Source organism: Nitratireductor sp. OM-1 (genome assembly GCF_003296175.1).
GTDB classification, from domain to species: domain Bacteria; phylum Pseudomonadota; class Alphaproteobacteria; order Rhizobiales; family Rhizobiaceae; genus Nitratireductor; species Nitratireductor aquimarinus.
The window spans coordinates 2,985,114-3,099,016 of sequence record NZ_CP029208.1; the positions used below are offsets into that span (position 1 = coordinate 2,985,114).

105 protein-coding genes and 2 tRNA genes (2 of these 107 cut by a window edge) are annotated in these 113,903 nt (G+C 61.9%); 61 read left to right on the plus strand and 46 right to left on the minus strand.

The annotated features are described in order from the left end of the window. Positions 1–1,040: the 5' portion of a SurA N-terminal domain-containing protein gene (locus tag DEJ54_RS14275; protein ID WP_113155160.1), read on the minus strand. 847 nt of this gene lie to the left of the window's left edge; the window shows 1,040 of its 1,887 coding nt (coding positions 1–1,040); its start codon is at positions 1,038–1,040; the stop codon falls past the left edge of the window. Between the two features lie 175 nt (positions 1,041–1,215). Here DEJ54_RS14275 and tpiA point away from each other — a divergent pair, with 175 nt between their 5' ends. The 16 genes from tpiA to DEJ54_RS14355 all read left to right on the plus strand — a co-directional run bounded on the left by tpiA (position 1,216) and on the right by DEJ54_RS14355 (position 16,740). Then, the gene (gene tpiA / locus DEJ54_RS14280; protein WP_113155161.1) at positions 1,216–1,965 is read left to right on the plus strand and encodes a triose-phosphate isomerase; all 750 of its coding nucleotides are present in this window, start codon (positions 1,216–1,218) and stop codon (positions 1,963–1,965) included. A 272-nt stretch (positions 1,966–2,237) separates the two neighbouring features. After that, positions 2,238–2,624 carry a preprotein translocase subunit SecG gene (gene secG / locus DEJ54_RS14285; RefSeq protein ID WP_113156294.1) on the plus strand — a complete coding sequence of 129 codons (387 nt, stop codon included), beginning with the start codon at positions 2,238–2,240 and terminating at the stop codon, positions 2,622–2,624. Between the two features lie 148 nt (positions 2,625–2,772). Then, the gene (locus DEJ54_RS14290) at positions 2,773–4,401 is read left to right on the plus strand and encodes a CTP synthase (protein WP_162742309.1); all 1,629 of its coding nucleotides are present in this window, start codon (positions 2,773–2,775) and stop codon (positions 4,399–4,401) included. A gap of 111 nt (positions 4,402–4,512) precedes the next feature. Further along, on the plus strand, positions 4,513–5,430 hold the full coding sequence (locus tag DEJ54_RS14295; protein ID WP_113155163.1) for a VOC family protein: 918 nt from the start codon (positions 4,513–4,515) through the stop codon (positions 5,428–5,430). After that, positions 5,427–6,257 (plus strand): 3-deoxy-8-phosphooctulonate synthase, encoded by an 831-nt coding sequence (gene kdsA, locus DEJ54_RS14300; RefSeq protein WP_113155164.1) that lies wholly within the window; start codon positions 5,427–5,429, stop codon positions 6,255–6,257. The genes DEJ54_RS14295 and kdsA overlap by 4 nt, the downstream gene beginning before the upstream one ends. A 135-nt stretch (positions 6,258–6,392) precedes the next feature. Then, complete coding sequence (eno, locus tag DEJ54_RS14305; RefSeq protein ID WP_113155165.1) at positions 6,393–7,667, plus strand: phosphopyruvate hydratase; 1,275 nt, start codon at positions 6,393–6,395, stop codon at positions 7,665–7,667. Between the two features lie 76 nt (positions 7,668–7,743). Then, positions 7,744–8,064, plus strand: a complete 321-nt coding sequence (locus tag DEJ54_RS14310) for a septum formation initiator family protein (protein ID WP_113156295.1) — start codon at positions 7,744–7,746, stop codon at positions 8,062–8,064. A gap of 209 nt (positions 8,065–8,273) precedes the next feature. Continuing rightward, positions 8,274–9,335, plus strand: coding sequence for a pyruvate dehydrogenase (acetyl-transferring) E1 component subunit alpha (gene pdhA, locus DEJ54_RS14315; protein ID WP_113155166.1), 1,062 nt, complete (start codon positions 8,274–8,276; stop codon positions 9,333–9,335). A gap of 13 nt (positions 9,336–9,348) precedes the next feature. Then, positions 9,349–10,749 (plus strand): pyruvate dehydrogenase complex E1 component subunit beta, encoded by a 1,401-nt coding sequence (locus DEJ54_RS14320; protein WP_113155167.1) that lies wholly within the window; start codon positions 9,349–9,351, stop codon positions 10,747–10,749. 13 nt (positions 10,750–10,762) lie between these two features. Then, positions 10,763–12,118, plus strand: a complete 1,356-nt coding sequence (locus tag DEJ54_RS14325) for a pyruvate dehydrogenase complex dihydrolipoamide acetyltransferase (protein WP_113155168.1) — start codon at positions 10,763–10,765, stop codon at positions 12,116–12,118. 33 nt (positions 12,119–12,151) lie between these two features. Further along, positions 12,152–12,790, plus strand: coding sequence for an SGNH/GDSL hydrolase family protein (locus DEJ54_RS14330; RefSeq protein WP_113155169.1), 639 nt, complete (start codon positions 12,152–12,154; stop codon positions 12,788–12,790). Between the two features lie 18 nt (positions 12,791–12,808). Continuing rightward, positions 12,809–13,360 carry an HdeD family acid-resistance protein gene (locus DEJ54_RS14335; protein ID WP_113155170.1) on the plus strand — a complete coding sequence of 184 codons (552 nt, stop codon included), beginning with the start codon at positions 12,809–12,811 and terminating at the stop codon, positions 13,358–13,360. Between the two features lie 68 nt (positions 13,361–13,428). Beyond that, positions 13,429–14,874 carry a dihydrolipoyl dehydrogenase gene (gene lpdA / locus DEJ54_RS14340; protein WP_113155171.1) on the plus strand — a complete coding sequence of 482 codons (1,446 nt, stop codon included), beginning with the start codon at positions 13,429–13,431 and terminating at the stop codon, positions 14,872–14,874. Positions 14,875–15,000: 126 nt separating this feature from the next. Then, positions 15,001–15,300, plus strand: a complete 300-nt coding sequence (locus DEJ54_RS14345; protein ID WP_113156296.1) for a GlsB/YeaQ/YmgE family stress response membrane protein — start codon at positions 15,001–15,003, stop codon at positions 15,298–15,300. A gap of 7 nt (positions 15,301–15,307) precedes the next feature. Continuing rightward, positions 15,308–16,285 (plus strand): lipoyl synthase, encoded by a 978-nt coding sequence (gene lipA / locus DEJ54_RS14350; RefSeq protein ID WP_113155172.1) that lies wholly within the window; start codon positions 15,308–15,310, stop codon positions 16,283–16,285. Beyond that, a complete protein-coding gene (locus tag DEJ54_RS14355; protein ID WP_113155173.1) occupies positions 16,285–16,740 on the plus strand; it encodes a type II toxin-antitoxin system RatA family toxin in 456 nt (151 codons plus the stop codon). The genes lipA and DEJ54_RS14355 overlap by 1 nt, the downstream gene beginning before the upstream one ends. Before the next feature lie 2 nt (positions 16,741–16,742). On the opposite strand, the gene DEJ54_RS14360 is transcribed toward DEJ54_RS14355, so the two are convergent. Then, positions 16,743–17,234, minus strand: a complete 492-nt coding sequence (locus DEJ54_RS14360; RefSeq protein WP_113155174.1) for a CinA family protein — start codon at positions 17,232–17,234, stop codon at positions 16,743–16,745. Further along, entirely contained in the window at positions 17,231–18,460 is a 1,230-nt protein-coding gene (locus tag DEJ54_RS14365; protein WP_162742310.1) for a bifunctional 2-C-methyl-D-erythritol 4-phosphate cytidylyltransferase/2-C-methyl-D-erythritol 2,4-cyclodiphosphate synthase, read from the minus strand. Before DEJ54_RS14365 ends, DEJ54_RS14360 begins: the two co-directional genes overlap by 4 nt. Positions 18,461–18,690: 230 nt before the next feature. Here DEJ54_RS14365 and dusB point away from each other — a divergent pair, with 230 nt between their 5' ends. The 9 genes from dusB to hflX all read left to right on the plus strand — a co-directional run bounded on the left by dusB (position 18,691) and on the right by hflX (position 30,212). Beyond that, positions 18,691–19,605, plus strand: a complete 915-nt coding sequence (gene dusB / locus DEJ54_RS14370) for a tRNA dihydrouridine synthase DusB (protein WP_245447806.1) — start codon at positions 18,691–18,693, stop codon at positions 19,603–19,605. Then, positions 19,602–20,762, plus strand: coding sequence for a nitrogen regulation protein NR(II) (locus DEJ54_RS14375; RefSeq protein WP_113155177.1), 1,161 nt, complete (start codon positions 19,602–19,604; stop codon positions 20,760–20,762). The genes dusB and DEJ54_RS14375 overlap by 4 nt, the downstream gene beginning before the upstream one ends. Then, on the plus strand, positions 20,759–22,207 hold the full coding sequence (gene ntrC / locus DEJ54_RS14380) for a nitrogen regulation protein NR(I) (protein WP_113155178.1): 1,449 nt from the start codon (positions 20,759–20,761) through the stop codon (positions 22,205–22,207). The genes DEJ54_RS14375 and ntrC overlap by 4 nt, the downstream gene beginning before the upstream one ends. 168 nt (positions 22,208–22,375) lie before the next feature. Beyond that, positions 22,376–24,628 carry a PAS domain-containing sensor histidine kinase gene (locus tag DEJ54_RS14385; protein ID WP_113155179.1) on the plus strand — a complete coding sequence of 751 codons (2,253 nt, stop codon included), beginning with the start codon at positions 22,376–22,378 and terminating at the stop codon, positions 24,626–24,628. Positions 24,629–24,631: 3 nt separating this feature from the next. Further along, on the plus strand, positions 24,632–25,993 hold the full coding sequence (locus DEJ54_RS14390; RefSeq protein ID WP_113155180.1) for a sigma-54 dependent transcriptional regulator: 1,362 nt from the start codon (positions 24,632–24,634) through the stop codon (positions 25,991–25,993). A gap of 111 nt (positions 25,994–26,104) precedes the next feature. Continuing rightward, positions 26,105–27,481 carry a Trk system potassium transporter TrkA gene (gene trkA, locus DEJ54_RS14395; protein ID WP_113156297.1) on the plus strand — a complete coding sequence of 459 codons (1,377 nt, stop codon included), beginning with the start codon at positions 26,105–26,107 and terminating at the stop codon, positions 27,479–27,481. Positions 27,482–27,580: 99 nt separating this feature from the next. After that, positions 27,581–28,447, plus strand: coding sequence for a D-amino-acid transaminase (locus tag DEJ54_RS14400; protein ID WP_113155181.1), 867 nt, complete (start codon positions 27,581–27,583; stop codon positions 28,445–28,447). Between the two features lie 151 nt (positions 28,448–28,598). Then, positions 28,599–28,847: an RNA chaperone Hfq gene (hfq, locus tag DEJ54_RS14405; RefSeq protein ID WP_113155182.1), complete on the plus strand. Its 249-nt coding sequence runs from the start codon at positions 28,599–28,601 to the stop codon at positions 28,845–28,847. Then, complete coding sequence (hflX, locus tag DEJ54_RS14410) at positions 28,848–30,212, plus strand: GTPase HflX (RefSeq protein WP_113155183.1); 1,365 nt, start codon at positions 28,848–28,850, stop codon at positions 30,210–30,212. It abuts the gene before it with no gap. Positions 30,213–30,230: 18 nt separating this feature from the next. On the opposite strand, the gene mazG is transcribed toward hflX, so the two are convergent. Continuing rightward, positions 30,231–31,052, minus strand: coding sequence for a nucleoside triphosphate pyrophosphohydrolase (gene mazG / locus DEJ54_RS14415; RefSeq protein WP_113155184.1), 822 nt, complete (start codon positions 31,050–31,052; stop codon positions 30,231–30,233). Between the two features lie 34 nt (positions 31,053–31,086). Further along, the gene (locus DEJ54_RS14420) at positions 31,087–32,142 is read right to left on the minus strand and encodes a dipeptidase (protein ID WP_113155185.1); all 1,056 of its coding nucleotides are present in this window, start codon (positions 32,140–32,142) and stop codon (positions 31,087–31,089) included. A gap of 230 nt (positions 32,143–32,372) precedes the next feature. Here DEJ54_RS14420 and DEJ54_RS14425 point away from each other — a divergent pair. The 11 genes from DEJ54_RS14425 (at position 32,373) to DEJ54_RS14475 (ending at position 42,088) form a co-directional block, all read left to right on the plus strand. Next, positions 32,373–32,462 (plus strand) — tRNA-Ser (locus DEJ54_RS14425). 222 nt (positions 32,463–32,684) lie between these two features. Beyond that, positions 32,685–33,080, plus strand: coding sequence for a hypothetical protein (locus tag DEJ54_RS14430; protein ID WP_113155186.1), 396 nt, complete (start codon positions 32,685–32,687; stop codon positions 33,078–33,080). Positions 33,081–33,199: 119 nt separating this feature from the next. Next, entirely contained in the window at positions 33,200–33,628 is a 429-nt protein-coding gene (locus DEJ54_RS14435) for a VOC family protein (RefSeq protein ID WP_113155187.1), read from the plus strand. Positions 33,629–33,963: 335 nt separating this feature from the next. Next, complete coding sequence (locus tag DEJ54_RS14440; RefSeq protein ID WP_113155188.1) at positions 33,964–35,205, plus strand: septal ring lytic transglycosylase RlpA family protein; 1,242 nt, start codon at positions 33,964–33,966, stop codon at positions 35,203–35,205. Positions 35,206–35,379: 174 nt separating this feature from the next. Further along, entirely contained in the window at positions 35,380–36,507 is a 1,128-nt protein-coding gene (locus tag DEJ54_RS14445) for a D-alanyl-D-alanine carboxypeptidase family protein (RefSeq protein ID WP_162742382.1), read from the plus strand. Positions 36,508–36,649: 142 nt separating this feature from the next. Beyond that, positions 36,650–37,315, plus strand: coding sequence for a dTMP kinase (gene tmk / locus DEJ54_RS14450; RefSeq protein WP_113155189.1), 666 nt, complete (start codon positions 36,650–36,652; stop codon positions 37,313–37,315). Beyond that, on the plus strand, positions 37,315–38,358 hold the full coding sequence (locus DEJ54_RS14455) for a DNA polymerase III subunit delta' (protein ID WP_113155190.1): 1,044 nt from the start codon (positions 37,315–37,317) through the stop codon (positions 38,356–38,358). Before tmk ends, DEJ54_RS14455 begins: the two co-directional genes overlap by 1 nt. Positions 38,359–38,441: 83 nt before the next feature. After that, a complete protein-coding gene (gene metG / locus DEJ54_RS14460) occupies positions 38,442–40,001 on the plus strand; it encodes a methionine--tRNA ligase (RefSeq protein WP_113156299.1) in 1,560 nt (519 codons plus the stop codon). 5 nt (positions 40,002–40,006) lie between these two features. Continuing rightward, entirely contained in the window at positions 40,007–40,798 is a 792-nt protein-coding gene (locus tag DEJ54_RS14465; RefSeq protein WP_113155191.1) for a TatD family hydrolase, read from the plus strand. After that, positions 40,795–41,658: an MBL fold metallo-hydrolase gene (locus DEJ54_RS14470; protein ID WP_113155192.1), complete on the plus strand. Its 864-nt coding sequence runs from the start codon at positions 40,795–40,797 to the stop codon at positions 41,656–41,658. Before DEJ54_RS14465 ends, DEJ54_RS14470 begins: the two co-directional genes overlap by 4 nt. After that, a complete protein-coding gene (locus DEJ54_RS14475) occupies positions 41,621–42,088 on the plus strand; it encodes a YbaK/EbsC family protein (RefSeq protein WP_113155193.1) in 468 nt (155 codons plus the stop codon). Before DEJ54_RS14470 ends, DEJ54_RS14475 begins: the two co-directional genes overlap by 38 nt. A gap of 60 nt (positions 42,089–42,148) precedes the next feature. Here the strand turns inward: DEJ54_RS14475 and DEJ54_RS14480 are convergent, their stop codons facing one another. Together DEJ54_RS14480 and DEJ54_RS14485 are read right to left on the minus strand one after the other, a co-directional pair. After that, complete coding sequence (locus tag DEJ54_RS14480; protein ID WP_113155194.1) at positions 42,149–43,402, minus strand: D-amino acid dehydrogenase; 1,254 nt, start codon at positions 43,400–43,402, stop codon at positions 42,149–42,151. Positions 43,403–43,929: 527 nt separating this feature from the next. Next, complete coding sequence (locus DEJ54_RS14485; protein ID WP_113155195.1) at positions 43,930–44,628, minus strand: cyclic nucleotide-binding domain-containing protein; 699 nt, start codon at positions 44,626–44,628, stop codon at positions 43,930–43,932. Between the two features lie 244 nt (positions 44,629–44,872). Here DEJ54_RS14485 and DEJ54_RS14490 point away from each other — a divergent pair, with 244 nt between their 5' ends. Genes DEJ54_RS14490 through DEJ54_RS14550 form a run of 13 tightly spaced genes read left to right on the plus strand, consistent with a single transcriptional unit; the run spans position 44,873 to position 60,726 of the window. Beyond that, the gene (locus DEJ54_RS14490) at positions 44,873–47,611 is read left to right on the plus strand and encodes an MFS transporter (RefSeq protein WP_113155196.1); all 2,739 of its coding nucleotides are present in this window, start codon (positions 44,873–44,875) and stop codon (positions 47,609–47,611) included. Positions 47,612–47,624: 13 nt separating this feature from the next. Further along, a complete protein-coding gene (locus DEJ54_RS14495; protein WP_113155197.1) occupies positions 47,625–51,380 on the plus strand; it encodes a nitrate reductase subunit alpha in 3,756 nt (1,251 codons plus the stop codon). Then, positions 51,377–52,915, plus strand: coding sequence for a nitrate reductase subunit beta (gene narH / locus DEJ54_RS14500; RefSeq protein ID WP_113155198.1), 1,539 nt, complete (start codon positions 51,377–51,379; stop codon positions 52,913–52,915). The genes DEJ54_RS14495 and narH overlap by 4 nt, the downstream gene beginning before the upstream one ends. After that, entirely contained in the window at positions 52,915–53,628 is a 714-nt protein-coding gene (gene narJ / locus DEJ54_RS14505; RefSeq protein WP_113155199.1) for a nitrate reductase molybdenum cofactor assembly chaperone, read from the plus strand. The genes narH and narJ overlap by 1 nt, the downstream gene beginning before the upstream one ends. Positions 53,629–53,640: 12 nt before the next feature. Next, a complete protein-coding gene (narI, locus tag DEJ54_RS14510) occupies positions 53,641–54,363 on the plus strand; it encodes a respiratory nitrate reductase subunit gamma (RefSeq protein ID WP_113155200.1) in 723 nt (240 codons plus the stop codon). Positions 54,364–54,367: 4 nt separating this feature from the next. Then, on the plus strand, positions 54,368–55,285 hold the full coding sequence (locus tag DEJ54_RS14515) for a peptidylprolyl isomerase (RefSeq protein WP_113155201.1): 918 nt from the start codon (positions 54,368–54,370) through the stop codon (positions 55,283–55,285). Positions 55,286–55,295: 10 nt separating this feature from the next. Continuing rightward, complete coding sequence (locus DEJ54_RS14520) at positions 55,296–55,865, plus strand: hemerythrin domain-containing protein (protein WP_113155202.1); 570 nt, start codon at positions 55,296–55,298, stop codon at positions 55,863–55,865. A 30-nt stretch (positions 55,866–55,895) separates the two neighbouring features. Next, a complete protein-coding gene (gene glp / locus DEJ54_RS14525; protein WP_113155203.1) occupies positions 55,896–57,173 on the plus strand; it encodes a gephyrin-like molybdotransferase Glp in 1,278 nt (425 codons plus the stop codon). Then, entirely contained in the window at positions 57,170–57,712 is a 543-nt protein-coding gene (locus DEJ54_RS14530) for a DUF2478 domain-containing protein (RefSeq protein ID WP_113155204.1), read from the plus strand. The genes glp and DEJ54_RS14530 overlap by 4 nt, the downstream gene beginning before the upstream one ends. Before the next feature lie 10 nt (positions 57,713–57,722). Continuing rightward, positions 57,723–58,268, plus strand: a complete 546-nt coding sequence (gene mog / locus DEJ54_RS14535; protein ID WP_113155205.1) for a molybdopterin adenylyltransferase — start codon at positions 57,723–57,725, stop codon at positions 58,266–58,268. A gap of 10 nt (positions 58,269–58,278) precedes the next feature. Next, on the plus strand, positions 58,279–58,809 hold the full coding sequence (locus tag DEJ54_RS14540) for an SCP2 domain-containing protein (RefSeq protein ID WP_113155206.1): 531 nt from the start codon (positions 58,279–58,281) through the stop codon (positions 58,807–58,809). After that, complete coding sequence (locus tag DEJ54_RS14545) at positions 58,806–59,804, plus strand: peptidase U32 family protein (protein WP_113155207.1); 999 nt, start codon at positions 58,806–58,808, stop codon at positions 59,802–59,804. The genes DEJ54_RS14540 and DEJ54_RS14545 overlap by 4 nt, the downstream gene beginning before the upstream one ends. A gap of 4 nt (positions 59,805–59,808) precedes the next feature. Continuing rightward, positions 59,809–60,726 (plus strand): U32 family peptidase, encoded by a 918-nt coding sequence (locus DEJ54_RS14550; protein WP_113155208.1) that lies wholly within the window; start codon positions 59,809–59,811, stop codon positions 60,724–60,726. Positions 60,727–60,820: 94 nt separating this feature from the next. On the opposite strand, the gene DEJ54_RS14555 is transcribed toward DEJ54_RS14550, so the two are convergent. From DEJ54_RS14555 to DEJ54_RS14580, 6 genes are read right to left on the minus strand one after another with little or no spacing between them, the layout of a single operon-like run. Beyond that, complete coding sequence (locus DEJ54_RS14555) at positions 60,821–62,152, minus strand: aspartate aminotransferase family protein (RefSeq protein ID WP_113155209.1); 1,332 nt, start codon at positions 62,150–62,152, stop codon at positions 60,821–60,823. A gap of 13 nt (positions 62,153–62,165) precedes the next feature. Continuing rightward, the gene (locus DEJ54_RS14560) at positions 62,166–63,050 is read right to left on the minus strand and encodes a MurR/RpiR family transcriptional regulator (RefSeq protein ID WP_113155210.1); all 885 of its coding nucleotides are present in this window, start codon (positions 63,048–63,050) and stop codon (positions 62,166–62,168) included. Between the two features lie 4 nt (positions 63,051–63,054). Beyond that, a complete protein-coding gene (locus DEJ54_RS14565; protein ID WP_204360811.1) occupies positions 63,055–64,359 on the minus strand; it encodes a TRAP transporter large permease in 1,305 nt (434 codons plus the stop codon). A gap of 9 nt (positions 64,360–64,368) precedes the next feature. After that, a complete protein-coding gene (locus tag DEJ54_RS14570) occupies positions 64,369–64,884 on the minus strand; it encodes a TRAP transporter small permease subunit (protein ID WP_113155211.1) in 516 nt (171 codons plus the stop codon). Between the two features lie 59 nt (positions 64,885–64,943). Further along, on the minus strand, positions 64,944–66,059 hold the full coding sequence (locus DEJ54_RS14575) for a C4-dicarboxylate TRAP transporter substrate-binding protein (RefSeq protein ID WP_113155212.1): 1,116 nt from the start codon (positions 66,057–66,059) through the stop codon (positions 64,944–64,946). Next, positions 66,056–67,540 carry a M81 family metallopeptidase gene (locus DEJ54_RS14580; RefSeq protein WP_113155213.1) on the minus strand — a complete coding sequence of 495 codons (1,485 nt, stop codon included), beginning with the start codon at positions 67,538–67,540 and terminating at the stop codon, positions 66,056–66,058. The genes DEJ54_RS14575 and DEJ54_RS14580 overlap by 4 nt, the downstream gene beginning before the upstream one ends. A gap of 255 nt (positions 67,541–67,795) precedes the next feature. Between DEJ54_RS14580 and DEJ54_RS14585 the strand changes: the two genes are divergently transcribed. Next, positions 67,796–68,569, plus strand: coding sequence for an SDR family oxidoreductase (locus DEJ54_RS14585; protein ID WP_113155214.1), 774 nt, complete (start codon positions 67,796–67,798; stop codon positions 68,567–68,569). 15 nt (positions 68,570–68,584) lie between these two features. On the opposite strand, the gene DEJ54_RS14590 is transcribed toward DEJ54_RS14585, so the two are convergent. Genes DEJ54_RS14590 through DEJ54_RS14600 form a run of 3 tightly spaced genes read right to left on the minus strand, consistent with a single transcriptional unit; the run spans position 68,585 to position 71,944 of the window. After that, positions 68,585–69,802: a cyclopropane-fatty-acyl-phospholipid synthase family protein gene (locus tag DEJ54_RS14590; protein WP_113155215.1), complete on the minus strand. Its 1,218-nt coding sequence runs from the start codon at positions 69,800–69,802 to the stop codon at positions 68,585–68,587. After that, positions 69,789–70,595: a DUF1365 domain-containing protein gene (locus tag DEJ54_RS14595; protein ID WP_113155216.1), complete on the minus strand. Its 807-nt coding sequence runs from the start codon at positions 70,593–70,595 to the stop codon at positions 69,789–69,791. The genes DEJ54_RS14590 and DEJ54_RS14595 overlap by 14 nt, the downstream gene beginning before the upstream one ends. Next, complete coding sequence (locus DEJ54_RS14600; RefSeq protein ID WP_113155217.1) at positions 70,592–71,944, minus strand: NAD(P)/FAD-dependent oxidoreductase; 1,353 nt, start codon at positions 71,942–71,944, stop codon at positions 70,592–70,594. Before DEJ54_RS14600 ends, DEJ54_RS14595 begins: the two co-directional genes overlap by 4 nt. Positions 71,945–72,170: 226 nt before the next feature. Between DEJ54_RS14600 and DEJ54_RS14605 the strand changes: the two genes are divergently transcribed. The 3 genes from DEJ54_RS14605 to DEJ54_RS14615 are packed head-to-tail and all read left to right on the plus strand — an operon-like array spanning position 72,171 to position 73,874. Continuing rightward, complete coding sequence (locus tag DEJ54_RS14605) at positions 72,171–72,740, plus strand: sigma-70 family RNA polymerase sigma factor (protein ID WP_113156301.1); 570 nt, start codon at positions 72,171–72,173, stop codon at positions 72,738–72,740. Continuing rightward, positions 72,737–73,432, plus strand: a complete 696-nt coding sequence (locus DEJ54_RS14610) for a ChrR family anti-sigma-E factor (RefSeq protein ID WP_113155218.1) — start codon at positions 72,737–72,739, stop codon at positions 73,430–73,432. The genes DEJ54_RS14605 and DEJ54_RS14610 overlap by 4 nt, the downstream gene beginning before the upstream one ends. A gap of 31 nt (positions 73,433–73,463) precedes the next feature. After that, positions 73,464–73,874 carry a DUF2177 family protein gene (locus tag DEJ54_RS14615; protein WP_113155219.1) on the plus strand — a complete coding sequence of 137 codons (411 nt, stop codon included), beginning with the start codon at positions 73,464–73,466 and terminating at the stop codon, positions 73,872–73,874. Positions 73,875–74,074: 200 nt separating this feature from the next. On the opposite strand, the gene DEJ54_RS14620 is transcribed toward DEJ54_RS14615, so the two are convergent. Then, a complete protein-coding gene (locus DEJ54_RS14620) occupies positions 74,075–74,530 on the minus strand; it encodes a hypothetical protein (protein ID WP_204360812.1) in 456 nt (151 codons plus the stop codon). Between the two features lie 196 nt (positions 74,531–74,726). On the opposite strand from DEJ54_RS14620, the gene DEJ54_RS14625 reads away from it, so the two are divergent. Continuing rightward, positions 74,727–75,074, plus strand: coding sequence for an ankyrin repeat domain-containing protein (locus DEJ54_RS14625; protein ID WP_204360813.1), 348 nt, complete (start codon positions 74,727–74,729; stop codon positions 75,072–75,074). 90 nt (positions 75,075–75,164) lie between these two features. Here the strand turns inward: DEJ54_RS14625 and DEJ54_RS14630 are convergent, their stop codons facing one another. The 8 genes from DEJ54_RS14630 to DEJ54_RS14665 all read right to left on the minus strand — a co-directional run bounded on the left by DEJ54_RS14630 (position 75,165) and on the right by DEJ54_RS14665 (position 82,253). Next, positions 75,165–75,680: a DUF3291 domain-containing protein gene (locus tag DEJ54_RS14630; protein ID WP_113155221.1), complete on the minus strand. Its 516-nt coding sequence runs from the start codon at positions 75,678–75,680 to the stop codon at positions 75,165–75,167. Positions 75,681–75,683: 3 nt separating this feature from the next. Further along, complete coding sequence (locus DEJ54_RS14635; protein ID WP_162742311.1) at positions 75,684–76,310, minus strand: 2-dehydro-3-deoxy-6-phosphogalactonate aldolase; 627 nt, start codon at positions 76,308–76,310, stop codon at positions 75,684–75,686. A 14-nt stretch (positions 76,311–76,324) separates the two neighbouring features. Next, the gene (locus DEJ54_RS14640) at positions 76,325–77,251 is read right to left on the minus strand and encodes a 2-dehydro-3-deoxygalactonokinase (RefSeq protein WP_113155223.1); all 927 of its coding nucleotides are present in this window, start codon (positions 77,249–77,251) and stop codon (positions 76,325–76,327) included. A gap of 100 nt (positions 77,252–77,351) precedes the next feature. Further along, positions 77,352–78,674 (minus strand): HlyD family type I secretion periplasmic adaptor subunit, encoded by a 1,323-nt coding sequence (locus tag DEJ54_RS14645; protein WP_113155224.1) that lies wholly within the window; start codon positions 78,672–78,674, stop codon positions 77,352–77,354. Further along, positions 78,674–80,344, minus strand: a complete 1,671-nt coding sequence (locus tag DEJ54_RS14650) for a peptidase domain-containing ABC transporter (RefSeq protein WP_113155225.1) — start codon at positions 80,342–80,344, stop codon at positions 78,674–78,676. Before DEJ54_RS14650 ends, DEJ54_RS14645 begins: the two co-directional genes overlap by 1 nt. Positions 80,345–80,469: 125 nt before the next feature. Continuing rightward, positions 80,470–80,688: a hypothetical protein gene (locus DEJ54_RS14655; protein WP_113155226.1), complete on the minus strand. Its 219-nt coding sequence runs from the start codon at positions 80,686–80,688 to the stop codon at positions 80,470–80,472. A gap of 165 nt (positions 80,689–80,853) precedes the next feature. Continuing rightward, complete coding sequence (locus DEJ54_RS14660) at positions 80,854–81,276, minus strand: toxin-activating lysine-acyltransferase (protein ID WP_113155227.1); 423 nt, start codon at positions 81,274–81,276, stop codon at positions 80,854–80,856. Continuing rightward, positions 81,273–82,253, minus strand: a complete 981-nt coding sequence (locus DEJ54_RS14665; RefSeq protein ID WP_162742312.1) for a hypothetical protein — start codon at positions 82,251–82,253, stop codon at positions 81,273–81,275. Before DEJ54_RS14665 ends, DEJ54_RS14660 begins: the two co-directional genes overlap by 4 nt. A gap of 470 nt (positions 82,254–82,723) precedes the next feature. Here DEJ54_RS14665 and speD point away from each other — a divergent pair, with 470 nt between their 5' ends. Together speD and speE are read left to right on the plus strand one after the other, a co-directional pair. Beyond that, entirely contained in the window at positions 82,724–83,203 is a 480-nt protein-coding gene (gene speD / locus DEJ54_RS14670; RefSeq protein WP_113155229.1) for an adenosylmethionine decarboxylase, read from the plus strand. Beyond that, positions 83,200–84,060 (plus strand): polyamine aminopropyltransferase, encoded by an 861-nt coding sequence (gene speE / locus DEJ54_RS14675; RefSeq protein ID WP_113155230.1) that lies wholly within the window; start codon positions 83,200–83,202, stop codon positions 84,058–84,060. The genes speD and speE overlap by 4 nt, the downstream gene beginning before the upstream one ends. Here speE and DEJ54_RS14680 read toward each other — a convergent pair. From DEJ54_RS14680 to DEJ54_RS14715, 8 genes are all read right to left on the minus strand, one after another. Further along, positions 84,026–84,742: a glutathione S-transferase family protein gene (locus tag DEJ54_RS14680; protein ID WP_113155231.1), complete on the minus strand. Its 717-nt coding sequence runs from the start codon at positions 84,740–84,742 to the stop codon at positions 84,026–84,028. The genes speE and DEJ54_RS14680 overlap by 35 nt on opposite strands. Positions 84,743–84,891: 149 nt before the next feature. Then, on the minus strand, positions 84,892–85,968 hold the full coding sequence (locus DEJ54_RS14685) for a BMP family ABC transporter substrate-binding protein (protein ID WP_113155232.1): 1,077 nt from the start codon (positions 85,966–85,968) through the stop codon (positions 84,892–84,894). 34 nt (positions 85,969–86,002) lie between these two features. Further along, positions 86,003–86,917: an ABC transporter permease gene (locus DEJ54_RS14690; protein ID WP_113155233.1), complete on the minus strand. Its 915-nt coding sequence runs from the start codon at positions 86,915–86,917 to the stop codon at positions 86,003–86,005. Then, positions 86,910–88,007 carry an ABC transporter permease gene (locus DEJ54_RS14695; RefSeq protein WP_113156303.1) on the minus strand — a complete coding sequence of 366 codons (1,098 nt, stop codon included), beginning with the start codon at positions 88,005–88,007 and terminating at the stop codon, positions 86,910–86,912. Before DEJ54_RS14695 ends, DEJ54_RS14690 begins: the two co-directional genes overlap by 8 nt. Continuing rightward, positions 88,007–89,593: an ABC transporter ATP-binding protein gene (locus DEJ54_RS14700; protein WP_371685979.1), complete on the minus strand. Its 1,587-nt coding sequence runs from the start codon at positions 89,591–89,593 to the stop codon at positions 88,007–88,009. The genes DEJ54_RS14695 and DEJ54_RS14700 overlap by 1 nt, the downstream gene beginning before the upstream one ends. A 101-nt stretch (positions 89,594–89,694) precedes the next feature. Beyond that, on the minus strand, positions 89,695–90,420 hold the full coding sequence (gene pcsA, locus DEJ54_RS14705) for a phosphatidylcholine synthase (protein WP_113155235.1): 726 nt from the start codon (positions 90,418–90,420) through the stop codon (positions 89,695–89,697). Positions 90,421–90,429: 9 nt separating this feature from the next. Continuing rightward, entirely contained in the window at positions 90,430–91,044 is a 615-nt protein-coding gene (locus DEJ54_RS14710) for a DUF1326 domain-containing protein (protein ID WP_113155236.1), read from the minus strand. Positions 91,045–91,168: 124 nt separating this feature from the next. Continuing rightward, positions 91,169–92,059, minus strand: coding sequence for a DUF2182 domain-containing protein (locus DEJ54_RS14715; RefSeq protein ID WP_113155237.1), 891 nt, complete (start codon positions 92,057–92,059; stop codon positions 91,169–91,171). A gap of 126 nt (positions 92,060–92,185) precedes the next feature. Here DEJ54_RS14715 and DEJ54_RS14720 point away from each other — a divergent pair, with 126 nt between their 5' ends. Beyond that, positions 92,186–93,424 (plus strand): UbiH/UbiF family hydroxylase, encoded by a 1,239-nt coding sequence (locus DEJ54_RS14720; protein ID WP_113155238.1) that lies wholly within the window; start codon positions 92,186–92,188, stop codon positions 93,422–93,424. On the opposite strand, the gene DEJ54_RS14725 is transcribed toward DEJ54_RS14720, so the two are convergent. Further along, positions 93,387–94,349 (minus strand): AEC family transporter, encoded by a 963-nt coding sequence (locus DEJ54_RS14725; RefSeq protein WP_113155239.1) that lies wholly within the window; start codon positions 94,347–94,349, stop codon positions 93,387–93,389. The two genes, DEJ54_RS14720 and DEJ54_RS14725, sit on opposite strands and share 38 nt — an antisense overlap. Before the next feature lie 163 nt (positions 94,350–94,512). Here DEJ54_RS14725 and hspQ point away from each other — a divergent pair, with 163 nt between their 5' ends. Beyond that, complete coding sequence (gene hspQ / locus DEJ54_RS14730) at positions 94,513–94,845, plus strand: heat shock protein HspQ (protein WP_204360814.1); 333 nt, start codon at positions 94,513–94,515, stop codon at positions 94,843–94,845. A 74-nt stretch (positions 94,846–94,919) separates the two neighbouring features. Here hspQ and DEJ54_RS14735 read toward each other — a convergent pair whose 3' ends face one another. Next, on the minus strand, positions 94,920–95,543 hold the full coding sequence (locus DEJ54_RS14735; protein WP_113155240.1) for an invasion associated locus B family protein: 624 nt from the start codon (positions 95,541–95,543) through the stop codon (positions 94,920–94,922). 285 nt (positions 95,544–95,828) lie between these two features. Between DEJ54_RS14735 and DEJ54_RS14740 the strand changes: the two genes are divergently transcribed. Together DEJ54_RS14740 and DEJ54_RS14745 are read left to right on the plus strand one after the other, a co-directional pair. After that, positions 95,829–97,661 (plus strand): extracellular solute-binding protein, encoded by a 1,833-nt coding sequence (locus tag DEJ54_RS14740; protein ID WP_113155241.1) that lies wholly within the window; start codon positions 95,829–95,831, stop codon positions 97,659–97,661. A gap of 10 nt (positions 97,662–97,671) precedes the next feature. Further along, positions 97,672–98,355 (plus strand): DsbA family protein, encoded by a 684-nt coding sequence (locus DEJ54_RS14745; RefSeq protein ID WP_162742313.1) that lies wholly within the window; start codon positions 97,672–97,674, stop codon positions 98,353–98,355. Between the two features lie 35 nt (positions 98,356–98,390). Here DEJ54_RS14745 and mfd read toward each other — a convergent pair whose 3' ends face one another. Beyond that, the gene (gene mfd / locus DEJ54_RS14750) at positions 98,391–101,894 is read right to left on the minus strand and encodes a transcription-repair coupling factor (protein WP_113155242.1); all 3,504 of its coding nucleotides are present in this window, start codon (positions 101,892–101,894) and stop codon (positions 98,391–98,393) included. A gap of 12 nt (positions 101,895–101,906) precedes the next feature. Then, entirely contained in the window at positions 101,907–102,266 is a 360-nt protein-coding gene (locus tag DEJ54_RS14755; protein ID WP_315900365.1) for a succinate dehydrogenase assembly factor 2, read from the minus strand. 50 nt (positions 102,267–102,316) lie between these two features. Here DEJ54_RS14755 and recG point away from each other — a divergent pair, with 50 nt between their 5' ends. Then, complete coding sequence (gene recG / locus DEJ54_RS14760) at positions 102,317–104,425, plus strand: ATP-dependent DNA helicase RecG (protein ID WP_113155243.1); 2,109 nt, start codon at positions 102,317–102,319, stop codon at positions 104,423–104,425. Here recG and DEJ54_RS14765 read toward each other — a convergent pair. The 9 genes from DEJ54_RS14765 to DEJ54_RS14805 form a co-directional block, all read right to left on the minus strand. Beyond that, on the minus strand, positions 104,377–105,081 hold the full coding sequence (locus tag DEJ54_RS14765) for a DUF502 domain-containing protein (RefSeq protein ID WP_113156307.1): 705 nt from the start codon (positions 105,079–105,081) through the stop codon (positions 104,377–104,379). The two genes, recG and DEJ54_RS14765, sit on opposite strands and share 49 nt — an antisense overlap. A gap of 121 nt (positions 105,082–105,202) precedes the next feature. Beyond that, on the minus strand, positions 105,203–107,026 hold the full coding sequence (gene glmS / locus DEJ54_RS14770) for a glutamine--fructose-6-phosphate transaminase (isomerizing) (protein ID WP_113155244.1): 1,824 nt from the start codon (positions 107,024–107,026) through the stop codon (positions 105,203–105,205). A gap of 139 nt (positions 107,027–107,165) precedes the next feature. Continuing rightward, positions 107,166–108,521: a bifunctional UDP-N-acetylglucosamine diphosphorylase/glucosamine-1-phosphate N-acetyltransferase GlmU gene (gene glmU / locus DEJ54_RS14775; protein WP_113155245.1), complete on the minus strand. Its 1,356-nt coding sequence runs from the start codon at positions 108,519–108,521 to the stop codon at positions 107,166–107,168. A 73-nt stretch (positions 108,522–108,594) separates the two neighbouring features. Beyond that, positions 108,595–109,353: a cytochrome c biogenesis CcdA family protein gene (locus DEJ54_RS14780; protein ID WP_113155246.1), complete on the minus strand. Its 759-nt coding sequence runs from the start codon at positions 109,351–109,353 to the stop codon at positions 108,595–108,597. A 295-nt stretch (positions 109,354–109,648) separates the two neighbouring features. Further along, on the minus strand, positions 109,649–109,873 hold the full coding sequence (locus DEJ54_RS14785) for a hypothetical protein (protein ID WP_162742314.1): 225 nt from the start codon (positions 109,871–109,873) through the stop codon (positions 109,649–109,651). A gap of 139 nt (positions 109,874–110,012) precedes the next feature. Continuing rightward, positions 110,013–110,088: transfer RNA gene (locus DEJ54_RS14790), tRNA-Lys, on the minus strand. A 131-nt stretch (positions 110,089–110,219) separates the two neighbouring features. Beyond that, on the minus strand, positions 110,220–111,716 hold the full coding sequence (gene glpK / locus DEJ54_RS14795) for a glycerol kinase GlpK (protein WP_113155248.1): 1,497 nt from the start codon (positions 111,714–111,716) through the stop codon (positions 110,220–110,222). A gap of 165 nt (positions 111,717–111,881) precedes the next feature. Beyond that, the gene (glpD, locus tag DEJ54_RS14800) at positions 111,882–113,417 is read right to left on the minus strand and encodes a glycerol-3-phosphate dehydrogenase (RefSeq protein WP_162742315.1); all 1,536 of its coding nucleotides are present in this window, start codon (positions 113,415–113,417) and stop codon (positions 111,882–111,884) included. Positions 113,418–113,515: 98 nt separating this feature from the next. Further along, positions 113,516–113,903, minus strand: the 3' portion of a protein-coding gene (locus tag DEJ54_RS14805) for a DeoR/GlpR family DNA-binding transcription regulator (protein ID WP_113155249.1). The gene runs 386 nt beyond the window's last position; the window shows 388 of its 774 coding nt (coding positions 387–774); the start codon falls outside the window, past its right edge; its stop codon occupies positions 113,516–113,518.

A 113,903-nucleotide genomic window follows, 5' to 3' on the forward strand; every position in this document is an offset into this window, starting at 1 on the left:
ACCGGTCCGAACGTGCCGTCGAGCACGTCGCTGAACTGGTTTTCGCTGAGCGCGAAGGCCGCTTCGGCGATGGCGCTGTCTGCGATTTCGCCCTGGGCAAGCGTGCCGAGCGCGATGTCGTCGGCGCTCTTGCCGGCGGCCGTCGCCACGTCTGCGAAGCTCTGGCCGTCGAGCAGGTTTTTCAGCGCAGCTTCGGCTGCTTCGCGATCCGGGAAGACGATCTGTTCGATCGTGCGCTTCTCCGGCGTCGTGTAGCGGTTGCGCAGGTCGTCATAGGCCTTCTTGACCTGATCTTCGGACACGGAAGCCGGGTCGGAAATGTCGCTCGGCTCAAGCTTCACATAGCTGAACTTGCGGTATTCCGGCGCCGCATAGTCTGCCTTGCGTTCGTCAAACCAGGTCTGCAGCGTCGCGTCGTCCGGCGTTGCGACGGGCTCGACCAGAGCCAGCGGCAGCGCCACATATTCGATGGTGCGGTCTTCACCGCGATAGAGCGCCAGGTTCTTGAACAGCTCATCCGGCACGCTCATGCCGTCCGTTGCCGCTTCCACGATCTGCTGGCGAATGGCCACCTGTTCGCGGTTGCGCAGATAATCTTCGGGGCGCATGCCGATCTGGCTCAGAACGAAATCGAACTGCTGGCGGTTGAAGCGACCGTCCGGTCCGCGGAACGCCGGGTCGTCCGCCGTCAGCTGCGCAAGCCGGTCGCTCGAAAGGCCAAGGCCGAGCTTGCGGGCTTCCTCGTCCAGAAGCGCGCCGGCTGCCAGCTGCTGCAGAACCTGTTCATCAATGCCGAAGGCAACAGCCTGTTCGCGCGTGACGCGCGTGCCAAGACGCTGCGAAAGCGTGTTGATCTGGCGGTCATAGGCCAGCCGGTAATCCAGCATGGAAACGGAGGAATCTCCGACCGTCAGCACATTGCGCGACTGATCGTTCAGGATCTGGCCCGAAATGCCCCAAACCGCAAAGCTCAGGACGAGAAGGCCCAGGAGCAGCTTGGCGATCCAGGTAGAGGCGGCGTTTCTGAGACTGTCGAGCATGGCTTTTCCGAAGTTCCTCGCGTGATTTCAGGGACTGGCCCCAACACAGCGCAATAACGCCCCTGACGCCGGGTGTCGATAGTTGAGTGGGAATTGCAGGCCCAATTGCTTTTGCATTAGCGCGTGTTTTTGCTAGGGAAGCTGCCGAGTTTGATTTTTGTAAGGACGCTGACGCATGACGCCAGGTATTCGCCCCCTGATTGCAGGCAACTGGAAAATGAACGGTCTTTCGGCCGACCTCGGTGAACTCGCAGCGATGGGCGAGGGCGCCTTTGGCGGCGCGGAAGGGCTGATCTGCGTTCCCGCAACGCTCCTGTCGCGCGCAAGTGACGCGCTCGCCGGCAGCAAGCTGCGCCTTGGCGGTGAAGACTGCCACGCGGCAGCCTCCGGCGCGCATACGGGCGATGTCTCCGCCGAAATGCTGGCCGATGCGGGGGCGAGCCATGTGCTGGTCGGTCACTCGGAGCGCCGCACCGATCATGGCGAGAGCGATGCCGTCGTGGCCGACAAGGCGAAGGCCGCATGGCGCGCCGGCCTCACGGCAGTGATCTGCATAGGCGAAACCAAAGAAGAGCGCGAAGGCGGCAAGACGCTTTCCGTCCTCTCCAGCCAGATCGCCGGTTCGGTTCCGGCGGAAGCCACGGCGGCAAACACCGTGGTTGCCTATGAGCCGGTCTGGGCCATCGGCACGGGCCTGACGCCCACGGTCGAGGACATTACTGAAGCACACAGGCATATCCGCACCGAACTCAAGACGCTGCTCGGCGACGAAGCCGACAAGATGCGTCTTCTCTATGGCGGGTCGGTGAAGCCCGGCAACGCGACCGAGCTTCTCTCGATTGAGAATGTGGACGGTGCGCTGGTGGGCGGGGCGAGCCTCAAGGCAGTCGATTTTCTCGCCATCGCGGCTGCCTGTCCGAGCTGAGTGAAGAGAAAAGTCTTGCGTTGCTCGCTCAACCGCCTATGTGAGAGCGAGCTTCGTTCAAATGCCGTCATTTGATGTGATTTGAGCGAAAACGCGTTTGAAAAGCCGCAAAACCGGATGCGGTGCGGTCCTTTTAAGGGCAAAATTACGGGGTATCGAAGACGAGACCCTGTGAGTGAGCACCCGGCGGTCTTGGAAAAGCGGTGAAAGCCGTGTAATGAGCCGCGTCCGCATTCAAGCGGATGCTTCGAGCCGGAAAGCCGGAAGGAAACATGCAGACCGTTATCATCGTCATTCATCTGATCGTCGTGGTCGCGCTGGTCGGCGTCGTCCTCATGCAGCGCTCCGAGGGTGGCGGCCTTGGTGTCGGCGGCGGTTCCGGCTTCATGTCCGCGCGCGGTGCGGCCAACGCGCTGACGCGCACGACGGCGATCCTCGCCGCGGCCTTCTTCGCAACCTCGCTTGCTCTTTCGCTGATCGCCCGTTACGGCGCGAGCCCGACAGACATTCTGGACCGCATCCCGGCCGGAAGCGAGCAGACCGAAGGCACGGGCGGCGTTCTCGACCAGCTTGGCGGCGCAGGCGCATCGGTTCCGACCGACGAGCCGGCAGCTCCTGCCGAAGCAAATCCTGAAGATCAGGTTCCCACGGGGCAGTAAGCCCACGCTTGCAAGGCTTTCCGGCCGCCTGAATGGTGCGGCCGGTATTGCAGTGCGCAAGAGTTATTCACCGCGGGGCGCAAAAAGATTTGCGTCTCGTTATTTTTTGCTGGCGGAATCGCCTGTGTCCGGATAAGCGATGAGTCCCATGGCGCGATATGTTTTTATAACCGGCGGCGTGGTCTCCTCCCTCGGAAAAGGCATTGCAGCAGCGGCCCTTGGCGCGTTGCTTCAGGCCCGTGGGTACCGCGTTCGCATCCGTAAACTCGATCCCTACCTGAATGTTGATCCGGGCACGATGTCGCCCTATCAGCATGGTGAGGTTTTCGTCACCGATGACGGTGCCGAAACCGACCTGGACCTTGGCCACTACGAGCGCTTCACAGGGCGTTCGGCCAACAAGCAGGACAACATCACCACGGGTCGGATCTACCAGAATATTCTGGAAAAAGAGCGTCGTGGCGACTATCTGGGCGCCACGGTGCAGGTGATCCCGCACGTCACTGACGAGATCAAGCAGTTCGTCCTTGAAGGCAATGAGGATTACGATTTCGTGTTATGCGAAATCGGCGGAACCGTTGGCGACATAGAGGCGATGCCGTTCCTCGAGGCGATTCGTCAGCTCGGCAATGAACTGCCGCGCGGCAACGCCGTCTATGTGCATCTGACGCTGATGCCGTGGATTCCGGCGGCGGGCGAACTCAAGACGAAACCGACCCAGCACTCGGTCAAGGAGCTGCGTTCCATCGGCATTGCACCGGATATCCTTCTGGTGCGCGCGGATCGCGAGATCCCGGCCGAAGAACGGCGCAAGCTGTCGCTGTTCTGCAATGTGCGCGAATCAGCCGTGATTCAGGCGCTCGACGTTGCGCATATCTATGATGTGCCGATCGCCTATCACGAAGAAGGGCTCGATTCGGAAGTGCTGTCGGCCTTCGGCATCGATCCGGCGCCGAAGCCGCGCATGGAGCGCTGGGAAGAGGTTGCAGACCGCATCCACAATCCGGAAGGCCAGGTCACGATTGCCGTCGTCGGCAAGTATACGGGCCTGAAGGACGCCTACAAATCGCTCATCGAGGCGCTGTCTCATGGCGGCATGGCGAACCGGGTGCGCGTGAAGCTCGAATGGATCGAAGCGGAAATCTTCGAGAAGGAAGATCCGGCTCCGTGGCTCGAAAAAGTGCATGGCATTCTGGTGCCGGGCGGCTTTGGCGAGCGCGGTGCGGAAGGCAAGATCCTGGCGGCCAAGTTCGCGCGTGAGCGCAAGGTGCCTTATTTCGGCATCTGCTTCGGCATGCAGATGGCCTGCATCGAGGCGGCCCGCTCGCTGGCTGGCATAGAGAATGCCTCCTCGACCGAGTTTGGTCCGACCAGCGAACCCGTTGTCGGCCTGATGACCGAGTGGCTCAAGGGCAACATGCTCGAGAAGCGCACGGCCTCTGGCGATCTCGGCGGCACGATGCGCCTCGGCGCATACGAATCGATGCTCGTCGAGGGCACCAAGATTGCGGAGATCTATGGTTCGGAGGAAATCTCCGAGCGTCACCGCCATCGCTACGAGGTGAATATCGGCTATCGTCAGAAGCTGGAAGAGTGCGGTCTGGTGTTTGCCGGCCTGTCGCCCGATGGCGTTCTGCCGGAGACGGTGGAGTATGCCGACCATCCCTGGTTCATCGGTGTGCAGTATCACCCTGAGCTGAAGAGCAGGCCCTTCGAGCCGCATCCGCTTTTCGCTTCCTTCATCGCAGCTGCGGTGGAGCAGTCACGTCTCGTGTGATTTCATTTCCCCGCCTTCATGGCGGGGAAACCATCCTTGCCCGGCTCTGCACTTGCAAAGCGCCCGGGCTTCGGGCACATGCGGTGCATGGTATCTGAAGACAAGATGCAAATGCCGCGCAGCCCTGATCGCAAGCTTGATCGCACCCTCGATCGCCCCCTCGATCATTGTGTGTTGCCAACCGCGGGCCTGACGGTCGCGCGGGAACGACTGGAAGCGCTTGGCTTCACGGTCGCTGCAGACGCGGCGCATCCTTTCGGCACCGGCAATTGCTGCGTTTTTCTCTCAGACGGCTCCTATCTCGAACCCCTGGCCCGCATGGACCAGAAGGCTGCCCTTGAGGCGGAAGCCGAGGGCAATGTCTTCATTGAGCGGGACAGCGTCTTTCGTCAAACCTATGGCGATGAAGGGTTTTCAGCCGTGGTTCTGGGAACGGCGGACGCCGATGCCGATCACGCACGCTTTGTCGATGCAGGGATTTCTGCGGGAAAGCCGCTGTCCTTCTCGCGTCCGTTCCGCGACGCCGAGGGGCGTGAGGCCACGGCGTCGTTCCGGCTGGCCTTTGCCGCGCCGGAAAACGCCGACGGCCACTTTTTCTTCACCTGCCAGCGCATCAACATGCCGACTGCGGGACGCGGCGCGCTCGAGACGCATTCAAATGGCGTGACGGGTACAGCACGCATCGTCATGCTTGCTGCATCGCCGGACGATTATGCAGGCTTTCTGGACGCACTTTCCGATGAAGCGCATGAGCGGCCGGTGGATGGCGAAGTCGATCTGAGGCTCCGCAACGCGGTTTTGACGGTGATGACGCCCGAGCGCTACGGAATGCGTTATGGTCTAGACCGTGTTTCTCCACATGGCCGGTTCGATCTCGCGGCAATCGTCTTTGAGTGTCTGGATATTGCCAGATTGCGCGAGCAATTTTCGATTCGTGAGATCCTGTTCGCCGACGAAGCCGGTTCCATCATCGTGCCGCCGGCGGCCGGGCAGGGCGCATTATTTGTCTTTGAGGAGTCTTCCCTATGAAACCCAATCCGCGTGTCACGGTCGGCAATGTCGTTTTCGGCAACGACGCTCCGCTGGCTCTGATCGCCGGTCCCTGCCAGATGGAGACGCGGGAGCACGCCTTCGACATGGCAGGCGCGCTGAAGGAAATGACGGACGAGCTTGGCATCGGTCTCGTCTACAAGAGCAGTTTCGACAAGGCGAACCGCACATCGCTTTCGGGCAAGCGCGGTGCGGGGCTGGAGGCAGCCCTGCCGATCTTCGCGGATCTGCGCAAGGAATTCGACGTTCCGGTTCTGACGGACGTCCACACGGAGGAGCAGTGCCGCATCGTCGCTGAAGTGGTCGATGTGCTTCAGATCCCGGCCTTTCTGTGCCGCCAGACCGATCTCCTGATCGCGGCTGCCGAGACCGGCAAGGTGGTAAATGTGAAGAAGGGCCAGTTCCTCGCGCCGTGGGACATGGAAAACGTGATTTCCAAGGTGACGGCTTCGGGCAATCCCAATGTGATGGCGACCGAGCGGGGCACCTCGTTTGGCTACAACACGCTCGTCTCCGACATGCGCGGTCTGCCGCAGATGGCGGCCATGGGCGCGCCGGTGATCTTCGATGCGACCCATTCGGTTGCGCAGCCCGGCGGTCTCGGCGGTTCGTCGGGCGGCCAGCGCCAGTTCGTGGAAACGCTTGCGCGGGCGGCCGTGGCCGTTGGCGTTGCCGGCGTCTTCATGGAAACGCACCAGGACCCCGACAACGCGCCTTCGGATGGTCCGAACATGGTGCCGCTGAACGAGATGAAAGGGCTTCTTGAGCGTCTCATGGCGTTCGACCGGATCGCAAAGGCTGCCTGAACGTCAGGCGCGACATTGAGTTTTCACGTGTCTGCGCTAAGAAAGCGCGGACACTTCCTCCCGGGTTCTTACCTTACGGGGTTCTTGCCCCCGGGTTCATGCCCAGGATCAACCTCCAGATCAGAGAGAGTTAAAATGACTGCCATTCTCGACATTGTCGGACGCGAAATACTGGACAGCCGCGGCAACCCCACCGTCGAGGTCGATGTGGTTCTGGAAGACGGCTCGATGGGCCGCGCCGCCGTGCCTTCGGGTGCGTCCACCGGCGCGCACGAGGCCGTGGAGCTGCGCGATGGCGGCAAGCGGTATCTCGGCAAGGGCGTCGAGCAGGCCGTCGATGCGGTCAATGGCGAGATCTTCGAGACGCTGAGCGGTCTCGAGGCCGAGAACCAGATGCAGATCGACCAGGCAATGATCGATCTCGACGGCACGCCGAACAAGAGCCGTCTCGGCGCAAACGCCATTCTCGGCGTTTCGCTGGCCGTGGCGAAGGCCGCTGCCGAATCCTCCAACCTGCCGCTTTACCGCTATGTGGGCGGTGCGTCGGCGCATGTCCTGCCGGTGCCGATGATGAACATCGTCAATGGCGGTGCGCATGCCGACAACCCGATCGACTTCCAGGAATTCATGGTGATGCCGATTGGCGCATCTTCCATCCGTGAAGCCGTGCGCTGGGGCTCGGAAATCTTCCACACGCTGAAAGCGGGTCTGAAGGATGCCGGCCACAACACCAATGTGGGCGATGAGGGCGGCTTTGCGCCGAACCTGAAGAGCGCCGAGGATGCGCTGGACTTCGTTCTCGCCTCCATCGAGAAGGCCGGCTACCGCCCGGGTGAAGATGTGGGCATCGCGCTCGATTGCGCCGCCACCGAGTTCTTCAAGGAAGGCAAGTACGTCTACGAAGGCGAAGGCCAGACGCGCGACGGCAAGGCGCAGGCCGAGTATCTCGCCAAACTGGTCGGCAACTACCCGATCATCTCCATCGAAGACGGCATGTCGGAAGACGATTTCGAGGGCTGGAAGATCCTCACCGATCTGGTTGGCGACAAGGCCCAGCTCGTTGGCGACGATCTGTTCGTGACCAATTCGGCGCGTCTGCGCGACGGCATCAAGATGGGCATCGGCAATTCGATCCTCGTGAAGGTGAACCAGATCGGTACGCTGACCGAGACGCTGGATGCTGTGGAGACGGCGCACAAGGCCGGCTACACCGCAGTGATGTCGCACCGCTCGGGCGAAACCGAGGATTCCACCATTGCCGACCTGGCTGTCGCGACCAATTGCGGGCAGATCAAGACCGGTTCGCTGGCGCGCTCCGACCGGACCGCGAAATACAACCAGCTCATCCGCATCGAAGAAGAGCTCGACCGTCAGGCGCGTTACGCCGGAAAGTCGTTCCTGCGCGGATAAAAATGCAAATGGCCGTGCCGAAATAACGGTCCATTAAGCAAGATATGAACACATGCGGGAGAAGGGTTTTTTCCGCATGTGGACACGTCATCACAAACGCCGCAACACTGGTCGCCTGATCGTTCCGACGATCACGGGCCTGTTTCTCGCCTATTTCGGCTTTCATGCCTATCACGGCGAATACGGTATCTATTCCAAAATTCAGCTCGAATCCCGCATTGCCGAGGCGCAGGCCAGGCTCGACACGCTTGTCGCCAAGCGCAGGGAGCTGGAGCATCGTGTTGCGCTGGTGAATGATGGCAGCCTCGAGAAGGACATGCTGGACGAGCAGGCCCGGCGCGCGCTCAATGTCGCGCGTGAAAATGAGGTCATTATCCTCATTGGCGCGGATCGGTGAATTAACCGACTTTCAGTTAATCGATAAGAAGGTGTGCAAATCCAAGCATTTAGCTGCATGGCAGCTATGCGGATTTTGAATGGCCGAAATGTGAACTACGTGCTAGCTTTGTCATCTATAAGCGGGAGATGACGGGAGGCTCACGGCGCAATTTTGCCGCGCTCCACCGTTGCACAAATTCCCCGGATTGTCAGCTAGGGAGTAGAGGCATGGCGCGAGCCGCAAGCAAGACCAGTGGCAACAGGTCACGCTCGACCGGAAAAGGGGCGGCAGCAAGTGCCGGCCAGACACCAAAGGCTCCAAAGCCCGAGGAATTCGACAAGGAGCAGGAGCTTCACGCCTATCGTGAAATGCTGCTCATTCGCCGCTTCGAGGAAAAGGCCGGCCAGCTTTACGGCATGGGCCTGATCGGCGGTTTCTGTCACCTTTATATCGGCCAGGAAGCCGTCGTCGTCGGCATGCAGATGAGCATGAAGGAAGGCGATCAGGTCATCACCGGCTATCGCGATCATGGTCACATGCTCGCAACAGGCATGGAAGCGCGCGGCGTGATGGCCGAGCTCACGGGGCGCCGCAATGGCTACTCCAAGGGCAAGGGCGGCTCCATGCACATGTTCTCCAAGGAGAAGAAGTTCTACGGCGGTCACGGTATTGTCGGCGCGCAGGTGCCGCTGGGCACCGGGCTTGCCTTTGCCAACCGTTACCGTGGCGACGACAGCGTTTCGATCACCTATTTCGGTGATGGCGCGGCCAACCAGGGCCAGGTCTATGAGAGCTTCAACATGGCCTCGCTGTGGAAGCTGCCGGTGATCTACATCATCGAGAACAACCGCTACGCCATGGGCACGGCGGTCGCGCGTTCCTCCGCCGAGACCGATTTCTCGCATCGCGGCCTTTCGTTCAAGATCCCCGGCATCCAGGTGGATGGCATGGATGTACGTGCGGTCAAGGCGGCCGGTGAGCTGGCCGTTGACTGGTGCCGTTCGGGCAAGGGGCCGATCATCCTCGAGATGCAGACCTACCGCTATCGCGGCCATTCCATGTCTGACCCCGCGAAATACCGCTCCAAGGACGAAGTGCAGAAGATGCGCTCCGAGCACGATCCGATCGAGCAGGTGAAGCAGCGTCTTCTGGCCAGCAAATGGGCGGATGAAGATGCGCTGAAGGCCATCGACAAAGAGGTGCGTGACGTGGTCGGCGATTCGGCCGAATTCGCACAGACGGATCCGGAGCCGGATGTGTCTGAACTCTACACCGACATTCTGCTTTGAGGGGAGGGCCGACATGCCAACCGAAATTCTCATGCCCGCGCTCTCTCCGACCATGGAAGAGGGCAATCTTTCCAAATGGATCAAGAAGGAAGGCGATGCCGTCGCTCCCGGTGACGTGATCGCCGAGATCGAGACGGACAAGGCAACCATGGAAGTGGAAGCCGTGGACGAAGGCACGCTCGGCAAGATCCTGATCGCCGAAGGCACCGAAGGCGTGAAAGTGAACACGGCCATCGCTGTTCTTCTGGGTGAGGGCGAAAGCGCCTCCGATCTCGACAGGCAGGCTGCAAAGCCGGCTGCCGAAGAGACGAAGGCTGCTGACGACAGCGCCGCAAAGGCGGAGTCGGAAGAAAAGTCTTCCGGTGGCTCCGTGCCGGCTGCACCGGAAATCAAGGTCGCTGCCGATCCGGACATTCCCGAAGGCACCGAGATGGTTTCGACCACCGTGCGCGAAGCGCTGCGCGACGCCATGGCCGAGGAAATGCGCCGTGACGGCGACGTCTTCGTCATGGGCGAGGAAGTGGCCGAGTATCAGGGCGCCTACAAGGTGACCCAGGGGCTCCTTCAGGAATTCGGCGACAAGCGCGTCGTCGACACGCCGATCACCGAGCACGGCTTTGCCGGCGTCGGCGTTGGCGCGGCCTTTGCCGGTCTGAAGCCGATTGTTGAGTTCATGACGTTCAACTTCGCCATGCAGGCGATCGACCAGATCGTCAATTCGGCGGCCAAGACGCTCTACATGGCTGGCGGCCAGATGGGCGCGCCCATCGTGTTCCGTGGTCCCAACGGCGCTGCTGCCCGCGTGGCGGCACAGCATTCGCAGTGCTACGCCGCCTGGTACGGGCACATTCCGGGCCTCAAGGTGGTGATGCCCTACACGGCAGCCGACGCGAAGGGCCTTCTGAAGGCTGCGATCCGTGATCCGAACCCGGTGATCTTCCTGGAGAACGAGATTCTCTACGGCCAGAGCTTCGACGTTCCGAAGATGGACGATTTCGTTCTGCCGATCGGCAAGGCGCGCATCCACAAGACGGGCACGGACGCGACCATCGTTTCCTTCGGCATCGGCATGACCTATGCGGTCAAGGCGGCTGAGGAACTGGCAGCCGAGGGCATCGACGTGGAAATCGTCGACCTGCGCACGATCCGGCCGATGGACCTCGATACGGTGATCGAATCCGTGAAGAAGACCAACCGTCTGGTGACGGTCGAGGAAGGGTTCCCGCAGTCGTCGGTCGGCGCGCATATCGCCAGCCAGGTGATGCAGCGGGCCTTCGATCATCTCGACGCTCCGGTGATCACGGTGGCCGGCAAGGACGTTCCGATGCCCTATGCCGCCAATCTCGAAAAGCTGGCGCTCCCGAGCGTCGCCGAAGTGGTCGAGGCGGTGAAAGCCGTTTCCTATCGCAACTGAGGGGGAGGAAACCATGCCGATCCAAGTCACCATGCCCGCCCTCTCGCCGACGATGGAAGAGGGCAATCTCGCCAAGTGGATGGTCAAGGAAGGGGATTCCGTCGCTCCCGGTGACGTGATCGCCGAGATCGAGACCGACAAGGCGACCATGGAAGTGGAAGCCGTAGACGAAGGCACCGTCGCCAAGATCGTCGTGCCGGAAGGCACCGAAGGCGTTAAGGTGAATGCGCTGATCGCGGTTCTCGCCGAGGAAGGCGAGGACGCTGCCGACGCCGTGAAGGCTGCCGAAGGCGGCGCAAGCGCAAAGGCCGGGGCGAAGGCTCCCGAGGCCGAGAAGCCCGCTGAAGCCGTAGCACCGGCGCAAAAGGCCGAAGCGCCCGCGCAGGCAAAGCCGGCAGAGGCGAAGTCTGCTTCCTCCGGCGATGGGGAGCGCGTGTTTGCCTCTCCGCTTGCCCGCCGTCTGGCGAAGGAAGCCGGTCTCGACCTGTCCGCCATCACCGGTTCGGGTCCGAAGGGCCGGATCGTCAAGGCCGATGTGGAAGTCGCCGGCAAGGATGGCGGTGCGAAGGCAGCCGCACCGGCGGAAGCAGCTTCCGCCGCTGCGTCCGCGCCGCAGGCCATGTCCGACGATCAGGTGCTGAAACTGTTCGAGGAAGGCTCCTACGAGCTCATCCCGCATGACAGCATGCGCAAGACCATCGCCCGCCGTCTGGTCGAGGCCAAGTCCACCATCCCGCATTTTTACCTGACGCTCGATTGCGAGATCGACGCGCTTCTGGCGCTGCGCAAGCAGCTCAATGATGCCGCGCCGAAGGTGAAGACCGGGGATGGCGAAAAGCCGGCCTACAAGCTGTCGGTCAACGACATGGTCATCAAGGCCCACGCCAGGGCGCTGGCCATGGTGCCGGACGCAAACGTGTCGTGGACCGAGAACGCCATGGTGAAGCACAAAAACGCCGATGTGGGCGTTGCCGTGTCGATCCCCGGCGGTCTGATCACGCCGATCGTGCGCCGCGCCGACGAGAAGACGCTGTCTGCCATCTCCAACGAGATGAAGGACCTGGCCGCGCGGGCGCGTTCGCGCAAGCTGAAGACGGAAGAGTTCCAGGGCGGCAACACGGCCGTGTCCAATCTGGGCATGTTCGGCATCAAGGACTTCGCCGCCGTCATCAACCCGCCGCATGCGACGATCCTCGCGGTCGGCGCGGGCGAGCAGCGGGCCGTGGTGAAGGATGGCGAAGTGAAGGTTGCGACCGTGATGTCGGTCACGCTTTCGACCGACCACCGTGCAGTCGACGGCGCGCTTGGCGCAGAACTCCTCGCCGCCTTCAAGCAGGTCATCGAAAACCCGATGGCGATGCTGGTATAGGCCGCAAATGAACATCTTGTCCGGGGGCGGAACATGAACACCATCCTGTGCTACGGCGATTCGCTGACATGGGGGTACGATCCTGCCGGCCCCGGACGCCATTCCTTTGAAGACCGCTGGCCAAGTGCACTTCAGGCCGCTCTGGGCGACCGCGCCCGGGTGATCGCCGAAGGGCTCAATGGCCGCACCACGGTGTTTGACGATTACGCTGCCGGCGCAGACCGCAATGGTTCGCGGGTTCTGCCGACACTTCTGACGAGCCATGCACCTCTTGATCTCGTCATCATCATGCTTGGCACGAACGACATGAAGCCGTTCATCTGTGGCCGCGCCTTCGGTGCGAAACAGGGCATGCAGCGTCTGGTCGACATCGTGCGCAGCCATGACTACCCGATGGGCGATCCGGCTCCGAAAGCGCTCGTCATGGCGCCGCCGCAGGCCTGCGCGACGGATGATCCCGACTTTTCAGTACTGTTCGATAACGCGCGCTCCGAATCGGCAAAGCTCGCCGGTTTATATGAAGCGCTCGCACGGGACATGGATGTCGGCTTCTTCGACGCTGGCCGTGTGGCGCGCACAAGTCCGCTTGACGGCGTTCATCTGGACGCCGACAACACGAGGTTGATCGGTGCGGGAGTCGCGCCGGTCGTTACTGAAATGCTTGGGTTTTAAAGGCGGAAGGATAGACATATGGCCGATACGGCAGGAAATAGAAGCGTACACGCTTCCTGGGGCTGGCTTGCCCTGCTCGGCGCCATTTCACTCATTGGCGGCATTCTGGCATTCGCCAATCCATTCGCGGCCACGATGACCGCTGCAATGCTGGCCGCATGGACCTTCGTCCTGTTTGGCGTGCTGCAGATCGTGCAGGCGTTCAGCGTGCGTGGCTGGGGCGGGTTCCTCTGGGCGCTGCTCATGGGCGTTCTGATGCTCGCAGTGGGCGTTTCCATCATCATGAAACCGGCGGCGGGCATTGTTTCGCTCACGGTTCTGGTGGCGATCATCTTCCTCGTGCTCGGTGTGGTGAAGATCATGTACGCCTTTGCATTCCGCCCGCTTTCGGGCTGGGGATGGGTTCTGTTCTCGGGCCTCGTCTCGCTGGTTCTCGGCGTGATGATCCTGGCGGACATGCCGTGGGCGGCCGCAACCATTCTGGGCATTCTGCTGGCGGTTGAGCTGTTGTCGAACGGCATCTTCCTCCTGCTCATCGCCTTCGGCCTGCGCGGGGCGCAGCGGGCCTGATTTTCTTTCAGGGCGCGGGTCTGCCCCGCGCCCTGAAACAACGATACGACTACAAGGAGAGACCAGCTGTGGCTGAAAACTACGACGTTATCATCATCGGTTCGGGACCGGGCGGCTATGTGACCGCGGTCCGCGCTGCACAGCTTGGCTTGAAAACGGCAATCGTCGAGCGCGAACATCTGGGCGGCATCTGCCTCAACTGGGGCTGCATTCCGACCAAGGCGCTGCTCCGCTCCGCCGAGATCAAGCATTATGCCGAAAACGGCAAGGACTACGGTCTCTCCATCGAGGGCAAGGTGACGGCCGATGTGGACGCCGTCGTCGACCGCTCGCGCAAGGTCTCGCAGCGCCTCAATGGCGGCGTCGGGTTCCTGATGAAGAAGAACAAGATCGACGTGATCTGGGGCGAGGCCAAGCTTTCCAAGCCTGGCGAAGTCGTGGTGTCGGAAACGGCGAAGAAGGCGATGCAGCCGCAGCCGCCCGCGCCGAAGAACACCAAGGGCCCCGGAACCTACAAGGCAAAGCACATCATCGTCGCCACCGGTGCGCGTCCGCGCGTTCTGCCGGGCATCGAGCCTGATGGTCACAGGATCTGGACCTATTTCGAGGCAATGGTTCCCAAGACGATGCCGAAGTCGCTCGTCGTTATGGGCTCCGGCGCAATCGGCATGGAGTTCGCCTCCTTCTACCGCACCATGGGTGCGGAGGTTACGGTGGTCGAGCTGATGCCGCAGATCCTGCCGGTCGAGGATGCGGAAGTTTCCAAATTCGCACAGCGTCAGTTCGAGAAGCAGGGCATCAAGTTCAAGCTTGGCGCAAAGGTTTCCAAGGTCGAGAAGGGCAAGGACGGCGTCACCGCCCATATCGAGACCAAGGACGGAAAGACCGAGACGATCTCCGCCGAGAAGCTGATTTCGGCTGTTGGCGTGCAGGGCAATATTGAAAATCTCGGGCTCGAGGCGCTGGGCGTGAAGACGGATCGCGGCTGCGTTGCCGTGGACGGCTATGGCCGCACCAATGTCGACGGCATCTACGCCATCGGCGACGTGGCAGGCCCGCCCATGCTGGCGCACAAGGCCGAGCATGAAGGCGTGATCTGCATCGAGAAGATCGCCGGCGTGCCGGGCGTTCACGGGCTTGAAAAGGGCCTGATCCCGGGCTGCACCTACTGCCAGCCGCAGGTCGCCTCCGTCGGTCTGACGGAAGCAAAGGCCAAGGAAGCCGGGCGCGACATTCGCGTTGGCCGCTTCCAGTTCGCCGCCAATGGCAAGGCCATTGCGCTTGGCGAGGATCAGGGCTTCATCAAGACCATCTTCGACAAGAAGACGGGCGAGCTTCTGGGCGCACACATGATCGGCGCGGAAGTCACCGAGCTCATTCAGGGCTTTGTCGTCGCAATGAACCTGGAGACGACCGAGGAAGAGCTGATGCACACGGTCTTCCCGCATCCGACCCTGTCGGAGATGATGAAGGAAAGCGTTCTCGACGCCTATGGGCGCACGCTCAACGCTTGAGATCGGGGCTTCTGTGCGGTCTGGTGATGCTGCCTGACCGCCAAATGCTCGAAAAGGGCTGAAAAGCCCCTGTTTCCCCCGCGACAAGTGGACTATATGCGGGGGAACGCAACGAGGATCGGGATGATGGGCGAAAGCCACGGCCTCATGGGAATACCTGGTATGGGAATGTCAGGTGTCGGCTTTTTCGGACTGCTCGTGATCGGTTTTCTGGCCGGTTACGTGGCTGAAAAGACCATGAACCGCGAGCATGGCTTTCTCACCAATATCCTGGTCGGCATAGCCGGCGCTTTTGTCGGCGGGACGATTGCCGGTATTGCCGGCATCTCGTTCTATGGTTTTTTTGGCAATCTGGTGGTCGCCATTCTTGGCGCGATCCTGATCCTCTGGATATTCGGTCGTTCGGCCCCGCGCCGCACGCGATAGGACAAACATGGTCACCATTCTCGATACCGTCACCGACAAGCCGCGCCCGCGGCATCCCGAAAAGGCACACCGCCCCGATCAGGACGTGATGCGCAAGCCGAAATGGATTCGCGTCAAGGCGCCGACCTCTCAGGGCTATATGGAAACCCGCGAGATCGTGAAGTCGAACAAGCTCGTGACCGTGTGTGAAGAGGCCGGCTGCCCGAATATCGGCGAATGCTGGGACAAGAAGCACGCCACGTTCATGATCCTCGGCGAGATCTGCACGCGCGCCTGCGCCTTCTGTAACGTCGCAACCGGCATTCCCGGTCCCGTGGACATCAACGAGCCCGACAATGTCGCCAAGGCCGTTCGCGAGATGGGGCTGAAGCATGTCGTCATCACCTCGGTCGACCGTGACGATCTGGCCGATGGCGGCGCGCAGCACTTTGCCGATGTGATCGGCGCAATCCGCGCGGCTTCGCCCGAAACGACCATCGAGATCCTGACGCCCGACTTCCTGCGCAAGGACGGCGCTCTTGAAGTCGTCGTCGCGGCAAAGCCCGACGTCTTCAACCACAATCTGGAAACCGTTCCGGGCAATTATCTCAAGGTTCGCCCCGGCGCGCGCTATTTCCACTCGCTGCGTCTTCTCCAGCAGGTCAAGGAACTTGATCCCGGCATGTTCACCAAGTCGGGCATCATGGTCGGCCTTGGCGAAGAGCGTAACGAAGTGCTGCAGCTCATGGACGATCTGCGTTCGGCCAATGTCGACTTCATGACCATTGGCCAGTATCTGCAGCCGACGCGCAAGCACCATCCGGTGAAGAAGTTCGTCACGCCGGAGGAGTTCAAGTCCTACGAGACCGTGGCCTACACGAAGGGCTTCCTGATGGTTTCCTCGAGCCCGCTCACGCGCTCGTCGCACCATGCAGGTGAAGACTTCGCAAAGCTGCGGGCGGCGCGCGAGGCGCGTCTTGAAGGCGCTGGTGCTGCTGCGAACTGATGCCGAAATTCGAGACCGTGCGCCGCGTGGCGCACACAGCCGAGGACATGTTCGCGCTCGTCGCGGATGTGGAGAAATATCCTGAATTCGTGCCCATGTGCGAAGCGCTCAGCGTGCGCACGCGCAAGGAACGCGATGGCGTGACGCTGCTCGTGGCCGACATGACCGTCGGCTACAAGGCGCTGCGGGAGACATTCACCAGCCAGGTAACGCTGAAACCCGACGATGCGGCAATCGACGTGCGCTATGTGGACGGCCCGTTTCGCTTCCTCAAGAACGAATGGCGCTTCGAGCCGGCCGGCGAGGGCGCGTGCGAAATTCATTTCTTCATCGAATATGAGTTCAAGAGCCGGATGCTCGGCGCGGTGATGGGCGCGATGTTCGACCGCGCCTTCCGCATGTTCTCCGAGGCGTTCGAGCGCCGTGCGGATGTGATCTACGGCGTGAGCGCCTGAATTCAGCCTTCCTGAAGGGCTGACAGAACCATGTCGAGCGCGGTCTCGACGGTCGCAGCGCGCACACCGGCGCGGTCGCGGTCTTCAAAGACATGGGACTGCGCCACGGGCGCGCGGCCCTTCATCGCCAGTCCGAACCAGACAAGTCCAACCGGTTTCTCATCCGACCCGCCATCCGGGCCGGCAATGCCGGTGACGGCGACCGTCACGCCGGCGCGTGAGTGGGCAAGCGCGCCCTGAGCCATTTCCAGCGCGGTTTCCTGCGAGACAGCGCCATGGGCGGCCAGCGTTTCTGGCGAAACGCCGAGCATCTCCATCTTGGCTTCATTGGAATAGGTGACGAAGCCACGGTCGACGACCGAGGAGGAGCCGGCAATGTCGGTCAGGGCGGCTGCGATCATGCCGCCGGTGCAGGATTCGGCCGTGGCGAGCATGATGCCGCGTGCGTTGCAGGCGGCAAGAACAGCGCGGGCGCGTGTCTCGAAACCGCTCATCCCGGCACCTCGCCGGGATAGATCACGCTTGCCGTGGCGATCGACGCAATGCCTTCTTCGCGCCCGACAAAACCCATCTTCTCATTGGTGGTGGCCTTTATGGAAATGCGGTGCGGCGCGATGTTCAGCATGCCGGCAAGGGCTGCCGTCATGCTCTCGCGATGCGGACCGATTTTGGGCGCTTCGCAGACAATCGTGACATCGACATTGGCGATGCGTCCGCCTGCCTCGCGCACCATGGCGGCTGCGTGTTCGAGGAAGATGTGCGAGGCGGCGCCCTTCCATTGCGGGTCGGAGGGCGGAAAATGCGTCCCGATATCGCCAGCGCCGCAGGTGGCCAGAAGCGCGTCGGTCAGTGCGTGCAGGCCCACATCGGCATCCGAATGGCCGGAGAGGCGCTTGTGATGCGGAATGGCGACGCCGCAAAGCACGACCGCATCGCCATCGGCAAAGGTGTGCACGTCATAGCCATTGCCGGTGCGCACATCCGGGAAGACGCTCGGGCGGGTCAGGCGTTCGTCTGCAAGCGCGATGTCGCGCGCCCAGGTGAGCTTGATGTTGTCGACGGAGCCCGCAACGAGCCGAACCGGGATTTTCGCCCATTCGGCAATGGAGGCGTCGTCGGTGAAATCCTCACGCCCCAGCTTGTGGGCGCGCTCATGGGCTGCCGCGATGAGTGCGAAGGGAAAGCCCTGCGGCGTCTGCGCGGCATGCAGGTCGTGGCGCGGCACCGTCTCGGCAATGTTGCCGGCGGGGCCTGCGCGCTTGATCGTGTCGGCCACGGGCAGGGATGGCAGCGCGCCGCGACCATCTTCCACCGCCGCAATGATCCGGTCGATCAGCTCGCGGTCGATGAAGGGGCGCACGCCGTCATGGATGAGAACCGTCTGCGGAGACGGATCGTAAAGCGCAAGCAGCGCCAGCCGGGTGGAGGCCTGGCGGGAATGGCCGCCATGGATGGCGATGACGCGATCATCGGTCAGGCCGGCAGTGGCCTCGGCGAACAGCGCTTCGTCGTCCGGGTGGATCGCCACCACCACGCGCCCGATGCGCGGATCGGTGAGGAAGGTTTCCAGCGTGTGACGCAGCACCGGCTTGCCGCCGATCTGGCGATATTGCTTCGGTCCTTCGACGGACTGCCCCGCGCGCTCGCCGCGTCCTGCGGCGACGATGACGGCGGCGACCTCACCGGTCCTGCGGGCCGTCAGGCTATCGGATTGTGTCATCTGCTTGTCCATAGCGCAGACGCATAATAATACATGCCGCGAAAGGCCAGCCGAATTTGCAGGCGATTGCGCAGATGCGAAAACGCAGTTGCGGGATCGGGTAAAAACTGGCTAAATAATAAGCACAATCAGAGGGTGCTTTAAATTTGTGCATCTCATCAGCCGCGTTTTTGTCCACGCCACTCTCGGTCGGATCGGTTTCGATTCGCAACCGCGTGTTTCTGGCGCCCATGTCCGGGGTTACCGACCTGGCGTTTCGCGCACGCGCCTATGACCATGGCGCGGGGCTGGTCGTCTCTGAAATGGTGGCGAGCGGCGAGCTTGCGCGCGGCAAGGCTGAATCGGCCCGCCGCCTGCGCCGTCCGGATGTGGACGTGCACATGGTGCAGCTTGCCGGACGCGAGGCGCGCTGGATGGCGGAAGGCGCACGCATCGCCGAAGAGCGCGGCGCAGACGTGATCGACATCAATATGGGCTGCCCGGCCAAGAAGGTGACGGGCGGCTATTCCGGTTCGGCGCTGATGCGCGAACCCGATCATGCGCTGAGCCTGATCGAGGCTGTCGTGGGCGCTGTTCAGGTGCCGGTCACGGTGAAGATGCGGCTTGGCTGGGACGACAATGCGCTGAACGCGCCGGAGATTGCGCGCCGCGCCGAGGAGGCGGGCGTGGCCATGGTGACGGTGCACGGGCGCACGCGCTGCCAGTTCTACAAGGGCAGGGCCGACTGGAAGGCGATTTCGGCGGTGAAGGAAGCCGTCACGATCCCGGTGGTGGCCAATGGCGACGTGACATCGGCGGAAGATGCAGCAGGCATGCTTGCCGCTTCGGGCGCTGACGCGGTGATGGTCGGGCGCGCGCATTACGGCGCGCCATGGATCGCAGGTGCTGTTGCCTCCAATGCAGAGCGCCGCCCGGAGAACCTCGCCGACTATGTGATCGACCATTACGAGGCGATGCTCTCGCTTTATGGCGCGGATCACGGCACACGGCACGCCCGCAAGCATCTCGGCTGGTACATGGACCGGCACATCACCGAGGTTTCCCCCGAAACGCGCAGGGCGATCATGACGGGGAACGATCACAGAGAGGTCAGCCGGCTCCTGCGCGACCTGTTTCGCAGACAAGAGGATCAACTGGCCGCATGAATGACAGGGGTGAACGCGCACGTATGGAAACCGGCCCGGCCAGTCTGCTCTTGAACACGTTGCGCCACCCTGTGGTGATGATCGACCGGGATGGCTTCATCGCCGAGGTGAATGCGGAGGCCGAGGATTTCTTCCGCTCCGGCGCGTCCATTCTTGCCCGAAGCCGCCTGTCGGATTTCGTGCCCTTCGGAAGCCCGCTGATCGCGCTTGTCGAACAGGTGCGCGAGCAGCGCGTGGCGATCAACGAATACCGTGTCGACATCTCGTCACCGCGCCTTGGGCCGGAGCGGCTGGTGGATATTCACGCAGCCCCGGTTTCGGAAGTGCCCGGCGCCGTTGCGCTTCTCCTGCAGGAGCGCTCCATGGCCGACAAGATCGACCGGCAGATGGTGCATCGCGGCGCGGCGCGTTCGGTGACCGGGCTGGCAGCCATGCTGGCGCATGAAATCAAGAACCCGCTTTCGGGCATTCGCGGCGCGGCGCAATTGCTCGAACACGCCGTTTCGGATGAAGACCGGGCGCTGACGCGCCTCATCACCGAGGAGACCGACCGGATCGTGGCGCTGGTCGACCGTATGGAAGTGTTTTCCGACGAACGCCCGGTGGAGCGCGATCCGATCAACATCCATCTGGTGCTTGATCACGTCAAAGCCGTCGCCAAGAGCGGTTTTGCGCGCAAAGTCAGTATTTTGGAGGATTACGATCCGTCGCTGCCGCCGGTCTGGGCCAATCGCGACCAGCTGATCCAGGTCTTTCTCAATCTGGTCAAGAACGCAGCTGAAGCCATTGCCGATCAGGATGACGGCGAGATCCGGCTGACAACGGCGTTTCGTCCGGGCATCCGGCTTTCGGTTCCAGGCTCGCCGGATCGCGTGGCGCTTCCGCTGGAATTTTGCGTCTACGACAACGGGCCGGGCATCCCCGAGGATCTGCGGCAGATCATCTTCGATCCCTTCGTCACCTCCAAGCAAAACGGGTCTGGCCTCGGGCTTGCGCTGGTCGCCAAGATCGTGGGCGCGCATGGCGGGGTGATCGAATGCGAATCTTCCGGCCAGCGTGGAACCGTGTTTCGCATCCTGATGCCGGCCTGGCGCGAGGCGCGCCATCCGGCCCCCCGGCCAAACCCTGTGAAGACTGAAATGGAGGGCAGGTCATGACCGGTTCCAGCATTCTCGTGGCCGATGACGACGCGGCCATCCGCACCGTGCTCAATCAGGCGCTGTCGCGCGCCGGCCACGATGTGCGCGTCACCTCGAACGTAGAGACGCTCTGGCGCTGGGTTTCGGGCGGCGAGGGCGATCTGGTCATCACCGATGTGGTGATGCCCGATGGCAATGCGTTCGACCTTCTGCCCCGCATCAAGAAGGTGCGACCCGATCTGCCGGTGATCGCCATGAGCGCGCAGAACACGTTCATGACCGCGATACGCGCCTCCGAAGTCGGGGCCTATGACTATCTGCCCAAACCCTTCGATCTGACCGAACTGGTGAACATTGTCGGGCGTGCGCTGTCGGAACCCAAGGCAAGCCAGAAGGAGCTTGCCGGCGCGGATGCGCCCGAGACGCTGCCGCTGATCGGCAGATCGGCGGCGATGCAGGAAATCTACCGGCTGCTTGCGCGCATGATGCAGACCGATTTGACGGTGATGATCAGCGGCGAGTCGGGCACCGGCAAGGAACTCGTGGCCCGCGCGCTTCACGAATATGGCCGTCGCCGCAAAGGACCGTTTGTCGCCATCAACATGGCCGCCATCCCGCGCGATCTGATCGAATCGGAGCTTTTCGGTCACGAGAAGGGGGCGTTCACGGGCGCGCAGGCGCGTTCCTTTGGCCGGTTCGAGCAGGCAGAAGGCGGCACGCTGTTTCTCGACGAAATCGGCGACATGCCGATGGAAGCGCAGACGCGCCTCCTGCGCGTGTTGCAGCAGGGCGAATACACGACCGTTGGCGGGCGCACGCCGATCCGCACCGATGTGCGCATCGTCGCCGCCACCAACAAGGATCCGCGCACGCTGATCGATCAGGGCCTGTTCCGGGAAGACCTTTTCTATCGGCTGAACGTCGTGCCGCTGCGGCTGCCGCCGCTGCGCGAACGGGCGGAAGACATCCCGGATCTGGTGCGCCACTTCTTCGCCCGCGCCGAGCAGGAGGGGCTGCAGGCCAAGCGAATCAGCAATGACGGGCTCAACCGGCTGAAGAGCTATCGCTGGCCCGGCAATGTGCGTGAGCTTGAAAACCTCGTGCGCAGACTGGCCGCGCTCTACCCACAGGACGAAATTTCGGCCGAAGTGATTGAGCAGGAGCTGCGCGCGGCAGGCGCTTTGCGCGGCAACCAGTCGGAGCCTCTGCCCGAGGAAACCACGCTGTCCCAGGCCGTCGAGCAGCATTTGCAGCGCTATTTCGCAACATTCGGTGACCAGCTGCCGCCGGCAGGTCTCTACCAGCGGGTGCTGGCTGAAGTGGAGCAACCGCTTCTGATTGCGGCGCTGACCGCGACGGGCGGCAACCAGTTGAAGGCCGCAGACCTTCTCGGCGTCAACCGGAACACCTTACGCAAGAAGATCCGCGAATATGGCGTGAACATCTATCGCGGCGCGAACTGAAGCAAGTCCGCCCGCACGCCGTTTCAGGCCAGCCCTGACTTCCCGGCACGATCCCCAGTCTGCCCCAGCAATGCCGCATTGTTAGGAAATGCAACTGTTGCCAGATGGTTACAGTCGTTGCATATGTGCAACAACTAAACGCTATGCTGGAAAACGGAAGCGGGAGTGATGGTCAGCTTGTCCGAGAGTTCGCCGATGGAGCCTTTGGCTGCGGCTGCGCCCGTGAGGCGCGGGCGAACGGCTGCTTTCTATATCGGTATGACGGCGGCGATCGGCGCTGTCGTGACGGCAGGCATTTCCTTCACCGTTCTGCTTGGCCTTACCCCGATCACGCCTGATGCGACCACGACGATCCTTCTGATCGCGATCAATCTTGGCTTCATTCTGCTCCTTTTCGGCCTGATCCTCATGGAAGGCTGGCGTATCTACAAATCCCGCAAGGGACGGCGGGCGGCTTCTCGTCTGCATGTGCGCATCGTCGCCATGTTCTCGCTCGTGGCGGCGATCCCGGCCATTCTGGTGGCGGTTGTCGCATCGGTGACGCTGGATCTGGGGCTTGATCGATGGTTCGAACTCAGAACCAAGGTCATCGTCTACTCGTCTCTTTCGATTGCCGATGCCTATGTGCAGCAGAATGCCCGCAGCCTGCAGGGCACGACGGAGAGCATGGGGGTGCGGCTCGATCAGGCGCGCACGCTCTACAATCTGGACCGCTATGGTTTCCGCGATTTCCTGACCCGTCAGGCGATGCTGCGCGGTCTGGCCGTTGCCGAACTCGTGCGCGAGGACGGCTCGGTAATCATCGGCGCGCAGATGCCGGAAGAGATTCCATTGCCGCGTCCAAACGAGAACGCCATCGAGGTCGCCAACAGCTCGCAGATCGCTTTCAACGAGATCGGCGGCACGAACCTTGTGACGGCCGTCTACAAGCTGCAGGAGATTCCGGACGCCTATCTCTACACAGGCGCATTGCTTGATCCCGAAGTCCTGAAGGCGCGCCAGATCGTGCGCACGAATACGGATGAGTACCGATCACTCGAGGGCAATCGCGGCAACACGCAGATCGCCTTCGCACTGCTCTATCTGGTCGTGACGCTTGCCATCGTGCTGGCGGCCATCTGGACCGGTATCGCGGTCGCCGACCGTCTGGTGCGACCGATCCGCCAGCTCATCAGTGCGGCGGGCGCCGTTTCGACCGGCAATCTCGACGTCTCCGTGCCGGTGCGCAGTTCCGATGGCGATGTCGGGCTTCTGGGCGATACGTTCAACCAGATGACCCAGCAGCTGAAATCGCAGCGCGATGAGCTCATCACCGCAAGGGACGTCATCGACGAGCGCCGCCGGTTCACCGAGGCCGTGCTTTCGGGCGTCAGCGCCGGGGTTATCGGCGTGGAAGCCGATGGTTCGGTCGCCATGGTCAATCGCTCCGCCGAGGCGATGCTCGACATTTCAGCCGATGACGCGGTCAACAAGAACCTCTCCATGGTGCTGCCCCATGTGGGCCGCATCTTCGAGATGGGCCGCAAGTCCGGTCGCGCCGTCTATCGCGAGCAGGCCACCTTCTTCCGTGGCGGCGTGGAACGCACCTTCAACATACAGATCACCACGGAGGAGGGCGTCAACGAGGATGACGAGCATTCCTATGTGGTCACGGTGGATGACATCACCGATCTGATGCAGGCGCAGCGCTCCATGGCGTGGGCCGATGTTGCCCGCCGCATTGCGCATGAAATCAAGAACCCGCTGACGCCGATCCAGCTTTCAGCCGAGCGTATTCGCCGCCGCTTCGGCAAGGTGATCGAGCAGGATCGCGAGATTTTCGATCAGTGCACCGACACGATCATTCGCCAGGTGGGTGATATCGGGCGCATGGTGGATGAGTTCTCGGCCTTTGCACGCATGCCAAAGCCTGACATCCAGCTTCTCGATCTGCGCGAGCCGCTGCGCGAGGCTTCCTTCCTTGTGGAGGTGGCGCGCAACGAGATCACCTTTGAACGGCAGATTTCCGACACGCCGCTGATGGGCCGTTTCGACGCGCGCCTCCTGGGGCAGGCATTCGGCAACATCATCAAGAACGCTGCCGAAGCCATCGACGCAGCCGAGCGTCAGAACGGCCAGCCGGGCGCAATCCGCATCGCGGCGCGCATGAATGGCCGGTTCATCCAGATCGAGGTTATCGATAATGGCAAGGGCCTGCCGCGCGAGAACAGGCAGCGGCTGCTCGAGCCCTACATGACCACACGCGAGAAGGGCACGGGCCTCGGCCTCGCCATCGTGAAAAAGATCATCGAGGACCATGGCGGCCGCCTGGAACTCCACGACGCGCCAGACGATTTCCACGGCGGAGGTGGCGCCATGATCCGCATCATACTTCCTGCTGCCGGAGACGCCGGTAGCGCTGCTGAGACGACAAGAAGGTAGAAAATGGCTTCCGATATTCTGATCGTAGACGACGAGGAAGACATCCGCGAACTCGTTGCTGGCATTCTCAGTGACGAGGGCCATGAAACGCGCACCGCTTTCGACAGCGACAGCGCGCTTGCCTCCATCGCCGAGCGCGTGCCGCGCCTCATCCTGCTCGACATCTGGCTTCAGGGCTCCAAGCTCGACGGGCTTGCGCTTCTGGACAAGATCAAGGAACTGCATCCGCACGTTCCGGTGGTGATGATTTCCGGGCACGGCACTATTGAGACGGCCGTTTCGGCGATCAAGCGCGGCGCTTATGATTTCATCGAAAAGCCGTTCAAGACGGATCGCATGATCCTCATCTGCGAGCGCGCACTGGAGATCTCCAAGCTGAAGCGCGAGATGAGTGACCTGAAGAAGCGCAGCGGCGCATCCTTCGATCTCGTGGGTGAATCGGCGGCGCTGAACAATCTGCGCCAGACCATTGAGCGTGTCGCGCCCTCCAACAGCCGCATCATGCTGACCGGACCTTCCGGCTCCGGCAAGGAACTCGTCGCCCGCGCCATTCATGCGGCCTCGCCGCGCAATGGCGGACCGTTCGTAACGCTGAACGCCGCTGCGATCACGCCCGAGCGCATGGAAATCGAGCTTTTCGGCACCGAATCCAATGGCGGCGAGCGCAAGGTCGGCGCGCTCGAGGAGGCCCATGGCGGTGTTCTCTATCTGGATGAAGTGGCCGACATGCCGCTTGGCACGCAGAGCAAGATCCTGCGTGTGCTCGTGGATCAGCAGTTTGAGCGGGTTGGCGGAACGCGTCGCGTGAAGGTCGATGTGCGCATCATTTCCTCCACCGCGCAGAACGTCGAATCGTTGATCGCCGAGGGGCGGTTCCGCGAGGATCTGTTACACCGGCTGGCCGTGGTTCCGGTTGGCGTTCCGCCACTTGCGGAGCGGCGCGAGGACATTCCGCTTCTGGTCGATCACTTCATGCAGCAGATCGGCGAACAGGCCGGCATCAAGCCGCGTCCGCTCGGCAATGACGCCATGGCGGTTCTGCAGGCCCATAACTGGCCGGGCAATGTGCGCCAGCTGCGCAACAACATCGAACGCCTGATGATCCTGACGCGTGGCGATGGGCCGGACACGCCGATCACCGCCGATCTTCTGCCGTCCGAAATCGGCGATGTGATGCCGCGCCTGCCGACGCAGTCCGACCAGCACATCATGGCGCTGCCGCTGCGCGAGGCGCGCGAAATGTTCGAAAAGGAGTATCTGCTGGCGCAGATCAACCGCTTCGGCGGCAACATTTCGCGCACGGCGGAATTCGTCGGCATGGAGCGCTCCGCGCTGCACCGCAAGCTGAAGTCGCTCGGCGTCTGATCCGCCAGGCCGCATCCATCTCGATGGACGAGGTTTTCACGCGCCCCGAAAAGCGCTAGAGCAGTGACCCTGCAGACCGAAAGAGGTCTGCGCGAATGCAGGGAATACGTGATGAAGGTCATTATTTGCGGGGCAGGCCAGGTTGGCTTCGGTATCGCAGAGCGGTTGGCCGCCGAGCAAAACGATGTTTCCGTGATCGATACCTCGCCGGAGCTGATCCGCGCGGTTCGCGACACGCTTGATGTGCGTGGTTTCGTCGGCCATGGGGCGCATCCCGACGTTCTGGCGTCGGCCGGCGCCAGCGAAGCCGACATGATCATTGCGGTCACGCTGTTTGATGAAGTGAACATGGTCGCCTGTCAGGTGGCGCATTCGCTCTTCAACGTGCCGACCAAGATCGCGCGCATTCGCTCGCAGTCCTATCTCCAGACGCACTATATGGACCTGTTCTCGCGGGACCATCTGCCCATCGACGTGATCATCTCGCCGGAAGTCGAGGTGGGTGAGATGGTGATGCGCCGCATCGCGCTGCCGGGTGCGACGGATGTGGTGAGCTTTGCCGATGACAAGGTCTCCATGGTCGCCATCGAGTGTCTTGAGGAATGCCCGGTCATCAACACGCCGCTGGCGCAGCTCACCGAACTGTTTCCGGATCTGCCGGCGACCGTGGTTGGCGTGTCGCGTGAGGGAAAGCTCTTCATTCCCCATTCCGGCGACCAGCTGATGGCCGGCGATCTTGCCTATGTGGTCACCACCAAGGATCAGGTGCGCCGCACGCTCGGCCTGTTTGGCCATGAAGAGCGCGAAGCGACCCGCATCGTCATCGCCGGTGGCGGCAATATCGGCCTCTATGTCTCGCGCGCGATGGAAAAGAAGCAAAGCCGCACCAAGGTCAAGGTGATCGAGAACACGCGCGAACGCGCCGTGGCGCTCGCCGACAAGCTGCGCCGCACTGTGGTGCTGCATGGCAGCGCGCTCGACCAGAAACTGCTTCTGGAAGCTGACATCCAGCATGCCGACCTGATGGTGGCGCTGACCAATGACGATCAGGTCAACATCCTGTCGAGCGTGATCGCCAAGCGGCTCGGTTGCCGCTCCAATCTCGTTCTGATCAACAACCCGACCTATCACGACTTTGCCAAGACGCTGGGCATCGACGCCCATGTGAACCCGCGCTCGGTGACCATCTCGAAGGTGCTGCAGCATGTGCGGCGCGGCCGCATCCGCGCTGTCCACAACATTCAGCGGGGCGCTGCCGAAGTCATCGAGGCCGAGGCGCTGGAAACCTCGCCGCTGGTCGGACCGCCGCTCAGCGAAGTGGAGTTTCCCGATGGCATGCGCATTGGCGCAGTCTATCGCGACGGCGCGGTCATCAAGCCGAGCGGTTCGCTCAAAATCAAGCCGAAGGACCGGGTCGTGATTTTCGCGCTGGAAAGCGCGGTGCGCCAGGTGGAACAGATGTTCCGCGTCAGCCTGGAGTTTTTCTGAGTCGCTTGAAAAATCCGCCGCACGGCGGCAAAACACTGTCTGCCTTTTCGCGCCGCCCGGGGCCTGGCGGTTGCATCCACCCAGAATGGAGAACTCGACATGCCACGCATTGCTTATGTGAACGGGCGTTATGCGAATCACAACGACGCCATGGTTCATGTGGAGGATCGCGGCTATCAGCTTGGCGATGGCGTGTACGAGGTCTGCGAGATTTCCCGAGGCTTCATCATCGACATGGAGGGCCATCTCGACCGGCTCGACCGGTCGCTGCGCGAGCTTCGCATGGACTGGCCGATCGAGCGCAAGGCGCTTGAGTTCGTCATGCGCGAGGTCATCCGCCGCAATCATGTCCACAACGGCATGGTCTATCTTCAGGTCACGCGCGGCGTCGCACCGCGTGATCATGCGTTCCCGACCACGCCGGTGCGGTCCGCACTGGTGGTCACCGCCAAGCGCATGGACCCGAAGGCCGCGGCGAAGAAGGCCGAAAAGGGCATGACGGTCATCACCGTACCGGACAATCGCTGGGAACGCGTGGACATCAAGACCATCGGTCTTCTGCCCAACGTCCTTGCGCGCCAGACGGCGGTGGATTCGGGCGCACAGGAAGCCTGGTTCGTCGATCCCGATGGAACCGTGAAGGAGGGCGCTTCCACAAATGCCTGGATTGTCACGGCGGATGGCTCTCTGGTGACGCGGCCTGCCGATTTCGGCATCCTGCGCGGCATCACGCGGGCAACCGTCATGAAGGTCGCCGACAGTCTCGGCCTCAAGGTGGAAGAGCGCCCGTTCTCCGTGGAAGAAGCGCAGAATGCCCGCGAGGCGTTCGTGACCAGCGCCACGAGCGTGGTCATGCCGGTCGTGAACATTGACGGCAAGCCTGTGGCGAATGGTCATCCGGGCACGGTTGCAACTTCTTTGCGCGAGGCATTTTTTGAGATTGCGGAAAAAAGTCCTAGCTGTTAACCAACGCGCATGGTGGTAGCGGCTCAGCACGACCGAAAAATACTGGCATCAATTATTCATGTAACTTCTGTCGCGGAGTTTCTTGACAGAGGCATGTGATATTTGCGCTACTGGCTGCATAAAGTGCAGCGAATGGGTGAAAGACCAAAAAATGGCGGAACGATCTCAAAACCTACAGGACCTGTTCCTGAACACCGTTCGCAAGAGCAAGAACCCTCTGACGATCTTTCTCATCAACGGTGTCAAGCTGACAGGCATTGTCACTTCATTTGATAATTTCTGCGTGCTTTTGCGCCGCGATGGCCATTCGCAGCTTGTCTACAAGCATGCGATTTCGACGATTATGCCGAGCCAGCCCGTGCAGCTTTATGACGCCGAGGAAAACAATCGGGATTCCTGATTGGACGACACAGAAAACTCCGCTGACGGAAAGCGAGAAGACGAAGGGCTGACAACGCAGCCTTTCGCTACACGCGCTCTTGTCATCACTCCGGTTCTGACCAACGAACGCCGTTCTGCCGAAGGCAGCGCGGCTTCTGCGCGTGCGCCTGAAGCACGGCATGAAGAGGCGGTCGGACTGGCCGAGGCCATCGATCTCGATATCGTTTCCGCCGATATCGTCACGGTCAACACGCCGCGCCCCGCAACGCTGCTCGGAACGGGCAAGCTCGACGAGATCGCCGAGCGCGTCCACGATCTGGAGGCGGAAGTGGTGATCATCGATCATCCGCTCACGCCGGTTCAGCAGCGCAATCTCGAAAAGGCGCTGAAGGCGAAGGTGCTCGACCGCACCGGCCTTATTCTGGAAATTTTCGGACGCCGCGCACGCACGAAGGAAGGGCGGCTTCAGGTCGATCTCGCCCATCTGGAATATCAGCGCGGACGCCTCGTGCGCAGCTGGACGCACCTTGAACGCCAGCGCGGCGGCGGCGGCTTTATGGGCGGCCCCGGTGAAACCCAGATCGAGGCCGACAGACGTCAGCTTCAGGAGCGCATCACAAGGCTCAAGAAAGAGCTGGAGCATGTGCGCCGCACGCGCGATCTGCACCGCTCGAAGCGCCGCAAGGTGCCGTTCCCGATCGTGGCCATTGTCGGTTACACCAATGCGGGAAAGTCGACCCTGTTCAACCGCCTGACCGGCGCGAGCGTGATGGCCGAAGACATGCTCTTCGCCACGCTTGATCCGACATTGCGGCGCGTCACGCTTCCGCACGGCACGATCATCATTCTTTCCGATACGGTGGGCTTCATCTCGGACCTGCCGACGCATCTCGTCGCCGCGTTCCGCGCAACGCTCGAAGAAGTGGTCGAGGCCGATCTCGTCGTGCATCTGCGCGACATTTCCGACCCCGACACCACGGCTCAGGCAACCGATGTGGCCGCAATCCTCGGCGATCTGGGCGTTGACGCCTCGGACCGCACACGGGTTCTGGAAGTGTGGAACAAGGTCGACAATCTGGACGCCGAACAGCGCCGCGCGCTGCTCGAAGGCATGCGCGCAAGCGATGCGCCGCTCGCCATTTCCGCCATAACGGGTGAGGGCGTTCCCGAACTGCTCGACCTGATCGAAGAGCATATCTCGGGTGCTGTCGCGCCGATGACGGTCGATCTCGCCCCGCATCAGATGTCGCTGATTGACTGGATCTATCGCAATGGCGATGTGACCGGGCGCACGGACAATGACGATGGCAGCATCACGCTGACCGTGCGCGTGACGCAGACCGCGCGCGCTGAAATCCAGGAGCGTCTTGCCGGCGGCAGGTAAAGCTGCCGGCAGCCACGCCTATTTCGCTTCGGTCTTGGCCCGCTGCCAGAGCGTTTCCATCTCTTCGAGGCCGGATTCGTCGAGCGAACGGCCGGCCTTTTTGAGTTCACGCTCCACAAAGTCGAACCGCCGCCGGAATTTGTCATTCGTGCCGGCAAGGGCGGCCTCGGGATCATGGCCAAGGTGCCGGCCCAGATTGACCACGGCGAACAGAAGGTCGCCATATTCCTCGGCCGCATGGGCGTCGTCGCCCTCGGCAAGCGCTTCGCGCAATTCGCCGATCTCTTCCTCGATCTTGTCGAGAACCGGCCCGGCTTCGCCCCAGTCGAACCCGACGCGCGCAGCGCGTGACTGCAGCTTGTGGGCGCGCATGAGCGCGGGCAGGGCGCGCGGCACCTCGTCCAGATAGGCGATTGTCTCGTCGGGGGCGCCGCTCTGCAGGCGGCGGGCAAGGCGTTCAGCCTTTTCCTGCGCCTTGATCTCGTCCCACATGCCCTTGGCCATGCCGCGGCCGCGGGCCTCGGCGTCGCCGAACACATGGGGGTGGCGGCGAATCATCTTTGTCGTGATCGCTTCCACCACATCACCGAAATCGAATTGCTGATCCTCTTCGGCAATGCGGGCATGGAAAACCACCTGCAGAAGCAGGTCGCCCAGTTCGTCGCGCAGATCGTCGATGTCGCCGCGCTCGATCGCGTCGGCAACCTCATAGGCCTCTTCAATCGTATAGGGCGCGATGGTTGAGAAATCCTGCTCCACATCCCAGGGGCAACCCGTTTCCGGATTGCGCAGGGCGCGCATGATTTCAAGCAGTCTGGCGATGTCCTTGGACGGTTGCATCCGGCCTGTTCCTTTCTGCTCTGTCACGCCTGAATCAGCCAATGGTGCGCTCGAGAAGGCCGAGCCAGTTGCGCCAGGCGATCTTTTCGACCAGTTCGCGCCCGTAGCCATGGGCTTCCATTGCGTTCAGCAGATTGGGCAGGCCGGCTGCATCGCCAATCGCCTGCGGCATCAGCGCGCCGTCGAAATCGGAGCCGAACGCCACGCCGTCCTCGCCGAGCGCCTCAAGCAGCGCATCCAGATGGCGCAGCATCACTTCGAGATCGGTGTCCGCGTTGGACTGGCCGTCGGGGCGCAGGAAACCGGCCGCGAAATTGAGGCCGACCAGACCGCCCGTCTCGCGAATGGCGTCGAGCTGCCAGGCGGTGAGATTGCGCGACTGCTCGCTGATGGCGTGGACATTGGAATGGCTTGCAACCAGCGGCGCATCGCTGATGGCCTGCACATCGCGAAAACCCTTCTCGTTCAGGTGCGACAGGTCGACCATCATCTTGAGCGTATTGCACTTGCGCACCAGAGCCTTGCCGGCATCGGTGAGCCCGTCGCCAATGTCGGGCGAGGAGGGGAAGCGGAACGGCACGCCGTGACCGAAAATGTTGGACCGGCTCCACACCGGGCCGATGGAGCGCAGGCCTGCGCCATAAAGAATGTCGATCAGGTCGAGATCGGGGCCGATCGCCTCCGCACCCTCGATGTGAAACACCGCCGCGAGCGCGCCGACAGCCATGGCGCTGCGAATATCGCCGGAGGTCCGGCACACGGCAAAGCGTCCCTGCGCGGCGCGTTCAAGCCGCATCAGAATGGCGGCCATGGCGAGCGTCGAGCTCAGCGCGTCGGCCTGCGAGAGCTGCGGAAACGCGCCGTCTTCCGGACGGATACGCTTTCCGTTCGGTCCGCGCTCGGCAATCGGCGGCGGGAAGATGGCGAAGAGGCCGCCGGCAAGTCCGCCCTTGCGGGCGCGCGGCAGGTCGATATGGCCTTCGGTCGTTCCGTCCAGAAAGGACTGCTCGGCATTGGACTGGCCACTTTCATAGAGGCGCAGGAGCGCATCGTTGTGACCGTCGAAAACGGGAATGATATCTGATGGCATGAATGACTTCGCTTCTTGATCCGGCCGACCCGACTGGTCTGCACGCGTCCTTTCTAGGCAAGCGCGCAGCAGGACGCAAATCCCGCGAAAGCGCATGGCCGAAATGCGCGAGGCATGCAGCTATGGGTGCGGCGGGGCAAACGGTCGAGCCTGGCGAGAAACCGGTTCGCAGCGTGCGGAATAAGTTGACGCGCGACGGGGCCGGACTGTACAAGCGCCCGGAAAGTTCCGGAGGGATGGCCGAGCGGTTGAAGGCACCGGTCTTGAAAACCGGCAGGCGGGTGACCGTCTCGTGGGTTCGAATCCCACTCCCTCCGCCAACCTTACCTGCATTCTCCCAAATACCGTTGACCGCCGCGAGCCACCGCATTGTACGGAACGGTTGCAGATTTCTCTGTGTATGTCTGTTTCAAAACCTGCATAAACTGGAGCATCGACTTGCGGTTCTGCGCGTGGCAATGCTTGCCGAAGGGTGAAGAAGCGACCGCCTGTCGAAACGAGGTTTCGCGAAACAGGGGAAGAGTGCGGGAAATCTGAATCACATGCGCGAAACGCAGCCCCTATTTCGCCGCCTCTTTCCTGCGGCCATTGCGACATCCATCTTCGCGGCGCTGGCCCATGCGGTTTTCGTGGGAATAGCGGCCCGTTCGATTGGTCTGGAACTCGCCTACATCGCTGCCGTGACTTTCGTTGTGGCGCTGGTTGTTGCGCTGGTGGGCGGGGCGGTTCTGCTCGCCATTGTTGCAGCGCTCAAGCTGAGACCAGTCTCGTCGCTGCTGCTGTTTCTGATCGTCATTCAGGCCATTGCGATCAGGCTGGAGATGTATCTCTTTGAAGGCAGTTTCAGCGATATATCCTGGCAGTATGGCCTCATATCCGTCCCGGCTTCTGTGATCGCGTGGCATCAATCCGTCTATTGCGCATACAGGGAACGCTAAGGGTGCCTCTAATATACCGCGACACAGCGGCCCAAGCTTCCAGCACGCAGAGTCCCCAAAGTTATGCTATCCGTCAGCGCAGCAAGCGAACCCAGCCCCATTCCACACGGAGCCCAACCATGGAAACCCAGCAACTGCATCGTGGCCGGCTCATTGACCACATCCAGCTCGTCGTGCGCGATCTTGAGGCAAGCCACGCCTTTTACGCGGCCGTTCTGGAGGTGCTCGACATTCCGATCATCGGCACGAATGCCGATTTCTTCTTCGCTGACGAACTGGTGGTGTCTTCGGCGGACAGCCCCGCAGCGCTCGGCGTGTTGACGGGGCGTCATCACCTGGCTTTTCAGGCCAGGGACCGCGCCATGGTGGATGCCTGCTATCAGGCCGCGATGGCGCATGGCGGACGCGACAACGGTGCGCCCGGCGAAAGGACGTATCATCCCGGCTACTACGCCGCATTCGTGCTCGATCCGGATGGCAACAACATCGAATTCGTGTTCCACGGCGAGGCAGAGCGCAGTGCGCCATCGGTGGTGATCGAATTCTAGTTCTGCGCTGGCTCACCGCGCGACGCGGCGATTCGAATGTGCCCCGAAACCGTGCCCGCACAGCAGATCGGCGTTGCCGGATGCACGCGGGGTTTACATTTGAAACCGTGTCAGTCTAATAACACACGCAATGGTAGTAAGGTTTTGGCAAAAATTCGAAATTCTGCCGTTTTGCTGCCATAAATGATTTACAACTTGCTAATGCATTTCAGCTAGGGGTGCGGAGGGCATCCTGAGTTGTAGAAACCGGAACGCCTTGTTTCGGCATTTTTTGACGAGTGGGGATATCTCGCGACCATGAACGGGATTTCGATGTCCGGGGGAGACGCGGACGCATGAGCATTCAGATTGTTGTGCACCGCATTGCGGTTCGCCGCCTGTCGTCCGCCATTGCCTTTGCAGCCTGTGCCGCATTGCTTTCGGCGTGCTCGTCCACGACCCCCAAGGTCGCTGTCAACAAAACCAAGTCCAAGGAATATTTCGCCGAGTCCGAATACGGCGTTCAGGCAAGCCCGCGCGTTTCCATGAAAAGCTCCAACCTGAAGCGCGGCGGTGGCCGCCGCCAGGTGGGCAAGCCCTATCAGATCAAGGGCAAGTGGTATCATCCCAAGGAAGACCCCGACTATGAAAAGGTCGGCGCGGCTTCCTGGTATGGCGACGCCTTTCATGGCCGGCTCACGGCCAATGGCGAAACCTATGACATGACGCATCTTTCTGCGGCGCATCCGACCATGCCGCTGCCCAGCTATGCGCGCGTCACCAATGTCGACAATGGCAGCTCCGTTCTGGTCCGCGTCAATGATCGCGGTCCCTTCGCGCACAACCGCATTATCGATCTGTCGAAGCGTGCGGCCCAGCTGCTCGATTACCAGAGCGCCGGCGTGGCAAAGGTGAAGGTCGAATATGTCGGCCCGGCGCCGCTCGAAGGACGCGACGACGAATATCTCATGGCGTCCTACCGCCCGGGCGGCGCAGCACCCGATCCATCCGACGGTCTGCCGACCGGCGTGATGATTGCAATGAACGGCTCCACGCCGACGGCGACGCTTCCAGGCGTCAAGGCGCGCGACGCTTTTGCGAGCCAGCCGGGCCTGACGCCGCCGCAGCCGATTGCCGCGTCTTCCAGCTCCTTCACCCTGCCAACCTCCGGTCCGCTGGTTCCCGACCGCCCGGATTCACTGCCGATGGACGGCGTCGAGCGTGACGTGGCGTTCCTCTCTTATGCCGATCAGCGCGTGAGCGCGGCTGCTGGCGCGTTTGACAATGTGCTGCGCAGCGATCTGCAGTCGCAGGACGTGGCGCGCTGGTGGCGGCAGAAGCAGCCCGGCGCAGCCGGGCAGGGCGCTTCGGACGAGCTGGCCTTCGTGAATGTCGGCACCTGGCAGTCTGAGGCCGAGGCCAAGGCGCAGGCAGAGAAGCTCGCGGGCTTCGGTCAGCTGAAGCTCGAAACCGTTTCGGATGATGCCGGCACGTTCTACTATACGCTCGCCGTCACGCCGCAGGATCAGAGCTCCATCGACCGGGTGCTGCAGGCCGCCTGGAATGCAGGCGCAGCCGACGCTTTCATCGTCCGCTGAGTGATCGGGGCGCCGGCGCGGCGCCCCCGGCCCATAACCATTTCATCAAATTTGTATTACCGCGGTTGATCCCGCCGGTTGAGCAGCGCTAGAGTCTCCCTGGTGGGGTTCTGGTATGGTGCATGGTCGGTGTTCTCTACACTCAATAAATCGCTTGTTTTCGCCTTCTGTCTTCTGTTTCTCGGGTCGCAGGCGGCATTCGCCCAATTGTTCGAAACCCGGGCCAGACAGGCCTTTCTGATCGATGCGGACACGGGCACGGTCCTCTTCTCCAAGAACCCGGACGAGAAAATACCCCCGGCTTCGCTCGCCAAGCTGATGACGATGGAAGTCGTCTTCAACGCCATCAAGAGCGGACGGCTTTCGATGAGCGATGCGTTCTATGTGAGCGAACACGCCTGGCGCACGGGCGGGGCCGTTTCGGGCACGTCGACCATGTTCGCCGAGATCAAATCCTCCGTGCCGCTCGAGGCGCTGATCCAGGGCGTGATCGTCCAGTCGGCCAATGATGGCTGCATCATCATCGCGGAAGGCATGGCGGGGTCCGAAGAGAATTTCGCGCGTCTGATGACCGAGCGCGCCCACAAGATCGGGCTGACGGATTCGGTGTTCGTGAATTCGAGCGGGCTGCCCGCAGAAGGTCAGCATGTCACCATGCGCGATCTGGTGACGCTCGCCACCCATCTTTGGCGGGAATATCCGGAATTCTACAAATATTACGCGCAGGAATCCTTCACCTGGAACAAGATCCTGCAGCGCAACCGCAATCCGCTCCTGCGCATGGACATTGGCGCGGACGGGCTGAAAACCGGTTTTACGGAAGCCTCGGGCTACGCAATCGTCGGTTCCGTCAACCGCAATGGCCGCCGGCTTTTCATGGCGATGAGCGGGCTTGAGACCGAGAGCGAGAGGGCCGAAGAAGCGCGCAAGATGCTGGACTGGGGCGTGCGGGCGTTCGAGCGCATGGATATCTTCGACGAAGGTGAAACCATCGGCAACGTCTCCGTATTTGGCGGAGCCAAGGGCGAGCTTGCGGTGCGCGCGAAGGGGCCTGTGGCCATCTTCCGCCCCATCACCAATGCCGACAGCCTGCGTGCGCGCATCGTCTATCAGGGGCCGATCCCGGCTCCGGTGGAAGAGGGGCAGCGCATCGGCACACTCAAGGTCTGGATCGGCGACACGCTCAGCCAGGAAACGCCGCTCTATGCGGCCGAAAGCATTGCCGTGGGAGGGCTGCCGGACCGCGCGCTGGATGCCGTCGGTGAGCTTCTGACCGGCTGGATGCGCCGGTATCGCTCCTGAGCGCGGCGACGCATCACCCGTCCGCCATCCACAAAGCCTGTCGCAATGTCAGTTCAGCATGGACCTGCGGGACACGAGGGCCTAAGTAGGAGCGTGTTCGGCAATGGAGCCGGCAGGCGCTTACTGAAAGGATTGAGGTCTCTTGTCTCGCGGTTTCTTCATCACATTCGAGGGAGGCGAGGGGGCCGGGAAATCGACGCAGATCGAAGGACTTGCGGCCAGCCTGCGTGAAGCGGGGCACGACGTCATCGTCACGCGCGAGCCGGGTGGTTCTGCGGGCGCCGAAGCCGTTCGCCACGTTCTCCTGTCGGGCGCTGCCGAGCCTTTCGGCGCGGCAATGGAGGCAGTCCTTTTCGCTGCGGCGCGTTCAGACCATGTGGAGCAGGTGATCCGGCCTGCCATCGCGCGCGGCGCAGTGGTTCTTTGCGACCGGTTTCTGGATTCCTCGCGCGTCTATCAGGGCGTGACCGGCAATCTGGACGCCGACTTCATGGCCAATCTCGAACGCGTGACGGTCAACGGCATGAAGCCGGATCTGACGCTCATTCTCGACATCGACCCGGAAGAAGGCCTGCGCCGGGCAACCGCGCGGCGTGGCGACGATACGCCCGACCGTTTCGAGAAGGAGAAGCTGTCGATCCACCGCCGCCGCAGAAAGGCGTTTCTGGAAATCGCCAAGGCCGAACCGCAGCGCTGCGTGGTCATCGATGCGGACGCCGATCCGGAAAAGGTCGCAGCAACCATCCTGCGCACTGTCAGTCTGGCAATGGCCGAAGCCCAGTCGCCTGGCAAAAGGAGCACGGCGTAATGTTCGAACGCACGGCGCCTGAACGCTTCGACAGTCTGCCGGATATTCCCGAGCCGTCGGAGAACCCCATACTCGTCGGCCATGAGCGCGCCGCCGAAATGCTTGCCGGGGCCTACCGCGCGGGCAAACTGCATCACGGCCTTCTGTTCGCTGGTCCGCCCGGAATCGGCAAGGCGACGCTCGCCTTTCATCTGGCCAACCATCTTTTTTCGAACCCGCAGCCGGAGGCCGCGCCACCGCGCTTTTCGCCGCCCGATCCCACCGGACAGGTGTTTCGGCTGGTGGCGCAGGATGCGCATCCGTCTCTGCTCCATCTGACGCGTCCCTTCGTTGAGCGCGACAAGAAGTTCAAGACGGTGATCACGGTCGACGAGATCCGCAGGATCCATCGCTTCCTTTCGCTGACGCCGCATGATGGCGGCTACCGCGTGGTGATTGTCGATCCCGCCGACGATCTGAACATCAGCGCCGCCAACGCCCTGCTCAAAAGTCTTGAGGAGCCGCCGCCGCGCACGCTCTTCGTGCTGATCACGCATTCGCTCGGACGGCTCCTGCCGACCATCCGTTCGCGCTGCCAGATCGTGCGTCTTCAGCCTCTGGAAACGCCGGAGCTTGCCGGGCTTCTGCGCCGTCTTGGCGCTGATGGAGGTGGCAGCGATGAGGAGATCGCGGCGCGTGCGCAGGGCAGTGTGCGCAATGCGATCCTGTTGTCGCAGTTCGGCGGTGCGGAAATCGCCGATGTGCTGCAAAAGCTCGTTACGGGGCGCAATTTCGATGCGGCCGAAGCGCTGAAGCTTGGTGACGCGGTCAACGGGCGTGACCGCGACGTGCAGTTCTCGATCTTCAACCGCACGGTTCTCGACATGATCAACGAGCGCGCCGTGGCGCTTGCTGCGGCCGGTGATGCGCGTGGCGCTGCCGCCGCTGCCGATCTCTGGGACGATGTCACCACCACAATTCGCGACGCCGAGACCTACAATCTAGACCGAAAACAGCATGCCGCCGGGCTCGCCGCGAAGCTTAATGCCGCATTCAATGCCTGAAGCGGCCGCTTGGGCTGGCATGCACCTCGCCGATGCGCTATCTGGGCGTCATCAAACAATGCATTCTCTGGACTCTCTGCCAAATGGCCCGCGATAGCTTTTACATCACGACTCCCATTTTCTACCCGAATGGCAAGCCGCATATCGGTCACGCCTATACCGTGATCGCGACCGACGCGATGGCGCGGTTTCAGCGTCTCGACGGCAAGGATGTCTTCTTCCTGTCGGGCACGGACGAGCACGGGCTGAAGATGCAGCAGACCGCCGAAAAGGAAGGCATCACTGCGCAGGAACTCGCCGACCGCAACTCGGCCGTGTTCAGCGAGATGATCGCCGCAATGGGCGGATCCAATGATGGCTTCATCCGCACCACGGAAGAGCGTCATCACCGCGCCTGTCAGGCCATCTGGAAGAAGATGGCAGACAATGGCGACATCTATCTCGACAGTTACAAGGGCTGGTACTCCGTCCGTCAGGAAGCCTATTTCGACGAAAGCGAAACGACCGTCGGTGAAGATGGCGTTCGCCGCGAGCCGCTCGGCTCGCCGGTCGAATGGAACGAGGAAGAGACCTATTTCTTCCGCCTGTCCGCCTATCAGGACAAGCTCCTGGCGCATTATGAAGCCAATCCGGAATTCATCGGCCCGTCCGAGCGCCGCAACGAGGTGATGAGCTTCGTTCGCTCCGGCCTCAAGGACCTGTCGATCTCGCGCTCCACGTTCAACTGGGGCGTTCCGGTGCCGGGCGACGAGAAGCACGTGATGTATGTGTGGGTGGATGCGCTCACCAACTACATCACCGCTGCGGGCTATCCGGACACGGATGCCGATAGCTGGTCCTACTGGCCGGCCGATGTGCACATGATCGGCAAGGACATTGTGCGCTTCCATGCGGTCTATTGGCCGGCATTCCTGATGTCGGCTGGCATCGAGCTGCCCAAGCGCGTTTTTGCGCATGGCTTCCTGTTCAACCGCGGTGAAAAGATGTCCAAATCGGTCGGCAATGTCGTCGATCCGTTCACGCTGGTGGAGCATTACGGCCTCGACGCCGTCCGCTATTTCTTCCTGCGTGAGGTTCCGTTCGGTCAGGACGGCAGCTACAGCCATGATGCGATCGTGAACCGCACCAATGCCGATCTTGCAAACGATCTGGGCAATCTCGCCCAGCGTTCGCTTTCCATGATCGCGAAGAACTGCGACGGCAAGGTTCCTGAAAAGGGCGCGCTCGGCGAAGCCGATCTGGCCATTCTCGCCAGCGCCGACGCGGCGCTCGCCACTGCACGCACAGCCATGAGCACGCAGGCGCTTCATCAGGCGCTGGGCGCAATCTTTGGCGTTGTTGCCGAGGCGAACCGCTATTTTGCGGGGCAGGAGCCGTGGGCGCTTAAGAAGACCGATCCCGCGCGCATGCATTCGGTGCTTTACACGACCGCCGAGTTGGTGCGCCGCGTGGCGATCCTCTGCCAGCCCTATATTCCTGGCTCCGCCGAGAAGCTGCTCGACCTTCTGGCCGTTCCGGCGGATGCGCGCTCCTTCGCACATCTTTCGGATGAAAACGCGCTCGTTTCCGGCAGTGAACTGCCCGCGCCACAGCCGGTCTTCCCGCGCTATGTGGAGCCGAAGCCGGAGAGCGAGGGAGCCTGACGCCAATGCTGGTGGACAGCCATTGTCATCTGGATTTTCCGGATTTCGACGAGGATCGCGCCGCGTTCATGGAGCGCGCGCGCGAGGCCGGCGTCGGCCTCATGGTCACGATCTCGACGCGCGTGCGTCAGTTCGACCGAATTCTGGCAATTGCAGAAGCGAACGACAACGTTCTTTGCTCCGTGGGCACGCATCCGCACAATGCGGATGAGGAACTTGATGTAACGGCAGAAGAGCTCGTGCGTCTGGCGCAGCACCCCAAGGTGGTGGCCATCGGCGAGGCGGGTCTCGACTATTTTTACGACAAGGCTCCCCGCGAAGCACAGGCTCAGGGTTTTCGCACGCACATCGCGGCGGCGCGTGAAACCGGCCTGCCGCTGGTCATTCATGCCCGCAACGCCGATGACGACATGATCGCCATTCTGCGCGAGGAGACGGACAAGGGCGCATTTCCCTTCATCCTGCATTGCTTCTCCTCGGGGGCAGGTCTTGCAAAGGCCGGCGTGGAGCTTGGCGGATATGTTTCCTTCTCCGGCATTTTGACCTTCCGCAACTCGCAGGCGCTGCGTGACATCGCCGCGACCGTGCCGCATGACCGGCTTCTGGTGGAAACGGATGCGCCCTATCTCGCGCCTGTTCCCAATCGGGGCAAGCGCAACGAGCCGGCCTTCGTCGCACACACGGCGCATGTTCTGGCCGAAACCATCGGCCTTTCCGATGCCGAGACGGCCGACCTGACCACGGAAAACTTCTTCCGCCTGTTCAAGAAAGCGCCGCGGGACGCTGCCGCGCGGTGAGCGATCTGCTGCGCCTGACGATCCTGGGATGCGGTTCCTCTCCGGGAACGCCGCGCATCACCGGCGATTGGGGCGCGTGCGATCCGGCCAATCCGAAAAACCGTCGCCGCCGCTGCGCGGCGATGGTGGAGCGCGTTTCGGCGAGCGGCGGCATCACCCGCGTCGTCATCGACACCGGCCCCGATTTTCGCGAGCAGATGATCTCCGCAGGCGTCGACCGGCTGGACGCCGCCGTCTACACACATCCCCATGCGGACCATATTCACGGCATAGATGATCTGCGCGGCTTCGTTATGAACCAGCGCCATCTCATGGATGTCTACGCCGACAAGCCGACGCTCCAGCGCCTGATCGAAGCCTTCGGCTATTGTTTCGAGACGCCGCCCGGCAGCAATTATCCGCCGATCCTGAAGGCGCACCCGATCAGCCATGAAGCGCCTTTCTCCATCAATGGTGCGGGCGGGCCGCTGAAATTCCAGCCGCTGCCGCAGATCCATGGCGACATTCTCTCGCTCGGCTATCGCATCAGCGGGCTGGCGTACTGTCCCGATGTCAGCCAGTTTCCAGAAGAGACGCCTGCGCTGATCGCCGGTGCGGATGTTCTGGTCATCGACGCCCTGCAATACCGCCCGCATCCGAGCCATTTCTCGCTGGAGGAAGCGCTTGGCTGGATCGAGCGGCTTTCGCCGAGGCGCGCAGTGCTCACGCATATGCACATTCCACTCGATTACGAGACCGTGCTGCGCGAGACGCCGGACCACGTCGAACCCGGTTTCGACGGCATGGTGATCGAGATACCCATGGAGGAGGGGGAGAAGACCGATGAGCAAGAGCATCAGGCGGGTGCAGGCGGCGGCTGAGGCCGCCGGACTGGAGATCGAAGTCAAGCGCATGGGTGAATCCACCCGCACCGCCGAAGAGGCGGCGGCCCAGTGCGGCTGCAGCGTGGCGCAGATCGTCAAATCCCTGATCTTTCAGGGTGAAGAGAGCGGAAAGCTCTATCTTTTTCTTGTTTCCGGGAGCCGTCAGCTGGCGCTCGACAAGGCGTCGGCGCTGGTGGGCGAAGCGCTCAAGCGGGCCGACCCGCGCCATATCCGCGAGGTGACGGGTTTCGCCATTGGCGGTGTGTCGCCTCTCGGTCAGCCGGACGACGTGCTGCGCTTCGGTGATGAAAGCCTGCTCGGCTATGATGTGGTGTGGGCAGCCGCCGGCGCGCATGACGCGGTGTTTTCCGCGATGCCCGGCGCTCTGTTTGACGCGGCTTCGGTGAAGCGCGCCGACATCGCCTGAGTTTTGAGCCAGGAAGATTGAAAGGGCGGGGCCTCATCGGCGCCCGCCCTTTTTTCCTGATCACTGCCCGTAACGCTCGATCCCGAGGCCGTTCGTGTCGATCTCGGGCTTGCGGCCGGAAATGATGTCGGCGATCACGCGCCCGGAACCGCAGGACATGGTCCAGCCCAGCGTACCGTGGCCGGTGTTCAGGTAAAGCCCGTCGAGACGCGTCGCGCCGATGATGGGCGGGCTGTCAGGCGTCATCGGGCGGAGACCGGACCAGAAGGTGGCGTCGGAGAAGTTCGCGCCATTGCCGAACAGATCGCCGGCGGAGAATTCCAGCGGGCGGCGGCGCGATTCCGGCACCGACAGGTCGAAGCCGGAAATTTCCGCCGTACCGCCGACACGAATGCGGTCGCCCAGCCGGGTGATGGCGATCTTGTAGGTCTCGTCCATGACGGTGGAGACCGGCGCGCCGGCTTCGTTGGTGATCCTGGCAGTCAGCGAGTAGCCCTTGACCGGATAGACCGGGATGTGGAGGCCGAGCGGCCGCAGCAGCGCCGGTGAATAGCTGCCGAGACAGACGAGAACTGCATCGGCTTCGAAGCGTCCCTGATCCGTCTCGACACCGGTCACCCGCGCGCCGTCCCTGACGAGGTTTTTGATCGACACGCCGTAGCGGAAATCGACCGAGGAGGCCGCCAGTTCCGAAAGCCGTGTGGTGAACACCTGACAGTCGCCCGTCTCGTCTCCCGGCAGCCGCAGGCCGCCGACATATTTCTCCTTCACCGCGCCCAGTGCGGGTTCAGCCGCGGCGCAGCCATCCCGGTCGAGCACCTCGAAGGGCACGCCGAACTGTTTCAGGATTTCAATGTCGCTGCCGATGCCGTCGAGCTGTTCCTGCTTGCGGAAGAGCTGAAGCAGGCCCTGGCTGCGCTCATCATAGGTGATGCCGGTTTCGGCGCGCAGTGCGCGCAGGCAGTCGCGGCTGTATTCGGCGATGGGCACCATGCGCGACTTGTTGAGCGCGTAGCGTGCGGAGGTGCAGTTCAAGAGCATCTTGAAGAGCCAGGACCACATGACCGGATCGAGGCGCGGGCGGATCGCCAGCGGACCATTCTTCATCATCAGCCATTTGATGGCCTTGAAGGGCATGCCGGGGCCTGCCCATGGCGACGAGTAGCCGGGCGAAATCTCGCCGGCATTGGCAAAGCTGGTTTCCAGCGCCGGGCCTTCCTGGCGGTCGATAACCGTGACGTCATGGCCCTGCTGGGCGAGATAGTAGGCTGAGGTTACACCGACAACGCCGGCGCCAAGCACGACAACGCGCATGATGGGTACTCCGAATGACTTTTGGATTTGGGGGATTTGGGGAAGGCGCGAGTGCTACGCCGGGATGGAAAACGCCCGTTGCGGCACGGCGAGGGCGTGCCTTCGCCGATCGGGGATCAAGCCTGCATGGGACCTTGTCGGGGAACTGCGCACGACGCGATGCCGGCGCAAGAAAACGATGCTGCGAGCCGTGGGGAAACGGCTTTCCATGGTCGTGAACACTTTATGCAACTCCACCGGGTCGTCGGTGGCGGACCCGGAAATCAGAACCGAAATTTCAGGTGGTTTGGATTTCCGGCCCCCGGTCGACGGTCTTGCAACCGCGCCAGGGCTAGATGCTTGCGATCAGGCTACCCGCGTGGTTGCAGAAGCGAACGCGATCCCTCGATTTTCCGGGTGTGAAACGCATGCGGTGGAAGCTCTCGAACAATCAAATAAGGAGCAGGATTACGCACCGGATACTAGTGAATGTTGCGAAGGATGCAACAGGAATTCGCAGCATCTTGCGCAAATCGAGAGCGAGACGATCAGCTTGTGCGGTCGTCGATCAGAATATTGGGTTTGGCAAGTGTCGTCAGCCCGTCGAGATCGGACAGCGTGACCTCGGTGCCTTTCACCTGCACGCCATAGGGTCTGAGCGTGTTGAAAGCACGCGACAGGTTCTCCGGCGTCATGCCCAGAAGCGAGGCGAGGGTGCGCTTGTCATAGGGCAGCTTAAGCGTGCCGTTTGCGCCCTGGTCGGCGTGGTAACGCAACAGCCGGTTTGCCAGACGCTCCACGGAACTGCGCAGCTTCAGATCCTTGTGTTCCTTGACGACCGAGCGGTAACAGCTCGCAAGCTCGACAACGATGGCGCGGGCAAAGGCGTCGTCCGCCTCGAACGCGGCGCGAACATTCTCCGCCGGGATCATGAGAACCTTGGACTTCTGGCAGGTGCGCGCCGACATCAGATAGACGGCATCCTTCAGCACGGCCGCCAGAATGAAGGTGCCGATGGGATGCACCATGCCCATCGTGGCCTCGCGTCCGTTGGCGCGGGCGAAAAGCTCAACGCGCCCCTCGGTGACCACATAGAGAAAGTCCGCCGGATCGCCTTCGCGGATCAGTTCGAGCTGGGCGGGAAAGGTCTGCAGATAAGCGGCCTGAATCAGCGCCTCAAAAGCCGAATCCGACATACTCTTGAAGAGGCGCAGCGCTCGGATTTCTGGAATATCTGAAGGCCGCATGTATCCCCCTTTTGATAAATATCAATCGTGCGATTGATAAAAGTCAGTCTGTCATTTTGCTGGCCCGGCCGTCAAACTTGATGGCTGCAACCCTGCTGCCGAAACATTTCCCGCAGCGTCTTATTTCCCATCCCGTGCTCCAGAAGTTTGATCTGCATCAAACTTCTTCGAAGGAATGCCCCGAAACTCGCCCCGTTATAGCCATCGGAGCGGCGCGTGCCGCTTGTGAGGAAAGGGCGGACACATGAGTTCCCTCCAAGGGGTCACTCCCCGACAGCAAAACACAATTCTTGGCATGAGCACATTGGCTTTCACCGTGTGCTTTGCCGTTTGGACCATTTTTTCCATCATCGGCGTTCAGATCAAAGAGGATCTGGGCCTGACCGACACGCAGTTCGGTCTGCTTGCCGGCACGCCGATCCTGACCGGTTCCTTGTCCCGTATTTTCCTGGGCATCTGGACGGATCAGTATGGCGGGCGCATCGTCTATGTCCTGACGATGCTTGCGGCAGCCGCCGCGACGTTCGCGCTCTCCTACGCCACCACCTATGAGACAATGCTCCTGGCGGCGCTGGGCGTCGGTCTTGCCGGCGGCTCGTTCGCCGTGGGCGTGGCCTATGTGTCGAAATGGTACCCGAAGGAAAAGCAGGGCACGGCGCTCGGCATTTTCGGCGCCGGCAATGTCGGCGCGGCGGTCACCAAATTCGTCGCGCCCTTCGTCATGGTGGCCTTTGGCTGGACCATGGTTGCGCAGGTCTGGGCCGCCGTTCTGGTTGCCATGGCCATCGTGTTCTGGCTGACAACCGAAGATGATCCGGACCTGAAGTCCAGGCGGGCAGCCGGCGCAAAGGCGCGCGGCACCTTCATGCAGCTCGAACCGCTCAAGAACCTGCAGGTCTGGCGCTTCTCGATCTACTATTTCTTCGTGTTCGGCGGCTTTGTCGCGCTCGCGCTCTGGCTGCCGCGCTATCTGGTCGGCGTCTATGAATTGGACATCAAGACGGCCGGCATGATCGCCGCCTTCTACTCGATCCCGGCCTCCATCTTCCGCGCCTATGGCGGACATCTTTCCGACCGGTATGGCGCGCGCCGCATCATGTACTGGACCTTCGGCGTGGCGCTGGTGACGACCTTCATGCTGTCCTATCCGGACACGGATTACATCATCCACGGCATTCGCGGGCCGATCACCTTCTCGACCAGCCTGAGCCTGGTGCCCTTCATTCTGCTGATCTTCGTTCTGGGCTTCTTCATGTCGCTCGGCAAGGCGGCGGTCTACAAGCACATTCCCGTCTACTATCCCGATCATGTGGGGTCTGTCGGCGGTCTCGTCGGCATGATCGGCGGTCTTGGCGGTTTCGTTCTGCCGATCACCTTCGGCGTTCTGCTCGACATGACGGGCGTGTGGACCACCTGCTTCATGCTCTTGTTCGGCATCGTCGCGGTGTCGCTCGTCTGGATGCACTTCTCGATCCGCCAGATGGAGAAGACGGCGCTGTCGCGCGAACTCGGCGCGCTGCCCGAACTGCCTGAAATGCAGCCGATCCATGAGAAAGACAAGCATGGCGGCATGGCCGGCGTGATCGAAGACTGGCGTCCGGACGATGAAACCTTCTGGAACGAGAAGGGCAGGGCGATTGCCCGGCGCAATCTCTGGATCTCCATTCCCGCGCTGCTTCTGGCCTTCTCGGTCTGGATGGTCTGGTCGGTGGTGGTGGCCAAGCTGCCAAGCATCGGCTTCGACTACACGACCGATCAGCTATTCTGGCTGGCGGCTCTGCCGGGGCTTTCGGGCGCAACGCTGCGCATCTTCTACTCCTTCATGGTGCCGATCTTCGGCGGGCGCTTATGGACGACATTGTCGACCGCTTCGCTCCTGATCCCGGCCTTCGGCATCGGCTATGCGGTGCAGAACCCCGAAACGCCTTACCTGATTTTCCTGGTCCTGGCGCTTCTGTGCGGTCTTGGCGGCGGCAACTTCGCCTCCTCCATGGCCAACATCTCCTACTTCTTCCCGAAGTCGGAGAAGGGCAATGCGCTTGCGCTCAATGCAGGGCTTGGAAATCTCGGCGTCAGCGTCATGCAGTTCCTGGTGCCGGTGGTGATCTCGACAGGCGCATTCGCCTTCGCGGTCGGCGATGGCCAGATGGCCAGCGATGGCACCATGCTGTGGCTCCAGAATGCGGGCTTCATCTGGGTTCCGTTCCTGATCGTCTCGACCATCGCCGCATGGCTCGGCATGAACGACATCGCCTCCGCGCGCGCCTCGTTCGCCGAACAGTCGATCATCTTCTCGCGGTTCCACAACTGGGTGATGTGCATTCTCTACACGGGCACGTTCGGCTCCTTCATCGGATATTCGGCCGGCTTCCCGCTGTTGATGAAAACGCAGTTCCCTGAGGTGAATGCGCTCTCCTACGCCTTCCTCGGCCCATTGGTCGGCGCGCTCTCACGGGCGGGCACCGGCTGGGTTTCCGACCGGTATGGCGGCGGACGCGTCACGCTGTGGACCTTTGCGGGCATGATCGTGGCGGTCTGGGGTGTGCTGCAGTTCCTGCCCCTGAACGGCACGGGCGGCAATTTCTGGGGCTTCTTCGCCTGCTTCATGGCCCTGTTCTTCCTGACGGGCGTGGGCAATGCGTCGACCTTCCAGATGATCCCCTCGATCATGCGGCTCGAGATCCCGCGGCTGATGCCCGAGCTCGACAAGGATGCTTCGGTCAGACAGGCCGAGCGCGAGTCGGCGGCCATCATCGCCTTCACCTCGGCCATCGCAGCCTATGGCGCATTCTTCATCCCGAAAGCCTACGGCTCCTCGATCGCCATGTCCGGCGGGCCCGAAATGGCCCTGTGGGGTTTCCTGATCTTCTACGTGGTCTGCATGGGCCTCACCTACCTCTTCTACACGCGAAAAGGCGGGCTCCTGCATGCCGTTGAGCGGGCCGGAAACACCCGGCCAGCCAGCACCGTGCCAGCAAGCTGAAAAGGACCAAGCGATGTCACATCTGTTAAACCGTCTCAACTTCCTGGCGCGGAAGAACACGGGAACCTTCTCCGACGGTCACGGCGTCACAACCAATGAAAGCCGTGACTGGGAGGACGCCTACCGCAAGCGCTGGCAGCACGACAAGATCGTGCGCTCCACCCATGGCGTGAACTGCACCGGCTCCTGCTCGTGGAAAATCTACGTGAAGGGCGGGATCGTCACCTGGGAAACGCAGCAGACCGACTATCCGCGGACGCGGCCCGATCTGCCCAACCATGAGCCGCGCGGCTGTTCGCGCGGCGCCAGCTACTCCTGGTACATGTACTCGGCCAACCGGGTAAAATACCCGCTGGTGCGCTCGCGGCTTCTGAAACTGTGGCGGCGCGAACGGGCGGTGAAGACGCCGGTCGGCGCATGGGCGGCGATCCAGCAGGATCCGGCCAAGCGCGCCGAATACACCAAGGTGCGCGGTCTTGGCGGCTTCGTGCGGGCAAGCTGGGACGAGGTCAACGAGATCATCGCCGCAGCCAACGCCTATACGGCGCGCACCCATGGTCCCGACCGGGTGATCGGCTTCTCGCCGATCCCGGCCATGTCGATGGTCTCTTATGCGGCGGGTTCGCGCTATCTGTCGCTTCTGGGCGGCACCTGCATGTCGTTCTACGACTGGTATTGCGACCTGCCGCCGGCATCTCCCATGACCTGGGGCGAGCAGACGGACGTGCCGGAATCGGCCGACTGGTACAATTCCAGCTTCCTCATCCTCTGGGGTTCCAACGTGCCCCAGACCCGCACGCCGGACGCCCATTTCTACACGGAAGTGCGCTACCGGGGCGCAAAGTCGGTGGTCGTGTCGCCGGATTATTCGGAAGCGGCCAAGTTCTCCGACATCTGGCTGCATCCCAAGCAGGGCACCGACGCCGCGCTCGCCATGGCCATGGGACATGTCATCCTGCGCGAGTTCCACCTCGACCGGCAGGCGGAGTATTTTGAGGATTACTGCCGTCGCTACACCGACATGCCCATGCTGGTGCGGCTTGTCGAGAAGGACGGGCGTTATGTGCCCGACCGGCTGCTCCGCGCCTCCGATTTCCGGGGCAAGCTCGGCGAGAAGAACAATCCCGAATGGAAGACAGTCGCAATTGACCGCAAGTCGGGCAAGATCGTCGCGCCGGCAGGGTCCGTCGGCTTCCGCTGGGGTGAGAAAGGCAAGTGGAACCTGGAGAGCAAGGACGGCAAGGGTGAGGATGTCGAGCTCGAAATGAGCCTGATCCTTGATGCCGACCGCGACACGGTCGCCAATGTGGCGTTCCCCTATTTCGGCAATCGCGAACACGATCACTTCGCCGGCACGGATCATGACAGCGTTCTGGAACGCGCCGTGCCCGCCAAGAAGGTCAAGCTCGCTTCCGGAGAGGCGCTGGTTGCAACCGTGTTCGACCTGTTCGTCGCCAATTACGGGCTCGACCGGGGGCTGGGTGACGATAGCTGTGCGAAATCCTATGACGATGAAGCGCCCTATACCCCGGCCTGGGCCGAAAAGATCACCGGCGTGCCGCGCGATCACATCGTCACGGTCGCCCGTGAGTTCGCGCTCAATGCCGAAAAGACCAATGGCCGCTCGATGGTCATTCTCGGCGCGGGCCTGAACCACTGGTACCACATGGACATGAACTATCGGGGGATCATCAATCTCCTGGTCATGTGCGGCTGCGTCGGCCAGTCCGGCGGCGGCTGGAGCCATTATGTGGGACAGGAGAAGCTGCGCCCGCAGACCGGCTGGCTGCCGCTCGCCTTCGGGCTCGACTGGGGCCGTCCGCCCCGGCAGATGAACTCGACCTCCTTCTTCTACGCGCACACGGACCAGTGGCGCTACGAAACGCTGAAAGTGGACGAGATCCTGTCGCCAACCGCTCCGGAAGGCCCGTGGGACGGGACGCTGATCGACTACAACATCCGCGCCGAGCGTATGGGCTGGCTGCCATCGGCCCCGCAGCTGAAGACCAATCCGCTGGATGTCGCAAAGGCGGCGGGTGAGGCTGGTCAGGAGGCCAAGGATTACGTCGCGGCGCAGCTCAAGTCCGGCGATCTGCAAATGTCCTGCGAAGACCCGGACGATCCGGCCAACTGGCCGCGCAACCTGTTCGTCTGGCGCTCAAACCTGCTCGGCTCCTCGGGCAAGGGGCATGAGTACTTCCTGAAACATCTGCTCGGGACGGCGAATGGCGTCATGGGCAAGGATCTGGGCGAAGAAGGGCGGCAGAGGGCGCGCGAGGCCGTCTGGCACGAGACCGCGCCTGAAGGAAAGCTCGACCTTCTGGTCACGCTCGACTTCCGCATGTCGACCACCTGCGTCTATTCCGACATCGTTTTGCCGACGGCCACCTGGTACGAGAAGAACGATCTCAACACGTCCGACATGCACCCCTTCATCCACCCGCTTTCAAGCGCGGCGGACCCGGCCTGGGAGGCGCGCAGCGACTGGGACATCTTCAAGGGCATTGCCAGGAAATTCTCCGAAGTCGCGCCCGAGGTGCTGGGCGTGGAGAAGGATGTGGTTCTGGTCCCCATTCTTCACGACACGCCGGGCGAACTTGCCCAGCCCTTCGAGGTGGAGGACTGGAAGACCGGTAAGGTGGAGCCTGTTCCCGGAAAGACCATGCCGGCAGTCGCCGTGGTCGAGCGCGATTACCCGAACCTCTACAAGCGTTTCACCGCGCTCGGGCCGCTCATGGACAAGCTCGGCAATGGCGGCAAGGGCATTTCGTGGAACACCGAGCACGAGGTGGAGGCCCTTGGCCGTCTCAACGGCGTCGTGACGGAGGAGGGCGCAACGAAGGGGCGTCCGCGCATCGACAGCGATATCGATGCGACCGAGGTGATCCTCATGCTCGCGCCGGAAACCAATGGCGAGGTGGCCGTAAAGGCCTGGGATGCGCTGTCCCAGAACACGGGCCGCGACCACACCCATCTGGCGCTGCCCAAGGAAGACGAAAAGATCCGCTTCCGCGATGTGGTGGCCCAGCCGCGCAAGATCATCTCCTCACCGACCTGGTCGGGGCTTGAATCGGAGAAGGTCTGCTACAATGCCGGCTACACCAATGTGCATGAGCTGATCCCCTGGCGCACCATCACCGGCCGCCAGCAGCTCTATCAGGACCATCTGTGGATGCGCGCCTTCGGTGAGGCGTTCTGCGTCTACCGGCCACCCATCGACACCAAGTCGATCAATCCGATGATCGCGGAGAAGTCGAAGGGCAAGCCTTCGGTGGTGCTGAACTTCATCACGCCGCACCAGAAATGGGGCATCCACTCCACCTATTCCGACAATCTCCTGATGCTGACGCTCAATCGCGGCGGTCCGGTCGTGTGGATTTCCGAGGAAGACGCGAAGACGGCGGGTCTGGTCGACAATGACTGGGTCGAGGTCTTCAACGTCAACGGCGCGATCGTGGCGCGTGTCGTGGTCTCCCAGCGCATGAAGCAGGGAACCGTCTACATGTATCACGCGCAGGAAAAGATCGTGAACACGCCGGGGTCGCAGATCACCGGCCAGCGCGGCGGCATCCACAATTCGGTGACCCGCGCCATCACCAAGCCGACGCACATGATCGGCGGCTACGCGCACCAGGCATACGGCTTCAACTATTACGGCACCGTCGGCTCCAACCGCGATGAATTCGTCGTGGTGCACAAGATGGAGGAGGTGGACTGGATGGAAGGGCCTTACCGCGAAACCGGCGAAAAGAAGGAGGCGGCAGAATGAAAGTCCGCGCGCAAATCGGCATGGTGCTGAACCTCGACAAGTGCATCGGGTGTCACACCTGCTCCGTCACCTGCAAGAACGTCTGGACGAACCGCGAGGGCGTTGAATACGCCTGGTTCAACAATGTCGAGACCAAGCCCGGCATCGGCTATCCGAAGGACTGGGAAAACCAGAAACGCTGGAATGGCGGCTGGGTGCGCAGGGCCAATGGCCGCATCGAGCCCAAACAGGGAGCGAAATGGCGCATTCTGGCAAAGCTCTTCGCCAATCCGGACCTGCCGGAAATCGACGACTATTACGAGCCGTTCGATTTCGACTACAGCCACCTTCAGACGGCGAAGGAAAGCCAGACATCGCCCACCGCCCGCCCGCGGTCGCAGATCTCGGGCGAGCGGATGGAGAAGATCGAATGGGGCCCGAACTGGGAGGAAATCCTGGGCGGCGAGTTCGCCAAGCGGTCGAAGGACTACAACTTCGAAGGCGTCGAAAAGCAGATTTACGGCGAGTTCGAAAACACTTTCATGATGTATCTGCCGCGCCTGTGCGAGCACTGCCTGAACCCGACCTGCGTGGCCTCGTGCCCGTCGGGCGCCATCTACAAGCGCGAGGATGACGGCATCGTCCTGATCGATCAGGACAAGTGCCGTGGCTGGCGCATGTGCGTCTCGGGCTGCCCTTACAAGAAGATCTATTACAACTGGTCTTCGGGCAAATCCGAGAAATGCGTGTTCTGTTATCCGCGCATCGAGGCTGGCCAGCCCACGGTCTGTTCGGAAACCTGTGTCGGGCGCATCCGCTATCTGGGCGTGGTGCTCTACGATGCCGACCGCATCGCCGAGGCCGCATCCGCTCCCAACGAGCAGGATCTCTACGAAGAGCAGCTCAAAGTGTTCCTCGATCCCAATGACCCGGAGGTCATCGCCCAGGCGAAGAAGGACGGCGTGCCGGATGCCTGGCTTGAGGCCGCCCGTAAATCGCCGGTCTGGAAGATGGCGATGGAGTGGAAAGTGGCGTTCCCGCTTCACCCGGAATACCGCACGCTTCCAATGGTCTGGTATGTGCCGCCGCTTTCGCCGCTCCAGTCTGCGGCTGAAGCCGGCAAGATCGGCCTCGATGGCGACATGCCGGACGTGCGCTCGTTGCGCATTCCCGTCCGCTACCTCGCCAATCTTCTGACGGGCGGCAAGGAAGCGCCGGTCGTCTCCGCGCTCGAACGCATGCTGGCCATGCGGACATACATGCGCGCCAAGACGGTCGATGGCGTCATCGACGAGGCCGTTGCCGGCAAGGTCGGCATGAGCAACGAGATGATCGAGGAAATGTACCACGTGATGGCGATTGCCAATTACGAGGACCGTTTCGTCATTCCCACCAGCCATCGTGAAATCTCGGAAGACGCATATGACGTGCGCGGCTCCTGCGGTTTCACCTTCGGCAATGGCTGCTCGGGAGAAGACACGGGCACGGATCTGTTCGGCGGCAAGCGCACCCGCACGGTGCAGACGCCGGTTGGCAAACTTTCGGAGGGCGTGTGATGCAAACCGCACTGAAAATCATTTCCCTGCTTCTGTCCTATCCGAGCGCGGACCTGCAGGCGGCGACGCAGGAGGTGAAAACCTCCATCGCCGGCGCAGACGGGATCACCGGGACCCAGAAGCGCCTTCTGGAACGGCTGGCCGACGATATTGGCGGGCTCGACCTCTACGACGCACAGGAACGCTACGTGTTCCTGTTCGACCGCACGCGTTCGCTGTCGCTTCATCTGTTCGAACATGTCCATGGAGAGAGCCGGGATCGCGGTCAGGCGATGGTTGATCTGCTTGCCATGTATGAGGCGGACGGCCTGTCCATCGACGCAAAGGAGATGCCGGATTATCTGCCGCTTTTCCTCGAATATCTGTCGATCAAGCCGGATGCGGAAGCAGCGGAACTCCTCGGCCAGACCGGCCATATCCTGAAGGTCCTGCGCGAGCGGCTGAAGAAGCGTCAGTCGGTCTACGCCAATGCGTTTGCGGTTCTGGAGGAGCTCGCCTCGGGGGAAGCCGATCCGAAACTGGTGCGTGAACTCCTTGAGACGCCGGAAGACGATCCGGCGGATCTCGAAGCGCTCGACCGCATCTGGGAGGAAGAGGCCGTGACCTTTGCCGGCAATGCCGGTGAAAACGCCTGCGGTCCCGACCGTCTGCAACGCCAGATGCGCGCCCATCAACGCCGCCCGGACGCTCCCGCGCCGGCAACCAATCTCTGAGTGGAGGCCGTCATGTCAGGCTATATCAACACACTCCTGTTCGGGATCTATCCCTATATCGCGCTGGTCGTGCTCATTCTGGGCACCGCCATTCGCTACGACCGCGAGCAGTATGGCTGGCGTTCGGGCTCCTCCCAGCTCCTCAGGCGGCGGCAACTCATCTGGGGATCGGTGCTTTTCCATGTGGGCGTTCTGGTGATCTTCTTCGGCCACCTGGTCGGCCTGCTCACTCCCATCGCCATATTCGATGCGCTCGGTATCAGCCATGGGGCAAAGCAGCTTCTGGCCATCGTCGCCGGCGGCGTGGCGGGCGTGATGGCAATCATCGGCGCAAGCCTGCTCGTCCATCGCCGCCTGTTCGATGCGCGGGTGCGTGCAAACTCCAGCACCACCGACACGCTGATCATCATCCTCTTATGGATCCAGCTGGCGCTCGGTCTCATGACCATCCCGATTTCGATGCAGCATCTCGACGGCGAGGAGATGGTGAAGTTCATGTCCTGGGCGCAGGGAATATTCACCTTTAACTTTGAGGCATCGAGCTATGTCTCTGAAGTATCGTTCATTTTCAAGGCGCACCTGTTCCTAGGACTGACGATCCTTCTCCTGTTCCCGTTCACCCGTCTGGTGCACATGCTGAGTGTGCCGCTCGGTTTCTTCTGGCGGCCCGGCTACCAGGTCGTTCGCGAACGCAATCAACGGGCGCAGCCGACGCGCCTGCCGGCAGCGGAGTAGCACCATGGCGACGATCTACAAGAACCCCAAACTCGATCATCCGGCGGCGGCTCCGTCGCCGGACGGGCAGGGCTACACCACCTATCAGGAGCCCGACACGCGGGTTCCGCCCAAGCCCCTGCCGCTTATCCGCGCCATCACGGTCGATGGCGTGGCTGTGCCCGAAGACGAGATCCTGCGGGAGGCGCAGAACCATCCGGCAGACAATCCCGGAAAGGCGCTGCGCGCCGCTGCCGAAGCGCTGGTGATCCGTCAGCTCCTTCTGGGAGAAGCGACAAGACGCGGGCTTGCGGGCGAGGGCGAACGCGACGATAAAGGCCGAACCACCTCGGCCGACGATGCGGCCATCCATGCGCTGCTGGAGGCTGAACTCGACGTGCCCCGCGCCGGCGCGGAGGAGTGCCGGCGCTATTATGAGAACAACCGGCAGCGCTTCATGAGCGAGCCGCTGTTTGAAGCCCGCCACATCCTGATCGCCGCGCCTGAAAGCGACGATGAAAAACGCATCGCGGCGCATCGTCTGGCGCAGGAACTGTGCAATGCGCTGGCCTCCGATCCGTCGGCTTTTGCCGCGCTCGCCGCACTGCACTCGGCCTGCCCGTCGGGCAGTCAGGGCGGCAATCTCGGCCAGCTTTCGCCCGGCAGCACCGTGCCCGAATTCGAGAAGGCGCTGGAAGGCATGGCGGCAGGCGAGATCGCGCCGGGGCCGGTCGCTTCGCGCTTTGGCTATCACGTCATCGCACTCGACCGCGTGGTTCCGGCACGTGAACTTCCATTCGAACTCGTCGAGGACAGAATTGCCGCCTGGCTGGAAGCCCAGTCATGGTCGCGCGCTTCCGCGCAATACATCGCGATCCTCGCCGGAAAGGCGGACATTTCCGGCATTGAGATCGGCGCGGCGGACAGTCCTCTCGTACAGTAGCGGGGATGTCATGGAACATATGGAGGAGAAACGCAGGCTGATGGTGGAGGCGCTGGAGGAGCGCCCGCCGGACGCGCTGCTGCGCGAGCCGCTTGATTACATCTTTGCCGATCATTTTCGGCAGCGGATGCTCTGCAACCTGCTCGACGCGATGGTCTCGGAGGGTGAGCGCGACCTCGCGCTCTCCCGGCATATTCTGGCGTTTCTGCGCCGTGACTTCGGGCTTCATGTTCTGGATGAAGAGCTGGATCTGTTTCCCGTGCTTCTTGAGCGCGCTCTGCCGGAGGACCGCATGGAAGATGTGGTCAGCGAACTGTGCGCGGAACACTCGTCCGACAAGCTCGACGCAGACGAACTGTGCCGCGCGCTGGACGCGCCGGAAAAACAGGGCAGGGGCTGGAAGGGCCTGTTCACCCGCTTTGCGGCGAACGAGCGCCGGCATCTGATCGTGGAGAACGCCATCGTCATCCCCATGGCGCGCATCCGGCTCGAGCCGGACGACCACACGCGCATCGGCCGGCATATGGCGGAACGTCGTGGGATCACCTTCCCCGAACACGCGGAAGGAAGCGCCAGGTGATCCAGAGATCAGGCACTACGGAGAACCCCCATGGGTGAAGCGGCAATATCGATTTCTTGTCCCTGCGACGCCCCTGTCGGTGGAATGCTCAGCGTGGACGAAGCGCGTCAACGCCTTTACGCCCTGCTGACGCCGGCCAGCGCGACGGAGAGCCTGCCTCTGGCTGAGGCCGCCGGGCGCATTGTTGCAAAACCACTTCATGCGTCATGCCCGATGCCATTCTTCGACAATTCGGCGATGGATGGTTTCGCCGTCAGTCTTGCTGACTTCGAAAACGGACCGCCGCATGCGCTGCCGATCAGCGGCGCGGTTGCAGCGGGCGATCATGGGGCGCCAGCTCTCGCGCCGGGCGCCTGTATGCGCATCTTCACCGGCGCGCCCATTCCATTGAACGCGGATGCCGTCGTGCCGTTTGAACAGGCGGCGGAAGAGCAGGGTTGCGCCGCGTTCTTCAAAGCGCCGCGACCGGGCGCTCATATCAGGCGCGCTGGCTGCGATATCGCGCGCGATGACGTACTTGTCGCGCCCGGAACCCGGATGAGCGGACGCTATGCCGGGCTTCTGGCAGCCAATGGGCATCTCTCGGTGACCGTCTATCGCCAGCCCCGCATCGGCGTTTTCTCGACCGGCGACGAGCTGGTGGCTGGCAGCGGCGAAAGACGCGCCTTTGAACTGCACGATGCCAACCGCCCCATGCTCCTGATGATGCTGCAGGAGATGGGTTGCGCGCCGGTCGATCTCGGCATACTCCCGGACGATCCCTTTGAAACGCGCCAGTTCCTGCATCGGCATGCCGGCGACTTCGATCTGCTCATCTCCTCCGGCGCGGTATCGGTCGGTGGCAGGGATTTTCTGAAAGGCGCGTTTTCGTCCGCCGGTGGCGTTATCGACAGCTGGAAAGTCGCCCTGAAACCCGGCAAGCCCGTCATGTTCGGTCGCATCGACAAAACGGCGTTTCTCGGCCTTCCGGGAAACCCGATGGCGGCATGGATCGGCTTCCAGCTGTTCGGCCGCATGGCGGTCGAGCGGCTATCGGGACGCGCAACGCAGCCTGTCGAACCCGTGCGCGCCATCACCGAGGGCGTCATACGCCACAGGCTTGGACGGCGCGAATATGTGCCGGTGCGCGTCGTGTCGCACACCCATCGCGGACAGCCGCTTCTGGCGCGCATCGGCCATGGCGGGTCTGCGTCGCTTTATCCTCTGTGTTTTGCCGATGGAGTGGCCATTATCGAAGCCACAACCGGCGATGCCGAGGCGGGCGAGGAACTGGATTTCCTCCCCTTCGTGCAAGGAGTTTTGGAATGACGAACACCATCCCGGCCATAGCGGCGGTCCGCTTCAGCGGCGGCGATCCCATCGACGCGCTGCTCGCGGATGCCGCCACGCGGTTGCAGTCGCAGAACATTGTCGTTGAAGGCTTTGTCCAGCTCGAACGCGACCTTTCCGAAAACTGCTGCGCGGCCATGCATCTGGAAGACATCCGCAATGGCGCGGTCTGGCTCATTTCACAGGAACTGGGGCAGGGGTCGTCCGGGTGCAGGCTCGATCCGCATGCGCTTGCCGATCTGTGCGGCCCGCTTCTTGAGCGTGTTCGTGAAAAGCCGGATCTTCTGATCCTCAACCGTTTCGGCAAGGGGGAGATGCTCGGCGGCGGTTTTCGCGCGGCAATCGAGGAAGCCTTCATGCTGGGCATTCCGGTGCTGGTGGCGGTTCGGGATGAATATGCGCAGGCCTGGCAGGACTTCACGGAAGGGTGTCACACGGAACTCCAGCCAGATCCGGCGCGCATCGACGCGTGGCTCGCAACCCATGTGGTGCGCAAGGATGCCCGCAATGCCGCATGAGCCAGCAATAATGCCACATCAGAATAAGAAGGCCGGCCTCAGCATCGTGGCGCTGGTCATATCGGATCGCGCAAGCCGGGGCGACTATGAGGATCGCGGCGGCCCGGCCATCGCCGAATGGCTTCAAGAGAACATCGCTTCTGCCTTCCATCTCGAAATTCGCATCATCAGCGACGGGCGGACCCGTGTCGGCGATGAACTGAAGAGGCTCTGTGATGAAGAGAATGCAGCGCTGATCCTGACCACAGGCGGCACCGGTCCCGCTCCGCGCGATGAAACGCCCGAAGCCATGCAGGATGTTCTTGAAAAGGAGCTGCCGGGTTTCGGCGAGCTGATGCGCCGGCGCAGTCTTGAGGAAGTGCCGACCGCCATCCTCTCACGCCAGACCGCCGGAACACGCGGAAAAACGCTCATCGTCAATCTTCCCGGAAAGCCGGCAGCAATCCGCACATGCCTCGACGCCGTGTTTCCGGCCATTCCTTATTGCCTCGACCTGATCGGTTCGCCCGGTCTGGAAACGGCTGGCGAAATCGGCAAGGCATTCAGACCAAAGTAAAGCATGAACAATGGCTTATACGCATAAACATGAAGTTCTGAACAAAGCAAATCCCCTCACCGACCTCACAGCTCCAGCCCTTACAGTCCTCCTTGCGCCGCTTCTCGGCCGGGTCGTCAAAAGCCTCTCGCGCAAGCACCCCGCAATCTTCGAGCGCCTCGGACCGCATACGAAGACAGGCTATATCATCGACCCGACAAACCTGCCTTTCGCTCTCTTCCTTCAGCCGGACCCCGAACACCCCGTCCTGCGCGCCGTCGCCCGACGGGCGCTGCCGACGCATGAGGCGCTGATCCGGGGCAGCTTCGACACATTGTTCGAACTGATCGATGCAGACGCAGACGGCGACGCCGTCTTTTTCTCCCGCGACCTGATCATCGAAGGCAATACGGAGGCCGTGGTGAGCCTGCGCAACGCGCTCGACGATGTCGACGGATCGATTGCCGCTGATACGGCCGACCTGTTCGGCCCTCCGGGCAGGCTTGCGCTTGGCTTCCTGCGAAGCCGGGCGGACGCGCGTTCACAAAGGAGCTCGACATGACACTTGCAGAACTGGTGTGCCCGGCTGGCACACCGGCAGCCTTGCGCACGGCCGTGGATGCCGGCGCGGACACCGTCTATTGCGGCTTTCGCAATGCGACGAATGCGCGGAACTTTCCCGGTCTGAACTTCAGCACCGATGAACTCGCCACAGCCGTCGCCTATGCCCATTCGAAGGGCTCGAAAGTGCTTCTCGCGCTCAACACCTATCCGCCTGCGGGCCAGGTAGATCTGTGGCGCGAGGCGGCAGACACCGGCGCGCGCCTCGGCGTCGACGCCTTCATCGTCGCGGATATGGGCGTTGCCCGGTACATCGCCACCAAATACCCTGAGATCCGTCTGCACCTTTCTGTGCAAGCCGCTGCTTCGAGCCCGGAGGCCATCCGCTATTACTGCGAGAATTTCGGTGTGAAACGCGTGGTCCTTCCGCGTATCCTCACCATTCCGGAAATCCGGCGCATCGCCCAGGAAATCCCCTGCGAGATCGAGACCTTCATCTTCGGCAATCACGGGCTGATGGTGGAGGGGCGCTGCAGCCTGACCAATTACGTCACCGGCCTTTCCACCAATATGGATGGCGTGTGCTCGCCGGCGGCCGACGTGGAGTATCGCCGGGAGGGCGATGGCGCAGTTTCCAGCTGTCTCTCTGGCTACGTGATCGACCGTTTCGGGCCGGACGAGATGGCCGGCTATCCGACGATCTGCAAGGGGCGCTATCAGGCGCCGCATCGTCCCGAAGGCTATTACGCCTTTGAAGAACCCGTGAGCCTGAACCTCGCACGCCTCCTGCCCGAACTGATCGACGCCGGCGTCCACGCCTTCAAGATCGAGGGGCGGCAGCGCTCCAAGAGCTATGTGCGCAACGTCGTGTCCGCCTTCCGCAATGCGGTGGACGATATTCGCGCGGGCAGGGAGGCGAACATTGCGGGTCTCCTGCAACTCACCGAAGGCGGCCGGGAAACGCAGGGCGCATTCGAAACGAAGAAGTGGAGATAAGCCGATGCAAGCCGCTCTGACGCTTGGGCCGATAGTCTATCACTGGCCCGCCGAACGCAAGCGCGATTTCTATGCGCGCATTGCCGACGAGGCCCCGCTCGAAACCGTTTATCTGGGGGAGGTGATCTGCTCGAAACGCGCGCCCTTCTTCGAGCGCGACATGCCGGACATCATCGAACGCCTAGAGAGAGCCGGGAAGACCGTGGTTCTGTCATCGCTTGCCGAAGTCATGCTGCCGCGCGAGCGGCAGGCCACGCGCGCACTCTGCGAAATGGAAGGCGCCGAGATCGAAATCAACAATGCGGCCGGCCTTCATGCACGGGCGGGCGCGCCGCACCGCATCGGCCCGTTCCTGAACGCCTATAACGAAGCGACCATCGCCTGGCTGGCGCAGAACGGCGCGACACATGTGTGCCTGCCACACGAACTGCCGCGCGCCTCACTTGTCCATGCCGCCAAGGCAGCAGGCGAAATCGCCGTCGAGACCGAGTTTCAGGTGTTCGGCCGGGCGCCGCTTGCCGTTTCCGCACGCTGCTACCATGCCCGCGCCCATGGCCGTCACAAGGACAATTGCCAGTTCGTCTGCGAGGACGACCCGGACGGCATGCCGCTTCTGACCGCCGACGGGACGCCGTTCCTCAGGGTGAACGGAATCCAGACCCAGTCTGAAAGCTATATCTGTCTCGTTCGGGAGATGGCCGGGCTTGTCGCAATGGGCATCCGCCATCTGCGGCTCATGCCGCAATCGGTCGACATGGTTGCGGTGGCGGAGACTTTCCGGGCCTGTCTCGACGGCAGGATCGACAGCGAGGAAGCGCTTGCGCAGCTCTCGGAAACCTGCGCTCAAACGCGCTTCAGCAACGGTTTCTTCCACCGTGTCGCCGGGCACCGGATGGTTGCTGGCTCGATACCGGTTTCCTGATCTGGCGATTTCATCTTTTACAAACGAAATCTCCGGCAATTAATTGTTCTTACGTTGTTATGCGCCTCACATAAGAGGCGCATAACTGCGCATTTCAGCCTTGACGGGCGAGGGCCGCGTCCACCGCCAGCCCCAGCCTGTCGACAATCAGATCAATGGTTTCGGCGTCAACATTGTAAGGTGGTGCGAGCAGCACGTGGTCGCCCGATACGCCATCAATGGTGCCCGCTCCCGGATAAACCATCAGGCCAGCCGCCATCGCTTCTTTCTTGATCGCCGCGCCGATGCGCCGTTCAGGCGAAAACGGCGTTTTGGCGTCGCGATGTTCGACCAGCTCGATGGCCTGCAGAAGCCCGCGCCCGCGCACATCGCCCACATGGGGATGGTTGCCGAAACGCGCCTGAAGCCGCTCCTGAAGCTGCGCGCCACGCGCACGCACATTGGCGAGCAGGTCGTCGTCGCGGATGATCTTCTGAACCGCAAGTGCCGCCGCGCAGGCAAGCGGATGAGCAGAATAGGTGTGCCCGTGCACGAAACCGCCGCTGCCATTGACGATGGTGTCATAGACATTGGCCGTACACATCACCGCCGCGATGGGCTGATATCCGCCGCCCAGTCCCTTGGCGAGCGTCAGGATGTCGGGCGTTACATTTTCCTCTTCGCACGCGAGGAACGTGCCTGTCCGCCCGGAGCCGCACATCACTTCATCGAGGATCAGAAGCACGCCGTAGCGGTCGCAGATTTCGCGGATGCGGCGGAAATAACCGGCTTCCGCAGCCACCGCGCCAGCCGTTGCGCCCACCACGGTCTCCGCCAGGAACGCCACGACGTTTTCCGGCCCGAGCTCGAGGATCTTGTCTTCCAGAAGGTTCGCTGCGCGCAGGGCATAGTCTTCCGCGCTTTCGCCTTCTTTCGCATAGCGATAGGCAAAGCAGGGCTCGATCTTCGGCTCTTCCAGAAGGAAGGGGCCATAGGGCTTGCGCCGTGGCGGGTTGCCGCCGACGGAAAGCGCGCCCAGCGTGTTGCCGTGATAGCTCTGGTGGCGGGAGATCACGAGCTTGCGCGATGCTTCCCCGCGCTCCAGGTGATATTGGCGCGCCATCTTGATGGCCGCTTCAACGGCCTCGGAACCGGAGCCGACCAGATAGACCTTGTCGAGCGGGACCGGGCTTGCCGCGCACAGATGGTCGGCCAGCGCCTCGGCGGCAGCGGACGTGAAGAAGCTCGTATGCGCATAGCTGATTTCGCTCATCTGGCGCTGAACGGCCTCGAGAACGCGCACATCGCCATGGCCGATGCAGGAAACGGCCGCGCCGCCGCAGGCGTCGATATAGCGCTTGCCGGTCTCGTCGGTGATGTAGGCGCCAGCCCCTTTCACTGCGAGCGGCAGCGGGTTTTTCGGGGAGCGATGAAACACGTGGGTCATTGGGACGTCTCTGTTATCGCGCACGACGGTGCGCGTGGTAGGAACCGGATGTGTAAAGCTGTTCTTCGATGTGGCCGATCCGCTCCATGGCCGTGTCCTGCAGCTCGGTCAGCATGGCCGCTGCAAGCCCCTCGACAACGCCAACGGCGGAAATGACGGAGGGGAAGAAGGACGGGCTCTCGGCGGAGAACAGAAGGCAGGTGGAGGCGTGCGGCTGAAGCGGCGTGGCGCGGCTGTCGGCCAGGCTGATCAGGCTGGCACCCGACTTTGCGACAGCGTCGGCCACCATGTCGATTTCGCGCGCATAGGGCTGGAAGTTGATCGAGAGAACCGCATCGCGCTCGGTGAGCATGGAAAGGTCGGCGACCAGCGATGAGCCTTCGCTGCCGAGAAACTCCACGTTCGGGCGCAGCATCTTGCAAAGATAGGTGAAGGTGAGGCCCGGTCCCCGGCAACTCATGAAGGCGGCCACATAGATGCGCTCGGCATGGGCGAGCGTGCGCGCCGCCGCCGTGATGTCCTCAAGCGCATTGCTTTCGAGCGCAAAGGCGAGGCTCGCCTCCTGCGCGCGAAACGTTTCGCTGAGAAGCCCCGCGCCCTTGTCCTGCTGCACGGCTGCCACCGCCTTGTCGGCATAGCGGGCCGGGCCGGTGCGGAAACTGTTGGCGTAGACCGCCCGCAGTTCCGACCAGTCGGCAAAGCCCAGCGTGCGCGCCAGCCGCACCAGCGTCGCCGGCGCAATGCCGGCGCGTGTGGCGATCTCGCGCATGGAGAGAAGCACCACATCGTCGGGATGATCGATCAGATAGCGTGCGCCATCGGCCAGTCGACGCGGCAATGCGTCGATCTCGGCAATCATCCGCTGGCTGAGGGCTTCAAGGGTAGGGGCCTCGGTCATGGTGTCACCCGCTTATCAGGCTGGGCAACCACAGAACGGTCGCCGGGAAGGCTATGAGTATGGCCACCGTCACCACATCGGCAAGCAGGAACCAGCCCACGCCGCGGAAGACGTCGCTGATCGACACCCTGTCCGCCACGACATTCTTGATCACGAACACATTGAGCCCGACCGGCGGCGTGATGAGACCGATCTCCAGATATTTGGTGATCATCACACCCGCATAGATGAGGCTGATGTCCGCCGTCTCGAAGATCGGCAGCAGAACGGGCAGCGTCAAAAGCATCACGCCGATCGGGTCGAGGAACATGCCCAGAACCAGATAAATCAGCGAGACGGCGATGATGATGAGCAGCGGCGACATGTCCTCGCCGATGAGACCCTGCACATAATCAGGGAAGCCGGCGAAGGCGAAGAGGCGGGTGAGCAGCGCTGCGGCCACGGCGATCAGGAAGATGGCCGAGGTGGAGCGGATCGTCTCGAACGCGGCGTCCTTCAGGGCTCGCCAGGAGAGCGTGCGCTTGGCGAAACCGATGGCGATGGCCGCCAGAGCGCCGATGGCGCCCGCTTCCGTCGCCGAGAAGAGACCGGCAAAGATGCCGCCGAAAACGGTGATGACCAGCAGGAAGAGCGGCCAGGTCTCGCCGAGCGCCAGAAAGCGCTCACGCCAGTCGACGCTTTTCTCGCGCGGAGCCAGAGATGGATTGTACTTCACCCGCATCAGGATCATCAGCGCATACATGAGCGCAGTGATAAGCCCTGGAATGACCGCGCCGATGAACAGTTCACTGACCGGCACTTCGGCAAAGACGGCGTAAAGAAGCAGGATCGTGCTTGGCGGAATGAGCGAGCCCATGGTGCCGGCAGCCGCGATGGTGCCAACGGCGAGCTTCGCGTCATAGCCGCGGTCGAGCATGGCCGGGACCGCAATCTTGCCCATGGCCGCCGCACAGGCAACGGAGGAGCCGGTAACGGACGAAAAGAGTGCTGCACCGCCAACCGACGAGATGGCAAGGCCGCCCGGCAGGAAGTTCAGCCAGGCCCGCGCCACGCGAAAAAGACCGTCGGTCAGGCCGGCGGAGAAGCAGACATAGCCCATGAACAGGAACATGGGGATGGCGCTCAGGCTCCAGTGTGCGGCAAAGGCATGCGGGACCGAGCGAAGAACGCCCCAGGTGGCCCGCTCGCCAACCAGAATATACATGCCGACAATGGCGACGAGGCCAAGGGCTGCTGCAACGGGAACGCGCAGCGCCAGAAGGATCATGAGCGCGCCAAGCGCCCAGTAGACGAGTGTGATGCTATCCACGATAGGCCCCTAGATGTCGCTGGTTTCGGCTTTGGTCGAAGCGGCGCGGCCAACGGCGCGCACGGCCCGGACAAAGCAAAGAAGGGCCGTCAGAAAGCCAGCCACCGGCAGGAAGAAACGGGGCGGCCAGGTGATGACGGGGATCATGCCGATGATGAACTCGCCCTGTCGATAGGCGCGCATGGCCTGCTCGAAACCGGCATAGGCGATGAGCGCGAGGAACACGCCGAAACACACAAGGGCGATCGCATCAAGCACGGCCTGCGCACGGGGTCCGAGCCCCTGGTAGAACAGGTCGACGGCAATGTTTTCGTTGCGCCATTCCACATTGAGCAGAGGCAGGAAGATCAGCGCCGGCATCCACCAGTCCGAAACGATCTCGAGCGTTGAGGGCATGGGCTTGCCAAAGAGGTAACGCCCGCCAACATCAAGGCAGATCTGGAACATCATGACGACGAGGCAAAGGCTTGCCGCAAGCGCGAGAAGACGCCCCAGCCTGCCCAGGAAGACATCGATTTGTTGCATGGAATATCCGGCGTGTCAGAGAGAAGGGGCGGCGCTCATGAAGCGCCGCCGCGACCGGCTCAAAGGCCGTATTCGTTTTCCGAAAGCTTGTCGAAGATCTCGGTCTTCATGCGCTCGGCAAACGCCTCGCCGGAAAGACCGGAAGCCGTGATCTCTTCCCATTTGGCAAGCGATGCCTGGTAGCTCTCGATCAGCGCTTGCGCATTCTCGACGCCGTAGACGTCCTGCGCCTTCTCGACGATGGAGGCGATGTCCTGGCTGTTGAAGGCGGCAATTTCCGTCTCCAGCGCTTCCGGCTTGTCGAGAACCTTCATGCCGTGATCGGCGGCTTCCGCCTTGGCGTCTTCGTTCTGGGCCACATAGGCTTCGGTGGTCGCGACGATGGCGTCTGCCATCTCGTCGAGCAGAACGCGACGGTTTTCAGCGCTCAGCTCCATCCACGCGTCCTTGTTGAACGCAAGAAGCGGACCGGAATTGTAGACGCCGAAGCTGCCCAGCGTGATCGTGTCGGCCACATCCCAGAGCGAATGCGTCTTCAGCGACGCGGCAGGCTGCATGGCGATGTCGATCACGCCCTTGTCCAGCGCCTCATACATTTCCGAGCTGGAGGTGTGCACGACGGTTGCGCCTGCCTCGCCAATCCAGCGATCCCATGCGCCACCGGGAGAACGGATGCGCTTGCCGGCCACGTCGCCGGTCTGGGTCACGTCTTCCTTGCTGATCAGCGCATAGGGCGCCGTCGCGTAGCTGCCGGTGTAGACGACGTTCTGCTTGGCGAATTCGTCAACGCAGGGCGCGCAGTTGAGCAGCGTGAACTCGGTCACGGCAGCGGCAACGGCCAGTGAATCGCCGCTCAGCATGGCGAGCTCCGCAACAAGCTGGCTGGTCGGCAGTTGGGCCGGGTTGTAGGTCAGCGCCAGAACGGATGCATCGGCAACGCCGTCGCCAAGACCGGTCAGCGTTTCCTTGCCGCCCAGCAGCGCGCCGCCGGAAACGAGGTTGAAGGTCACATCACCGCCGGAGGCCTTGGCCACGGCCGGGAAGTAGGTTTCATAGCCGGCGAAGATCGTCGGGTGCGACGGCGCGACCCACGAGCTGACGGTCAGTTCGATCGCGGCAGCGCTGACGGTGCTTGCGGCAAGGCCGAGCAGGGCGGCAGTAATTGTCTTCTTCATGTTTCCCTCTGTTCTTTCAGGTTGAAGCGCTCCCGAGGCACATTTCGGAAGGGCAGTTGTGAAACGTCAGCCATGGCTGGCCCCAGCGTTTCGCAGGACTGGATGACGTCAAACCGGCTGCCGAAAGCAGCGCGGAAATGGTTTTTCGCCTTGGCGAGAAGCACGGGCACCGTGTCGATATCGATGCCGTGAAGGCGGAAATAGGCCGTGTCGTTGGGCGACTGGCAGCCCGTGGTGACGATGACCCGCAGACCGTTCACGCCGATCAGTGCGGTGGGGCCGAGGTCCACCGGCATGCCGCGTTCCATGGCGTCTTCGTTGCGAAAGCGGCCATCGGTCACGCAGAGGACCTTGGCCATGCAGCGCAGCGGTTCACCGAACCGGTCGTCAAGCCGTCCGCCCAGCGAGACTTCGAGCGTCGCGCCGGCACCCGCCTCATGGGCTTTTGTCACCAGATCGGGATCGCAGAAAAACGCGAAGACGCTGCCTTCCGGCAGATCGGTTTCCAGAGCCGCTGCAAACAGACCCGGCGTATCGCCAATGCCGCCGGAGAGTGGATTGTCAGAAGGTTCAAGAAACGCGACGCGCGCGCCGCTCGCCCACGGACAGGCGGCGAGTGCCTCATACGCCGATGGCAGGTCTGGCTGAAAGCGGGCCTGCTGCGACAGCATGAAGGCCGCAACCTCGTCCGCCAGTGCGGAGCCTTCGGCTTCGTCGAGACAGGTCACTAGAACGCCGGCATCTGCGACCGGAACGTCCGCATAGGCAAAGCTTGCATAGGGGTAGGCTGCGGGGAAGGGCGCGGCAGCAGCGTCCGGCGCAAGGATCTGCGCCTTCGCCTCAATGTCACGCATCGGGCCCGGCCCGTCGGTGCGCATGTTGAAGCTCGGCAGAATGCGCCCGATCCGGCGCAGGATCACGCGGGGTTTCAGTTCCTCTTCGACCATGCGGGCGAGCATGTCGAGTGCCGCCTGCGCGGTCTCGGCCATGTCCACATGCGGGTAGGTGCGATAGATGGTTGCCGCGTTCAGCATCCCGGCCAGTTCGGGTGCGATGCAGGCATGCATGTCGAAGGAGGCCGCAATCGGCAGATCGGGAAAGCGCTGGCGCAGGGCTTTGACAAGCGTCAGCTCCGGATCGAGATCCGCGGTTCCGATGCATGCGCCGTGAAGCGAGAGGTAGAGCCCGTCGATACCGTCCAGCGATGCGTCTTCGACGATTTCCTGCGTCAACCGGTCAAGCAGCGCCTGATCGACCGGGCCGGCCGGAGCCGCTGATGCGCAACGGGAGAAAACCAGCTCGACGTTTTCGCGCTGCTCGGCCCAGGCGAGCGCACCGCCCGGTTCCGTGGCCGTACCCCGGTAGAGTTCGCGTGCTTCTTCGCCGCGCACCCATTCGCGGGCCTGAAACTGCTCCAGACCGGTTTCGCAGACTGAGAATGAGTTTGCCTCGTGCCAGAGCCGGGCGACGCCTATGCGCATATCGTTTCCAATGGAAATATGAAACAAATGTTCTTTTAATAAGAAAATAGCGCATTTGTTTTGTCAAGCTTAGCCGGCGTGTTTCCGGTTCGCCTGTGGACCACAGCGCAAACGCCTGCAATTGCGGGGTTTTCTGAATAATCGCCACGCGAAGGTCGGGTGTTTCACCGACATTTTTTGAACCCGCGTCAGGTGATCCACTTTTCGCCGATTCTCGTAGTGTTTTGTGACAAAAGCGCAGGAGAACGAGTGAAAATGAGCGAAATTTCCGCAAACCGTCTCGTCTGGATCACCGGCGCCAGTTCCGGCATCGGACGCGCGCTTGCCCTGCGACTGGCCAAATCGGGCTGGCGCGTGGCAGCAAGCGCGCGCAGCGAAGAGGCGCTTCGCAATCTCGCAAAAGAAGTCCCGGAGAGCATTCACCCGTATCCGCTCGACGTGACGGACATGGATGAAACACGTGCTGTCTTCGAGGCCATCGAGAAAACGCTCGGGCCGGTGGAGATGGCCGTTCTGGGGGCGGGCACCTATACGCGGGATGGCGCATTCGGTTTCAGCGCGGAAACCGCCGCCAGAATGATATCGGTCAATCTGCAAGGGGCGTGCAATGCGCTCGATCCGGTGCTTCAGGCAATGATGCGGCGGGGGCGGGGGCAGATCGCCATCATGGCCTCGGTCGCCGGTTATACCGGGCTTCCGGGCGGGGCAACCTATGGCGCGACGAAGGCCGCGCTGAACAATCTGTGTGAAGCGATGAAGCCCGAAGCCGAGCGCCGGAATGTTTCGCTCAGCATCATCAATCCCGGTTTCGTCGACACGCCGCTGACAGCGCGCAACGATTTTCCAATGCCGTTCATGATTTCGGCCGATGAGGCCGCAGAACACATTGAATGCGGGCTTACTGACCGCCGCTACGAGATCATCTTTCCATGGAAGATGAAGCTCGCGGTAAAGCTCCTTCACGCACTTCCGGCAGGCCTCAGATTTGCGATCACGAGAAAGCTGGTGCGCGCGCAGGAAACTGCGTAAGGCGCACACCGCGCCTCACGGTTTCACAAGCTCGAACTGGACCACATCGATGCGGCCGGTGCGGAAACCGGTCCGGCAATAAGCGAGGTAATAGAGCCACATGCGATAGAAGCGCTCATCGAAGCCAAGCGCTTCTATCTTCTCCCAGGACGCGCGGAAGCGTGTCTCCCATTCGGCGAGCGTGGTGGCGTAATCGGGACCGAAGCGGAGTTCGTCAACCACCGCCATTCCGGCGGTTCCGGCCGCATTTATGAAGGCTGCAGGCGAGGGGAGCATGCCGCCAGGAAAGATGTATTTCTGGATGAAATCCGCATTGCGGCGGTAATTGTCGAAGCGGGTTTCATCAATCGTGATGACCTGCAGAAGCGCACGGCCGTCTTCGCCCAGCAGATCACGCACACGGGCGAAATAAAGCGGCCAGTTTTCCTCGCCCACCGCCTCGAACATCTCGATGGACACGATTTTTGTGAACCGGCCCTGACAGTCGCGGTAGTCCTGCAATCGAATGTCGGCCTTCTGCGACAACCCGGCATCAGACAGCCGGGCGCGTGCATAATCCGCCTGTTCGGTGGAAAGCGTCAGGCCGGTCACATGGCAGCCGGTCTTGCGGATCGCATGTTCGGCAAAGCCGCCCCAGCCGCAGCCGATTTCCAGAACACGGTCATCCGGCCCGATCCCGAGCCGCTCCAGAATGCGGTCATATTTCGCGATCTGCGCCTGTTCCAGAACCGTCTCCCCATCCTCGTAAAAGGCCGAGGAATAGGTCATCGTGTCATCGAGCCAGAGCCGATAGAACGCGTTGCCCAGATCATAGTGATAGGCGATGTTGCGCCGGCTGCCGCTGCGTGAATTGCGCCGCAGACGATGCCGGATGAAATCCAGCCTGGAGACGAGCTTCGACGTGTCGAGCACATTCTGCCAGCGGTTTTCATTGGCAAGCGCCAGCTCCATGATCGCATCAAGATCGGGCGTGTCTACGTGCCCGTCGAGATAGGCCTTTGCAAAACCCGTGCTGCCGCCGGAAAGGATCTGCATGAAACCGCGACCGGTGTTGAAACGCAGGGCGGCAGCCGGACCCGGCTTTTCTCCGGCAGCGGTGTAGGTCTGGCCATCGGGAAAGCGCAGGGTGATCCGGCCAATGGTGATCGCATCGGCCCAGCGGCACACGATGCGCTGCCAGAGCGCGCCGTCGATCTGGGTGGAGAGGCCGGAAACGTTCTCAATGTGGCTCATGCTGTTGCACCTTGGGATTGGGGGCGACCAGTGTTTTGGCGACAGGGGTGTCGGCGGGCCGATGGCGGTGAAATGGAACGCCCTTCAGCCAGAGGCGAAGGGCCTCGAAATGAATGGCTCCGGTGACCTTGAGGGTCATCAGCGGATGGCTGAAGAAGAGGCGGATGAGCGCCCCGTCGGTCAGCGTCTGGCGCTTGCCGGAAAAGGACGCGAAAAGCACCTTCTCGCGCGCCTCACTCTCGCTGATCGAGACCATGACTTCATCACCCGGCGGGGCGATGCGGAAATCATAACGGCAATCCATCGAGAGGAATGGCGAGACATAAAGCGCCTTGTCGCAGGAATGTCGGATGCTGTGCCTGCCTGTATCGGAGGCCGGGATCACATAGGTGTGGCGCTCGTTGAACGTGTTGCAGACCTCGTAGAGAACGAGCTGCACCGCGCCGCTTTCATCGCGGCAGAAATAGACGCTGAGGGGATTGAACACATAGCCGAGAATGCGCGGATAACAAAGAACGCTGACCCGCATGGAAGCGGGATCGAACCCGGCCTCGGCGATGCGCGCATCCACCCAGCTGCGCAGGCCGCCCGCAATACCATCTCCATGGTCGCTGTCGCGGAACGAAAAGAGAGCAGGGCGGTTGTAGCCGAAAAACCGGAGCGCCTTCGACAGGCGCGGCAGTTCGTCCAGATCAAGATCCAGTGCGAACACGCGGTAACGCAGCCGATGCACGCGCGGCCGGTGGCGGACATGGACCACCTCACCCCGGTATATGGCGGAGTTCCAGCTCATTCGGCTGCCACAAGCGCCTCGTCCCGCCTTGCGGCGGCGGCGTCCGCCCTGCCACTTTTCCACGGCGCGGCGATGCCGGCCAGAAGCTCGGCAGCGCCAAGACCGGCGCGGATGCCGTCTTCGTGGAAGCCGCTGCCGAAATAGGCGCCGCAGAACCATGTGTTGCGGTTTCCCTGCAGCTGCCAGAGTTGCTTCTGCGCCGAAAGAGCCGCGTGGTTGAAGAGCGGATGCGTGTAGTCGAACGCCTGAATCACGTCTTCGTCCGGAATATCCTGCGAAGGATTGAGCGTGACGAAAAGCGGATGAGCGGGATCGATGTTCTGGAGCCGGTTCATCCAGTAAGTGACGCAAAGCTGACGGTTGCCAGCCTTCCTGTCGCGCTCGATATAGTTCCAGCTCGACCAGACGCTTTGCCGTTTCGGCATGAGATCCGTGTTCCTGTGCAGGACAGCCGTGTTCGGCGTGTAGGAGAAGGCACTCAGGAGCCGGTGCTCCGTCTCGCTCGCATCCTCCAGAAACTTGAGTGCCTGATCGGCATGCGTTGCGATTACGACATCGTCAAACCGTTCTTTATGACCCGACGTGTCTGTGACCTCCACGCCATGCTTAAGCCGTCGAACGTTCGCAACCGGCGTGGAAAGCCGCAACTCGCCGTCAAAATCGTCAAGGAGCCGGCGCACATAGGTGCGGCTGCCGCCCGCTACTGTGCGCCAGCGCGGGCGATCCGACAGCGAGAGAAGCCCGTGCCGTTCGAAGAAGCTGATGAAGGCATGCAGTGGATAATCACGCATCTCCTCAGACGTTGTCGACCAGATCGCTGCGCCCATGGGCAGGAGGTGATCGTTGATGAATCCTTCGCTGTAGCCGGAAAGCCTGAGATAGGAGCCGAGCGTTTCATCGGCATGTTTGCGTTCGATCAGGAGGGAAGGGGCCTCGCGGTAGAACCGAAGAATATCGGCCAGCATCCGCCAGAAACGCGGGCGCACCACATTTGCCTTCTGTCCCAGAAGACCGCGCAGACCAGAACCGGAATATTCAAAACGTCCACCATCCAGAGACGCGGCGAACGACATGTCGGACGGCAGTGTCGGAACGCTCAAGTGATCAAAGAGCGAGACAAGTTCGGGATAATTCCGGTCATTGTAGACGATAAACCCCGTATCGACGGCTATCGGACCGGTCTCGGAAGGAACATCCACCGTGTTGGCATGCCCGCCCGGGCGGGCATCTGCCTCGTAAAGCGTGACCCGGCGCGACCGCGAGAGGAGCCAGGCGGCCGACAGGCCCGAAATACCACTTCCGATGACAGCAACATGGCCTCTGCTGGCTGGGCGAACTTGGTTGAGCACCGGATTTTTCCTTTTGACGTCTCTTTGAACTCAGATACGCAAGCAAAGCGCGACTGGATTTGCCGGCATGACATTTTTTTTGTTTGCTGTGATCCGGAGTGCGCTAGATCGCGTAATGGCGGGCATGAACCTTGAAATCGGCCCGACAAAGCCTGTGCGACAGGCGCTTTTAATGTTCTCCGGCTCAGCGACGCGGAAGCGCCGCCGCGCCGTGAAGCGGGGCGAGATGACCAAGACGACGGATACCGATCCGCGAGAGGAGATGGCGCATCTCATCGGCAGGATCGGCAGCGATGGCGATATGGAGGCGTTTGAACAGGTCTTTCGCGCCTTCGGGCCGCGGGTGCGCGCATACATGATGCGTCTCGTGCGGGACCCGCAGGCAGCCGAGGAACTGATGCAGGAAACCATGATGACGGTGTGGCGCAAAGCGGCGCAGTTCGATGCCGAGAAAGGCAATGCCGCCACCTGGATTTTCACCATTGCGCGCAATCTGCGCATCGATAGCTACCGTCGCTCCAGAAGGCCGGATTTCGACCCGAACGATCCGGCTTTCGTGCCCGACGCAGACCCGACGGCCGATCAGACAATGGAAGCCCGCGATGACGAGCGGCGTCTCCATGCCGCACTTGAAGAGCTGCCGCCCGAGCAACGCAGGCTGCTCGATCTCGCATTTTTCGACGAGGCTTCCCACAGCGAGATCGCCAGGCGCCTCGGCCTGCCACTGGGAACCGTGAAATCACGCATTCGTCTGGCGTTCAATCGACTGCGAGCGACGCTGGGAGACAGATCATGAGCATCCAGCACCACATCAGCGAAGAGCTTCTTCTCGATTATGCAACCGGCCAGCTTTCGGAAGGCTGGCGCATTGCTGTCGCCACGCATCTGGCGCTGTGTCCGTCATGCCGCCGGCGTCTGGCCGTGATGGAAATGACGGGCGGCGCGCTCATTGCCAGGCCAGTGCATGAAGACGCAACGCAGGAAGCGGCCAGCGACGAAAGCGCCTCCTGGGAAAGCCTCAGAAAGCGGCTTGCCGCCGACAGGGCGCAGACGCCGGATGCTGAACGGCCCGTGAAGGCGAAGGCTTCTTCGCAAGCCGGGCAGACGGTTCTGCCAGAACCATTACGCTCTTATGTGGGCGGCGACGTGGATACGGTGAAATGGCGGCCGCTCGGTCGCGGTGCATATCATCTGCCCATCGACACCGATGACAGCACGGCGCGCGTGCGACTTCTGCGCATTCCGGCTGGCAAGCCGGTGCCTGAACACGGCCACAGGGGCAGGGAGCTGACCCTCGTTCTTTCCGGCAGTTTTCACGACGGCGACGATCTCTTTGCGCGTGGCGACTTCGAGGAAGCCGATGAGACGCTGCAGCACCAGCCCATCGCCACCGATGGCGAGGACTGTATCTGCCTGGCCGTCACGGACGCGCCATTGAAATTCCGCAGCTGGCTGGTGCGCGCCGTGCAGCCGATTATCGGAATCTGACAATCGACGGACAAACGGAGAAAGAGATCGAATGAGCTATCTCGTGGCCTATGTCGCAACAGCGCTTGTGTTCTTCGGGCTAGATTACATCTGGCTGTCACGCGTCGCCACGGGGTTTTACCGCGAGCGCATGGGACATCTCTTGCTGGACCAGCCCAATCTCGTCGCTGCCGGACTGTTCTATTGCGTCTATGTGGCGGGCATCGTCTATTTCGCCGTCGCGCCATCGCTGAACAATGGCAGCGCGGCCAGCGCGCTTTTCGCCGGCGCCATTCTGGGGCTCATCGCTTATGGCACCTATGACATGACGAACCTTGCGACCGTGAAGAACTGGTCGATTGCGGTGACCTTCGTCGACATTGCCTGGGGCACGGTTCTGACCGGCGTTTCGGCCTGGGCAGGCTATCTGGCGACCGCACGCATCATCGGTTCTGCTGGCTGATTTACCGGCTGATTGATATGCATAAGTTCCATAATCTATCTTATGCGACCTTTGCGTATGGCAGGGTGAGTTCTATCTTGAAGTGCCGCCTGCGGATGGTTCGGACACCACAAACCTGCCATTCCCACCATGCCGCGATGTCGCGTCAGTAGCGATACGATTGCGAGTGCCGTGCTTTCGGGCTCCGATAAGTCTGGATTCTACGAACCCCGCAACCATGGCGTTTCGCTTACGGCAACCAAAAGGCCCTCAGGACTGAGAAAGCGGGTCACTCTCTGACCCCAGGGCTCCTCCCTGTTGGCGATCAGAAGATGATACCCGCGCGCCAAGAGGCCTTCGGTGGCGACGGCAATGCTCTTCACGTCGAACTCCAGCCATGCCTGCGGCGTTGGCAGATCGGCCGGCCACTCATCCCGACCGAAACAGGACTGCGCGGCCTGTCTGAGTGGCCAAAGCGCGAAATGCCGGCACCCCTCCAATTCGCTATCTTCGGTCAGAAGATAATCCTCATTCTCGCCGTATGGCTTGAGCGGAAGGCCCAGCGTATCGGCATATAGCGCCCGACTGTCTTCAGCTTCTCTGGTGATCGGGCCAAAACCGGCCACGAAAAGGACACCGATTTCAGAAAATCCCTGCTCCACATTCGGCTCAATCATGTATCTGGTTCCCACTGCGCCTTTCGTCCAGATTTCGTCTAACACAGCGTTCGAAGTCACCGTCCGAAAAGTTGCTTGTGCAGCCAGTTGGACACATTCTGTTTCAGCAGCAGCGCACAATGTCGCAGTCCGAGGCAATTACATTTAACTGGCCGGCGGCCTAGGACGTGGCTTTCATCACGTTCTGGAGATTCTCATGAAATTCGTCTCAGCCTTCCTGATCGCGGTCAGTCTTTCCGGGCCGGCGCTCGCCGCCGACGCGGCGCTCAGTGACCTGATCTGGACTGGCAAGAATGCCGAAGCGATCAAGGCCATGCAGAGCGATCCGGCTCTCGTCACGGCGAAGCTGGACGGCTACACGCCGCTGCATCTGGCGAGCATGGTCGGCAATAAAGAACTCGCCAGGTTCCTCATCGACAATGGCGCAGACGTCAATGCGCGTGATTTCGAAGGCTATTCGCCCCTCGTGCGCGCCAAGGCGAACGGCAATGAGGAGATCGCGAAGATGCTGACCGACAAGGGCGCGAAGGAACTGCGCCCCTGATTTGACCCGCCTGGACATGCGCCGGATGAGCGTTTCATCCGGCGCGGTCTCATGGGCCTTAGGGGCAGGCCCTATTAATGGGTCCTGCCCCTAAGGGCGAAGCGCCTGAATGCGCGCCTTGTCGAGCTTCACCGGCAAACCCTTTTCATCGAATGGCTGTTTGAAGGTGAAGGCCACGGGCGTCGGGCCATGCTCGTGCAGATGCGCGTGCCGCCGCACGGCTTCGGCCCAGTCTGGACAGGCTTCTTCGTGATGCCACCACATCGCCAGCGGCGGCCACTGCGGCTTTTCAAACCAATCCCGACCACGCCTGAGCGCCTCGGCGTGAAGCCCGAAATAGGTGAAGGAGAAGAGCGCCTCCATGTCTGTCCATAAGGACAGCGTGGCCGGAGACCATCCATCCCCCCTCTCCTCGTAGAAACGCGGATAGACCTCCTCGCCCCAGGACAAGGGGCCGGGATCCGATGCATAGCCGGAGCGCGCAATCAGCCCCTCGGCCTGATCGACCAGCTCGAATATGGGATCATTCCGCCGGTGAAAGCCATCATTGGCCGGATCATCCGCCGGTTTGGAAAACACACCGAACGTGTAGAGCGCGAGCGGCATTCCTTACGCGTCCGCGAGGGCCGCATCGTAGGCCGCGACGGTGTAACGCGCCTTCTGGCGGACGGTTTCGACGCTGTCGCCGGGCCTGTAGAGCCCTGTGGCGAGACCGAAGGCGCGCACTCCGATGCGGACATAATCCTTTATGGTCGCGTCCGAAACGCCACCCACTGCACAGACGGTCGCATCGGCGGGCAGGATCGCCTTGATGGCGGCGATGCCCGATACGCCCAGCGCGGACGCCGGAAAGAATTTGAGCGCCGTGGCGCCACATTTGTGGGCCAGAAGGGCCTCGGAGGGCGTGAAGACGCCCGGCATCGAGACGAGCCCGCGCTCGACCGTGCGGCGGATCACATCCGCGTCGGTGTTCGGGCTGACGACAAGCTTTGCGCCCATATCGGCAAGCCGGTCGACGTCTTCGACATCAAGCACCGTTCCGGCGCCAATCAGCGCCCTCTTCCCGGCTGCTGCGAGCGCCGCCTCGATGGATCTGAAGGGATCCGGCGAGTTCAGCGGAACCTCGATGGAGGTGATGCCCTCTTCGATCAGCATCTCGGTCATGGGCACGACTTCCGGGGGGCGAATGCCACGCAGGATCGCGACGAGCGCGCGGTTCGTTCCGGGCCAGTTCATGTCTAAAACATCCATCATTTCACATCCCAGATCTGGCGCGCTGAACGGTAAAGCCCGTTGCGCGAAGCGGCTTCCGCATCGATCAGCGTCACGGTAAAGCCGGCGCGCGCAAGCGCTGTCTCATAAAGGGCCGACACGCCGCCGGAGGCAATGAGCGTGACAGCGGAATCCGCACCGTAGAGCGCGCGGGCTGCGGCCACTTCACCGCCGATCAGGAGGCCGGAAAGATGTGCGGCCCCGTCGTCACGGGGCTCATAGCCCAGAAGCTGTGCAGCGCGGACGCCGAAGAGGCCGGACAGGCTTGCATCGGGCTGGGCGATGGCGCGCTCGAGTGCGGCAAGAAACGCCGCGTCATCGCTCTTCACCACACTTTCGGCATCCACCGCATGTTGCAGGATGGCGTGCCGGGTGAGAACGGAAAACAGCTCCCCTGTCATGAAGGTGCTGAAACGGGTGACCGCGCCTGCCTCCACGCGCACCCATTTGCTGTGGGTGCCCGGCATGCAGACGAGAGCGCTGCCAAGCGCCTCGACGGTGCCCAGCAATTGCGTTTCCTCGCCGCGCATGACGTTCGGGGAAGATGCGTCATTGAGCGAAATGCCGGGCAGAATGCGAATGTCGGCAGTGGCGTCTGCGATCCGCGCGGCGTTGAACGGCAGTTCGGAGAGTGCGGTCGGCGCGGGCACGTAGGGCGCTTCCAGCCAGCCCTGACGCGCCCCGGCCATGCCGCAGATCACGACCGGCAGGTCTGCGGGTGCTCCGGCCTTTGCAAGATGGGCGTCAAGAACGGGCTGAAACCCCGCGCCCGAAGCGCAGTGCATCATCCCCTCGCCGCTTCGGCTCTCGACCAGAACGGCGCCTGCTTCATCCAGAAGCCACAGGCGAAAGCTGCTGGTGCCCCAGTCAACGGCAGCGCAAAAAGGCGCGAGAGTTTGTGTCATTACCCCTCCCCGGTACGACGCCGACGAACGGTCGACCGGTTTCTCAATACCGGGCCAGGCGGTTTTGATGAAGAGGGCGCGGCCACAAAATCAGGAAAGGTCAGCGTTCTCCAAGGCTTCGGCTGAACTGGGCGGTGATCGGCGCGATGAAATAGCTGATCAGGCGGCGCTCTCCGGTGATGGCGTCCACACTGGCCGTCATGCCGGGCCGCAGCGCGAGCTGGCCGGACGGAGACTGGAGGAATGCGTCCTCCGGCTTCATGGACACGGCGAACCCCCAGCGCCCGGATGAGCCTGTTTCAATTGAGTCGGTCGCGATATCGGTGATCTCGGCAATTGCGGTTCCGAAACGCTCGGCCGGATAGGCATCGAGACGAACACGCACCTTCTGGCCAACTTCGAGAAAGCCGCTGTCTTCGTTCGAAAAGAGCGCCTCCAGCTCAAGCGCGCTGTCGCTTGGCACGATCCGCAACAGCTCCTGCCCCGCCTGCACGACACCGCCAATGGTGGTGATCTGGAGCTGCTCGACGGTGCCTGATACGGGGGCGGTCAGCGCGGCAGCCGCGATGCGCTCCTTCAGGGCGCGCTGCTTTTGCCGCAGCACGGCAAGACGCAGAGCGATCTCGTCGCGCCGTTTTAAGGCGGCGCTGCTTCTGCTGCTGAATAGGCCTTGCCACTCGGCCTGCAGGACACCGGCCTCTGCCTGTTTCTGCTCCGCCTGGCGTTCGGCGATGATCCTGTCATTTTCCAGACTGTCGAACAGTTTGCGCACATCCAGATAGTTGCTGCGGGACACCGCGCCACGCTTCAAGAGTTTCTCAACCGCCTGCAAACGTTCGTTCTGGATTTCCAGAGCGGCCTCGGTCTGTGCAATTCTTCCCTGAATGACGTCGCTTTCCCGGGTGTTCGCATCGATGCGGGCATCGGCGCGCCTTAGAGTGTCGGCAAAGTCCTTCAGATCGGCGGAGAGAAGGCGTTTCTGTTCCTCCATGCCTGTCTCATCGACTGCATCGATCTTAAAATCTTCGGTCACGTCGGGAGGGAGCGGCAGGCCCCCTTCCCGCATCGCAGCGATACCCGCCAGAAAAGCCGCTAGACGTGCATCTTCGCGTCCAAGTCGTGTCTCCTCTTCGATCAGCGTCATGCACTCGGCGCGTGCCGGCGTTGCATCGAGGCTTATAAGGAGGTCGCCTTTGGCGACTTTTGCTCCATTGCGGACGCGTATTTGTGTGATCGCGCCAGGGTATTCGGGCTGCACCACCTGAACCCGGTCGATCGGGACGATGCGTGCCGTTCCGCGTGCGGTTATCTCGACACGAAGGACGCAGGACGCGACCAGAATGATGAGAAAGACCGTGCTGGTGAAAAGCGCGGTGATGCGCAGCGTCGGCGATGTGCGGTCGAGTTCGTCAGTTGCAGACATCAATGTTTCCCCAAACCGAAATCAATGACGCGATCCGCTCCGGCAAAGACATCCGGACGATGTGTGATCACGATAACGGTCACTTGCTTTCTGAGCAGCATGAGCTCGGAGACCAGCCGGTGCTGCGCTGCCTCATCAAGTGCGCTTGTGGGTTCATCCAGTATCAGGATGGCGGGCTTTTGAAGAATTGCGCGCGCGATGGCCACGCGCTGCTTCTGCCCGCCTGACAGGGCCGAGCCACGCTCCCCGACCTCGGTATCAAGCCCCTGCGCAAGGCGGAACACCAGTTCCCCGGCGGCAGAGATGCGAAGCGCGTCTAGGATTTCGGCATCGCTGGCGTCCGGTGTGCGCAGCAGCAGGTTTTCGCGCAATGTTCCAGAGAAGAGATAGGGCTCCTGAGGCACATAAACGACGCGGGAGCGCAGGCTTTCCGGTTCGAACGCCGCCAGATCCTGACCACCGACGGTTATGATCCCGCTCTGCGGTTCTTCGAGACCGGCGGCGAGACGTCCGAATGTGGACTTGCCTATGCCCGACGGCCCGACCACCAGCGTGCAGGTCCGCGGTTCAAGGGAAAGATCAAGCCCGCTGATGACCGGCGGCTCGTCTGGCCCATAACCGAACGAGACCCCCTGAAAGGCAAGCCGTGGTTCGATGTCATCCGGAAAAACACTCCCGCTGCCGAATTTTTCCTGCTCGCTGTTGAGAATGTCGCCCAGGCGCTGGCGGGAAATTCGAAGGTTCTGCCAGTCCTGCCAGAGCTTCGAAAACCCGGCAATCGGCGCGGCGATCTTCTCTGCGATCAACTGAAACGCGATCAGCTGGCCAAGGGTAAGCTCTCCGGCGAAGACCTGCTGTGCGCCGATATAGATGACACCGATGAAGATGCCCTTTTCGCAAAGGCCGATCAGCTGCCCGCTGACCGCGTTCATCGTGTAGACGCGGCGGGAGGCGTTCAGGGTCTGCGCGAGCGTTTCGCTTAAGCGCGACAGCATGGCCCCTTCGGCCGTCAGGGCTTTTACGGCGGTCATGCCTGAAAGGTTTTCCACCATGCGCGCCTGATGATGTGATCCGGCATCGAACTGGGCGCGCAGGCGCTTTCGCAGAACAGGCCCGAAACACATATAGAGCAGCGCCTGAAGCGGGACCGCAAAGGCCACGACCATGGTGAGCTTGCCCGAGATGGACAGGAGAACCATGAAATAGACGCCGATGAACAGAAGATCGAGCGACGCACCCGTCGTGACCCCGATCAGAAACCCGCGAATTGTGTCGGTCTCGCCGATCCGTGACAGGGTTTCCCCCACCGGCCATCGTCGGAAATGCCGCAGCGGGAGCCGAAAGAGGTGATCGAAGAGCCGGCGTCCAAGTTCCGATGTGAGGCGATTTGCGACCGAGACGCCGAGAAACGCCGCCAGAAGATTGAAGCCGAGCGAAAAGAGGTTGGCGCCGATCAGGACGACGATAACGACAATCAAAGACGCTTCACGCTGAAACGGCAGAATGCGGTCGATCACCACCTGAAAGACAAAGGGCTCCAGCAGACCAATCAGCCGAACGCATATGGCCAGAAAGGTGAGCTCCGCATAGAGCAAGCTGTGCTTGCGCAGCGTGGTGCTGAACCAGGAGAGCGGAACGCCCTGCCCCGGAAGCGAGGTGTTTGGTGTCATATCTGGAAACCATCAGTGGCGCGGTTTGTCTGGCAGACACAGGGCCGCGGAACCCCACGGCCCCATATCGCTACAGCCCTCGCTCCAAGCTGCGGGCTGCAACAACGATTGGCGCAAAGAGCCGGTCAGGCCACTGCGCTGTCGATCACGCCACCGATGAGACCGCCGACAGTGTTGCCGACAACGCCCCCGATCTCAGCGCCCGGAACGGCGCCAATGCAACCGCCAACCAAACCGCCGACAAATGCGCCAATGATGCCACCGGCCAGTTTGCCTTCACCACCGCCTCCGAAGCTGAAAGCGCTGTCCGGGCAATCATCAGCGAAATCAATATCTGTAAACATTGGTAACCTCGTCAAAATGACTTTTACTATTGAGCCGGATATCCGGCAGTTAAACCGGTGGAAAAATCACCGGTATGCTTTCGACGCAAAACGGCGAAAGCATCTCTTGCCGAAGAAGCACAATAACCGCCCCCGGTTTCGGCCAGTTGCTTCGGCGAAACGAATCTATCTGGACGCTTTCCAGCGTTTCACAGACCTGATGGAACCATCCGGGTGGCGGCGAATGCTAGTCGCCTGCCGCCCCGGGAACATATTCGTTTTCAGGTCTTTGACGATTTCCGGAAGCGTCCCGTATGGCGCGATGAAGTCGTTGAAGAACAGGTTTTCACCACACGCCCACTCACCTGCCCTGAGTGCCCGGCCGGTGGAGAGTATCTCGTCCAGCGTGGCGTCATCCAGCAAGGCCCAGCTGATAAAACCGGTCGGGATGCCGCCCGGCGTTAGATAGAAGCGCGCCTGGCTGCACTGAAGCGGCGGCAGGATCTCGACTTCGAAATAGCGCCGGAACGGGAACGGCCGGTGATAGGGTGACCGCGCCAAGAGCTCCAGAACATAGCCAGCGCCCGCATAGACATCGATTGCCGTCATGAGGCCGGCCTCTCGCGATTGGCCAACTGACAGGAACGCTCGACAACGCGACCTACATCAGGGCAGGCTCGGGAAAGCGATTTGAGGAAAAACGGCAGCCGTTCAGTCTGCGGTACGCAGGAATGCGCCGTGATGGTTTTCTCTTCGTCCCGCTCCCATGTGGCGTATCCAATGGGCACATTTTCGCGGTCGAGAGCGATGAAGAGACTGCGGCTCTGCATGCACCCCAAAAGGGTGTCATAGCGCCTGGACAACTCTGCGCCAGCCTGTTCGCGCCCAGAGCCTTCCTGTAGATCAAGCAGCGTCGCAACGCCGATCTGACGATAGAGTTTGACGGTCTCGCCACCATCAAGGGGTAAGGGCGGCAGATCAAAATGTGGCCGCAGCGTCCGCGTGCCCCCGATCAGCAGGGAGGGCGCAGCAGCTCCGCTGCGAAAGAGCGCGATGATCTCCGCGCGCTCCCAGTGACGCCAGATCGCACAGGCAAGAACACGGGCGACCGGGTAGTTCCAGCGATAATCGTAAGCTCCGCTTTTGCGGGCAAGCGCTTTGCGTAATCGCTCGGCATCCGCGCCCATATAGCATTGATTGTCCGCCGCCCAGGCTGCCTCAAGACGGGGCAGCAATGGAGAAGCATTCTGCCGGGCCCAGTCCAGCAGCGCATGCTCGCCAATGAACGCGCAGACCTCACGCGCCAGAGGCGGCATGGCAGAACTTGCCGAAGCGACAATCTGAAGCGCATGAGAGAATTCATGTGCGACCGTCAGAATGTCGGACGCCTGGCCGCGATAGCTGCAACTGACGAACGGCAACTGCCGGCGGCCATGATCATAGGTGAACGCCCTTTCCGGCTTCCCGGCCTTTGGCTCAAGGCATTTGGGCGCACGGTTTCGGACAAATCGAATCAACCGCGCGAGTCGCGGCAGCGCCGCCGCAAGAGACTGCGACGCAAGCGCCCAGGCCTCTTCTGCAGACATCTCTGGAACTTCACCGACGGCGGCTGATTCAGGGGCGAACGCCTGTCGAGAGAATGGTTTGCCGATTAAATTTCTCAGAAGGAAGTTTTCATCAACCTGGTTGGTCGCGAGCCAATCCGAGAACTCTCCATTCAGGTTCATTATCGTATATCTTTGTTACAAACATTAAATAAGTTATTTCAATAAGATCTATTCTTATGGCGATACAAAAATTTGTAAAATACTTATTCCGCCTGGAAATGTGAAATGATGCCATGATTTATAAATGTATACGTCAGGAAATATACAGGTCGCACATGCCCTGCATCGCCGAAATGTGACGCAGGGGTAATGCGTATTCGCACCCGGCTGCTGCAAAAATGTCATAAAATTCGATGAATGATTATGCTTGCGTCGCCACTTTCGTTGCATATATACGGGCCACGCCTGAATGGTCAGGCCTCAGACATCTGCTGGTTGGAGAGGACGCCATGTCGCAAGACGCCCTTTTCCAATTGGGGATGGATTCAGTTGTACTGAACACCGCCCAAAAGGAAGAAAACACCACAGCGCAGCCCGCTCCGGCGGTTTGCGACGACAAAGATCACTTCATCGAGAAGAACGGCGTGCTGTGCGCCGGATCGCACTTTATCGTTGATCTGTTCGAGGCCGAGCGTCTCGACGATCTGCCGTATATCCAGCAAACGCTCGTCGACTGCGTGAATGCAGCTGGCGCGACTTTGCTGCATATCCATCTGCATCCATTCGAACCGAATGGCGGGGTGAGCGGCGTTGCCGTTCTGGCGGAAAGCCACATCTCCATCCATTCGTGGCCGGAGCGGAATTACGCGGCTCTGGATATCTTCATGTGCGGCGACGCGGAGCCGGAACGTTGCATCGATGTGCTGCAGCGCGCCTTCTCGCCGGGTCGCATTGACGTGCAGGAACTGTTGCGGGGGCGAAGCGCGTGAGCGAACGCAAAACGATCGCCGAGACCCTGCACAACGGCGTCAGCATCGTTTTTGATGTCGATGATGTCCTGTACCAGGATGGTACGGGACATCATCAGCTGGCGCTGATCCGCAACGGCATCTTCGGCAAGGTCCTGATGCTCGACGGGGCGGTGCAGGTCACCAGCCGCGACGAGTTCATGTATCACGAGATGCTCGCGCATGTGCCGATTGCGGCGCATGACAACCCTGCCGATGTGCTGATCATCGGTGGCGGCGATTGCGGCCTTGCCGAGGAAGTGCTGAAGCACAAGCGTGTCGGCGCCCTCACCCAGGTCGAGATCGACGCTTCGGTTCTGGAATTCTCGAAAGAGCATTTCGCGGACTTCAATGCGTCCGTCTTCGACGATCCCCGCTTCAGGGTGGAGATTGCCGACGGCGCCGCATTTGCGGCCGAAACCGATCAGCGCTTCGACGTCATTCTCGTGGATTCCACGGATCCGTCCGGTCCGGGCGCGGTTCTTTTCACGACCGAGTTCTACCGGAATCTGAAGCGCATTCTGCGCCCTGGCGGCATCGTCGTCAGCCAGAACGGCGTGCCGTTCCTGCAGCCCGAAGAGTTCCAGACCGCCATGCGCGGCCTGCGTTCCGTGTTCGAGATCGCAAGCTGCTATCTCGTCGCGGTGCCGACCTATTTCGGCGGACACATGACGCTCGGCTGGTCGACCGACAATGCCGAGACGCTGACGGTGAGCGAAGAAACGCTCGCGCAGCGCATGGCCGGTATCGACACACGGTACTACACGCCTCTACATCACAGGGCTTCTTTCGCCCTGCCGCGTTTCATCGAAACGCTGCTTGAGGAAGCAACGAAATAAGCGCCGGGCAGGCCCCGCCTGCCCGCGCCTTCCTTAAGACATTTCCCGGCGCATTTTCTCCTGAAAAGAACGGAATTCTCGAAGCGAGTTCCATGTCGATCTGCTGCGCCTTGCGGTAGGCCGGCCGCTGCTCGATCCTTGCGACATATTCCTTGAAGACGGAGCGTTCCGGCAAGGCGTTCATGATGTTCATCGTGTAGCCGATGCCGGTTCCAAGCTGAACGTCGGCGGCGGTGAAACGGTCTCCGGCAGCGTATGGCTTCTCGCCAAGTTGGCGCTCCAGAAACGCCACCATGTCGTCAAAGGTCCCGAAGGGATAGTCACGGCTCTCATAGGCCAGCCCGTGAACGCGCGCGCAGACGACCGGATCAAACACCGCGTCGTGATAGACGAGAGACCGCAGATAGGCGGCGCGCGCCGGGTCATCGATGGCGGGTGCGAGCCCTGCCTCGGGAAACATGTCGGCGAGATAAAGCGTGATTGCCGCGCGCTCGGTCACGATATGACCGTCGTGAACGATGGCCGGCACTTTCTTGCTCGGCTGGATCGCACGATAGCTTTCAGGCACGCCGCCCTGTGCATGCATGTCGACCAGTTCGAGATCATAGGGTGCCTGCAACTCTTCCAGAAGCCACAACACGCTTGAGGAACGGGACCACGGCGCGTGGTAGAATTTAAGCATGGATTTGCCTTCCCTTCTTGCTCGCAGCCGTTCTGGCACAGTGCTCCTGACAGGGCTGTGGCAGGAGCATTCGCGGGTAAGCGGTTAGACGCAAAAAAGGCGGCCCGAGAGCCGCCTTTTCCGAATGCAGAAGACTGCGAGGATGCCGATCAGTTCGGCAGCTGGTCGTCCACGCCCTTCACATAGAAGTTGATGCTGAGAACGTCACCATCGGGTGCGACCTCACCCTCTTCGAGCCACAGCGTGCCATCCTGCTTGTAGACGGGACCGGTGAAGGGATTGAAGCCCTCATCCCTGATCTTCGCTTCAACGGCTTCGGCGGCCGCCTTCACATCGTCGGGCATGTTCGTGTAGGGCGCCATCACGACGTGGCCGTCCTTCATGCCGCCCCAGACGTCCTGCTGCTCCCAGGAACCGTCCATGACCGCCTGAACGCGCTCGATGTAGTACGGGCCCCAGTCATCGACGATGGAGGTGAGCTGCGTGTCGGGCGCGAACTTGATCATGTCAGATGCCTGACCGAAGCCCTTGATGCCGCGTTCACCGGCGACCTGAAGCGGCGCGGTGGAATCGGTGTGCTGGGTGATGACATCGACGCCCTGATCGAGCAGCGCCTTGGCGGCGTCGGCTTCCTTGCCGGCGTCGAACCAGGTGTTGGCCCACACGATCTTGACCTTGAAGTCGGGATTGACGGACTGCGCGCCGAGCATGAAGGCGTTGATACCCATCACGACTTCCGGGATCGGGAAGGACGCGATGTAGCCGGCTTCACCCTTCTCCGAGATATGGGCGGCAATCACGCCCTGCACATAACGCCCCTCATGGAAGCGCGAATTGTAGGTGGCGACATTCGGATGGTCGCGCTTGAAGCCCGTCGCATGCTCGAACTTGATGTCCGGGAACTTGGCGGCGACTTTCTGGACCGGGTCCATGAAGCCGAAGGAGGTTGCGAAGATGATGTCGCAGCCCGAACGTGCGAAACGCTCAATCGCGCGCTCGGCGTCAGCGCCTTCCGGAACGCTCTCCAGATAGGCGGTCTCGACCTTGTCGCCGAAATGCTCCTCGACATCCAGCAGACCCTGATGGTGCTGGTAGGAATAGCCGAAATCGCCGATCGGGCCGACATAGATCCAGCAGGCCTTGGTCTTGTCCTGCGCTGCGGCAGGGGCCGCCGTGAAGGCAAGGGCCGCGGTGCTGGCGGCGAGTGCCATAACGAGTTTCTTCATTGTTGACGTCCTCTCTGTTGACTGAGTTCGGATATTACCGGGCCGGAACAAAGGGCCGACCGAGGCAGGCGGGTGTGTTCACCATGGTCAGCCGTCTGTTGCGGGAGATTAGAACAAGAACCACGATGGTCGCCACATAGGGCAGCGCCGACAGCAGCTGCGACGGCACGGACACGCCGATCACCTGCGCGTGAAGCTGGCCGATGGAGACCGCGCCGAAGAGATATGCCCCGGCGAGCACGCGCCAGGGCCGCCACGAGGCGAACACGACGAGCGCCAGCGCGATCCAGCCGCGACCGGCGGTCATGTTCTCGATCCATTGCGGCGTGTAGACGAGCGACAGATAAGCGCCCGCCAGCCCCGCACACGCACCGCCGAACATGACGGCGGCATAGCGCACCGCAATCACGCGAATGCCCAGCGCATGGGCGGAATCGTGATTGTCGCCCACCGAGCGCAGCGTCAGCCCGGCGCGCGTGCTGAACAGGAAATAACTGACGCCCATGACCAGCAGGATCGAGATGTAGAACAGCGGCGCCTGCGCAAACAGGAAGCGGCCGACAAGGGGAATGTCCGACAGAACGGGAATGACCCAGGGCGACATTTTTACGCCCGGCAGGCCGATGAAGGCTTCGCCGATCATGCCGGAAACGCCGAGCCCCAGAAGCGTGAGCGCAAGTCCCGTCGCAACCTGATTGGTGACCAGCGTCAGCGTCAGGAAGCCGAACAGAAGGGCAAAGGCCGCACCGACGAGGATGGCCGCGAACACGCCGAGCCATGGCGAGCCGGTGGTGATCGCCACGCCAAACCCGGTCACGGCGCCCATCACCATCATGCCTTCAACGCCGAGATTGAGAACGCCGGAGCGCTCCACGACCAGCTCGCCGATTGCAGCAATCAGAAGAGGCGTGGCGGCCGTTGCGATCGTGATCAGAACGGATTCAAACATGTTCGGCGGCCTCCCGGGCCTGCGGCGCGCGTCCGACCAGGCGGATGCGGTAGTGAATCAGCGTGTCGCAGCCGAGAACGAAGAACAGAAGCATGCCCTGAAAGGCGCGGGCGGCCTTGTCCGAAAGACCGAGTGAAATCTGCGCTGCCTCGCCACCGAGATAGGAGAGCGCCAGAACGAACCCGGCAGCCACGATGCCCAGTGGGTTCAACCGGCCAAGAAACGCCACGATGATCGCGGTGAAGCCGTAGCCGGGAGAAATGGACGGCTGCAACTGACCGATTGCGCCCGCAACCTCGGAAATGCCTGCAAGCCCCGCCAGAGCGCCGGAGATCAGGAAGGCGACCATAACCATGCGCGATGCGCTGAAACCGGCAAACCGCCCTGCCCGCGGGCTCTGGCCCAGAACGCGAATTTCAAAACCCTTGCGGGTCTTGCCGAGAACGAACCACAGGACGAGGGCTGCAATGATGGCGAACACGATGCCCCAGTTTGCGCGGCCTGCCGCCGGCATCAGCTCCGGAAGGATGGCGAAGGAATGGAAATCGCGCGTTTCGGGGAAATTCATGCCGCCCGGATCACGCCACGGACCGCGCACGATCCAGTCGAGGAAAAGCTCGGCCACATAGACCAGCATGAGGCTGGTGAGGATCTCATTGGTGTTGAAACGCGCTTTCAGGAATGCCGGAACGGCGGCATAGGCCGCGCCACCCGCCATGCCCATGATCAGCATCAGGGGCAGGACGAGCCAGTTCTGGAAATCAGGAAAGACCACCGGAAGGATGCTGCCGGCGATTGCGCCAGCGATGAACTGGCCTTCTGCGCCGATGTTCCAGTTGTTGGACAGGAAACAGACGGACAGACCGACCGCGATCAGGATCAGCGGCGCCGCCTTGATCGCCAGCTCGTGCAGCGACCAGGTCTCGCGCAGCGGATCGATGAAATAATAGTAGAGCGCGTCGAGCGGGTTCTTGCCCAGAACCGAGAACATGATCGCACCGGCAATCATGGTCAGAACCAGAGCGATCAGCGGCGAAATCGCGCTGAACAGAACCGAATGCTGCGGCCGTTTGATGAGTTCAAGCCGCATCATGCCGTCTCCGCTTCTTCAGGCAGTTCGGAGCGTTCCGGCGTCGCGCCGCCCATCAGAAGACCGATCTTCTCGAATGTTGCTTCCGCGATGGGCATGGGAGCCGAGAGGCGACCGTCATGCATCACGGCGACGGAATCACACATTTCAAACAACTCATCCAGATCCTGGCTGATGACGAGAACGGCAGAGCCCGAACGCGCCAGATCGATCAGCGCCTGGCGGATGCGCGCGGCAGCGCCGGCGTCAACGCCCCAGGTCGGCTGGTTCACGACCATCACCGCCGGTTGCCGGTCCAGCTCGCGGCCGATGATGAACTTTTGCAGATTGCCGCCCGAGAGCGCGGAGGCTTCCGGGTCCTCTCCGCTCTTGCGCACATCCATCACCTTGACGATGCGGGCGGCAGCCTTGGCCAGCGCACCCATGCGCACGGTGCCGAAAACGCCCATGAGCGCCTTTGCATCCGTCACGTGACGCGACAGGAACAGGTTTTCGGAAAGCCGCATCTGGGGGGCTGCGCCATGGCCAAGGCGCTCTTCGGGCACAAAGGCTGCGCCAAGAAGGCGGCGACCGGAGATGCCGAGCCGGCCGGCATCTTTGTCACGAATGCGGATCGTGGCGGCGTTCTGCTGCAGGGCTTCACCGGAAAGAGCCTCGAAAAGCTCGCCTTGACCGTTGCCGGCAACGCCCGCAATACCCATGACTTCGCCGGAGCGCACCAAAAGATCAATCTTGCGTAGCGGGACGGCAAACGGGTTGGCGGACGGGCGGCTGAGCTCCCGGACCTCCAGCAGCGCCTGACCGCCAGCGTCGACGCTGCCAGTGCGCTTTACCGTGTCCACCTCGTCGCCCACCATCATGCGGGCCAGCGATGCCGCCGTCTCCTGACGGGGATCGCAATGCGCGACCACCTTGCCGTGCCGCAGAACCGTTGCTCGGTCGCACAGCCGCTTCACTTCCTCAAGGCGGTGCGAAATGTAGAGGATCGACTTGCCCTCATCGCGCAGCGTCTCAAGCGTTTCGAACAGCTTGTCGGCTTCCTGCGGAGTCAGAACGGAAGTCGGTTCGTCGAGAATGATCAGGTCCGGCTTCTGCAGGAGGCAGCGAATGATCTCGATGCGCTGGCGCTCGCCGACCGAAAGATCGCCCACATGTGCGAAAGGATCGAGCGGCAGGCCATAGGCCTTTGAGAGTTCCCGCGCCCGCTCGGCCACCTGAAGGATCGGCGTCTTCTCATCCAGCGAGAGCATGATGTTCTCGGCGGCGGTCAGCGCCTCAAACAGCGAGAAGTGCTGGAACACCATGCCGATGCCGAGATGGCGCGCAGCGCCGGGCGAATGGATCGCGACCGGCTGACCTTTCCAGTGGATTTCACCGGCAGCCGGCTCCAATGCGCCGAACAGCATCTTCACCAGCGTCGATTTGCCGGCGCCGTTTTCGCCAAGAAGCGCGTGAATTTCGCCCTTGCCGATCGACAGATCGATCGCGTCACAGGCTTTCAGAGCGCCAAATATCTTTGTCAGGCCGCGAACATCGAGGAGTCCGCCACCTTCGCCTTCGTGTAGTTGATCCACGCCGGCTCCCATTTCGGTCATTTTGTTTTTGTTCCCAGCTCGATCATAGGCAGACGGATTTGCCCCGTATTAGTGCCGCTTTACTTGAAAGAGATTCAAATGGGAACGCACAATTACTCTTTACGCCCTTTGCCAAGATTCGGCCAAGCCTGCATGACCCCTCCAATGACAAAGAGGTAAATGCCGGTCACCGCAATGCCGATGCGGATGAGCTGATCAGCCTCCAGAGACTGGATGAGCGCGATTATGCCGAAGGCGCACCAGGCGAAGAAAATCGCCAGATTGAGCGTTCTCAGGCGCTGCACGCGCACCGGATGCAGGAAGAAGACGGGCAGGAATGTCGTGAAGGCCGAAATGAGCACGACACCAAAAGCGATCATCTCGCCCGGCTGTACGACAAAGAGCGTGAACACCACCATGTTCCAGACGACGGGGAACCCCTTGAAGAAATTTTCCCGCGTCTTCATGCCCGTGTCGGCGTAGTAGATCGCGCTGGTGATCACGATGATGGCGGCCGACAGGAAGGAAAGCCCCTCGCCCATGAACCCGCTCTGATACAGGGCGAAAGCGGGGATGAGCACATAGGTGACGTAGTCGATGATGTTGTCGAGCATGTCGCCCGACCAGGTGGGCAGCACCTGCTTCACATCGAGCTTGCGCGCGATGGGGCCGTCGATGCCATCCACAAAAAGCGCAAAGCCCAGCCACCAGAACATCGCCGCCCAGCGCTCCTCGCTTGCAGCCACAAGCGATAGGAATGCGAGAAACGATCCCGATGCCGTCAAGAGATGCACGGAAAACGCCTTGGCCTGTGGGGCCGTAACTTTCTTTTTGGTCATGATAGTCGCCTAAGGGCCACGCCAGTCGAGCGGACAGATCTCCGCCGAGCGGCCGGCAAAATTCCAGTTGCGCCCGAAAGCGCGCATACGGCTCTTGTCGGATTTCGCGACGATAATCTCCGGCGCGATCCAGTACTGCGAATTGGTGATGACAGTGTCGCCATCCCTGTCTCCGCCGGGAATGGGCGTCACGGCCCCGTCGATGATCTTCGGTATCTGGAAGATACGCGTCTTGCCTTCAACCTCATAGGTCACCGGCACGCGCTGAATACCCAGAAAATCGCCAACGAGAATGGAAAGCAGACCGGTTGTGCCGCCGGCCTTGCCGGAAAAGATCTTGCCGATGGCCTTTTCCGCATAGATCGAGGCGCGTTCGTCCAGAAACAGGCCGACGGTCCAGTTGCCGCGGCTCATATAGCCGGGAATTTCCATCACCAGACCGAGATTGAGGCCCGAGAGGTCGGTCTCGCCATAGTGGCCCTCATCGATGCGGAAGCCCGCCCAGGTCTGGCAATAGCCTTCAGTGGGCGGATGATTGCCGAGTGAAAGCACGCAGGGACAGAACACGGTGCAATTGCATGACAGCACCAGCTCGCCTTTCAGCGCCCAGTCTTTCTTTCCCATGACTTGCGACCCCTCTTCCAGACCGCCGCACCCCCGGCCGGACGCGCAAAGGACGATCTAAACCATTGGCAGAAAATCGGAATATCCTAAAAACCAACCCCTTCTGTTCGGATATTGCGATGCTCTAGATCGAGATTACTAGAAGCGCGAGCGCCCACACAAGCAGCGTCACGCCCGAAATGCGTGTGAAAAGCCGACTATGACCAGATTTCTCCACGATGGTGAAAACGCCGAGAAGCGCCATCCAGAACACATTCATCATGCCAATGGCGAACATGACCAGCATGAGCGCCCAGCAGCATCCGAAACACCAAAGGCCCTGCTGCAATCCCAGCCGGTAGATGGCGCGCGGTCGCGTGCTCCAGCGCCCGAAAAGGGTGGTGAAGGGATTGCGGCATTTGACGAGACAGGCCTCCTTCAGGGCGGAGAACTGATAAAGGCCCGCAATGGCAAGAACGGCAGCGCCAGCCAGTCCCGTCCATGGGGACATGACACCGCCTTGGCTCATGAACCGTTCTGCAACGAGCGCCAGCCCGGCAAAGCCGAGAGACGCGATCAGCCAGACGGTCAGATAGCCCGCGACCAGAACCAGCGGATGGACAACCCGCTCCCCCTTCTGAGCGGCGGTGTCGGCGATTTCGCAATAGGTGCGAATCAACGGGGATGCCGATGGCAGCATCATCGCCAGAGCCATCAGAAACCACATGAAGGCGAGAAGGGCGAAAACGGCAGGTCCGCTCCCCGCCCCGACAGGCGCTAGACACAGGGAAAGCAGCGTTCGCAGCGGTGCAGGCAGGGGCATGTCGGGCAGAGCCTCAAGCAGCACGCCGCCCGGACCGAGCGCACGCGGCTCCACCGCCGCAATCCCAGCGCCCATCAGCGCCAGAACGCCCCATGAGAGGAGGACGGCCAGAAAGAGCGACAGGACGGAAAGCGGAAAAGCCGCCAGCGCCAGGCGATGAACGGCGCGCGCGCCGCCTTCAAGCCTCGTCAGATCATCATTCGACTGGTCCACGCCCTGCCCCCGTCACATTGCCTGGGTGCTTTCGCCGCGTTGAACCTTGCGTCGAACAACCCCATCATGACAAAGACATGCCGATGTCCTGTCGATGATTGTCGAAGCATAGATGGATGAGCAGCCGTGGGCGATAGTGACCGTAAAATTCTCGTTGCAGGAACCGGACCGGCCGGCCTGATTGCAGCGCTCGCGCTGGCGCATCATGGCCATGCGGTGACGCTGGTGGGACCAGTGCCGAAGGGCAGCGACCGCCGCACCGTGGCGCTGATGCGCCCGTCGCTCGACATCATCGAACCGCTGGGCTTTCTGGAAAAGCTCCTGCCCGAGACCGCGCCGCTCAAGGCCATGCGCCTCGTGGATGCAACGGGACGGCTGGTGCGCAGTCCGACCGTGACATTCCACGCCGGCGAGATCGGCGAAGAGTATTTTGGGCTCAACATTCCCAATGCGCGCCTGACCGAAGAGCTTGCCAAGGCCGCACAGGCCTCGCCGCTTATCGACTGGCATGAGAACCTCGTCACGGACTGGGAGTGCGCGCCCGATCATGTGACCGCGACGCTCGACAATGGCGAACGCGTTTCGGCGCAGCTGGCCATCGCTGCCGATGGCCGCAGATCGCCGGCCCGTGAAGCGGCTGGCATTTCGGCCAAGACCAGCCCGCTGCCGCAGGCGGCTCTCGTTTTGAATTTTTCGCACACGCGCGAACACGGTTTCGTTTCCACCGAATTTCACACGCAGAACGGCCCGTGCACGCAGGTGCCGCTGCCGGGCATGCGTTCAAGCCTCGTCTGGGTGCAGCGCCCGGAAGACGCCGAGCGCCGCCATGCGCTGAGCGATGAAGACCTCTCGCGTGAGGTGGAGGAGCAGCTTTCCTCGCTCGTCGGCGGCGTGACGGTGGAGCCCGGCCGACAGGTCTATCCGCTGAGCACGCTGATGCCATCGCGCTTCGGTCAGAACCGCGTGGCGCTGATCGGCGAAGCGGCGCATGTCTTCCCGCCAATCTCGGCGCAGGGGCTCAATCTGGGCATTCGCGACGTGGAAGACCTTGTCGCAACGGCGAACGCCTTCCGCGACGATCCGGGCGCTCCTGCCGCCATGACGCGCTACGACGCTTCGCGCCGGCCGGATGTTCTGGCGCGCAGCAACTCGGTGAACCTGCTCAACATGTCGCTTCTGTCCGGTCTTCTGCCGGCACAGATCGCGCGCAGCGCGGGCCTCAGCGTCATCAGCAGCATTCCGCCACTGCGCGCGCTTTTCATGCGCGAGGGCATGCGTCCGGGCAGCGGTTTCTCCGCGCTTTTTCCTTTTGGGGGAAAAGGTCCTGTCAGGGAAAAAGATCCGGCGGCAGAAGCCCGTTCGTGATGGCGTAAAGCAGCGCCGTCACCGTTCCGACCGAGAGCAGCGTCGTGATCAGAATGCTGGCCGACGCACGCTCCATCCAGACTCCGTATTGCTGGCTGATCACGAACACATTGGTGGCCGTGGGCAGCGAGGCCAGCAGAACGGCGGAGAACACCCAGCTCTCCTCGTAATTTCCGATCCAGCTCAGCATCACGTAACAGATGACGGGGTGCAGAATGAGCTTGAGGAAGGCGATGACGCCCACCTCATGCGGAACGCGCCGTAGCGGCCGCATGGCAAGGCTGACACCCATCGCAAAGAGCGCGCAGGGTGCGGCAGCCGAGGCGAGATAGGCCAGAAGGCGTTCGATCGGAAGCGGCGGGGTGAACTGCACCGCAGCCGCCGCAACGCCCACTGCGGTCGCGATGATGAAGGGATGCAGCGCGATCTTGCGCAGAACCTCCAGCGCAAGACGGCCAGGCGATTGCCTGTCGCCGCCCGAAATCGCCATCATCATGGGCGCGACGGCGAAATGGATCATGTTCTCGAAGCAGAAGATGAGCGCCACGGGGACCGCCGCCTTCTCGCCAAAGGCAAGGAGCGCCAGGCCCGGCCCCATATAGCCGATATTGCCATAGGCGGCGGCGAGCCCCTTGATCGTGCTTTCGGCAACCGAACTGCGGCTGATGAGCATCGAGCCGACGAACATGATGGCGAAGACGATATAGGTCGAGGCGACGGCCCCGAAAATATAGCCCCACTCGGTGAGCTTCTCGATCGGGGTCTTGGCCAGCAGCTGAAAGAAGAGAGCGGGAAGCGCCACATAGATGACGAACGTGTTCATCCAGCCGAGCGCATCGGCAGGGTGCGGCTTCAGCCGGGCGACCGCATAGCCGATGAAGATCAGCCCGAAAAACGGCAGCACAAGTCCCGCGACACCCGACATAGCCCATCCCCGTGGAGCCCGCCATTCGATCCGCCGGACCCGCGGAAGCAGCTCGACTGCGTTACGCCCGACATCGCGGCTAGCGCGCAGGCCCCCTGCCCGTCAAGGTCGCGGGATTGAATTGTGGCGACGGCTGCGCCAAATAGGGGGCAGAGGTATAATTATGCAAAACATTGGAACTGCAAAATTTCGCATAGGCCAGGTTGTCCGCCATCGGGTGTTCGACTTCCGTGGCGTGATTTTCGATGTCGATCCCGAATTCAACAACACGGAAGCCTGGTATCAGGCGATCCCCGAAGACGTGCGGCCGCGCAAGGACCAGCCCTTTTACCATCTGCTCGCCGAGAACGAGGAGACGGAATATGTCGCCTATGTTTCGGAACAGAACCTGATGCCGGACGAGACCGGCGTGCCCGTGCGGCACCCGCAACTGGCGGAGTTCTTCGTCGAGACCGGCGACGGCCACTACGAACCGCGCGAGCGCCTGCACCACTGACGCCAGCGCAGAACCACACGCATACAAAAACAGGGCCTCGCGGGCCCTGTTTTCATTTGAACTCTGTGTGAGCGCTATTCGGCCTTCTTGGCCTTTTCCTGCGCTTCGCGGAGCTTCTCGGTGAACTCTTCGTTGTTCTTGTTCACGAAGTCCTGAAGCTTCTTCTGGCGGTCCTCAATGTCGGACTGCGGCATCGGATCACCGTCATAGGCAGCGGTGAAGCCCGAAAGCGACATCTTGATCGGGTTCGGCTGGTTCTGGAAGTTCACCGAGGTGAGCGTCAGTTCCGAACCGCGCTTGAAGGAGCCAACCAGCTGATCGGTCAGCGGAGCTTCGGCGATGCAGCGGTCCGGCAGGCAGATCGCGTAATCGATCTTCTGCGTCTGGCCGCCATCGATCTGCAGGCCGATGCCGGGAGGCACCATGCGGCCGGTCGGCACGGTGATCTGGAAGACCTTGCGGTTCACCTTGCCCTTGACCTCGATGAGGCTGACGCCGGTGATCATCTGGCCGGTCTCGGCAACGAGAACGTTCTGCACATTGCAGATGTCGACGTCTTCCTGCTTCGTGCAGGCCTTGAACCAGCCCTGCGGCGCTTGCTGCTGCGCGGCGGCGACACCAACTCCGCTGGCAGCCACACAAGCGGCGCCGGCAAGGGCGAACAGGGTGCGGGTAGCTTTCGCGTTCAGGCTTTTCATATGGCTCAGTTCCTCTAAATGCACAGCGCCAGAAATTTGTTCATGTGTCACCTGTTTGTAAAATGCGGCGACAGCATGACTCTTGTGCGCGTGTTACACTGCCGTGAAACGCGAATCCAGCCCAACGGACCATTTCGCTGGACTTTGTCGACCTGTGCGGCAAACATCACACGATCACGCGTCTTTGTCCGGCAACGCCCCCGGTGGCCGCATTCGCCACATTGTGTGTGATACGCTCGCCGACGAATCATGGAACCGCCAGATAAATCCGGCCAAGGTGCGTAGATGTTCCCAAGCTCCAAATCTCTCCTTCTCGCCATTTCCGCAACGATGCTCGCCTCGGGCGCGGCACTCGCCGAAGACGCGCCGGTTCACGGCATCGCGATGCACGGCAAGCCTGCACTGCCTGCCGATTACACGCATTTTCCCTACGCAAATCCCGATGCGCCCAAGGGGGGCGACGTCACCTATTGCGTGGTCGGTTCCTTTGACAATCTCAACCCGTTCATCCTCAAAAGCATGCGCACCACGGCGCGCGGCGTGATCGACACGATTTTCGGCAATCTGGTTTTCGAGCCGCTGATGATGCGCAGCGCCGACGAGCCCTTCGCGCTCTATGGCCTGCTTGCCGAAAGCGTGGTGATGGACGAGGCGCGCAGCTATGCCGAGTTCAATCTCGACCCGGATGCGACATGGTCGGATGGCAAGCCGGTGAAACCGGAAGACGTGATCTTCACCTATGATGCGTTCACGGAGAAAGGCCGCCCGCCCTATTCCAGCCGCACGGCCAAGATCGAGAAGATCGAAAAGACCGGCGATCACAGCGTACGCTTCACCTTCAACGAGAAGGCCGACCGCGAATTCCCGCTGATCGTCGCCATGACGCCGATCATCCCGCAGCACGCCTTCGACATCGAGACATTTGACCAGACGACGCTGAAGCCGGTGACGGGCAGCGGCGCTTACCGCATCTCGGAAGTGGACCCGGGCCGGCGCATCGTGTTTTCGCGCAACCAGGACTACTGGGGCGAGGACATTCCCTCCAAGCGCGGCTTCGACAATTACGACAAGATCACCATCGAGTACTTCCTCAACGTGAACTCCATGGTGGAAGCGTTCAAGAAGGGCATCTGCTCGGTCTATGCCGAATCCGACCCGGTGCGTCGTCAGCACGGTATCGATTTTCCGGCGGCCCGCGAGGGCAAGGTGGTCAGCGAAACCTTCACCAATGGCGTTCCGCCTGCGGTCAGCGGTTTCTTCTTCAACACGCGGCGCGAGAAATTCGCCGATCCGCGCGTGCGCCGCGCGCTGTCAAAGCTCTATGATTTCGGCTGGGTGAACACCAATGTGCTGCGCGGCGAGTATGAGCGCACGCTGAGCTACTGGCAGGGATCGCATCTTTCCGCTCTCGGCAAGCCGGCCGATGAACGCGAACGCGCCCTGCTTGAGCCCTTTGCCGACCGGGTGACACCGGAGGTGATGGACGGCACCTACGGCAAGATGGAAATGGCGGGCGAGCCAATCGGCCGCGACCAGATGCGCGAAGCGCTGAAGATGCTTCAGGAGGCCGGCTACAGCCTGGAAGGCAATGCGCTGGTCAATGAAAACGGCGAAGCGCTCACCTTCGAAATTCTGGTTACGTCCGAGGAAGGCGAAAAGCTGGCCGCCGTGTTCCAGCGCGCGCTGCGGAAAATCGGCATCGATGTTTCGATCCGGCTTCTGGATGATTCACAGGCCCAGCAGCGCAAACAGCGCTATGACTTTGACATGCTGATTGCTTCCGTGGGCTTCTCCGGCTCGCTGTCGCCGGGCACCGAGCAGATCAACCGCTGGGGTTCGGCCGCAGCAAGCGCAGAAGGCTCGTTCAACCTTTCGGGCGCGGCCGATCCGGCCATTGACGCCATGATCGACGCCATGCTGAACGCGCGTGACATGGACGATTATTCGGCTGCCGTGCGTGCGATGGACCGTCTTTTGATGTCGGGCGCCTATGTGGTGCCGATGCAGCATGACAATGACGAATGGGTCGCTTACTGGAGTGACCTCGACCACCCGGAAAAAACACCACTTTACGGCTACAAGCTGCAGACGTGGTGGCACAAGCCGGATGCAGAATAAGGCAGATACAATGATGAGCCCCCTTCCCGTAACCATCGACGTTGTTTCCGACGTCGTGTGCCCCTGGTGCTATGTGGGGCGGGCCCGTCTCATGAAAGCGCTGGCGGCGGTTCCCGAGATTGCCGTGGAACTGCGCTGGCGTCCGTTCCAGCTCGACCCGACCATTCCGCCCGAGGGCAAGGACCGTCAGACCTATCTGATGGACAAATTCGGCGACGAGGAACGCATTCGCCAGATGCATGCACAGATCGATGAGCTCGGGCGTGCGGAAGGGATCGATTTCGCTTTTGATGCGATCCGGACCTCGCCCAACACGCTGAACGCCCATCGCGTGATCCGCTGGGCGGCGACGGCTGAGCCCGGCGTGCAGGACCAACTCGTCGGCCGGCTCTTTGCGCTCTATTTCGAAGAAGGCGCGAATATCGGCGATCCTGCGGTTCTCATTCAGGCTGCGCGGGACGCAGGCATGGATGCGGCCGTTGTCGAGACCCTGCTTGCAACCGATGCCGACCGGGCCGAGGTCGAGCAGGAAATTGCCACCGCGCAACAGATGGGCGTCACCGGGGTGCCCTGCTTCCTTCTCGAAGGACGCTATGCGGTGATGGGCGCACAGGAGGCCGACACGCTGGCGGACGCCATCCGCCAGGTGGCGCAGGCCAAGGCGGAAGGCGCGCTCGACAGCAGCCAGGCCTGAGAAATCAGGCCGCTTTCAACCCCAAGCCTAAGAAATCAGGCCGCCTTCGCCTCGATCAGCCGCACGAGCTGGGTCATGATGACGGCAGCGCCTGCCAGGCGCTTCTGCGGCGTTGGCCAGTCGCGAATGAACACGATGCTGTGGTCCGGGCGGATCTTCGCAAGCGAGCCCTGCTCGCCGATAAAGCGCACCAGAGACGCCGGCTCGGCAAACTGCTGATTGCGCAGATGCACAACCGCGCCCTTGGGGCCGGCATCGAGTTTCTCGACATTGGCCCGGCGGCAAAGCGCCTTGATGAAGACGATCTTCAACAGGTGCTCCACCTCCTGCGGCAGCGGGCCGAAACGGTCGATAAGCTCCGCGCCAAAGGCGTCGATTTCCTGCGGCGTCTCCAGATCGGCAATGCGGCGGTAGAGACCAAGCCGCAATTGCAGATCCGGAACATAGTTTTCCGGGATCATGACGGCCGTGCCGACCGTGATCTGCGGCGACCAGCCGGTATCGGCGGCGTCTTCGGCCCCCTTCAGCTCGGCAACCGCCTCTTCCAGCATCTGCTGATAAAGCTCGTAACCAACTTCCTTGATATGGCCGGACTGTTCCTCACCCAGAATGTTGCCCGCGCCGCGAATGTCGAGATCGTGGCTTGCAAGCTGGAAGCCCGCGCCCAGCGTATCGAGCGACTGAAGCACCTTTAGGCGGCGCTCGGCGGTTTTTGTCAGCGTGCGGTTGGGCGGCAGGGTGAAGAGCGCATACGCGCGCACCTTGGAGCGCCCGACGCGGCCACGGATCTGGTAGAGCTGGGCAAGACCGAACATGTCGGCACGGTGCACGATCAGCGTGTTTGCAGTCGGAATGTCGAGACCGGATTCGACGATGGTGGTCGCAAGAAGCACATCATACTGACCGTCATAGAAGGCGTTCATGATGTCATCGAGTTCGCCGGGCGGAAGCTGGCCGTGAGCCGTGGCGACCTTCAGTTCCGGCACATGCTCGTTGAGGAATTCACGCACTTCGGCGAGATCGGAAACGCGCGGCACGACATAGAAGCTCTGTCCGCCGCGATAGCGTTCGCGCAACAGGGTTTCGCGGATCACCAGCGGATCGACCGGCGAGATGAAGCTGCGCACGGCCATGCGATCCACCGGCGCGGTGGTGATGAGCGAAAGCTCGCGCACGCCCGTCAGCGCCAGCTGCAACGTGCGCGGAATGGGCGTTGCCGAAAGCGTCAGCACATGGACGTCCGACTTCAGCTCCTTGAGCCGTTCCTTGTGCTTCACGCCAAAATGCTGCTCTTCGTCGATGATCAGCAGGCCGAGATTCTTGAATTTTATGGAATTGCCGAGAAGCGCATGGGTGCCGACCACGATGTCGACCGTGCCGTCGGTCAGGCCCTTCTTGGTCTCGGCCAGCTCCTTGGAGCCAACGAGGCGCGAGGCCTGGCGAACGCGCAGCGGCAGACCGGCGAAACGTTCGCGGAACGTCTTGAAGTGCTGGCGCGCAAGCAGCGTGGTGGGGACCACCACAGCCACCTGAAGACCTTCCATCGCGGCGATGAAGGCGGCGCGCAGCGCCACCTCGGTCTTGCCGAACCCCACATCGCCACAGATCAGCCGGTCCATGGGGCGACCGGACCCCAGATCGTCGAGCACGGCGTCGATGGCGTTCTGCTGGTCGTCGGTTTCCTCATAGGGGAAACGCGCGGCGAACTCGCCATAGAGACCGTCCGGCGGGGAGAGCCTGATACCCTTCTGCATTTCGCGCTCGGCGGCAATGCGGATCAGGTGGCCGGCCATCTCCAGAAGCTTCTTCTTGAGCTTCGCCTTGCGCGACTGCCAGGCCACGCCGCCCAGCTTGTCGAGCATGGTGTCCGGACCGTCGGAACCGTAGCGGGACAGAAGCTCGATGTTCTCAACCGGCAGAAAGAGCCGGTCATCGCCGGAATAGCGCAGTTCGAGACAGTCGTGCGGCGCGCCCATCGCCTCAATGGTCTTGAGCCCGATGAAGCGACCGATGCCGTGATCGGCATGAACGACGATATCACCAGCGGAGAGTGCCGCGACTTCCGAAATGAAATCAGAGGCTTTCTTGCGCTTCTTTGCGCGGCGGACAAGGCGGTCGCCCAGAATGTCCTGCTCGCCGATGACGGCCAGCGACGCCGTCTCGAAGCCGGACTCCAACGGCAGAATGCCGATGCCGGCCTGCCGCTCTTCCAGCTTTTCAAGCTCTGCCAGCGTGTCGACGCGCGCCACATTGCCCAGATTGTGCTCGGCAAGGATCTGCGAAAGCCGCTCGGCGGAGCCCTCGCTCCAGCCGGCGATCAGCACACGCTTGCCCTTCGCGCGCAGGTCGCCAATGTGCTTCACGGCGTGGTCGAACACATTGGCATTCGGGTCGGCGCGCTCTTCGGCAAAGTTGCGGCCAGCTTCGGAACCGGCATGATAGATGCGCGACTTGCTGGTTTCGGGCGTGGCGAAGGGGGTGAAGTGGACCACGCGGCGCTCTACGCCTGCTGCTGTCACTTCCTTCGGATCGAGATAGATCGTGTCCGGCTTGACCGGCTTGTAGGGAACCGCGCCACCAAGCTCGTTGCCCGCCATCTGCTCACGCCGCGCCTCATAGTGATCGATGATCAGCGCATGACGTTCGCCAAGCGCTTCCTCGGCCAGATGATCGAAGATAACGGGCGCATCGGGCAGATAATCCAGCGCGCTTTCAAGGCGTTCGTGAAAAAGCGGCAGCCAGTGCTCCATGCCGGCAAAACGCCGGCCCTCGCTGACGGCGGCATAAAGCGCATCGTCACGCGATGGCGCACCGAACATCTCGATGTAATTGCGGCGAAACCGGCTGATAACCTCGGGCGTCAGCGTGATCTCGCTCATCGCCTGAAGCGCGATCTCGGTGCGCTGACCGGTGGTGCGCTGTGTGGCGACATCGAAGGAGCGGATGGATTCCAGCGTGTCGCCGAAGAAATCGAGCCGCAGCGCTTCGTCCCAGCCGGGCGCGAAAAGGTCCAGAATGCCGCCGCGCACCGCATATTCGCCCACGTCGCGCACGGTGGACACGCGTTCGAAACCGCTGGTCTCAAGCCGGCCCGTAAGCGCGGTCATGTCCACCTGATTGCCGGGTTTGGCGAAGAAGCCCTGCGCGCCGATCTGATCTGCCGGCGGCATGCGCTGCAAGAGCGCGTTCGCGCTGACGATGACAATGGCGCGGTGCGGGTTCTTGCGCAGATCCGCCATGGCGTTCATGGCTGCAAGCCTGCGCGCAGCCGCATCGCCGCCCGGCGACACGCGATCATAGGGCAAACAGTCCCAAGCCGGCAGGTCGAGCACGGGCAAGCCCGGATCGGCAAAGCGCAGCGTGTCGATGAGTGCTGGCAGACGCTGGCCATCGCGCAGAACGAAGATCACCGGCCCATTGGGGGCGATCTCACGCGCGACCGTTGCCAGTGCGAAGGCTTCAAAGCCGTCGGCAACACCGTCCACCGTTACCGCGCCAATGCCCTCGCGCGGCAGTTTCAAAGCAGTCATCAGGCTCATAAGCGTCGTGCCTCAGCGGCTCCGCGAGGCGAGAATGCGCCTCCAGAGTGGTGTGTCATACTCCGACGGCACCGGCGTTTCGCCCGTCACCCATTTGAATAGCCGGGTGTCGGGCACATCCAGAATGGTTTCCAGCTCGTCCATTTCCTGATCGCTGAGACGATCGATTTCCGCATCGGCGAAACCGCCGAGAACGAGATCCATCTCGCGCGTTCCGCGACGCCAGGAGCGCACCAGGGCGCGGCGGCGGCGGGGGTCGAGATCGTGGCTGGAACGGGTGGTGCCTGTCATGGTCTGGCCTTCATGGTCTGCGGCATGGTCTGCGGCATGATCTGCGGTGATCGGTCGCCCGGGCGGATATAGCGTGTGCATGAGCGTCTGTCAGCCTTGCGTCGCCGAATTTGGGCTTTAATCATGACACCATGCGCCCTTCACTTCTTGATCCCCTGTTCGCCCCTGTCACGACGCTCGATGGCGTCGGGACCAAGGTTGCCGATCTTCTGGCCAATATCGTGCCGGGCGACGCCGCTGGCCGTGAGCTGCGCGTCGGCGATCTGATCTTCGTTCTGCCGCACTCGCTGATCGACCGGCGCAACCGGCCGGGCATCGCCAAAGCGCCCGAGGGCGCGATCGTCACGCTTGAAGTGACAGTGGGCCGCCATCATCCTTCGCCGCAGGGGCGCAGGAACGTGCCCTACCGGGTCTTCGCGTTCGATGACACAGGTGAGATTTCGCTGACCTTCTTCCATGCCCGCGCGCCATGGATCGAAAAGATCCTGCCGGAGGGCGAGAAGGTTCTGGTGAGTGGCCGCATGGAATGGTTCAACGGGCGCGCATCGATGGTGCACCCGGATTTCATCGTGCCGCTTTCCGAGGCGCACACGCTGCCGGCGCTCGAACCAGTCTATCCGCTGACGGCCGGCCTTTCGGCAAAGGTGCTGCGGCGCGCCATCGGCCAGTCGCTTGAACGCCTTCCAGACATGCCCGAATGGCAGGATGCTGCATTCCTGTCGCGCAACGGGATGCCGCCCTTCGCAGACGCGCTGAAGCGGCTTCACGATCCGCAGACGCCCGAAGACGTGCAGCCTGAAAGCCCGTTCTGGCGGCGCATCGCCTATGACGAATTTCTGGCAGGGCAGCTCTCCCTGGCGCTTGTGCGGGCGAAGGTGAAGCGCCTTTCCGGCCGGCCGCTGACGGGCGATGGACGCCTTGAGCGCAAGATCCGTGCGGCGCTTCCCTATACGCTCACGGGCGCGCAGGAGGAGGCCGTCAAGGACATTCACGCGGATCTGGGCAGCGCAGAGCGCATGGTGCGGCTGCTTCAGGGCGATGTGGGTGCGGGCAAGACCGTTGTTGCACTGCTTGCCATGGCGCGCGCCGCCGAAGCCGGTGGACAGTCATCCCTCATGGCTCCGACGGAAATCCTCGCCCGGCAGCACGCCGCGACGATCACGCCGCTGGCGCAGGCGGCAGGCCTCTCCGTTGCCGTTCTGACGGGCCGGGAAAAGGGCAAGGAGCGCCAGCGCATTCTTGATGATATCGCATCGGGCGAAGTCGACTTCGTGATTGGCACCCATGCGCTTTTTCAGGAAACCGTGCAGTTCAGAGATCTGGCGCTGGCCGTGGTGGACGAGCAGCATCGTTTCGGTGTGCACCAGAGGCTCGCCATGACCGCCAAGGGCAACGCGCCCGACATGCTGGTCATGACGGCGACGCCCATTCCGCGCACGCTGGTGCTTTCGGCATTCGGCGACATGGATGTTTCGCGCCTGACCGAGAAACCGGCGGGCCGCCAGCCCATCCGTACGGTGACGCTGCCAGTGGAGCGCCTGCCGCAACTGGTCGACCGGCTGCGCAAGGCACTGGAGGAAGGCCAGAAGGTCTATTGGATCTGCCCCCTTGTCGATGAATCGGAGGAATTGCCGCTGATGTCGGCGGAGGACCGGCATGCTTCGCTGCAAAAGGTCTTCGGCAGCGCGGTCGGCCTCATTCACGGTCGCATGAAGGCTGCCGAGAAGGACGAGGCGATGCGCGCCTTCAAGGCAGGCGAAACGCGCATTCTGGTTGGCACCACAGTGGTGGAAGTGGGCGTCGATGTGCCCGACGCCACCATTATCGTGATCGAACACGCCGAGCGCTTCGGTCTGGCGCAGCTGCACCAGCTTCGCGGACGCGTGGGGCGCGGCGCCCTCGCCTCGTCCTGTGTGCTCGTCTACAAGGGCCCGCTCGGCCAGACCGCCACCCGGCGGCTGGAAGTGATGCGCGAAACCGAAGACGGCTTCGTCATCGCCGAGGAAGACCTGAAACTGCGTGGCGAAGGCGATCTTCTCGGCACCAAACAGTCGGGCACGCCCGGTTTCCGGGTGGCCCGCATCGAGGCGCATGTGGACCTGCTACAGGCCGCGCGTGACGATGCGCGGCTCATCCTGTCGCGCGACCCGGAGCTACAGACCCCGCGCGGTGAAGCGCTGAGGCTGCTTCTCTATTTGTTCGGGCGGGATGAAGCCGTGCGGCTCTTGCGCGCCGGCTGAGCGTCAGCGTTCATCGCCTCGGCAGCCAGCGCTGCCGTCTGCTGCTGATATTCAGGCGCAACCAGACCGGCGGAGATCACGAGCTTTGCGCCCTCTTCCACGGTCATCTTGAGCTCGATCACATCCTGCTTCGGGACGAACAGCAGGTAGCCGGAGGTTGGGTTCGGCGTTGTCGGCAGGAACACGGCGATGGTCTGGCCTGCATCGTCATCCACCTTTGCCTGCACCTCGCCGCGCGTCTCTGTGGCAACGAAGACGAGCGCCCAGAGCCCCTTGCGCGGATATTCGATCAGACCGACCTTCTTGAACGTGTCCGAGCGTTCGGAAAGAACCGTTTCGAGGATCTGTTTCAGACCGCGATAGACGCTGCGCACCAGCGGCATGCGCCCGAGAATGTTTTCACCGGTGTTGACGATGGTGCGACCGATGAAATTTGCTGTCAGGAAACCGATCAGCGTGATCACGACAAGCGCCACGATCAGACCGAAGCCCGGAAGGGCGAATGGCAGGTAATTGTCGGGATTGTAGCGGAAGGGAATGTAGGGTTTGACCCATGAATCCACCCATCCGATCATCGACCAGGCCAGATAGGCCGTGATTGCGAGCGGCGCAGTGACAATGAAACCCGTAAGAAAATAGTTGCGCAGGCGAGTCATCATGATGTGGGAACGGGCCTCAAGAGTGGCGAATTAACGGGAAGCAGCCCGGTGGACACTACGCCACCAGGCTGGACATTAGAATAGAAATTAGGGCCGCCGTATGACAGCCCTCCTTTCGTTATTCTACGGTAACCGACTTCGCCAGATTTCGCGGCTGATCGACATCCGTGCCCATGATGACTGCCGTGTGATAGGCAAGCATCTGGATCGGCAGTGCATAGATGATCGGCGCGACGAACTCGGGAACATCCGGCAGAACGATGGTCTCGAGCGTTTCGAGCGTGGCGTTCTGTGCGCCCTTCTCATCCGTGATCAGAACGATGCGGCCACCGCGCGCAGCGACTTCCTGCATGTTCGAGACCGTCTTCTCGAAAATGCGGTCATGCGGCGCGATCACAATCACCGGCATCTGCTCGTCGATCAGCGCTATGGGACCATGCTTCAGCTCACCGGCGGCATAGCCTTCGGCGTGAATGTAGGAAATCTCCTTGAGCTTCAGCGCACCTTCCAGAGCCAGCGGATAGTTCGTGTCGCGTCCGAGATAGAGCACGTGGCGCACATGCGAAAGCTCGCGCGCGACCTTCTCGATGCTGGCGCTGAGCTTGAGCGCCTGAGACGCGTAACGCGGTGCTTCGGAAAGCTCACGCACCAGCGCCTGTTCCTCCTCCGGCGAAATCGTTCCGCGCGCCTTGGCGGCCTTCAGCGTAAGCGCTGCAAGCACGCTGAGCTGGCAGGTGAAGGCCTTGGTGGAGGCAACGCCGATCTCGGGCCCGGCGAGCGTCGGGAAAATGCCGTCGCTCTCGCGGGCGATGGTCGATTCGCGCACATTGACGATTGCCGAGATCGGAATGCCCTCTTCACGGCAATAGCGCAGCGACGCCAGCGTGTCGGCGGTCTCTCCGGACTGCGAGATGAACAGGGCGGCGCTGTTCTTCGGCAGCGGCATCTCGCGGTAGCGGAACTCCGAGGCGATATCGATATCGACCGGCAAGCGGGCATAACGCTCGAGCCAGTATTTCCCGATAAGGCCGGCCAGATAGGCGGTGCCGCAGGCCGAGATTGCCAGACGCTCGATCTTTGCGAAATCGAACGGCAGATCGAAATCGGCCACCGTACCGTCAGCAAAGTTCAGGTAGTTGGCAAGCGTGTGGGAGATGACTTCCGGCTGTTCATGGATTTCCTTTTCCATGAAGTGCCGGTGGTTGCCTTTGTCGACCAGAAGGCTGGTGCCGACCGACTGCTGGCGGGCACGCTCGACCGGCTGGCCGGCCATGTCGAAGATCTCCATCCCGTTGCGGCGCAGCACCACCCAGTCGCCATCCTCCAGATAGGTGATGGCGTTGGTGAAGGGCGCAAGAGCGATAGCGTCGGAGCCGAGATACATCTCGCCCTCGCCATGGCCCACGGCAAGCGGCGGACCATTGCGCGCACCAACGATCAGGTCTTCATCGCCGCGGAACATGATGGCGAGCGCGAATGCGCCGCGCAGACGCTTGAGCGCAGCAAAGGCCGCATCCTGCGGCGATGCGCCGTTTTTTACTTCGCGCGCCACGAGATGGGCGACCACCTCGGTGTCGGTCTGCGACGCAAAGACGACGCCGTCGCGCTTCAGTTCTTCGCGCAGCTCGGCAAAATTCTCGATGATGCCATTGTGAACGACAGCCACATCCTCGGCGAAATGCGGGTGCGCATTGGCCTCATTGGGAACGCCATGCGTGGCCCAGCGCGTGTGGCCGATGCCGATCATGCCGCCGAGCGGCTCTTCGCCGAGGCGCTTTTCCAGATTGACCAGCTTGCCCTCGGCGCGGCGGCGGTCGAGCTGACCGTGGTCGAGCGTCGCAACGCCCGCAGAGTCATAGCCGCGATATTCAAGCCGCTTCAGAGCGTCGACGATGAGCGGCGCAACCGGCGTCTGCCCGACAATGCCTACAATTCCACACATATGGCTTCTCAGCCTCCCACCAAACCTAAAACCCCGATTCACGCAGGCGTTCTAGAACGCCCGGGAACTGGATGAAAATCAACAAGTCTTTCAATTCGTATCAAGCCTAATCTGGGTCTGAGACGCCGGCATTTCAGGCTTATCCACGCCGCGCCTTGATCGCTGCCAGACGGTCGCGCAGGCGCTTTCCGAGCCCGGCGCGATTGGACTGGCGGGCACGCCCGAAGGCCAGCGCATCGGCCGGAACCGATTCCGTGATCACGCTGCCGGAGGCCACATAGGCGCCCGCGCCAATCGTTAGCGGCGCGACGAGCGCCGAGTTGGTGCCAATGAAAGCGCCCGGCTCGATATCGGTAAAATGCTTGGAGAAGCCATCATAATTGCAGGTGATGGTGCCGGCGCCAAGATTGGCCTTCGCACCGACACGCGCATCGCCCACATAGGAGAGATGCGGAACCTTCGCACCCGGCTCGACGCGCGTCTTCTTGATCTCGACGAAATTGCCGATCTTCGCGCCTTCCATGATCTCCGCCCCCGGCCGCAGCCGTGCGAACGGACCAACGGATGCGCCTTCATCGACACGCGCTTCCTCCAGATGCGAGCTGGCCCTGATCGTTACATTCTCGCCGACCGTTACGCCCGGACCGAAGAACACGTTGGGTTCGATCACCGTGTCGCGGCCAATCACCGTGTCATGGGAGAAATAGACGGTCTGCGGGTCGATCATCGTCACGCCGTCGAGCATGACGGTGCGCCGGCGGCGGTTCTGCCAGATGCTCTCGGCACCGGCGAGTTCGGCGCGGTTGTTGATGCCAAGCGCGCTCTCGTAATCGGCCTCGATGGCGCGCACGGTCAGGCCGCGACCGGCGGCGATCTCCACGGCGTCCGTCAGATAATACTCGCCCTTGGCGTTGTCATTGCCGATGGCGTCGAGCAGCTCAAGCGCGCGGCTGCCTGCAAGCGCCATCGCGCCGCCATTGCAGAAGGTGATCCTGCGCTCTTCGTCGGAACAGTCCTTTTCCTCACGGATGGCGACAAGCGCATCGCCGTCCTCGATCAGGCGGCCATAGCCGGTGGGGCGCTCGGTGCGGAACCCCATCACGACCACATCCGCGCCGGCGGCAAGCCCTGCGCGCAGCGCGGCAAGCGCGTCGAGTGAGATGAGCGGCGTATCGCCGAATGTGACCAGAACATCGTCATAACCGCGGGCAATGGCCGCGCGGGCCGCCAGAACAGCGTGGCCGGTGCCGAGCCGCTCTGCCTGAATGAAGGTTTCCGCGCCCGGCGCAAAGCCTTCAGCAGCACGCGACACGGCTTCCGCACCATGGCCCACGACCAGCGCCTTGTCGCCGGCGCCAGCGGCGTCCAGCGCCCGGGTCACGTGACCGAGCATCTCCAGCCCGGCAATCTTGTGCAGCACCTTCGGTGTGGCGCTCTTCATCCGCGTCCCCTCGCCGGCTGCGAGAATGACGGAAAGGCAGGTGCGTTCGCTCATGGACTGGAAACCCGTTCTGCTTCTGACGATTCGCTTTCTCTTAGCATCCCGTCAGCGCGGCACCAATGGAGGGTTAGCCGAGTTTACCCAGCGCCGGAAAGGTTTCGAGCAGCCAGAAGGCCATGGACTGCATACCGCCCGTCAGGAAGAGCACGCCGGCAAGAACGAGAAGCGCGCCCATGACCTTCTCAACGCGGCCGAGATGCATGCGGAAACGCGACAGGAAGCGCATGAAACTGCCCGAAAACAGTGCAGCGAGAAGAAAGGGAACGCCAAGGCCGAGCGAATAGACGGCAAGAAGCAGCGCGCCATCGCCAACCGTCTCGCGCCCACCGGCCAGCGTGAGGATTGGCCCCAGAACCGGCCCGATGCAGGGCGTCCACCCAAAGGCGAAGGCCAGCCCCATGATATATGCGCCAAGCCTCGTGGCGGGCTTTCCGCCGGACTGAAAACGCGCCTCGCGCGACAGAAAGGGAATGCGCACCAGACCCAGAAAGTTGAGCCCCATGATGATGATGACGATGCCGGCGGCTATGGCGAGTTCCTGCTGCCATGCGCGCAGGACCGCACCGATGGTCGAAGCGCCCGCACCCAGCATGACGAACACGGTGGTGAAGCCGAGCACGAAGGAAAGCGAAGCGGTGAAGAGTGCAAAGCGCGTTGCGCCGCCGGAGCTTCCTGCCGGCTTGCCTTCGGCCTCGCCCTGAAACTGCTCAACGGAAACGCCGGCCATGTAGCAGAGATAAGGCGGCACAAGCGGCAGAACGCAGGGAGATAAAAACGACAGCGCTCCCGCACCGGCCGCACTCAAATATCCGACATCAATCGCCATGCTTCAATCTCAATACAACAATCACAGCACGCTCATGCGCGCGCAGAAACAATGGAGCCCATATAGGCAGGCGCGATGGATGAGGCCAATCACCTTTCCGTGGCATAGGGTCGCCCCATGGGGAAAGGCAACACGGCAGCGATGCACCGAAGACGCGTGTTGATGTTGTGAAGCAGGGTCAAGAGCGTTCAGCGTTCGACGCCTGAACCTGCTGGTGAAAAGGGCGGTTGTGGGAAACCGTCAAACCTTGTCGAATGCAATGATTCTTGTGGCCACCCTCTCGCAAGGGGACCGCTCAATCTGACGCTCCTTCGATGAACCACCTGTTCAGACGAAATTCGCCATCGGTCTGACGGCCCCACCAATAGTCGTCTATGTCGTTGTAACCGTGCACCGGAAAAACCTGCTGCCATTGCGTGATCATGGCAATTGCAGCTTCGCGGGTATGGGCGGTCTGCCTCAACGTCTCATTGTGCACAATCTCGCCATCGCGGTTCAATATCTGCTTGCGAATATGCATGCCCTCACTCCCGAGCGATGAATTCAACTGCCCGACCGTGGCAGGAAGCTGCAGACAATCAAGCGCGTCGACGCCCAAACGAACATGCGGCAAGGGCAAAAACTTGCCCGAAGGAGAACGGTGATCTTTTGGAGAATGGTGGTGAGCGCGCAGGGGCTCGAACCCTGGACCTACTGATTAAAAGTCAGTTGCTCTACCAACTGAGCTACGCGCTCCCGTGCGGGTTCTGGCGAACCCCGGAAAGTGGGCGGAACATAGATAGACGCTTATCCATGGTCAACCGGAAAAAAGCGTCTATCTCCCGACTTTTTTCGCCGGGCCCAAAACCGCCCTGTCTGCAAGGGTTTCAGGTGGTGCTCAGCGTGCGCCGCACCGCATCGCGCCAGCCTTTCAGCTTCTCCGCGCGTTCGGATTCGTCCATTTTGGGCTGAAACTGCCGGTCGAGCTCCCATCCTTTGGCGAAGGCCTCAGAATCGGACCAGACCCCGGCCCGCGATCCGGCAAGCCATGCAGCCCCGAGCGCCGTCGTCTCAAGCTGGGTTGGCCGGTCCACCGGCGCATCCAGCATGTCGGCGATGCATTGCAGCGTCCAGTCGCTGGCGACCATGCCACCGTCCACGCGCAGAACCGTGTGTTCGGCGCTGTCGTCCTGCCAGTCCTTGCGCATGGCGTCGAGAAGATCGCGCGTCTGATAGGCCACCGATTCGAGCGTTGCCCTGGCGAATTCGGCCGGACCGGAATTGCGCGTGAGGCCATAGATCGCGCCGCGCGCTTCGGCATCCCAATAGGGAGCCCCCAGCCCCACAAAGGCGGGCACGAGGTAGAGGTTCTGGGTTGGATCGGCCTCGGCGGCAAGCGCACCCGAATCGGCTGCCTGATCGATCACCTTCAAACCATCACGAAGCCACTGAACCGCCGCACCGGCCACGAAGATCGAGCCTTCCAGCGCATAGGTGGTCTTGCCGTTCAGCCGATAGGCAATGGTCGTCAGAAGACGGTTCTTCGAGGCCACCATCGTCTCGCCGGTGTTTAGGACCGCGAAGCAGCCGGTGCCGTAGGTGGCCTTGAGCATGCCGGGCTCGAAACAGGCCTGACCGATCACGGCTGCCTGCTGATCGCCGGCAACGCCGAGTATCGGGATTTCGGCACCGAAAAGCGATTTCTCCGTTACGCCGAAATCATCGGCGCTGTCCTTCACCTCCGGCAGGAGCGCCTTCGGCACATCGAGGATTTCGAGCAGTTCGTCATCCCAGCGATTGGTCTCGATGTTGAACAGAAGCGTGCGTGAGGCGTTGGTGGCGTCGGTCACATGCGCCCTGCCCCCGGTCAGTCGCCAGATCAAGAATGTGTCGATGGTCCCGGCGAGCAATTCACCGTTCCGCGCCCGCTCCCGTGCGCCTTCCACATGATCGAGGATCCAGGAAAGCTTGGTCCCGGAGAAGTAGGGATCGAGCAGAAGCCCCGTCTTGGCCGTGAAGGTCTCTTCCAGTCCCTTCTTTTTCAGCGTTTCGCACAGCGGCGCGGTGCGGCGGTCCTGCCAGACAATGGCCCGGTGGATTGGTTTGCCCGTGTCGCGCTCCCAGACCACAATGGTTTCGCGCTGATTGGTGATGCCGATTGCGGCGATGTCGCCGGCAGTCAGCGCCGCTTCTTCCAGCGCGTCATGGACGGTGGAGACGACACTGTCCCAGATGTCTTCGGGATCATGCTCCACCCAGCCTGATTTTGGGAAATGCTGAGGGAATTCCTTCTGCCCGGTCGCCACGGCTTTCATGGCCCTGTCGAAAACGATCGACCTGCTGGATGTGGTGCCCTGGTCGATTGCCAGTATGTAGCCGCTCATGGTTCCTCCGGGTGTATCTGTAATTCGCCTTGAAACTGGCGACTTGAAACCGGCGCATCAAAACTGGCGCAGGCCCTCCTCATCCAGACACGACCACGCCTTGATCCGTCAAGGTCTGGCTCCTGTCCGGCCGAAGTAGTTCATCGCCGCGCTGGCAATTTAAGTTCAGCCGGCCTTCTGCGCTTCGGAAAGCGTCTGCATAAAGCCGTCGACGGCCGCTGCTTCTTCTGCAGAAATGTGCAGGCCGCGCTTGGTGCGCCGCCAGAGCACATCCTCACCGCTGACGGCCCATTCGTGATCGACCAGATAGCGCAGTTCGGCCTCATAGAGATCGTGGCCGAAATGCCGGCCCAGATCTTCCGTCGATTCTGCCTTGCCAAGCATGTTCCAGGCGCGCAGACCGTAAAGCCTGACGAGGCGTGCGGCATGGCCGCGCTCAAGGAACGGATAGTCCGCCACGAGCCTGTCCACCTGCGCGTCATATCCGTCGGCAGGGAACGCGCCACCCGGCAGCGCTTCGGCATGCGTCCACGGACGTCCCTTTGCGCCAATCGTGTCAGAGATCTTCTCCAGCGCGGATTCGGCGAGCTTGCGATAGGTCGTGATCTTGCCGCCGAACACGTGAAGCATCGGAGCGCCGGCCTTGCCGGCCTCGTCCTTCAGCACATAGTCGCGGGTTGCTTCCTGCGCCTTGGACGCGCCGTCATCATAGAGCGGACGCACGCCGGAATAAGACCAGACGATATCGTCACGCGTGACGGGTTCGGCGAAATACTCGCTGGCGCAGGCGCACAGATAATCGGTTTCCTGATCGCTGATGGCGACATCCTTCGGATCGCCATCATAGTCCTGATCGGTGGTGCCGATGAGGGTGAAGTCTTCCTCATAGGGAATGGCGAAGATGATGCGCCCGTCGGCGTTCTGGAAGAAGTAGGCGCGCGGATCGTCGAACTTCTTCTTCGTGACGATGTGGCTGCCCTTGACCAGACGCACATTGTGAACATCGTTCTGGCGAAGAACGCCGGAGATGATGTGATCCACCCAGGGGCCGGCGGCGTTCACCAGATAGCGCGCACGCACGGTCTCCTGCTCACCGGTCCGCAGATCCTCGATCTGCACCTTCCAGACGCCATTCTCGTCTTCGGCGCGCATGACTTTGGTGCGCACCCGCACCTCCGCGCCGCGATCAGCCGCGTCGCGCGCGTTGAGCACGACAAAGCGGGCATCATTCACCCAACAGTCCGAATATTCGAAAGCGCGGCGGTAATCGGCCTTGAGCGGCTTTCCCGCCGGATCGGTGCGCATGTCCAGTGTCGCGGTCTTGGGCAGAAGCTTGCGGCCGCCAATATGGTCGTAGAGCCAGAGCCCAAGCCGCACGAGCCAAGCCGGACGCAGCCCCTTGTGCACGGGCAGGACGAAGCGCATCGGCCAGATGATGTGCGGCGCGTTGCGCCAAAGCACCTCGCGCTCCATGAGCGCCTCGCGCACGAGGCGGAACTCATAATGCTCGAGATAGCGCAGACCGCCATGAATGAGCTTGGTGGAACCGGAAGACGTGCCGCTGGCCAGATCGTTCATCTCCGCCAAAAAGACGGAATAGCCCCGCCCGACGGCGTCGCGCGCGATCCCGCAACCATTGATCCCGCCGCCAACAACGAAAACGTCGTAGATCGCGGACGGATCGGTTTGGGAAGTGGACACGTTCTTCTCCTTCAAGACTCGGGGTAATCAGCAATAGCCAATTCAAAAAGGAATTATTTTGAAAGCATAACGAATGTCAAACGAAAATGAAACTCCGGTTACACACCGGTCTCAATCAATTGCACACCTGCTTCCTTGCAGAGCGCGCGCATGGAAGGTGCGGCGCAGCGGTCGGTGATGAAGGTGTGCACCTGAGACAAATGCCCGATACGCACCGGCGCGCTACGTTCGAACTTGGTGGAATCCGAAACCAGGATCACATGACGGGCATTGGCGATGATCGCCTGCGCCACTTTCACCTCGCGAAAATCGAAGTCGCACAAGGCGCCATCCTGATCGATGGAAGAAACGCCGATCACCGCATAATCGACCTTGAACTGACGGATGAAGTCCACCGCGGCTTCACCGACAACACCGCCATCTGATCCGCGCACAACACCGCCAGCGATGATAACCTCCAGTGTAGGATAAACCCGCATCCTGTTG

Bases quoted from the DNA above. Each gene is read 5' to 3' on its own strand.
- tpiA (WP_113155161.1), top strand. From the start codon at position 1,216: ATGACGCCAGGTATTCGCCCCCTGATTGCAGGCAACTGGAAAATGAAC.
- secG (WP_113156294.1), top strand. From the start codon at position 2,238: ATGCAGACCGTTATCATCGTCATTCATCTGATCGTCGTGGTCGCGCTG.
- DEJ54_RS14290 (WP_162742309.1), top strand. From the start codon at position 2,773: ATGGCGCGATATGTTTTTATAACCGGCGGCGTGGTCTCCTCCCTCGGA.
- DEJ54_RS14295 (WP_113155163.1), top strand. From the start codon at position 4,513: ATGCCGCGCAGCCCTGATCGCAAGCTTGATCGCACCCTCGATCGCCCC.
- kdsA (WP_113155164.1), top strand. From the start codon at position 5,427: ATGAAACCCAATCCGCGTGTCACGGTCGGCAATGTCGTTTTCGGCAAC.
- eno (WP_113155165.1), top strand. From the start codon at position 6,393: ATGACTGCCATTCTCGACATTGTCGGACGCGAAATACTGGACAGCCGC.
- DEJ54_RS14310 (WP_113156295.1), top strand. From the start codon at position 7,744: ATGTGGACACGTCATCACAAACGCCGCAACACTGGTCGCCTGATCGTT.
- pdhA (WP_113155166.1), top strand. From the start codon at position 8,274: ATGGCGCGAGCCGCAAGCAAGACCAGTGGCAACAGGTCACGCTCGACC.
- DEJ54_RS14320 (WP_113155167.1), top strand. From the start codon at position 9,349: ATGCCAACCGAAATTCTCATGCCCGCGCTCTCTCCGACCATGGAAGAG.
- DEJ54_RS14325 (WP_113155168.1), top strand. From the start codon at position 10,763: ATGCCGATCCAAGTCACCATGCCCGCCCTCTCGCCGACGATGGAAGAG.
- DEJ54_RS14330 (WP_113155169.1), top strand. From the start codon at position 12,152: ATGAACACCATCCTGTGCTACGGCGATTCGCTGACATGGGGGTACGAT.
- DEJ54_RS14335 (WP_113155170.1), top strand. From the start codon at position 12,809: ATGGCCGATACGGCAGGAAATAGAAGCGTACACGCTTCCTGGGGCTGG.
- DEJ54_RS14345 (WP_113156296.1), top strand. From the start codon at position 15,001: ATGGGCGAAAGCCACGGCCTCATGGGAATACCTGGTATGGGAATGTCA.
- lipA (WP_113155172.1), top strand. From the start codon at position 15,308: ATGGTCACCATTCTCGATACCGTCACCGACAAGCCGCGCCCGCGGCAT.
- DEJ54_RS14355 (WP_113155173.1), top strand. From the start codon at position 16,285: ATGCCGAAATTCGAGACCGTGCGCCGCGTGGCGCACACAGCCGAGGAC.
- DEJ54_RS14360 (WP_113155174.1), bottom strand. From the start codon at position 17,234: ATGAGCGGTTTCGAGACACGCGCCCGCGCTGTTCTTGCCGCCTGCAAC.
- DEJ54_RS14365 (WP_162742310.1), bottom strand. From the start codon at position 18,460: ATGACACAATCCGATAGCCTGACGGCCCGCAGGACCGGTGAGGTCGCC.
- dusB (WP_245447806.1), top strand. From the start codon at position 18,691: ATGTCCGGGGTTACCGACCTGGCGTTTCGCGCACGCGCCTATGACCAT.
- DEJ54_RS14375 (WP_113155177.1), top strand. From the start codon at position 19,602: ATGAATGACAGGGGTGAACGCGCACGTATGGAAACCGGCCCGGCCAGT.
- ntrC (WP_113155178.1), top strand. From the start codon at position 20,759: ATGACCGGTTCCAGCATTCTCGTGGCCGATGACGACGCGGCCATCCGC.
- DEJ54_RS14385 (WP_113155179.1), top strand. From the start codon at position 22,376: ATGGTCAGCTTGTCCGAGAGTTCGCCGATGGAGCCTTTGGCTGCGGCT.
- DEJ54_RS14390 (WP_113155180.1), top strand. From the start codon at position 24,632: ATGGCTTCCGATATTCTGATCGTAGACGACGAGGAAGACATCCGCGAA.
- trkA (WP_113156297.1), top strand. From the start codon at position 26,105: ATGAAGGTCATTATTTGCGGGGCAGGCCAGGTTGGCTTCGGTATCGCA.
- DEJ54_RS14400 (WP_113155181.1), top strand. From the start codon at position 27,581: ATGCCACGCATTGCTTATGTGAACGGGCGTTATGCGAATCACAACGAC.
- hfq (WP_113155182.1), top strand. From the start codon at position 28,599: ATGGCGGAACGATCTCAAAACCTACAGGACCTGTTCCTGAACACCGTT.
- mazG (WP_113155184.1), bottom strand. From the start codon at position 31,052: ATGCAACCGTCCAAGGACATCGCCAGACTGCTTGAAATCATGCGCGCC.
- DEJ54_RS14420 (WP_113155185.1), bottom strand. From the start codon at position 32,142: ATGCCATCAGATATCATTCCCGTTTTCGACGGTCACAACGATGCGCTC.
- DEJ54_RS14430 (WP_113155186.1), top strand. From the start codon at position 32,685: ATGCGCGAAACGCAGCCCCTATTTCGCCGCCTCTTTCCTGCGGCCATT.
- DEJ54_RS14435 (WP_113155187.1), top strand. From the start codon at position 33,200: ATGGAAACCCAGCAACTGCATCGTGGCCGGCTCATTGACCACATCCAG.
- DEJ54_RS14440 (WP_113155188.1), top strand. From the start codon at position 33,964: ATGAGCATTCAGATTGTTGTGCACCGCATTGCGGTTCGCCGCCTGTCG.
- DEJ54_RS14455 (WP_113155190.1), top strand. From the start codon at position 37,315: ATGTTCGAACGCACGGCGCCTGAACGCTTCGACAGTCTGCCGGATATT.
- metG (WP_113156299.1), top strand. From the start codon at position 38,442: ATGGCCCGCGATAGCTTTTACATCACGACTCCCATTTTCTACCCGAAT.
- DEJ54_RS14465 (WP_113155191.1), top strand. From the start codon at position 40,007: ATGCTGGTGGACAGCCATTGTCATCTGGATTTTCCGGATTTCGACGAG.
- DEJ54_RS14475 (WP_113155193.1), top strand. From the start codon at position 41,621: ATGAGCAAGAGCATCAGGCGGGTGCAGGCGGCGGCTGAGGCCGCCGGA.
- DEJ54_RS14480 (WP_113155194.1), bottom strand. From the start codon at position 43,402: ATGCGCGTTGTCGTGCTTGGCGCCGGCGTTGTCGGTGTAACCTCAGCC.
- DEJ54_RS14485 (WP_113155195.1), bottom strand. From the start codon at position 44,628: ATGCGGCCTTCAGATATTCCAGAAATCCGAGCGCTGCGCCTCTTCAAG.
- DEJ54_RS14490 (WP_113155196.1), top strand. From the start codon at position 44,873: ATGAGTTCCCTCCAAGGGGTCACTCCCCGACAGCAAAACACAATTCTT.
- DEJ54_RS14495 (WP_113155197.1), top strand. From the start codon at position 47,625: ATGTCACATCTGTTAAACCGTCTCAACTTCCTGGCGCGGAAGAACACG.
- narH (WP_113155198.1), top strand. From the start codon at position 51,377: ATGAAAGTCCGCGCGCAAATCGGCATGGTGCTGAACCTCGACAAGTGC.
- narJ (WP_113155199.1), top strand. From the start codon at position 52,915: ATGCAAACCGCACTGAAAATCATTTCCCTGCTTCTGTCCTATCCGAGC.
- narI (WP_113155200.1), top strand. From the start codon at position 53,641: ATGTCAGGCTATATCAACACACTCCTGTTCGGGATCTATCCCTATATC.
- DEJ54_RS14515 (WP_113155201.1), top strand. From the start codon at position 54,368: ATGGCGACGATCTACAAGAACCCCAAACTCGATCATCCGGCGGCGGCT.
- DEJ54_RS14520 (WP_113155202.1), top strand. From the start codon at position 55,296: ATGGAACATATGGAGGAGAAACGCAGGCTGATGGTGGAGGCGCTGGAG.
- glp (WP_113155203.1), top strand. From the start codon at position 55,896: ATGGGTGAAGCGGCAATATCGATTTCTTGTCCCTGCGACGCCCCTGTC.
- DEJ54_RS14530 (WP_113155204.1), top strand. From the start codon at position 57,170: ATGACGAACACCATCCCGGCCATAGCGGCGGTCCGCTTCAGCGGCGGC.
- mog (WP_113155205.1), top strand. From the start codon at position 57,723: ATGCCACATCAGAATAAGAAGGCCGGCCTCAGCATCGTGGCGCTGGTC.
- DEJ54_RS14540 (WP_113155206.1), top strand. From the start codon at position 58,279: ATGGCTTATACGCATAAACATGAAGTTCTGAACAAAGCAAATCCCCTC.
- DEJ54_RS14545 (WP_113155207.1), top strand. From the start codon at position 58,806: ATGACACTTGCAGAACTGGTGTGCCCGGCTGGCACACCGGCAGCCTTG.
- DEJ54_RS14550 (WP_113155208.1), top strand. From the start codon at position 59,809: ATGCAAGCCGCTCTGACGCTTGGGCCGATAGTCTATCACTGGCCCGCC.
- DEJ54_RS14555 (WP_113155209.1), bottom strand. From the start codon at position 62,152: ATGACCCACGTGTTTCATCGCTCCCCGAAAAACCCGCTGCCGCTCGCA.
- DEJ54_RS14560 (WP_113155210.1), bottom strand. From the start codon at position 63,050: ATGACCGAGGCCCCTACCCTTGAAGCCCTCAGCCAGCGGATGATTGCC.
- DEJ54_RS14570 (WP_113155211.1), bottom strand. From the start codon at position 64,884: ATGCAACAAATCGATGTCTTCCTGGGCAGGCTGGGGCGTCTTCTCGCG.
- DEJ54_RS14575 (WP_113155212.1), bottom strand. From the start codon at position 66,059: ATGAAGAAGACAATTACTGCCGCCCTGCTCGGCCTTGCCGCAAGCACC.
- DEJ54_RS14580 (WP_113155213.1), bottom strand. From the start codon at position 67,540: ATGCGCATAGGCGTCGCCCGGCTCTGGCACGAGGCAAACTCATTCTCA.
- DEJ54_RS14585 (WP_113155214.1), top strand. From the start codon at position 67,796: ATGAGCGAAATTTCCGCAAACCGTCTCGTCTGGATCACCGGCGCCAGT.
- DEJ54_RS14590 (WP_113155215.1), bottom strand. From the start codon at position 69,802: ATGAGCCACATTGAGAACGTTTCCGGCCTCTCCACCCAGATCGACGGC.
- DEJ54_RS14595 (WP_113155216.1), bottom strand. From the start codon at position 70,595: ATGAGCTGGAACTCCGCCATATACCGGGGTGAGGTGGTCCATGTCCGC.
- DEJ54_RS14605 (WP_113156301.1), top strand. From the start codon at position 72,171: ATGACCAAGACGACGGATACCGATCCGCGAGAGGAGATGGCGCATCTC.
- DEJ54_RS14610 (WP_113155218.1), top strand. From the start codon at position 72,737: ATGAGCATCCAGCACCACATCAGCGAAGAGCTTCTTCTCGATTATGCA.
- DEJ54_RS14615 (WP_113155219.1), top strand. From the start codon at position 73,464: ATGAGCTATCTCGTGGCCTATGTCGCAACAGCGCTTGTGTTCTTCGGG.
- DEJ54_RS14620 (WP_204360812.1), bottom strand. From the start codon at position 74,530: ATGATTGAGCCGAATGTGGAGCAGGGATTTTCTGAAATCGGTGTCCTT.
- DEJ54_RS14625 (WP_204360813.1), top strand. From the start codon at position 74,727: ATGAAATTCGTCTCAGCCTTCCTGATCGCGGTCAGTCTTTCCGGGCCG.
- DEJ54_RS14630 (WP_113155221.1), bottom strand. From the start codon at position 75,680: ATGCCGCTCGCGCTCTACACGTTCGGTGTGTTTTCCAAACCGGCGGAT.
- DEJ54_RS14635 (WP_162742311.1), bottom strand. From the start codon at position 76,310: ATGAACTGGCCCGGAACGAACCGCGCGCTCGTCGCGATCCTGCGTGGC.
- DEJ54_RS14640 (WP_113155223.1), bottom strand. From the start codon at position 77,251: ATGACACAAACTCTCGCGCCTTTTTGCGCTGCCGTTGACTGGGGCACC.
- DEJ54_RS14645 (WP_113155224.1), bottom strand. From the start codon at position 78,674: ATGTCTGCAACTGACGAACTCGACCGCACATCGCCGACGCTGCGCATC.
- DEJ54_RS14650 (WP_113155225.1), bottom strand. From the start codon at position 80,344: ATGACACCAAACACCTCGCTTCCGGGGCAGGGCGTTCCGCTCTCCTGG.
- DEJ54_RS14655 (WP_113155226.1), bottom strand. From the start codon at position 80,688: ATGTTTACAGATATTGATTTCGCTGATGATTGCCCGGACAGCGCTTTC.
- DEJ54_RS14660 (WP_113155227.1), bottom strand. From the start codon at position 81,276: ATGACGGCAATCGATGTCTATGCGGGCGCTGGCTATGTTCTGGAGCTC.
- DEJ54_RS14665 (WP_162742312.1), bottom strand. From the start codon at position 82,253: ATGTCTGCAGAAGAGGCCTGGGCGCTTGCGTCGCAGTCTCTTGCGGCG.
- speD (WP_113155229.1), top strand. From the start codon at position 82,724: ATGTCGCAAGACGCCCTTTTCCAATTGGGGATGGATTCAGTTGTACTG.
- DEJ54_RS14680 (WP_113155231.1), bottom strand. From the start codon at position 84,742: ATGCTTAAATTCTACCACGCGCCGTGGTCCCGTTCCTCAAGCGTGTTG.
- DEJ54_RS14685 (WP_113155232.1), bottom strand. From the start codon at position 85,968: ATGAAGAAACTCGTTATGGCACTCGCCGCCAGCACCGCGGCCCTTGCC.
- DEJ54_RS14690 (WP_113155233.1), bottom strand. From the start codon at position 86,917: ATGTTTGAATCCGTTCTGATCACGATCGCAACGGCCGCCACGCCTCTT.
- DEJ54_RS14695 (WP_113156303.1), bottom strand. From the start codon at position 88,007: ATGCGGCTTGAACTCATCAAACGGCCGCAGCATTCGGTTCTGTTCAGC.
- DEJ54_RS14700 (WP_371685979.1), bottom strand. From the start codon at position 89,593: ATGGGAGCCGGCGTGGATCAACTACACGAAGGCGAAGGTGGCGGACTC.
- pcsA (WP_113155235.1), bottom strand. From the start codon at position 90,420: ATGACCAAAAAGAAAGTTACGGCCCCACAGGCCAAGGCGTTTTCCGTG.
- DEJ54_RS14710 (WP_113155236.1), bottom strand. From the start codon at position 91,044: ATGGGAAAGAAAGACTGGGCGCTGAAAGGCGAGCTGGTGCTGTCATGC.
- DEJ54_RS14725 (WP_113155239.1), bottom strand. From the start codon at position 94,349: ATGTCGGGTGTCGCGGGACTTGTGCTGCCGTTTTTCGGGCTGATCTTC.
- hspQ (WP_204360814.1), top strand. From the start codon at position 94,513: ATGCAAAACATTGGAACTGCAAAATTTCGCATAGGCCAGGTTGTCCGC.
- DEJ54_RS14735 (WP_113155240.1), bottom strand. From the start codon at position 95,543: ATGAAAAGCCTGAACGCGAAAGCTACCCGCACCCTGTTCGCCCTTGCC.
- DEJ54_RS14740 (WP_113155241.1), top strand. From the start codon at position 95,829: ATGTTCCCAAGCTCCAAATCTCTCCTTCTCGCCATTTCCGCAACGATG.
- DEJ54_RS14745 (WP_162742313.1), top strand. From the start codon at position 97,672: ATGATGAGCCCCCTTCCCGTAACCATCGACGTTGTTTCCGACGTCGTG.
- mfd (WP_113155242.1), bottom strand. From the start codon at position 101,894: ATGAGCCTGATGACTGCTTTGAAACTGCCGCGCGAGGGCATTGGCGCG.
- DEJ54_RS14755 (WP_315900365.1), bottom strand. From the start codon at position 102,266: ATGCACACGCTATATCCGCCCGGGCGACCGATCACCGCAGATCATGCC.
- recG (WP_113155243.1), top strand. From the start codon at position 102,317: ATGCGCCCTTCACTTCTTGATCCCCTGTTCGCCCCTGTCACGACGCTC.
- DEJ54_RS14765 (WP_113156307.1), bottom strand. From the start codon at position 105,081: ATGACTCGCCTGCGCAACTATTTTCTTACGGGTTTCATTGTCACTGCG.
- glmS (WP_113155244.1), bottom strand. From the start codon at position 107,026: ATGTGTGGAATTGTAGGCATTGTCGGGCAGACGCCGGTTGCGCCGCTC.
- glmU (WP_113155245.1), bottom strand. From the start codon at position 108,521: ATGAGCGAACGCACCTGCCTTTCCGTCATTCTCGCAGCCGGCGAGGGG.
- DEJ54_RS14780 (WP_113155246.1), bottom strand. From the start codon at position 109,353: ATGGCGATTGATGTCGGATATTTGAGTGCGGCCGGTGCGGGAGCGCTG.
- DEJ54_RS14785 (WP_162742314.1), bottom strand. From the start codon at position 109,873: ATGCATATTCGCAAGCAGATATTGAACCGCGATGGCGAGATTGTGCAC.
- glpK (WP_113155248.1), bottom strand. From the start codon at position 111,716: ATGAGCGGCTACATACTGGCAATCGACCAGGGCACCACATCCAGCAGG.